Source organism: Streptomyces sp. NPDC006624, from assembly GCF_040611555.1.
In the GTDB taxonomy this organism is placed as follows: domain Bacteria; phylum Actinomycetota; class Actinomycetes; order Streptomycetales; family Streptomycetaceae; genus Streptomyces.
Map to the genome: position 1 here is coordinate 302,696 of NZ_JBEXOM010000003.1, position 111,226 is coordinate 413,921.

The 111,226-nt window shown below is 74.2% G+C and carries 103 protein-coding genes, 1 tRNA gene and 2 pseudogenes (2 of these 106 cut by a window edge); 53 read left to right on the forward strand and 53 right to left on the reverse strand.

Features of this window, described 5'->3' with window-relative positions; translation table 11 throughout:
• Both ABZY20_RS07710 and ABZY20_RS07715 read left to right on the forward strand, forming a co-directional pair.
• A protein-coding gene (locus ABZY20_RS07710; protein WP_356438042.1) for a wax ester/triacylglycerol synthase family O-acyltransferase crosses the window boundary here: on the forward strand, positions 1 to 347 show its 3' end. Its footprint begins 997 nt before the window's first position; the window shows 347 of its 1,344 coding nt (coding positions 998-1,344); its start codon lies beyond the left edge, outside the window; the stop codon is at positions 345 to 347.
• Positions 348 to 451: 104 nt separating this feature from the next.
• Positions 452 to 1,954: an SDR family NAD(P)-dependent oxidoreductase gene (locus ABZY20_RS07715; RefSeq protein WP_356438045.1), complete on the forward strand. Its 1,503-nt coding sequence runs from the start codon at positions 452 to 454 to the stop codon at positions 1,952 to 1,954.
• 45 nt (positions 1,955 to 1,999) lie between these two features.
• On the opposite strand, the gene ABZY20_RS07720 is transcribed toward ABZY20_RS07715, so the two are convergent.
• A complete protein-coding gene (locus ABZY20_RS07720) occupies positions 2,000 to 2,449 on the reverse strand; it encodes a hypothetical protein (RefSeq protein WP_356438047.1) in 450 nt (149 codons plus the stop codon).
• A gap of 457 nt (positions 2,450 to 2,906) precedes the next feature.
• Here ABZY20_RS07720 and ABZY20_RS07725 point away from each other — a divergent pair, with 457 nt between their 5' ends.
• Together ABZY20_RS07725 and ABZY20_RS07730 are read left to right on the forward strand one after the other, a co-directional pair.
• Positions 2,907 to 3,080 (forward strand): hypothetical protein, encoded by a 174-nt coding sequence (locus ABZY20_RS07725; RefSeq protein ID WP_356438049.1) that lies wholly within the window; start codon positions 2,907 to 2,909, stop codon positions 3,078 to 3,080.
• A gap of 54 nt (positions 3,081 to 3,134) precedes the next feature.
• A complete protein-coding gene (locus ABZY20_RS07730; protein WP_356438052.1) occupies positions 3,135 to 3,665 on the forward strand; it encodes a GNAT family N-acetyltransferase in 531 nt (176 codons plus the stop codon).
• On the opposite strand, the gene ABZY20_RS07735 is transcribed toward ABZY20_RS07730, so the two are convergent.
• From ABZY20_RS07735 to ABZY20_RS07750, 4 genes are all read right to left on the reverse strand, one after another.
• Entirely contained in the window at positions 3,637 to 4,056 is a 420-nt protein-coding gene (locus ABZY20_RS07735; RefSeq protein ID WP_356438055.1) for a VOC family protein, read from the reverse strand. The genes ABZY20_RS07730 and ABZY20_RS07735 overlap by 29 nt on opposite strands.
• Positions 4,057 to 4,263: 207 nt before the next feature.
• The gene (locus ABZY20_RS07740; protein WP_356438057.1) at positions 4,264 to 5,607 is read right to left on the reverse strand and encodes an amidase family protein; all 1,344 of its coding nucleotides are present in this window, start codon (positions 5,605 to 5,607) and stop codon (positions 4,264 to 4,266) included.
• Positions 5,608 to 5,886: 279 nt separating this feature from the next.
• Positions 5,887 to 6,915, reverse strand: a complete 1,029-nt coding sequence (locus ABZY20_RS07745; protein WP_356438059.1) for an alpha/beta fold hydrolase — start codon at positions 6,913 to 6,915, stop codon at positions 5,887 to 5,889.
• Between the two features lie 167 nt (positions 6,916 to 7,082).
• Positions 7,083 to 7,841 carry an FCD domain-containing protein gene (locus tag ABZY20_RS07750; RefSeq protein WP_356438062.1) on the reverse strand — a complete coding sequence of 253 codons (759 nt, stop codon included), beginning with the start codon at positions 7,839 to 7,841 and terminating at the stop codon, positions 7,083 to 7,085.
• 165 nt (positions 7,842 to 8,006) lie between these two features.
• Between ABZY20_RS07750 and ABZY20_RS07755 the strand changes: the two genes are divergently transcribed.
• Genes ABZY20_RS07755 through ABZY20_RS07770 form a run of 4 tightly spaced genes read left to right on the forward strand, consistent with a single transcriptional unit; the run spans position 8,007 to position 11,936 of the window.
• Positions 8,007 to 9,374 (forward strand): L-fuconate dehydratase, encoded by a 1,368-nt coding sequence (locus ABZY20_RS07755; RefSeq protein ID WP_356438065.1) that lies wholly within the window; start codon positions 8,007 to 8,009, stop codon positions 9,372 to 9,374.
• On the forward strand, positions 9,371 to 10,126 hold the full coding sequence (locus ABZY20_RS07760; protein WP_356438067.1) for an SDR family oxidoreductase: 756 nt from the start codon (positions 9,371 to 9,373) through the stop codon (positions 10,124 to 10,126). The genes ABZY20_RS07755 and ABZY20_RS07760 overlap by 4 nt, the downstream gene beginning before the upstream one ends.
• Positions 10,123 to 11,106, forward strand: a complete 984-nt coding sequence (locus ABZY20_RS07765; protein ID WP_356438070.1) for an aldo/keto reductase — start codon at positions 10,123 to 10,125, stop codon at positions 11,104 to 11,106. The genes ABZY20_RS07760 and ABZY20_RS07765 overlap by 4 nt, the downstream gene beginning before the upstream one ends.
• Positions 11,103 to 11,936: an amidohydrolase family protein gene (locus tag ABZY20_RS07770; protein WP_356438072.1), complete on the forward strand. Its 834-nt coding sequence runs from the start codon at positions 11,103 to 11,105 to the stop codon at positions 11,934 to 11,936. Before ABZY20_RS07765 ends, ABZY20_RS07770 begins: the two co-directional genes overlap by 4 nt.
• Here ABZY20_RS07770 and ABZY20_RS07775 read toward each other — a convergent pair.
• On the reverse strand, positions 11,924 to 13,345 hold the full coding sequence (locus ABZY20_RS07775; RefSeq protein WP_356438073.1) for a lipase maturation factor family protein: 1,422 nt from the start codon (positions 13,343 to 13,345) through the stop codon (positions 11,924 to 11,926). The two genes, ABZY20_RS07770 and ABZY20_RS07775, sit on opposite strands and share 13 nt — an antisense overlap.
• Positions 13,346 to 13,492: 147 nt before the next feature.
• Here ABZY20_RS07775 and ABZY20_RS07780 point away from each other — a divergent pair, with 147 nt between their 5' ends.
• The 3 genes from ABZY20_RS07780 to ABZY20_RS07790 all read left to right on the forward strand — a co-directional run bounded on the left by ABZY20_RS07780 (position 13,493) and on the right by ABZY20_RS07790 (position 17,758).
• Positions 13,493 to 14,704: a DUF6777 domain-containing protein gene (locus ABZY20_RS07780; RefSeq protein ID WP_356438076.1), complete on the forward strand. Its 1,212-nt coding sequence runs from the start codon at positions 13,493 to 13,495 to the stop codon at positions 14,702 to 14,704.
• 77 nt (positions 14,705 to 14,781) lie between these two features.
• Positions 14,782 to 16,872: a SpoIIE family protein phosphatase gene (locus ABZY20_RS07785; protein ID WP_356438078.1), complete on the forward strand. Its 2,091-nt coding sequence runs from the start codon at positions 14,782 to 14,784 to the stop codon at positions 16,870 to 16,872.
• Positions 16,873 to 16,894: 22 nt separating this feature from the next.
• Positions 16,895 to 17,758 (forward strand): DNA-formamidopyrimidine glycosylase family protein, encoded by an 864-nt coding sequence (locus ABZY20_RS07790; protein WP_356438081.1) that lies wholly within the window; start codon positions 16,895 to 16,897, stop codon positions 17,756 to 17,758.
• Between the two features lie 158 nt (positions 17,759 to 17,916).
• Here the strand turns inward: ABZY20_RS07790 and ABZY20_RS07795 are convergent, their stop codons facing one another.
• The 3 genes from ABZY20_RS07795 to ABZY20_RS07805 form a co-directional block, all read right to left on the reverse strand.
• The gene (locus ABZY20_RS07795; RefSeq protein WP_356438084.1) at positions 17,917 to 18,576 is read right to left on the reverse strand and encodes a zf-HC2 domain-containing protein; all 660 of its coding nucleotides are present in this window, start codon (positions 18,574 to 18,576) and stop codon (positions 17,917 to 17,919) included.
• 151 nt (positions 18,577 to 18,727) lie between these two features.
• Positions 18,728 to 19,240: a hypothetical protein gene (locus ABZY20_RS07800; RefSeq protein ID WP_356438086.1), complete on the reverse strand. Its 513-nt coding sequence runs from the start codon at positions 19,238 to 19,240 to the stop codon at positions 18,728 to 18,730.
• 151 nt (positions 19,241 to 19,391) lie between these two features.
• Complete coding sequence (locus ABZY20_RS07805) at positions 19,392 to 19,937, reverse strand: sigma-70 family RNA polymerase sigma factor (protein WP_356438089.1); 546 nt, start codon at positions 19,935 to 19,937, stop codon at positions 19,392 to 19,394.
• Between the two features lie 222 nt (positions 19,938 to 20,159).
• On the opposite strand from ABZY20_RS07805, the gene ABZY20_RS07810 reads away from it, so the two are divergent.
• Complete coding sequence (locus ABZY20_RS07810) at positions 20,160 to 21,314, forward strand: CapA family protein (RefSeq protein WP_356438092.1); 1,155 nt, start codon at positions 20,160 to 20,162, stop codon at positions 21,312 to 21,314.
• Between the two features lie 18 nt (positions 21,315 to 21,332).
• Here ABZY20_RS07810 and ABZY20_RS07815 read toward each other — a convergent pair whose 3' ends face one another.
• Both ABZY20_RS07815 and ABZY20_RS07820 read right to left on the reverse strand, forming a co-directional pair.
• Positions 21,333 to 22,748 (reverse strand): amino acid permease, encoded by a 1,416-nt coding sequence (locus tag ABZY20_RS07815; RefSeq protein ID WP_356438094.1) that lies wholly within the window; start codon positions 22,746 to 22,748, stop codon positions 21,333 to 21,335.
• Between the two features lie 91 nt (positions 22,749 to 22,839).
• Positions 22,840 to 23,301, reverse strand: coding sequence for a universal stress protein (locus ABZY20_RS07820; RefSeq protein WP_356438096.1), 462 nt, complete (start codon positions 23,299 to 23,301; stop codon positions 22,840 to 22,842).
• Positions 23,302 to 23,748: 447 nt separating this feature from the next.
• Here ABZY20_RS07820 and ABZY20_RS07825 point away from each other — a divergent pair, with 447 nt between their 5' ends.
• Positions 23,749 to 24,588: a polysaccharide deacetylase family protein gene (locus ABZY20_RS07825; protein ID WP_356438099.1), complete on the forward strand. Its 840-nt coding sequence runs from the start codon at positions 23,749 to 23,751 to the stop codon at positions 24,586 to 24,588.
• 42 nt (positions 24,589 to 24,630) lie between these two features.
• Here ABZY20_RS07825 and ABZY20_RS07830 read toward each other — a convergent pair whose 3' ends face one another.
• Positions 24,631 to 25,299 carry a class F sortase gene (locus ABZY20_RS07830; protein WP_356438102.1) on the reverse strand — a complete coding sequence of 223 codons (669 nt, stop codon included), beginning with the start codon at positions 25,297 to 25,299 and terminating at the stop codon, positions 24,631 to 24,633.
• 376 nt (positions 25,300 to 25,675) lie between these two features.
• Here ABZY20_RS07830 and ABZY20_RS07835 point away from each other — a divergent pair, with 376 nt between their 5' ends.
• A complete protein-coding gene (locus ABZY20_RS07835; protein WP_356438104.1) occupies positions 25,676 to 26,164 on the forward strand; it encodes a hypothetical protein in 489 nt (162 codons plus the stop codon).
• A gap of 133 nt (positions 26,165 to 26,297) precedes the next feature.
• Here ABZY20_RS07835 and ABZY20_RS07840 read toward each other — a convergent pair whose 3' ends face one another.
• The 3 genes from ABZY20_RS07840 to ABZY20_RS07850 all read right to left on the reverse strand — a co-directional run bounded on the left by ABZY20_RS07840 (position 26,298) and on the right by ABZY20_RS07850 (position 27,973).
• Complete coding sequence (locus tag ABZY20_RS07840; RefSeq protein ID WP_356438106.1) at positions 26,298 to 26,828, reverse strand: hypothetical protein; 531 nt, start codon at positions 26,826 to 26,828, stop codon at positions 26,298 to 26,300.
• A gap of 224 nt (positions 26,829 to 27,052) precedes the next feature.
• Positions 27,053 to 27,817, reverse strand: a complete 765-nt coding sequence (locus ABZY20_RS07845; RefSeq protein ID WP_356438109.1) for a hypothetical protein — start codon at positions 27,815 to 27,817, stop codon at positions 27,053 to 27,055.
• Between the two features lie 24 nt (positions 27,818 to 27,841).
• The gene (locus ABZY20_RS07850; protein ID WP_356438111.1) at positions 27,842 to 27,973 is read right to left on the reverse strand and encodes a hypothetical protein; all 132 of its coding nucleotides are present in this window, start codon (positions 27,971 to 27,973) and stop codon (positions 27,842 to 27,844) included.
• 795 nt (positions 27,974 to 28,768) lie between these two features.
• On the opposite strand from ABZY20_RS07850, the gene ABZY20_RS07855 reads away from it, so the two are divergent.
• The 3 genes from ABZY20_RS07855 (at position 28,769) to ABZY20_RS07865 (ending at position 33,018) form a co-directional block, all read left to right on the forward strand.
• Positions 28,769 to 29,740, forward strand: a complete 972-nt coding sequence (locus ABZY20_RS07855; protein WP_356438114.1) for an SCO0930 family lipoprotein — start codon at positions 28,769 to 28,771, stop codon at positions 29,738 to 29,740.
• 327 nt (positions 29,741 to 30,067) lie between these two features.
• The gene (locus tag ABZY20_RS07860; RefSeq protein WP_356438116.1) at positions 30,068 to 30,880 is read left to right on the forward strand and encodes an SAM-dependent methyltransferase; all 813 of its coding nucleotides are present in this window, start codon (positions 30,068 to 30,070) and stop codon (positions 30,878 to 30,880) included.
• Positions 30,877 to 33,018, forward strand: coding sequence for an EAL domain-containing protein (locus ABZY20_RS07865; RefSeq protein WP_356438119.1), 2,142 nt, complete (start codon positions 30,877 to 30,879; stop codon positions 33,016 to 33,018). The genes ABZY20_RS07860 and ABZY20_RS07865 overlap by 4 nt, the downstream gene beginning before the upstream one ends.
• Positions 33,019 to 33,051: 33 nt before the next feature.
• On the opposite strand, the gene ABZY20_RS07870 is transcribed toward ABZY20_RS07865, so the two are convergent.
• Complete coding sequence (locus tag ABZY20_RS07870; protein WP_356438122.1) at positions 33,052 to 33,666, reverse strand: TetR/AcrR family transcriptional regulator; 615 nt, start codon at positions 33,664 to 33,666, stop codon at positions 33,052 to 33,054.
• Positions 33,667 to 33,771: 105 nt separating this feature from the next.
• On the opposite strand from ABZY20_RS07870, the gene ABZY20_RS07875 reads away from it, so the two are divergent.
• A complete protein-coding gene (locus ABZY20_RS07875) occupies positions 33,772 to 34,353 on the forward strand; it encodes a peroxiredoxin-like family protein (protein ID WP_356438673.1) in 582 nt (193 codons plus the stop codon).
• Positions 34,354 to 34,367: 14 nt separating this feature from the next.
• Here ABZY20_RS07875 and ABZY20_RS07880 read toward each other — a convergent pair whose 3' ends face one another.
• Positions 34,368 to 35,252 (reverse strand): LysR substrate-binding domain-containing protein, encoded by an 885-nt coding sequence (locus ABZY20_RS07880; protein ID WP_356438125.1) that lies wholly within the window; start codon positions 35,250 to 35,252, stop codon positions 34,368 to 34,370.
• A gap of 119 nt (positions 35,253 to 35,371) precedes the next feature.
• On the opposite strand from ABZY20_RS07880, the gene ABZY20_RS07885 reads away from it, so the two are divergent.
• The 5 genes from ABZY20_RS07885 to ABZY20_RS07905 all read left to right on the forward strand — a co-directional run bounded on the left by ABZY20_RS07885 (position 35,372) and on the right by ABZY20_RS07905 (position 40,907).
• The gene (locus tag ABZY20_RS07885; protein WP_356438128.1) at positions 35,372 to 36,040 is read left to right on the forward strand and encodes a succinate dehydrogenase; all 669 of its coding nucleotides are present in this window, start codon (positions 35,372 to 35,374) and stop codon (positions 36,038 to 36,040) included.
• Position 36,041: 1 nt separating this feature from the next.
• Positions 36,042 to 37,991 carry a fumarate reductase/succinate dehydrogenase flavoprotein subunit gene (locus ABZY20_RS07890; RefSeq protein WP_356438130.1) on the forward strand — a complete coding sequence of 650 codons (1,950 nt, stop codon included), beginning with the start codon at positions 36,042 to 36,044 and terminating at the stop codon, positions 37,989 to 37,991.
• Positions 37,988 to 38,737, forward strand: coding sequence for a succinate dehydrogenase/fumarate reductase iron-sulfur subunit (locus ABZY20_RS07895; protein ID WP_356438133.1), 750 nt, complete (start codon positions 37,988 to 37,990; stop codon positions 38,735 to 38,737). Before ABZY20_RS07890 ends, ABZY20_RS07895 begins: the two co-directional genes overlap by 4 nt.
• 275 nt (positions 38,738 to 39,012) lie before the next feature.
• Positions 39,013 to 39,783, forward strand: coding sequence for a GNAT family N-acyltransferase (locus ABZY20_RS07900; protein WP_356438136.1), 771 nt, complete (start codon positions 39,013 to 39,015; stop codon positions 39,781 to 39,783).
• A 329-nt stretch (positions 39,784 to 40,112) separates the two neighbouring features.
• Entirely contained in the window at positions 40,113 to 40,907 is a 795-nt protein-coding gene (locus ABZY20_RS07905) for a lysophospholipid acyltransferase family protein (RefSeq protein ID WP_356438139.1), read from the forward strand.
• On the opposite strand, the gene ABZY20_RS07910 is transcribed toward ABZY20_RS07905, so the two are convergent.
• The 7 genes from ABZY20_RS07910 to ABZY20_RS07940 all read right to left on the reverse strand — a co-directional run bounded on the left by ABZY20_RS07910 (position 40,897) and on the right by ABZY20_RS07940 (position 49,367).
• Entirely contained in the window at positions 40,897 to 43,239 is a 2,343-nt protein-coding gene (locus ABZY20_RS07910) for an excinuclease ABC subunit UvrA (protein ID WP_356438142.1), read from the reverse strand. The genes ABZY20_RS07905 and ABZY20_RS07910 overlap by 11 nt on opposite strands.
• 11 nt (positions 43,240 to 43,250) lie before the next feature.
• Positions 43,251 to 44,249 carry an LLM class flavin-dependent oxidoreductase gene (locus ABZY20_RS07915; protein WP_356438145.1) on the reverse strand — a complete coding sequence of 333 codons (999 nt, stop codon included), beginning with the start codon at positions 44,247 to 44,249 and terminating at the stop codon, positions 43,251 to 43,253.
• 51 nt (positions 44,250 to 44,300) lie between these two features.
• Positions 44,301 to 45,458, reverse strand: coding sequence for a GTP-binding protein (locus ABZY20_RS07920; RefSeq protein WP_356438148.1), 1,158 nt, complete (start codon positions 45,456 to 45,458; stop codon positions 44,301 to 44,303).
• Positions 45,459 to 45,462: 4 nt separating this feature from the next.
• Entirely contained in the window at positions 45,463 to 45,633 is a 171-nt protein-coding gene (gene rpmF, locus ABZY20_RS07925; protein ID WP_356438151.1) for a 50S ribosomal protein L32, read from the reverse strand.
• Positions 45,634 to 45,768: 135 nt separating this feature from the next.
• Positions 45,769 to 47,364 (reverse strand): cation acetate symporter, encoded by a 1,596-nt coding sequence (locus ABZY20_RS07930; RefSeq protein ID WP_356438154.1) that lies wholly within the window; start codon positions 47,362 to 47,364, stop codon positions 45,769 to 45,771.
• The gene (locus ABZY20_RS07935; RefSeq protein ID WP_356438157.1) at positions 47,358 to 47,792 is read right to left on the reverse strand and encodes a DUF485 domain-containing protein; all 435 of its coding nucleotides are present in this window, start codon (positions 47,790 to 47,792) and stop codon (positions 47,358 to 47,360) included. The genes ABZY20_RS07930 and ABZY20_RS07935 overlap by 7 nt, the downstream gene beginning before the upstream one ends.
• Before the next feature lie 375 nt (positions 47,793 to 48,167).
• On the reverse strand, positions 48,168 to 49,367 hold the full coding sequence (locus ABZY20_RS07940) for a right-handed parallel beta-helix repeat-containing protein (protein WP_356438160.1): 1,200 nt from the start codon (positions 49,365 to 49,367) through the stop codon (positions 48,168 to 48,170).
• Positions 49,368 to 49,498: 131 nt separating this feature from the next.
• Here ABZY20_RS07940 and ABZY20_RS07945 point away from each other — a divergent pair, with 131 nt between their 5' ends.
• Positions 49,499 to 49,993, forward strand: coding sequence for a hypothetical protein (locus tag ABZY20_RS07945; protein ID WP_356438163.1), 495 nt, complete (start codon positions 49,499 to 49,501; stop codon positions 49,991 to 49,993).
• Between the two features lie 108 nt (positions 49,994 to 50,101).
• Here the strand turns inward: ABZY20_RS07945 and ABZY20_RS07950 are convergent, their stop codons facing one another.
• The 5 genes from ABZY20_RS07950 to egtA form a co-directional block, all read right to left on the reverse strand.
• On the reverse strand, positions 50,102 to 50,317 hold the full coding sequence (locus ABZY20_RS07950) for a dodecin (protein ID WP_356438166.1): 216 nt from the start codon (positions 50,315 to 50,317) through the stop codon (positions 50,102 to 50,104).
• Between the two features lie 114 nt (positions 50,318 to 50,431).
• Positions 50,432 to 51,394, reverse strand: a complete 963-nt coding sequence (gene egtD, locus ABZY20_RS07955) for an L-histidine N(alpha)-methyltransferase (protein ID WP_356438168.1) — start codon at positions 51,392 to 51,394, stop codon at positions 50,432 to 50,434.
• Positions 51,391 to 52,188, reverse strand: a complete 798-nt coding sequence (gene egtC / locus ABZY20_RS07960) for an ergothioneine biosynthesis protein EgtC (RefSeq protein WP_356438171.1) — start codon at positions 52,186 to 52,188, stop codon at positions 51,391 to 51,393. The genes egtD and egtC overlap by 4 nt, the downstream gene beginning before the upstream one ends.
• Positions 52,188 to 53,531, reverse strand: coding sequence for an ergothioneine biosynthesis protein EgtB (egtB, locus tag ABZY20_RS07965; RefSeq protein WP_356438174.1), 1,344 nt, complete (start codon positions 53,529 to 53,531; stop codon positions 52,188 to 52,190). Before egtB ends, egtC begins: the two co-directional genes overlap by 1 nt.
• Positions 53,528 to 54,826, reverse strand: a complete 1,299-nt coding sequence (egtA, locus tag ABZY20_RS07970) for an ergothioneine biosynthesis glutamate--cysteine ligase EgtA (protein WP_356438176.1) — start codon at positions 54,824 to 54,826, stop codon at positions 53,528 to 53,530. Before egtA ends, egtB begins: the two co-directional genes overlap by 4 nt.
• Positions 54,827 to 55,138: 312 nt before the next feature.
• On the opposite strand from egtA, the gene ABZY20_RS07975 reads away from it, so the two are divergent.
• Positions 55,139 to 55,978: a TIGR02452 family protein gene (locus ABZY20_RS07975; RefSeq protein WP_356438179.1), complete on the forward strand. Its 840-nt coding sequence runs from the start codon at positions 55,139 to 55,141 to the stop codon at positions 55,976 to 55,978.
• Here the strand turns inward: ABZY20_RS07975 and ABZY20_RS07980 are convergent.
• Positions 55,963 to 56,409, reverse strand: a complete 447-nt coding sequence (locus tag ABZY20_RS07980; RefSeq protein ID WP_356438181.1) for a type II toxin-antitoxin system PemK/MazF family toxin — start codon at positions 56,407 to 56,409, stop codon at positions 55,963 to 55,965. The two genes, ABZY20_RS07975 and ABZY20_RS07980, sit on opposite strands and share 16 nt — an antisense overlap.
• Positions 56,410 to 56,588: 179 nt before the next feature.
• The gene (locus tag ABZY20_RS07985) at positions 56,589 to 58,013 is read right to left on the reverse strand and encodes an amidase (RefSeq protein WP_356438184.1); all 1,425 of its coding nucleotides are present in this window, start codon (positions 58,011 to 58,013) and stop codon (positions 56,589 to 56,591) included.
• A gap of 239 nt (positions 58,014 to 58,252) precedes the next feature.
• Between ABZY20_RS07985 and ABZY20_RS07990 the strand changes: the two genes are divergently transcribed.
• The 3 genes and pseudogenes from ABZY20_RS07990 to ABZY20_RS08000 all read left to right on the forward strand — a co-directional run.
• Positions 58,253 to 59,641: a glycoside hydrolase family 43 protein gene (locus ABZY20_RS07990; protein ID WP_356438187.1), complete on the forward strand. Its 1,389-nt coding sequence runs from the start codon at positions 58,253 to 58,255 to the stop codon at positions 59,639 to 59,641.
• A gap of 217 nt (positions 59,642 to 59,858) precedes the next feature.
• Positions 59,859 to 61,133, forward strand: coding sequence for an L-seryl-tRNA(Sec) selenium transferase (gene selA, locus ABZY20_RS07995; RefSeq protein ID WP_356438675.1), 1,275 nt, complete (start codon positions 59,859 to 59,861; stop codon positions 61,131 to 61,133).
• Between the two features lie 6 nt (positions 61,134 to 61,139).
• Positions 61,140 to 62,885, forward strand: a pseudogene (locus tag ABZY20_RS08000) (SelB C-terminal domain-containing protein); the annotation flags it as partial.
• 40 nt (positions 62,886 to 62,925) lie between these two features.
• Here the strand turns inward: ABZY20_RS08000 and ABZY20_RS08005 are convergent.
• A tRNA-Sec gene (locus tag ABZY20_RS08005) sits at positions 62,926 to 63,019 on the reverse strand.
• Between the two features lie 52 nt (positions 63,020 to 63,071).
• Here ABZY20_RS08005 and selD point away from each other — a divergent pair.
• Positions 63,072 to 64,097 carry a selenide, water dikinase SelD gene (selD, locus tag ABZY20_RS08010; RefSeq protein ID WP_356438190.1) on the forward strand — a complete coding sequence of 342 codons (1,026 nt, stop codon included), beginning with the start codon at positions 63,072 to 63,074 and terminating at the stop codon, positions 64,095 to 64,097.
• Positions 64,098 to 64,109: 12 nt separating this feature from the next.
• Here the strand turns inward: selD and fdh are convergent, their stop codons facing one another.
• The 3 genes from fdh to ABZY20_RS08025 all read right to left on the reverse strand — a co-directional run bounded on the left by fdh (position 64,110) and on the right by ABZY20_RS08025 (position 69,418).
• The gene (gene fdh, locus ABZY20_RS08015; protein ID WP_356438193.1) at positions 64,110 to 67,370 is read right to left on the reverse strand and encodes a formate dehydrogenase; all 3,261 of its coding nucleotides are present in this window, start codon (positions 67,368 to 67,370) and stop codon (positions 64,110 to 64,112) included.
• A 105-nt stretch (positions 67,371 to 67,475) separates the two neighbouring features.
• Complete coding sequence (gene nrfD, locus ABZY20_RS08020) at positions 67,476 to 68,498, reverse strand: NrfD/PsrC family molybdoenzyme membrane anchor subunit (protein WP_356438196.1); 1,023 nt, start codon at positions 68,496 to 68,498, stop codon at positions 67,476 to 67,478.
• A complete protein-coding gene (locus tag ABZY20_RS08025) occupies positions 68,495 to 69,418 on the reverse strand; it encodes a 4Fe-4S dicluster domain-containing protein (protein WP_356438676.1) in 924 nt (307 codons plus the stop codon). The genes nrfD and ABZY20_RS08025 overlap by 4 nt, the downstream gene beginning before the upstream one ends.
• A gap of 385 nt (positions 69,419 to 69,803) precedes the next feature.
• On the opposite strand from ABZY20_RS08025, the gene ABZY20_RS08030 reads away from it, so the two are divergent.
• From ABZY20_RS08030 to ABZY20_RS08065, 8 genes are read left to right on the forward strand one after another with little or no spacing between them, the layout of a single operon-like run.
• A complete protein-coding gene (locus ABZY20_RS08030) occupies positions 69,804 to 70,154 on the forward strand; it encodes an NADH-quinone oxidoreductase subunit A (RefSeq protein WP_356438199.1) in 351 nt (116 codons plus the stop codon).
• Positions 70,145 to 71,509, forward strand: coding sequence for a hypothetical protein (locus ABZY20_RS08035; protein WP_356438201.1), 1,365 nt, complete (start codon positions 70,145 to 70,147; stop codon positions 71,507 to 71,509). Before ABZY20_RS08030 ends, ABZY20_RS08035 begins: the two co-directional genes overlap by 10 nt.
• Entirely contained in the window at positions 71,502 to 72,431 is a 930-nt protein-coding gene (locus ABZY20_RS08040; protein WP_356438202.1) for a complex I subunit 1 family protein, read from the forward strand. The genes ABZY20_RS08035 and ABZY20_RS08040 overlap by 8 nt, the downstream gene beginning before the upstream one ends.
• A 22-nt stretch (positions 72,432 to 72,453) precedes the next feature.
• The gene (locus tag ABZY20_RS08045; RefSeq protein WP_356438679.1) at positions 72,454 to 73,014 is read left to right on the forward strand and encodes an NADH-quinone oxidoreductase subunit J; all 561 of its coding nucleotides are present in this window, start codon (positions 72,454 to 72,456) and stop codon (positions 73,012 to 73,014) included.
• A complete protein-coding gene (locus ABZY20_RS08050) occupies positions 73,011 to 73,316 on the forward strand; it encodes an NADH-quinone oxidoreductase subunit K (RefSeq protein ID WP_356438204.1) in 306 nt (101 codons plus the stop codon). The genes ABZY20_RS08045 and ABZY20_RS08050 overlap by 4 nt, the downstream gene beginning before the upstream one ends.
• A 4-nt stretch (positions 73,317 to 73,320) precedes the next feature.
• Positions 73,321 to 75,519 (forward strand): proton-conducting transporter membrane subunit, encoded by a 2,199-nt coding sequence (locus tag ABZY20_RS08055; RefSeq protein ID WP_356438207.1) that lies wholly within the window; start codon positions 73,321 to 73,323, stop codon positions 75,517 to 75,519.
• 5 nt (positions 75,520 to 75,524) lie between these two features.
• Positions 75,525 to 77,030, forward strand: coding sequence for an NADH-quinone oxidoreductase subunit M (locus ABZY20_RS08060; protein ID WP_356438210.1), 1,506 nt, complete (start codon positions 75,525 to 75,527; stop codon positions 77,028 to 77,030).
• Positions 77,027 to 78,451 (forward strand): NADH-quinone oxidoreductase subunit N, encoded by a 1,425-nt coding sequence (locus ABZY20_RS08065; protein WP_356438212.1) that lies wholly within the window; start codon positions 77,027 to 77,029, stop codon positions 78,449 to 78,451. Before ABZY20_RS08060 ends, ABZY20_RS08065 begins: the two co-directional genes overlap by 4 nt.
• Before the next feature lie 100 nt (positions 78,452 to 78,551).
• Here ABZY20_RS08065 and ABZY20_RS08070 read toward each other — a convergent pair whose 3' ends face one another.
• The gene (locus ABZY20_RS08070; RefSeq protein WP_356438215.1) at positions 78,552 to 79,001 is read right to left on the reverse strand and encodes a spore-associated protein; all 450 of its coding nucleotides are present in this window, start codon (positions 78,999 to 79,001) and stop codon (positions 78,552 to 78,554) included.
• Between the two features lie 381 nt (positions 79,002 to 79,382).
• Between ABZY20_RS08070 and ABZY20_RS08075 the strand changes: the two genes are divergently transcribed.
• The 3 genes from ABZY20_RS08075 to ABZY20_RS08085 all read left to right on the forward strand — a co-directional run bounded on the left by ABZY20_RS08075 (position 79,383) and on the right by ABZY20_RS08085 (position 82,996).
• Positions 79,383 to 80,342, forward strand: coding sequence for a hypothetical protein (locus ABZY20_RS08075; RefSeq protein ID WP_356438216.1), 960 nt, complete (start codon positions 79,383 to 79,385; stop codon positions 80,340 to 80,342).
• Positions 80,343 to 80,630: 288 nt separating this feature from the next.
• On the forward strand, positions 80,631 to 81,434 hold the full coding sequence (locus ABZY20_RS08080) for a serine/threonine protein kinase (RefSeq protein WP_356438219.1): 804 nt from the start codon (positions 80,631 to 80,633) through the stop codon (positions 81,432 to 81,434).
• Positions 81,431 to 82,996: a serine/threonine-protein kinase gene (locus ABZY20_RS08085; protein ID WP_356438221.1), complete on the forward strand. Its 1,566-nt coding sequence runs from the start codon at positions 81,431 to 81,433 to the stop codon at positions 82,994 to 82,996. Before ABZY20_RS08080 ends, ABZY20_RS08085 begins: the two co-directional genes overlap by 4 nt.
• Positions 82,997 to 83,146: 150 nt before the next feature.
• Here ABZY20_RS08085 and ABZY20_RS08090 read toward each other — a convergent pair whose 3' ends face one another.
• From ABZY20_RS08090 to ABZY20_RS08100, 3 genes are all read right to left on the reverse strand, one after another.
• The gene (locus ABZY20_RS08090) at positions 83,147 to 84,331 is read right to left on the reverse strand and encodes a hypothetical protein (protein WP_356438224.1); all 1,185 of its coding nucleotides are present in this window, start codon (positions 84,329 to 84,331) and stop codon (positions 83,147 to 83,149) included.
• A 107-nt stretch (positions 84,332 to 84,438) separates the two neighbouring features.
• Positions 84,439 to 84,813 (reverse strand): peptidase M23, encoded by a 375-nt coding sequence (locus ABZY20_RS08095; protein ID WP_356438227.1) that lies wholly within the window; start codon positions 84,811 to 84,813, stop codon positions 84,439 to 84,441.
• Between the two features lie 61 nt (positions 84,814 to 84,874).
• Complete coding sequence (locus tag ABZY20_RS08100; protein WP_356438230.1) at positions 84,875 to 85,249, reverse strand: SH3 domain-containing protein; 375 nt, start codon at positions 85,247 to 85,249, stop codon at positions 84,875 to 84,877.
• A gap of 260 nt (positions 85,250 to 85,509) precedes the next feature.
• Here ABZY20_RS08100 and ABZY20_RS08105 point away from each other — a divergent pair, with 260 nt between their 5' ends.
• Positions 85,510 to 85,938, forward strand: a complete 429-nt coding sequence (locus tag ABZY20_RS08105; RefSeq protein WP_356438232.1) for a VOC family protein — start codon at positions 85,510 to 85,512, stop codon at positions 85,936 to 85,938.
• 121 nt (positions 85,939 to 86,059) lie between these two features.
• Here the strand turns inward: ABZY20_RS08105 and ABZY20_RS08110 are convergent, their stop codons facing one another.
• Together ABZY20_RS08110 and ABZY20_RS08115 are read right to left on the reverse strand one after the other, a co-directional pair.
• Entirely contained in the window at positions 86,060 to 87,307 is a 1,248-nt protein-coding gene (locus ABZY20_RS08110; protein ID WP_356438234.1) for an MFS transporter, read from the reverse strand.
• Between the two features lie 147 nt (positions 87,308 to 87,454).
• On the reverse strand, positions 87,455 to 87,907 hold the full coding sequence (locus ABZY20_RS08115) for a YbhB/YbcL family Raf kinase inhibitor-like protein (protein WP_356438237.1): 453 nt from the start codon (positions 87,905 to 87,907) through the stop codon (positions 87,455 to 87,457).
• A gap of 62 nt (positions 87,908 to 87,969) precedes the next feature.
• Between ABZY20_RS08115 and ABZY20_RS08120 the strand changes: the two are divergent.
• A pseudogene (locus ABZY20_RS08120) lies at positions 87,970 to 88,368 on the forward strand (sigma-70 factor domain-containing protein); the annotation flags it as partial.
• A 9-nt stretch (positions 88,369 to 88,377) separates the two neighbouring features.
• On the opposite strand, the gene ABZY20_RS08125 reads toward ABZY20_RS08120, so the two are convergent.
• The 4 genes from ABZY20_RS08125 to ABZY20_RS08140 all read right to left on the reverse strand — a co-directional run bounded on the left by ABZY20_RS08125 (position 88,378) and on the right by ABZY20_RS08140 (position 91,673).
• The gene (locus ABZY20_RS08125; RefSeq protein ID WP_356438240.1) at positions 88,378 to 89,481 is read right to left on the reverse strand and encodes a CapA family protein; all 1,104 of its coding nucleotides are present in this window, start codon (positions 89,479 to 89,481) and stop codon (positions 88,378 to 88,380) included.
• A 74-nt stretch (positions 89,482 to 89,555) separates the two neighbouring features.
• Complete coding sequence (locus ABZY20_RS08130) at positions 89,556 to 90,011, reverse strand: archease (protein WP_356438242.1); 456 nt, start codon at positions 90,009 to 90,011, stop codon at positions 89,556 to 89,558.
• Positions 90,012 to 90,060: 49 nt separating this feature from the next.
• Positions 90,061 to 90,663: a DJ-1/PfpI family protein gene (locus ABZY20_RS08135; protein ID WP_356438245.1), complete on the reverse strand. Its 603-nt coding sequence runs from the start codon at positions 90,661 to 90,663 to the stop codon at positions 90,061 to 90,063.
• A gap of 11 nt (positions 90,664 to 90,674) precedes the next feature.
• The gene (locus ABZY20_RS08140; protein WP_356438248.1) at positions 90,675 to 91,673 is read right to left on the reverse strand and encodes a DJ-1/PfpI family protein; all 999 of its coding nucleotides are present in this window, start codon (positions 91,671 to 91,673) and stop codon (positions 90,675 to 90,677) included.
• 180 nt (positions 91,674 to 91,853) lie between these two features.
• On the opposite strand from ABZY20_RS08140, the gene ABZY20_RS08145 reads away from it, so the two are divergent.
• The gene (locus ABZY20_RS08145; protein ID WP_356438251.1) at positions 91,854 to 92,498 is read left to right on the forward strand and encodes a phosphoribosyltransferase family protein; all 645 of its coding nucleotides are present in this window, start codon (positions 91,854 to 91,856) and stop codon (positions 92,496 to 92,498) included.
• 35 nt (positions 92,499 to 92,533) lie between these two features.
• Here ABZY20_RS08145 and ABZY20_RS08150 read toward each other — a convergent pair whose 3' ends face one another.
• Together ABZY20_RS08150 and ABZY20_RS08155 are read right to left on the reverse strand one after the other, a co-directional pair.
• The gene (locus ABZY20_RS08150; RefSeq protein WP_356438254.1) at positions 92,534 to 93,724 is read right to left on the reverse strand and encodes a CaiB/BaiF CoA-transferase family protein; all 1,191 of its coding nucleotides are present in this window, start codon (positions 93,722 to 93,724) and stop codon (positions 92,534 to 92,536) included.
• Positions 93,725 to 93,837: 113 nt separating this feature from the next.
• A complete protein-coding gene (locus ABZY20_RS08155; RefSeq protein ID WP_356438257.1) occupies positions 93,838 to 94,068 on the reverse strand; it encodes a hypothetical protein in 231 nt (76 codons plus the stop codon).
• 115 nt (positions 94,069 to 94,183) lie between these two features.
• On the opposite strand from ABZY20_RS08155, the gene ABZY20_RS08160 reads away from it, so the two are divergent.
• On the forward strand, positions 94,184 to 95,089 hold the full coding sequence (locus tag ABZY20_RS08160; protein ID WP_356438260.1) for a LysR family transcriptional regulator: 906 nt from the start codon (positions 94,184 to 94,186) through the stop codon (positions 95,087 to 95,089).
• 262 nt (positions 95,090 to 95,351) lie between these two features.
• On the opposite strand, the gene ABZY20_RS08165 is transcribed toward ABZY20_RS08160, so the two are convergent.
• Positions 95,352 to 95,960 carry a TetR/AcrR family transcriptional regulator gene (locus ABZY20_RS08165; protein WP_356438263.1) on the reverse strand — a complete coding sequence of 203 codons (609 nt, stop codon included), beginning with the start codon at positions 95,958 to 95,960 and terminating at the stop codon, positions 95,352 to 95,354.
• A 234-nt stretch (positions 95,961 to 96,194) separates the two neighbouring features.
• On the opposite strand from ABZY20_RS08165, the gene ABZY20_RS08170 reads away from it, so the two are divergent.
• Genes ABZY20_RS08170 through ABZY20_RS08185 form a run of 4 tightly spaced genes read left to right on the forward strand, consistent with a single transcriptional unit; the run spans position 96,195 to position 100,960 of the window.
• A complete protein-coding gene (locus ABZY20_RS08170) occupies positions 96,195 to 96,737 on the forward strand; it encodes a 2Fe-2S iron-sulfur cluster-binding protein (protein ID WP_356438266.1) in 543 nt (180 codons plus the stop codon).
• A complete protein-coding gene (locus ABZY20_RS08175; protein ID WP_356438269.1) occupies positions 96,734 to 97,726 on the forward strand; it encodes a xanthine dehydrogenase family protein subunit M in 993 nt (330 codons plus the stop codon). Before ABZY20_RS08170 ends, ABZY20_RS08175 begins: the two co-directional genes overlap by 4 nt.
• Entirely contained in the window at positions 97,723 to 99,837 is a 2,115-nt protein-coding gene (locus ABZY20_RS08180) for a xanthine dehydrogenase family protein molybdopterin-binding subunit (protein WP_356438272.1), read from the forward strand. Before ABZY20_RS08175 ends, ABZY20_RS08180 begins: the two co-directional genes overlap by 4 nt.
• The gene (locus ABZY20_RS08185) at positions 99,830 to 100,960 is read left to right on the forward strand and encodes an XdhC/CoxI family protein (RefSeq protein WP_356438275.1); all 1,131 of its coding nucleotides are present in this window, start codon (positions 99,830 to 99,832) and stop codon (positions 100,958 to 100,960) included. Before ABZY20_RS08180 ends, ABZY20_RS08185 begins: the two co-directional genes overlap by 8 nt.
• 646 nt (positions 100,961 to 101,606) lie before the next feature.
• Here the strand turns inward: ABZY20_RS08185 and ABZY20_RS08190 are convergent.
• Complete coding sequence (locus ABZY20_RS08190) at positions 101,607 to 102,170, reverse strand: NAD(P)H-dependent oxidoreductase (RefSeq protein ID WP_356438278.1); 564 nt, start codon at positions 102,168 to 102,170, stop codon at positions 101,607 to 101,609.
• Between the two features lie 127 nt (positions 102,171 to 102,297).
• Here ABZY20_RS08190 and ABZY20_RS08195 point away from each other — a divergent pair, with 127 nt between their 5' ends.
• The 3 genes from ABZY20_RS08195 to ABZY20_RS08205 all read left to right on the forward strand — a co-directional run bounded on the left by ABZY20_RS08195 (position 102,298) and on the right by ABZY20_RS08205 (position 105,973).
• A complete protein-coding gene (locus tag ABZY20_RS08195) occupies positions 102,298 to 102,966 on the forward strand; it encodes a helix-turn-helix domain-containing protein (RefSeq protein ID WP_356438281.1) in 669 nt (222 codons plus the stop codon).
• Positions 102,967 to 103,269: 303 nt separating this feature from the next.
• On the forward strand, positions 103,270 to 104,307 hold the full coding sequence (locus tag ABZY20_RS08200; RefSeq protein ID WP_356438284.1) for a LacI family DNA-binding transcriptional regulator: 1,038 nt from the start codon (positions 103,270 to 103,272) through the stop codon (positions 104,305 to 104,307).
• A 229-nt stretch (positions 104,308 to 104,536) separates the two neighbouring features.
• Positions 104,537 to 105,973 (forward strand): aldehyde dehydrogenase family protein, encoded by a 1,437-nt coding sequence (locus ABZY20_RS08205; protein ID WP_356438287.1) that lies wholly within the window; start codon positions 104,537 to 104,539, stop codon positions 105,971 to 105,973.
• Positions 105,974 to 106,013: 40 nt separating this feature from the next.
• Here ABZY20_RS08205 and trxA read toward each other — a convergent pair whose 3' ends face one another.
• Positions 106,014 to 106,403, reverse strand: coding sequence for a thioredoxin (trxA, locus tag ABZY20_RS08210; protein ID WP_356438289.1), 390 nt, complete (start codon positions 106,401 to 106,403; stop codon positions 106,014 to 106,016).
• A gap of 118 nt (positions 106,404 to 106,521) precedes the next feature.
• Here trxA and ABZY20_RS08215 point away from each other — a divergent pair, with 118 nt between their 5' ends.
• Positions 106,522 to 107,952, forward strand: a complete 1,431-nt coding sequence (locus tag ABZY20_RS08215) for an NAD(P)/FAD-dependent oxidoreductase (RefSeq protein ID WP_356438291.1) — start codon at positions 106,522 to 106,524, stop codon at positions 107,950 to 107,952.
• A 139-nt stretch (positions 107,953 to 108,091) separates the two neighbouring features.
• Here ABZY20_RS08215 and ABZY20_RS08220 read toward each other — a convergent pair whose 3' ends face one another.
• Positions 108,092 to 108,736, reverse strand: a complete 645-nt coding sequence (locus ABZY20_RS08220; RefSeq protein ID WP_356438294.1) for a peptide deformylase — start codon at positions 108,734 to 108,736, stop codon at positions 108,092 to 108,094.
• A 133-nt stretch (positions 108,737 to 108,869) separates the two neighbouring features.
• Here ABZY20_RS08220 and ABZY20_RS08225 point away from each other — a divergent pair, with 133 nt between their 5' ends.
• Positions 108,870 to 110,279, forward strand: a complete 1,410-nt coding sequence (locus ABZY20_RS08225; RefSeq protein ID WP_356438297.1) for a PepSY domain-containing protein — start codon at positions 108,870 to 108,872, stop codon at positions 110,277 to 110,279.
• 116 nt (positions 110,280 to 110,395) lie between these two features.
• Here the strand turns inward: ABZY20_RS08225 and ABZY20_RS08230 are convergent, their stop codons facing one another.
• Positions 110,396 to 110,755 (reverse strand): tetratricopeptide repeat protein, encoded by a 360-nt coding sequence (locus tag ABZY20_RS08230; protein WP_356438300.1) that lies wholly within the window; start codon positions 110,753 to 110,755, stop codon positions 110,396 to 110,398.
• A 50-nt stretch (positions 110,756 to 110,805) separates the two neighbouring features.
• Positions 110,806 to 111,226 carry the 3' portion of a MarR family transcriptional regulator gene (locus ABZY20_RS08235; RefSeq protein WP_356438303.1) on the reverse strand. Its footprint extends 38 nt past the window's final position, so 421 of the gene's 459 nt are visible here — the last part of the coding sequence; the start codon falls outside the window, past its right edge; its stop codon occupies positions 110,806 to 110,808.

Consider the following 111,226-nt stretch of genomic DNA (forward strand, 5'->3'; position numbering starts at 1 on the left):
ACCGGGGCGCGGGCGCCGTCGCCCTGCTCGCCGACCACGTCCCCGCCCTCGCCCACCGGCTCGGCGGCCCCCTGGTCGGCCAGGCGGCGCGGCTCTGGTTCGACATCCTCGTGACCAGCGTCCCGCTGCCCAGCCTGGGCCTGAAGCTCGGCGGCCACCCGCTCACCGCCGTCTTCCCCTTCGCCCCGCTGGCCGCCGGCCACGCGCTGGCGGTGGCCGTGTCGACGTACCGCGGGAGCGTCCACTACGGCCTCGTCGCCGACGGCGAGGCGGTCCCCGACCTCGACCTGTTCGCCACCGCCCTCTCCAAGGAGGTGGCGACGCTGATCAAGGCCTGCCGGTCGTGATCGACGCGGGTTTGGCGGTGCGGCCCGCCGCTGAAGTAAAATCCGCCGTTCGAAAGCGGGCGCGACCGGCGCGCCGCGAGGCACAGCAGGGAAACGCAGCGGCGATGACGGTGACAGAGGACGGCCCGCGGGCCATGGACGAGGCGAACGGCCCCTCGTACGGACCCGGCATCGACCCCGAGCGGCTGGCCGTCTGCCTCAGTGTGCTCGAGGAACTCGACAAGCTGGAGGTCGACCACCCGGACGCGATCGCCGTGCGCCGGGCCACCGCGGGCGTCTACCGCATGGTCAAGCAGCGCCGCCGCCAGGAGCGCCGGGCCGCCAAGACCGCCCACGACAGGGCGGTCACCGAGGCCACCGCGACCGGCTCCGCCCAGCGCATCGACGACGAGACCGAGGGCCTGCTGCCCTCCTCGCGCACCCAGGAGGGCCGGATCGCGGGGGTACTCCAGCGCCCGCGCTCCTGCTACACCTGCAAGACCCGCTACGTGGAAGTCGACTACTTCTACCACCAGCTCTGTCCCGACTGCGCCCGCGTGAACCGCGCCAAGCGCGACGCCCGCGCCGACCTCAGCGGCAAGCGGGCCCTGCTCACCGGCGGCCGCGCCAAGATCGGCATGTACATCGCGCTGCGGCTGCTGCGCGACGGCGCGCACACCACCATCACCACGCGCTTCCCCAAGGACGCCATCCGCCGCTTCAAGGCCATGGACGACTCCGCGGACTGGATGCACCGCCTGGAGGTCGTCGGCATCGACCTGCGCGACCCGGCACAGGCCGTGGCCCTCGCCGAGCAGGTCGCCGAGGCGGGCCCGCTCGACATCCTCGTCAACAACGCGACCCAGACCGTGCGCCGGCTGCCCTCCGCGTACGCCGCCCTGGTCGAGGGCGAGAGCGCCCCGCTGCCCGCGGGCGAGCTGCCCGCCCACCACGTCATCGGCGCCTTCAACTCCGGCGCGGTCGACGGGCTGGCCGCGCTGCCCCAGGGCATCAGCGGCCTCGACGCGCAGCAGGTCGCCGACCTGGCCCTGGTCGCGGGCAACGCCAGCGTCGAGCGGCACCTCGACGGCACGGCCATCGACGCGGGCGGACTCGTCCCCGACGTCGTCGACACCAACACCTGGGTGCAGACCATCGAGCAGATCTCCCCGGTGGAGCTGCTGGAGACCCAGCTGTGCAACTACACCGCACCCTTCATCCTGATCAGCAAGCTGCGGCCGGCGATGGCCGAGGCGGCGAAGAAGGCGGCGAGCGGCCGGGCCTACGTCGTGAACGTCTCGGCGATGGAGGGGGTGTTCGGGCGCGGCTACAAGGGCGCGGGCCACCCGAACACCAACGCCGCCAAGGCCGCGATGAACATGGTGACGCGCACCAGCGCCCAGGAGATGTTCCAGACCGACGGCATCCTGATGACCTCGGTCGACACGGGGTGGATCACCGACGAGCGGCCCCACTACGACAAGCTGCGCCTCGCCGAGGAGGGCTTCCACGCACCGCTCGACCTGATCGACGGCGCGGCCCGCGTGTACGACCCCGTCGTGCGCGGTGAGGCGGGGGAGGACCTGTACGGGGTGTTCCTGAAGGACTACGCCCCCGGGAAGTGGTAGGCGGCTCGGGCCCCGCCCTTGCGGGGCGCGCCTCGTGACGCTCCGTCAGTCAAGTGCTCCCAGGCGGGAGTTGCGGGCGGCCACCAGGTGCAGCACGGTGCGCCAGTCCTCCAGGACGCCGGCGTCGAACGGGGCCGCGCGGCCCTCCTGGGCGGCCTCCCGCAGGGCGAGGAGGTCGTCGCCGGCGTCCGCGTCCTGGCCGGGGCGGCCGCGTACGAGACCGGAGACCCGTTCGCCGAGCAGGGTGCGGACCGCGTCGGCCAGGTGACCGGCGCGCGCCGCCGGATCGCCGGGCCACAGCAGCACCCCGACCGGCCGGACCAGCCCGGCCACTTGGAGTTCCTTGTCGGCCGGGCGGCCCCGGCGCAGCAGGGCGGCGGTGCGCAGCGCGTGGTCGTGCAGGTCGACCGGCGGGCCGTCGCCCTCCTGTACGTCCCGGGTGCCCCGGCAGGCGTACAGCAGATCCATCAGTTCCTCGACGCTGCGCAGCTCCATGCCTCGGTCCTCCCGCGCGACGGCCGTTGCCCCCAGTAGCGCAGCATGACGACCTTTCTCCCCGGCCAACGGCACCTGAACTGCGCAACCGTCTGGAAGCCGTCGTCACCTGCCTACGCCGAACGAGTGATCTGCAAATCGCCCACTGAGGGATAAAACAGTACGGAAACCCTAGTGGAACGGCAGATGACGCGCGATCGTTACCGGTTGTTTTCAGCCCCATCGAGCGGGGGGTTGCTCATTTGGTTAATCTGATGCCGACGGACAGCGACACGGGGTCCTACCCACACCCACGGTCCGTCATGGGACAAGCCGGTTCACCACGGCCCGCGATCCCGTGAGTCGACCGGCGCCACCGCGTCCGAACTGCACATGACATACGAGCCCGAGCGGGGCGTCAGGCGCAGCAGGAGCGGCGCGTACGTCCCGAGGGTGACCGACACATAAGGAGTGCGCGGTGACACCGGAGAAGACGAAGCGCGATCAGCGCCCCAAGGAACGCGGCGAGCGCGCCGGCCGGCGGGCCGACGAGCTCGGGAGTCTCGACGTGTGGGCCAGGTCGGCCCCGATCCGCCTCGCGGGCTACGAGGACGACCTCGCGGAGCCCCACATCCTGCCCAGCGTCGACTGACCGGGCGCGGACCCCTCGGCGGCCCGCCGGCACGGGCGTGCCAGACTCGCACCCATGCTGATCAGGGAAGCAACGGCTGACGACTGGCCTCGCATCTGGCCCTTCTGGCACCGCATCGTCACCGCGGGCGAGACCTACACCTGGGACCCGGGAACCTCCGAGGAGGAGGCCCGGGTCCTGTGGATGAACCCGGCCAAGCGCGTCTACGTCGTCGAGGACGACGGCGGCACGGTCGTCGCCTCCGCCTACCTCACCCCCAACTACGGTGGCCCCGCCGCCCGGATCGCCAACGCGGGCTTCATGGTCGACCCCGACCGGGGCGGACGCGGCTACGGCCGGGCCCTCGCCGAGCACCTCCTGACCGAGGCCCGGGCCGCCGGGTACCGCGGCATGGTGTTCAACGCCGTCGTCGAGACCAACCCCGCCGTGAAGCTCTGGACCTCCCTCGGCTTCACGATCCTCGGCACGGTGCCACAGGCGTACGAGCATCCCCGGCAGGGCCTGGTGGGGCTGCACATCATGTACCGCGCGCTGCAGGGCGACCGCCCGGCGGAGGTCAGGGGCGGGCGTACGGCCGGGTCATGATCTCCATGTTGTGGCCGTCCGGGTCGTCGAAGTAGGCGCCGCGACCGCCGAAGAGGTCGTTGACCCGCCCCGGTTCGGTGTGGCCCGGGTCCGCGTAGTACGTCACGCCGAGCGCCTCCAGTCGGGCGATCATGGTGTCGAACTGCTCCTCGGGCACGAGGAACGCGTAGTGCTGCGGCTGGACCGGCTCGTCGCTCTTCTCGTAGTAGTCGAGCGTCACGCCGTTGCCCAGGTCGACGGGCAGGAAGGGGCCGAAGGGGGCGCCGACCTCCAGACCGAGCACGGCCGCCAGGAACTCCGCCGAGAGCCGGCGGTCCGAGGCGTAGACGGCGGTGTGGTCGAGGTGGGCGACCGTGGTCGGCAGCCCGGGGCTGGGCAGGGTGGTGGACATGGGTGGATGGGTCTCCGGTTCTCGAAGGTCCGTGTGGAAGCGCCGCTCAGGCGCGGGGGATCGAGGAACGGAGACGGGAGGCGGGGCTCGTGCCCTCCGCGGCTCCCGGCGGGGCCCGGGCGGGGTCGCCCCCGCCGCGCTCACGCCGGGGCCGGGCGCCTCACTCGTGCATGGCCTACGGCCGACCCGGCAGTCACCCGGCCGACTCTAGTCCATCGGCGCCGTGCGACGCCAAGGGTTTCGGGCCTCCAACTGCCCCGCCACGTCCAGCAGTCGGGACTCCGAGCCGGGGAGCCCGACCAGTTGCACGGCGCAGGGGGCGCCGGAGGGGAGAGTTCCGTACGGCACCGCCATGGCGGGCCAGCCCGTCAGGTTCCACGCGGGCGTCAGGGGCGAGTAGTTCGTGTTGACCAGCAGGTTGCTCAGCCAGCCCCGCTCGTGCCAGGGTCCGGCCTTCGGGGAGCGCCGGGCGAGGGCGGGTGTCAGCAGCACGTCGTGCTCGGCGAAGAACGGCTCCAGCCGGCGCCGCAGTTCCCGCCGGGCCGCCCCGGAGCTCACCGAGCCCACGAAGGGCCGGCCGAGCCTGGCGTGCACGCGGGTGCGGCGCGTCAGCAGGCGCGGGTCGAGGGGCCTGGCGTCCGCGGCCGTGCCCGCCGTCCAGTGGGCCAGGGAGGTCGTCGCGAGGGACAGCGGGTAGGGCGGGTCGGCACGCCGCACCTGGTGACCCGCCCGCATCAGCAGACCCGCCGCGTCCCGGGCGGCCGCCGCGTACGGACGGCTGACGGTGACGCCGGCCAGCGGACTGCGCAGCGACACGGCGACCTTGAGCGCGCCCGCGCCGGAAGCGCGGCCGGGCGCGGGCTCGGACCCGGCCAGGACCGAGAGCATCAGGCGGGCGTCCTCGACCGTCGTGGCGAGCGGGCCGTTCTCCGCCATGCCGAACCAGTCGCTGTCCCCGGCCGGGACCACCCCGTGCCCGGGCTTGATGGTGACGAGGCCGCAGTTGGCGGCCGGTATGCGCAGGGAGCCCATCCCGTCGTTGCCGAGGGCGATCGGCACCATTCCGGCGGCGACGGCGGCGGCGCTGCCGCCCGACGAGCCGCCCGCCGAGCGCGCCGGGTCCCAGGGGTTGCGGGCGGTGCCCAGCACCCCGTCCGTGGTGCCGAAGACGCACAGTTCGGGCACGTTCGTCAGTCCCACGACCACCGCGCCCGCCGCCCGCAGCCGGGCCACCGTCACATGGTCCGCGGCGGCCGGCGTGTCCGGTGTCGCCGCCGAGCCGACGCGCAGGGACTCGCCGCGCACGGCGAGGTTGTCCTTGACGGCCACCGGCACCCCGGCCAGCGGCAGACCGGCGAAGTCGCCGCGCGCGGCCACCTCGTCGGCCTCGGCCAGGGCCGCCTCGGCGCGCACCGTGCGGAAGGCGCCCACGCGTCCGTCCAGCCGCTCGATCCGGGCGAGGTGCTCGGCGACCACGTCCCGCGGAGTGACCCGCTTGTCGCGGACGGCGGCGGATATCTCGGTGGCGGTACGACCGGCCCAGGTGCTCACAGTGGCTCCTCGTGGGGAACTAGACGGACTTACTGGCGAGTACGTAGGGAGCACTGTGCACCGGCCGTGGGGCGCACGTCGAGATCGCCGACCGTTTCGGTGTCCGCCCGCGGTGGGGCCGGACGTGCGGCGGCAGCGGCCGGCGGGAGGCGGCCCGGGCAGGGGTGAGGCGGCCCGGGCAGGGGAGGGACGGGACGGCACGGGCAGGGGGACGGCCCGACACCCCGTGCGCAGCGCGGAGTTCGGGCCGTTCGGGTTGCGGGCCGCAGGGGCCCGGGGTCAGCGCAGGTGGCGTGCGAGGAAGGCCTCGGTGACGTCCATCGAGGACGCCCACCGCGGACCGAAGGTGTGCCCCTCACCGGGGAGGGTGCGCAGCTCGACGTCCTTGCCGGCCTTCTTGAGCGCGGCGGTGACCTCGCGCGACCACCTGAGGGGGCAGGTGTCGTCGGCGGTGCCGTGCTGGATCAGCAGGGGTTCCGTGACGCGGTCGGTGTAGCTGAGCGGGGTGACGCCGCGCCAGAAGTCCGGGTTCTGCTCGGGCGTGCCGTGCTTCTCCTCGATCTCCGCCACCAAGGGGTCGCCGTCGGGCCGCTGGAAGTGGTCGATGTTCTCCTCGGGCCGCGCGCTCACCGGTGCGTACGCGACGGCCGCGTCGAACAGGCCGGGCGCCACGACCAGCGTGTTGTAGACGACCCCGCCGCCCATGGACCGGCCGAACAGGCCGATGCGGTCGCCGTCGATCTCGGGGCGCCCGGAGTCGCGCAGGGCCAGGGCGGCGCCGATGACGTCCTCGGTGTAGCCCAGGCGCAGGTCGACGTCGTTGTCCGGGTCCGTGTCGGAGCGGGCGTGGTTGCGGTAGTCGGTGTGCAGGACGACGTAGCCCTCGCGGGCGAGCCGGTCCTGCTCCCGGGGCATGCCCTGGCCGCTGACGTAGACGTCCGGGTCGATGTAGCCGTGGGCCAGCACGAGCGCGGGGAAGGGGCCCTCGCCCTCCGGGATGTTCATGATCCCCGAGATGGTCAGGCCGTTCGCCTCGTACGTGACGGCGTACCGGGTGTAGGCGGAGGTGCGGTCGAGCACCGCCCCCAGGCGCAGATCCGAGCCGGTGTGCTCGCGTCGCATCAGCGCCGGGAGGGAGACGGGGTCGGCCGGGGTGGGGGAGGGGCTGCCGCGAGGGGCCGCCTTCCCGGCCGTTCCCGCCGGTGCCGGGGTGGTCGCGGGCGCGGTGGCGTCCGCGCCGCCGGTGCAGCCGGTCGCGACGGCCAGCAGCACGGCGGCGGAGGCGCAGGCGGTGCCCCGTAGGCGCATACGGTCCATTGTCGCCCGGTGCGTGCTGCGCCGGTCGGGACGGACGGCCCCGCCCACCCCTCACACCACTCGCGCCACTCCCGTACCGTCCCGCTCGATCATCTCCGGCACCGGCACCGGCACCGGCACCCGCACCGTCCCTGCCGGGCCGCCGTCCAGCAGGGCGGTCAGTTCCCATTCCGCCGTGCGGCCGGACTCCCTGCTGTCCCGTCCAGGTCGTCCTGGGCCCCGAGCTGCGCCCGCATCCACTGCTCCACCTCGCCCACGTGCGCGGCCGCCGCCGCGCGGGCCGCCTCCGGGTCGCGGGCGGCCAGGGCGCGGTGGATCGCCGCGTGCTCGCGGCGGGTGCGGGCGAAGGCGCCGTCCTCCTGGTAGCCGCGCCGGATGCGGGCCCGGAACGTGCGCGACGACAGGCCCTCCAGGAGCGCGGCCAGGGTCGCGTTGCCCGCCGCCACCGCGATGACCCGGTGGAAGGCCAGGTCGTGGGCGATGATCTCCTCCGGGTCCTCCGTGGCGTGCATCGCCGCCAGATGGGCCGCCACCTCGGCGAGCTGGTCGTCGGTGATCCGCGCGGCGGCCAGCGCCGTCGCCGTCGACTCCAGGGCCCGCCGGATCTCCAGCAGTTCCACCAGTCGGGGGCCGCGGGAGAGGTCGGCCACGACCCCGAACGTCTCCAGCAGGTCGCCGGCCTCCAGCCGGGTGACGTAGATGCCCGAGCCGTGCCGGGCCTCCAGCACCCCCAGGACCGTGAGCGCGCGGATCGCCTCCCGCATCGAGCTGCGGGAGATGCCCAGCTGGACGGCCAGGTCGCGCTCGGTCGGCAGTCGCTGGCCCGGCTCCAGCAGGCCCTCGGCGATCATCGCCTTGATCCGCTCGATGGCGCGCTGCGTCACGGTGCCCTTCTGCGGGGCTGTCTCGTCGTCCACGCCATTCCTCCGATCCCAGCGTTCCGGCGCAGTCTAACGAGGGGAGTGGTCGGACCACTGGGCAGCGAAAGCCGTGAGAATCGCCGCAGGAGGGTGTTCCGGAGCGCAATTGGTCTGATAAGCATGCGTCATCCGCCCGCAACCGGTCGATGGGAGCCCTGACGAATGCCCGGGAGCGCAAGGCCCCCCGTCCCGCCGACGCCCGCCCGCGTCACCGCGGTCGACACCCACGACATCCGCTTCCCCACCTCGCGCGCGCTCGACGGCTCCGACGCCATGAACCCGGACCCCGACTACTCGGCGGCCTACGTCGTCCTGCGCACCGACGCGCCCGACGGGCACGAGGGACACGGGTTCGCCTTCACCATCGGCCGGGGCAACGAGGTGCAGGTCGCCGCGATCGACGCACTGCGCGGACACCTGCTCGGCCGCCGCGTCGACGACCTGTGCGCCGACCCGGCCACCCTGAACCGCGACCTGATCGGCGACAGCCAGCTGCGCTGGCTCGGACCCGAGAAGGGCGTGATGCACATGGCCGTCGGCGCGGTCGTCAACGCCGTGTGGGACCTCGCCGCCAAACGGGCCGGCCTGCCGCTGTGGCGGCTGCTCGCCGAGGCCGAACCCGCCTGGCTGGTACGGCAGATCGACTTCCGCTACCTCACCGACGCCCTCACGCCCGAGGAGGCCCTGACCCTCCTCCGCGACGGCCGGCGGGGCGCGCCCGAGCGCACGGCCCGGCTGCTGGAGCGCGGCTACCCCGCCTACACCACCTCACCCGGCTGGCTCGGCTACGACGACGACAAACTCACCCGCCTCGCCGCCGAGGCCGTCGCCGACGGCTTCACGCAGATCAAACTCAAGGTCGGCGCCGACCTCGACGACGACATCCGCCGCTGCCGCGTGGCCCGTTCCGTCATCGGCCCGGACATCCGCATGGCCGTCGACGCCAACCAGCGCTGGGACGTCGGCGAGGCGGTCCGCTGGACCAGGGCACTCGCCGCGTTCGACCCGTACTGGATCGAGGAACCCACCAGCCCCGACGACATCCTCGGCCACGCCGCGATCCGCCGGGCCGTCGCCCCGGTGAAGGTCGCCACCGGCGAACACGTCCACAACCGGATCGTGTTCAAGCAGCTCCTCCAGGCCGGCGCGCTCGACATCGTCCAGATCGACGCGGCCCGCGTCGGCGGCGTCCCCGAGAACCTCGCGATCCTGCTGCTCGCCGCCAAGTTCGGCGTGCCGGTCTGCCCGCACGCGGGCGGCGTCGGCCTGTGCGAACTCGTCCAGCACCTGTCGATGTTCGACTACGTGGCCCTCTCCGGCACCACCGAGGACCGCGTCATCGAGTACGTCGACCATCTGCACGACCACTTCCTCGACCCGGTGGTGATCCGTCAGGGTCACTACAGGGCACCCACCGCGCCCGGCTTCTCGGCCGCCATGCGCCCCGAGTCGCTGGCGCGGTACGCCTACCCGGGCGGCGCGTTCTGGGCCGCCGACCTCGACGCGCGCACGGAGGGGCACACCGCATGAGCGACTTCGAAGGCCTGACCGCCCTGGTGACGGGCGGCGCCTCCGGCATCGGCCGGGCCACCGCCGAACTGCTGGCCGGGCGCGGCGCCCGCGTCGCCGTCCTCGACCTGGACCCCTCACCCGTCGGCGAGCCGCTGTTCGCCCACCGCGCGGACGTCACCGACGACACCTCCGTACGCCGGGCCGTGGCGGCCGCGGTCGCCGACCTCGGCGGACTGGACGTGCTGGTCAACAACGCCGGTGTCGGCGCCCTGGGCACCGTCGAGGACAACTCCGACGACGAGTGGCACCGCGTCCACGACGTCAACGTGGTCGGCATGGTCCGCACGACCCGCGCGTGCCTGCCGCACCTGCGCGCCTCCGCGCACGCGGCGATCGTCAACACCTGCTCCGTCGCCGCCACCGCGGGCCTGCCGCAGCGCGCCCTGTACAGCGCCACCAAGGGCGCCGTGCACGCCCTGACCCTCGCGATGGCCGCCGACCACGTCCGCGAGGGCATCCGCGTCAACTGCGTCAACCCGGGCACGGTCGACACCCCGTGGGTCGGCCGCCTGCTCGACGCCGCCGCCGACCCGGCCGCCGAGCGCGCCGCCCTCCAGGCCCGCCAGCCCACCGGAAGGCTGGTCACCGCCGCCGAGGTCGCGGGCGCCATCGCCTACCTGGCGAGCCCCCTGTCCGGCGCCACCACGGGCACCGCGCTCGCCGTCGACGGCGGGATGCAGGGCCTGCGGCCGCGCCCGGTGGCCCGGTGAACCGGCTCGGGCGCAGCGCCGTCCACGTCAGCGCCCTGTCCTTCGGCGCCGCCGCCATCGGCAACCTGTACACCGAGGTCGGCGAGGAGCAGGCGCACGAGGCCGTGGACGCCGCCTGGCAGCGCGGCATCCGCTACTTCGACACCGCCCCGCACTACGGACTCGGCCTGTCCGAACGCCGCCTCGGCGCCGCCCTGCGCGAACGGCCCCGCGCGCAGTACACGGTCTCCACCAAGGTGGGCAGGCGGCTCGCACCGCACGACGGGGGCGGCGACGACCTGGCGGGCGGCTTCGCGGTACCGGCCACCCACCGCCGCGTCTGGGACTTCAGCGCCGACGGCATCCGGCGCACCCTGGAGTCCAGCCTGGAACGCCTCGGCCTCGACCGCGTCGACGTCGTCTACCTGCACGACCCGGACGAGCACGCCGAGGCGGCCTTCCGCGAGGGCTACCCGGCCCTGGAGAAACTCCGCTCGGAAGGCATGGTGGGGGCCATCGGCGCCGGGATGAACCAGGCGGAGATGCTCACCCGCTTCGTCCGCGACACCGACGTCGACGTGGTGCTGTGCGCCGGCCGCTACACCCTGCTCGACCAGAGCGCCCTCACCGGCCTGCTGCCCGCCGCCCACGCCCGCGGCACCTCCGTCGTCATCGGCGGCGCCTTCAACTCCGGCCTGCTCGCGAACCCCGAGCCCGGCGCCCGGTACAACTACACCGTCGCCCCGTCCTCCCTGGTCGAACGGGCCCTGCGCCTGAAGTCCGTCGCCGACCGCCACGGCACCACCCTGCGCGCCGCCGCCCTGGCGTTCTGCGCCGCCCACCCGGCCGTCGCCAGTGTCCTCGTCGGCGCCCGCTCGGCACACGAAGTACGGGACTGCGCCCACCAGTTCGCCGCCCGCGTCCCGGCCGCGTTCTGGCAGGACCTGCGCGCCCGGGGCCTGCTGCCGCCAGAGGCCCCCGTACCCGGCGAGGAGCCGTGACCGTCACCGACGCCCACCACCACGTCTGGGACCTGTCGGTCCGGGACCAGGACTGGATCACCGGACCCGAACTCGCCCCGCTGCGACGCGACTTCACCCTCCAGGACCTCGAACCCGCGGCGAGAGCAGCCGGAGTGAGCCGCACGGTCCTCGTCCAGACGGTCACCGTGCCCGAGGAGACCCCCGAACTCCTGGCCCTGGCCGACGAGCACGACCTCGTCGCGGGCGTCGTCGGCTGGACCGACCTCACCCGCCCCGGCGTCGCCGGCGAACTCGCCCGGCTGCGGGAGCTGCCCGGCGGCCGGTACCTCAAGGGCGTCCGCCACCAGGTGCAGGGCGAGCCCGACCCCGAGTGGCTGCTGCGCCCGGAGGTGCTCCGGGGACTGGCGGCCGTCGCCGAGGCCGGGCTGGTGTACGACCTGGTGGTGCTCCCGCACCAGCTTCCCGCCTGCGCCCGGGCCGCCGCCGCCCTGCCCGGCCTCACCTTCGTCCTGGACCACCTCGGCAAACCGCCCGTCGCCTCCGGCGCCCTCGAACCCTGGGCGTCCGGACTGCGCGCCCTCGCCGCCCTGCCCAACACGGCCGCCAAGCTGTCCGGCCTGGTCACCGAGGCCGACCCCGCCTCCTGGACCGCCGGGGACCTGCGCCCGTACGCCGACGTGGCGCTGCAGGCCTTCGGGCCCGCCCGGCTGATGTACGGCTCCGACTGGCCGGTGTGCACACTGGGGACGACCTACGGCGGCATGCTCGACGCCACCCGCCGCCTGACCGACCCGCGCGACCACGCGCGGATCCTCGACACCACCGCCGCCCGCGTCTACGGCCTCTGAACCCGCTCCGGCAGCCGCGTCGGCGGCAGGTACTCCCGTACGTAGGTCCGCTCCCAGCAGGCGCCGGTCTCCCGCAGTTCGCGCCAGGTCGTGTAGCGGTAGCGGAACAGACGGGCGCGCACGAACCGCGGCGGCTGGTCCGGCGGGAACGGCGAGCGGCGCAGCAGCCTCAGCGTGTCCCGGTCGTTCTCCAGCAGCCGCTCGACCAGCCCGCCGAACCAGGCCCCGGCGTACGCGGGGGAGAGGGCCGCGAACCACATCAGCCAGTCCAGGCGCAGATGGTAGGGCGCGAACGGGCGCGGCCAGCGCCGCGGATCGCCCGGCTTGCCCTTGAACTCGTACTCCCGCCAGTCCGAGTCCTCGCGCGGCACCTCCTCCGCGGTGCCCTCCACGACCACCTCGTGGCGCACCCGGCTCACGCTGCCGAACGCCCCGTAGGTGTTGACCAGGTGGAGCGGGTCGAAGGAGCGGTTCATCACCTGCCGGCGGGAGAGCATGTTGCGCACCGGCCGGTAGCTGAGACCCGTCAGGAGCACGGCCACCGCGAGCACCAGGACCACGTACCAGAGCGGCGCGTCCGGCACGTCCGGGGCGCCGGCCGGGAAGCGCACGGCCGACAGGGCCAGCACGATCGTGATCCAGTTCAGCCAGGCGAAGTTGCCCGACAGCACCAGCCACAGCTGGGTGACGATCATCAGGGCGGCGGCGGCCGTGGCGATCGGCTGCGGGGTGAACAGCAGGAACGGCACCACGAGCTGGGTGACGTGGTTGGCGGCCACCTCCACGCGGTGCAGCGGCCGGGGGAGATGGTGGAAGAACCAGCTCAGCGGACCCGGCATCGGCTGGGTCTCGTGATGGTGGTCCAGACACGTCAGCTTCCGCCAGCACTCGTCGCCGCGCATCTTGATCAGCCCCGCGCCGAACTCCACCCGGAACAGGATCCACCGCAGCAGGAACAGCACCACCAGCGGCGGCGCCACCTCGTCGTTGCCGAGGAACACGGCGAGGAACCCGACCTCCAGCAGCAGCGACTCCCAGCCGAAGGAGTACCAGGTCTGCCCGACGTTGACGATCGACAGGTACAGCACCCACGGCACCAGCCACAGCAGCATGCCGCCCCACAGCGGCAGCAGGGAGTCCAGCCCGGCCAGCAGCGCCGCCGCCACCGCGCAGCCCGACCAGGCGCACAGCGCGAAGAAGCGGTCCGAGTAGTGCAGCTGGAACAGGCTCGGCGCCCGCTTGAACGGCACCCGCCGGACGAACTCCGGCACCGGCAGCATGCCGCGCCGCCCGATCAGCGCGCGGAACTGCAGCGCCGCCGTCAGGAACGCCACCAGGTACACGGCGGCCAGCGCCCGCTGGAAGACCAGCCGGGTCAGCCAGTAGTCGGGTGCGGTGAACCACTCCACGGCGGTGCCCTCCTCCTCCCGGTCCGGTGCGGCGGCACCTCGGTGTCACGCTCCGCGTACCACCGCTCCGGTTGCGTAACCCGAGCGAGCGACGCAAACAATAGTGATCGACTGCCCGGAATGTGACGCGGTGAGCGGGAGGACGAGGTGCGGACACCCACGGGGGCCTTCCTCCTGGCCTGCGCGCTCTGCTGTGCGTTCCTCCTCGCGGGCTGCGGCCCCGGCGGCGACGGTGCCGAGGCGGGTGCCGGAGCCACGCTCCTCCTGCTGCGGGCGGGCGACCGCGGACCGGACCCCTTCACCGACTCCACCGCCGTCGCGACGGCCCTCCCGCCGTCCGCCCCGCGCACACCGGGCGCGGCGGGCGCCGCCGCCCGGGTCTCGGCCGGACCCCGCTCGCTCTCCGGGGCGACGCCGGGCCTGTACGGCGGCAGGGAGCGCAGCGGCAGTTGCGACATCGGCCGGCAGGTCGGCCACCTCACCCGCGACCGGGCCAGGGGCCGTGCCTTCGCCCGGGTCGCGGGCGTCCCGGCGGCGTCCGTACCCGACTACGTGCGCGCCCTGACCCCGATGGTGCTGCGTGCCGACACGCGCGTCACCGGCCACGGCTACCGCGCGGGCCGGGTGACCGCCTACCAGTCCGTCCTGCAGGCGGGCACCGCCGTCCTGGTCGACGACCGGGGGCTGCCGCGCGTCCGCTGCGCCTGCGGCAACCCGCTCCGGCCGCCGCGTGCGCCGCGCTCCACCCCGGCCACCCGCGGCACGCCCTGGCCGGGCTACCGCCCCGGCGCGGTGGTCGTGGTGACCCCGGCACCGCGGGTGATCACCGGTTTCACGATCGTGGACAGCGCCGCCCGCACCTGGATCGAACGGCGCCCCGGGCACGACGTGCGCCACGACCGGGTGCTGCCGCCGCCGGTCTGGGCGCCCCGGCCACCGGCCGACCCCGAGCCGCCGCCCACCGCCCCGGACGGCACCGGCACGGCCCCGGACCGCAACCGGCCGCCTCCCCCCGGTCCGGCCTCCCCGGCCGACCCGGGCCTCCCGGTGGAGCCGCCCGCGCCCCCGGCCGGCGAGTCCGAGCCGCCGTCCGAGCCGCCGCCCGAGGAACCGGCCCCGGACGCCCCCGGCGACCCGGGCCCCGCGGACACCGTGGACCCCCCTGATCCCGAGGACCGCGAGGCTCCCGTCGACCCCGGGCACCCCGGGCACCCCGAGGACCCGGGCGATTCCGGCGAGGCGGCCGGCCCCGACACCGTCCCGGACCTGCCCGATCCGCCCGACGGAGCCGGGCTCATTCCCGACGACCGGGCCGCCGGGCGCATCCCCCGGGGCTCCGGGGACGTCCGCGGTCACTGAGGGCCGCCCAGGACCGGTGGCCCGTACACTCGGCACATCCGGTCGAAGAATCGGACGAATCCTGGCAAGGTGGGCCCATGGCTGATCGGGGAGCGAGCGTCGCCCTGTCACTCCCGGACGACTGGCCCGCCCAACCGGACCCGTTCCTCGCCCTCAACCGGATGGGCAGCTTCGACTGGGACCTCGACTCCGGCCTGATGCAGATGGACGCACAGGCCCACGAGATCTTCGACGTGCGCTCCGACGAGTACGACGACCACCCCGAGACCCTCGCCCTGCGCGTCCCGCCCGGCGAGGCCAGACGCCTGGACACCGTCGTCTCCCGCGCCCTGAAGGACGGCAGCGAGAACTACGGCGCCTACTTCCGCGTCCGCCGTCGCGACGGCACCGTGCGCTGGACCCACACCCAGGGCTACATCCGGCGCGACGGCACCGGACGGCCCCGGCGCATCATCGGCATCGTCCGCGACGCCACCCAGGAACTCGGCGAGATCGACGCCCGCCGCGACCAGGCCGCCCGCGACGAGGCCCGCCGCCAGCAGACCAGCGTCGTCGAACTCACCACGGCCGCCCTCGCCCACGCCCGCACCGTCCAGGACGTCATCGACGTCCTCAAGGACACCCACGGCCTCACCCGCCTGGGCGCCGACAACCTGGTCATGGGCCTGGTCGAGGCCGGCCGGATCCGCCTGGTCGCCGAAGGGCCCGCCGACAGCTTCGTGCCCGGCACCCGCGTGACCCGGATCGACGAGCCCTACCCGATGAGCGAGGCCGTACGGACCCTCGGGCCCTGCTTCATCGAGTCGCCGGAGGAGTTCGCCGAGCGGTACCCGATCCTGTGGCCGCACATCACCGGCCTGAACATCACCTCGGCCGCCTACCTGCCGCTCATCGTCCAGGCCCGGCCGATCGGCGCGATGGGCCTGCTCTACAGCGACCGGCGGGGCTTCACCCCCGAGGAGCGCAACATCCTCGTCGCCCTCGGCAGCAGCATCGCCCAGAGCCTGCAGCGGGCCATGTTCTACGAGCAGGAGATGGACCTCGCCCAGGGCCTGCAGCAGGCGATGCTGCCCCGGACCATCCCCAGCGTGCCCGGCGCCGACGTCGCCGTCCGCTACCGTGCCGCCACCATCGGCGGCACCGTCGGCCGGGACATCGGCGGTGACTGGTACGACCTCATCCCGCTGCCCGGCGGCCGGGTCGGGGCCGTGATCGGCGACGTCCAGGGCCACGACACGCACGCCGCCGCCGTCATGGGCCAGCTGCGCATCGTGCTGCGCGCCTACGCCGCCGAGGGGCACCCGCCGGCCACCGTGATGGCCCGCGCCTCCGTCTTCCTGCACGAGCTCGACACCGATCGCTCCGCGACCTGCCTGTACGCCGAGGCCGACCTGGCCACGGGCGTGGTGCAGATGGTGCGGGCCGGACACATCGACCCGCTGGTGCGGCGGGCCGACGGCGCCTGCAGCCGCGTCACCGTCCCGGGCGGCCTGCCGCTCGGCCTGTCCGCCGAGTTCGGGCGACTCGTCTACCCGGTGGGCACCCTGGAACTCGACCCGGGCGACACCCTGGTGCTGTGCACCGACGGCCTGGTCGAGCAGCCCGGCGCCGACCTGGACGACGGCATGAGCACCCTCACCGCGCTCGTCTGCACCGGCCCCGACGACGTACGGGACCTCGCCGACCGGCTCATCGACGTGGCCGCCGAACGCCGCGGCGAGGACGACGTGGCGATCCTGCTGCTGCGCCGCCGCGGCCCCGAGGGCCCCCGGCCCGGCCGCCGCCTGCAGCGCCTCGTGGTCCCCGGCGACCCGGCGGCCCTGTCCGACGCCCGGCACATGGTCCGCACCGTGGCCTCCGCCTGGGGAGCGCCGGAACGCGCCGACGAGATCGCACTCGTCGCCGACGAGCTGATCACCAATTCCCTGATGCACACCGAGGGCTCGGCCATCCTCACCCTGCGGGCGCTCAGCGGCTCCGCACTCCGCCTGCGCGTCGAGGTGGAGGACTCCTCCAGCGCCCTGCCCCGGCGCCGCGAGGCGGGCGAGTCGGGGGTGTCCGGGCGCGGCCTGCTGCTGGTCGAGCTGCTCACCGACGTGTGGGGCGTCGAGGCCCGCGGCGGGGGCAAGGCCGTGTGGTGCGAGTTCGTGGTGCCCGACGGGGAGTGACCGCGCGTGGCACCCTGGACCCATGCCGGAACTCCCCGAGGTCGAGGCGCTCAAGGACTTCCTGACCGAGCACCTCGTCGGCCGTGAGATCGTGCGGGTGCTGCCCGTCGCGGTCAGCGTCCTGAAGACGTACGACCCGCCCCTGTCCGCGCTGGAGGGAGACGAGGTCACCGCCGTGCGCCGGTACGGCAAGTTCCTCGATCTCGCGACCGGGGACGGCCCGCACCTGGTGACGCACCTGGCCCGCGCCGGCTGGCTGCACTGGAAGGACCGCCTCCCCGACGGCCCGCCCCGCCCGGGCAAGGGCCCCCTGGCGCTGCGTGTGGCCCTGGACACCGGCGCGGGATTCGACCTCACCGAGGCCGGCACCCAGAAGCGGCTCGCGGTGTACGTCGTGGGCGACCCGCAGCAGGTCCCTGGCGTCGCCCGGCTCGGCCCCGACCCGCTCGCCGACGACTTCGACCAGCGCCGCCTCGCGGAACTCCTGGCCGGTGAACGGCGCCGGCTCAAGGGCGCGTTGCGCGACCAGAGCCTGATCGCGGGCGTCGGCAACGCCTACAGCGACGAGATCCTGCACGCGGCGCGGATGTCGCCCTTCAAACTGGCCGCCTCCCTGACCGAGGAGGAGACCGGCCGGCTCCACGCGGCCCTGCGCGACACGCTCACCGGCGCGGTCGAACGCTCCCGGGGCGTGGCGGCCGGGCGGCTCAAGGCCGAGAAGAAGAGTGGCCTGCGCGTCCACGGCCGTACCGGCGAACCGTGCCCGGTGTGCGGCGACACGGTCCGCGAGGTGTCCTTCAGCGACTCCTCCCTCCAGTACTGCCCCACCTGCCAGACCGGCGGCAAGCCGCTGGCGGACCGCAGGATGTCGCGCCTGCTGAAGTGACCGGGCGGCGACGGGTCATCCGGCTCCCCCGGAGCCGGGTCCGGCCACCTTCTCTGCCCTCGCCGGACCGCCGGCACCCCGGGTGCCTCAGGGGTGTGCCGTCCAGCGGTCTCACACCCGGGTGCCCGGGTCGCCCGGCGACAGCGGTGGACGGACGCTCAGCTGGTCTCCAGCCGGACCAGGACCTCCCCGGTGTTCGAACGGATCTCGTAACGGGCGATCTCGTCCGGGTGCTTGGAGGTGCTGGCCATCATCGTGTGGGGGTGGGCGTCGTGCCCCGGGCCCTGCCAGCTGGTCGCGGTCTCCTCGCTGCCGTCATGGCCGACGATGACCAGATGGCAGGCGCGGGATCCGGCCGCGTCCTTGACCTTCAGCTCGACCTGGCTGCCCGAGGCCTCGTCCGCCGTCGTGACCTGCGCCCACACCCCCGTGCGGGTGTCGGTCGCCGCGACCGTCAGCGCCTGCTGCTCGGCGGCGCTGCCCTCGGCCATCATCGCGACACCGGGCACCGACACCGCGAAGACGACCGAGGCGGCCAGGGCGAACAGCAGGCGCCTGCGGCCGGCCCGGCGCCGCGTCGCCACCTCGGCGAGCAGCTGGTCCAGCATGCGCGGACCGGGCTGCGCCATCGGGTGCACGAAGCGCGGCGTGGCCCGCCGGTACAGCATCAACTGCCGTGTCGTGACGCCGAGTTCCGTCACCTCTGCAGCGCACCGGGGGCACTCCATGAGGTGGTCCTCGAAGCGGAAGGCCTCCGCCTCGTCCAGCACGCCGAGCGCGTAGGCGCCGACGTCGCGATGCCTTTCCAGGGACCTCATGCCGAATCCTCGTGCCGTTGGGTGCGGGTGGGGTTACTCCTTGCTCCCACCGGTACGGACCAGGCAGCGGAATCACTCAAGCCGGTGACACAATCGCAACCAAAGGATTCGGAGCGCTCCGGCCCGCGGATTGGTCCGGGGCCGCGGAAATCTAAAAAAGATGGATCGCGAGGTGTCCCAGGGGCAGTCCCAGCTGCCAGGCGGGCGTCCAGACCTTCGGCCCCTCGTCCTCACCGGCCACGGGAGCACCGCCCGGCACCGCGTTCAGATCCGGCGCCAGCAGCTCCGTCTCCTGCAGCCAGCGCCAGGCCTCCTCCGCCAGGTCCAGGTCCGGCGCGGGCCGCCCCGACCCGGCGGTCTCGGCGGCCAGTTCCTCCAGCCGCTCGCGCACCCACTCCTGCCACGGCTGGTCGTAGGCGGTCAGCGACAGCCACGTCTCCAGCTGGGTGACCACCCGGATGCCGGACAGTTCCCCGTCGGTGTCCGAGAGGAAGATGGTCAGCGCCAGGGCGTCGCGCCCGGCGCGGAACTCGAAGGACGTCGGCGGCATGAGATCGCCGGTCCGCAGCAGCTCGTCGGCGATGTACTCGGCGTACAACCACGCCATGGGGACGGTCAGTTCGCCGTCCGGGCCGTCCGTGCTCTCCTGCCCTCTGTGCAGCATCCCTTCCTGCCTTCCTCCGGTACGCGCGCGTCGCCCGACACCGGCTCCCGGGGCGGTGCCGCCCCCATCCGGAACACGGATGAGGACAGCCGATTACTCAACCGGGGTCCCGGGCAAGGCGCTTTACGGAGGCTTGACCCACCGACCGGTTTCACCGCAGGTCGGCGGCGTATCCGGGAAGAACCCTGCGCAGGGCGCGCAGCGCGTAGTACGCGCGGGACTTCACGGTACCGGGCGGGATCCCGAGGGTCGCCGCGGCTTCCGCCACACTCGCCCCCTGGAAGTACACGAGCACCAGGACTTCACGGTGCTCCGGAGTGAGTGTCTTCACAGCGCGGCGGACGTCGAGCGCCGCCGCGGCCCGTTCGGCGTGATCGGAGATGACCCGCGCGTTCTCCAGCACCGCGTCGCCGACCTCGGCGGGGCGGGCCTGCCGGGCGCGCCGGGCGTCGATCGCCAGCCGCCGCCCGACCGTCATCAGCCAGGGCCGCACGGAGTCGAAGTCGTCGGCGCGCAGGGCCTCGGGATGCTGCCAGGCGCGCACCAGCGTCTCCTGGACCAGGTCCTCCGCGCGCTGCCGGTCACCGTCGCAGAGCCGGAGCAGCAGCGCGAAGAGGGGCCGGCCGTGCTCCCGCTGCAGTGCGGCGAGCTCGTGCTCGGCGGTCGTTCCGTTCGTGAGAGTGGATCCGGCCGTCATGGCCGTATGCCACCGCAGGGGGTGCGCGCGGCACAGGGCACGTACCCGGCTGTGCGACGGACGGTCGATCGCGTCGACGAACGGTTCGACGAACGGTCGGGGTGCCCGGCCAAGCGGGTGCCGGACGGGCTGATGAGCGTGTCGGAGTCGCCTGGGGCGTGGCGAGCCTTCTTTCCTGATTGTGCGTAAATACGACCACAACGCCCACAGTGGGGTGAATCGATGCTCGCACGCAGCCGAAAGCTGGCTCTCGCCCTGACCGTCGTCCTCGCCGCAGGCGCCGCCTGCCAGGCCCGCGAACACGAACCACCCGGCCCGGGGCGCCCGGCCCCGGCCCGCGGCGAACCCCGCGGCTTCACCCTGGTGGCCTCGGGAGACGTCCTCCCGCACAGCACGATCATCGACCGGGCCCGCTTCGACGCGGGCGGCACCGGCTACGACTTCCGCCCGATGCTCGCCGGGATCCGCCCCGTCGTCTCCCGCGCCGACATCGCCCTGTGCCACATGGAGACCGTCTACGGCGCGAACGGCGACTACACCGGCTACCCCACCTTCAAGTCCCCACCGGAGATCGCCCGGGCCCTGGCCGGCACCGGCTACGACGGCTGCTCCACCGCCTCCAACCACACCCTGGACGACGGCGCGGACGGCATCCGCCGCACCCTCGACGCCCTCGACCGCGCCGGCGTACGGCACGCCGGCTCGGCGCGCACCGAGGAGGAGGCCCGCACGGTGACGGTCCTGCGCGCGGGCCGGGCCGAGGTCGCCCACCTCGCCTACACCTACGACACCAACGGCATCCCGCTGCCCGAGGGACAGCCCTGGGCCGTCAACCTCATCGACGAGGGCAGGATCCTCGCGGACGCCCGGGCCGCGCGCAGGGCCGGCGCCGACGTGGTCGTCGTCTCGATGCACTGGGGCACCGAATGGCAGGACGCCCCCGACGAGCGGCAGCTGACCCTGGCCCGCAGCCTGACCGCCGCACAGAGCGCGGGACGCCCCGACATCGACCTGGTCCTCGGCACCCACGCACACGTGCCGCAGGCCTACGAGAAGGTCAACGGCACCTGGGTGATCTACGGCATGGGCGACCAGATCGCCGGCGAGATGACCAACCACCAGGGCGCCAAGGACCCGCGGGGCAACCAGTCCACCCTCGGCCGCTTCACCTTCTCCCCGCCCGCCCGGCCCGGCGGGCGCTGGCAGGTGACGAAGGCCGAGTTCGTCCCGCAGTTCTTCGACGTCGACGCCGGACGGGTCGTGAACCTCAACAAGGCCATCGCCGGGGGCGCCGGCGTCCAGGCCGTCCGCGACCGCATCCGGGACGTCGTCCTGAGCCGGGGCGCGGCGGCGGACGGCCTGGTGATGGGGGAGTAGCAGCCGGCCGTCCCGCTCCTACCGGCGCCGGGCCAGTTCCGAGCGCCGGTAGGAGTAGCCGAAGTAGACGACGAGCCCGAGCAGGAACCAGACGGCGAACCGCGCCCAGGTCTGCCACTGCAGGAACGTGATCAGCCAGAGGGAGAACACGATGCCCAGCAGCGGCACCACCGGCATCCACGGCGTGCGGAAGGTCCGCGGCAGGTCCGGCCGCCGGTAGCGGAGCACGATCACCGCCGCGCACACCACCACGAACGCCAGCAGGATGCCGATGTTGGTCAGCTCGGCCGCCTCGCCGATCGGCAGGAACCCGGCGATGGCGGCCGACGCCACGCCCGCGATCCAGGTGACCCGCGTGGGCACGTGCCGCGTCGGATGCGTCTTCGCGAACCACCGGGGCAGCAGCCCGTCCCGGGACATCGAGAACCAGACCCGGGTCACGCCCAGCATGAACGTGAACATCACCGTGAGGATGCCGATGATCGCGCCCACCGCGATCACGTCCGCCAGACCGCTCAGCCCCACCGACTTGAACGCCGTCGAGAAGCCGCTCTCCTTGTCGATGTCCTTGTAGTCCTGCATGCCCGTCAGCACCAGGCAGGCCGCCACGTAGAGCACCATCGAGATGACGAGCGAGTAGATGATCGCCTTCGGCATGTGGCGCTGGGCGTCCTTGGACTCCTCGGCCGCCGTCGACATGGCGTCGTAGCCGAACACCGCGAAGAACACCGTCGCCGCGCCGGTGAAGGCCCCGCCGACGCCGTACGGGAAGAAGGGGTTGTAGTTCGCCGTGTCGATGTGGAACACGCCCACCCCGATCACCAGCAGCACCACCAGGACCTTCAGGATCACCACGACCGTCTCGAAACGGGCCGCGTTCTTGATCCCGAGGGTCAGCAGGTACGCGATGAGCAGGCACAGCAGCGCCGCGAACAGGTCGACCCGGTGTCCCTCGCCCGTGCCGGGCGCGCCCAGCATCCAGTCCGGCAGGTCGGCGCCCATCTCGCCCACCAGGAAGCTGAAGTAGCCCGAGATGCCGATGGCGACCACCGCCACGATCGCCGTGTACTCCAGCAGCAGGTCCCAGCCGATGAACCAGCCCGCGAGCTCCCCGAGCACCGCGTAGCCGTAGGTGTACGCCGAGCCCGCCTTCGGGATGAGACCGGCGAACTCGGCGTAGGACAGGGCGGCCGCGGCACTCGCGACACCGGCGATGAGGAACGACACCAGCACGGCCGGGCCCGCCGTGCCGTTCGCCACGGTCCCGGCGAGGGTGAAGATGCCCGCGCCGATGATCCCGCCGACGCCGATGGCCGTCAGCTGCCACAGCCCCAGGGACCGCGCCAGCTGGGCGCCCCTGCCGGCTTCCGTCTCCTCGATGTGCTCGATGGGTTTGCGGCGGAGAATTCCCTCGCCCATCCGGATCGGGGCCATGCGCCTCACCTCTTCGCGTTCGGCAACCGCCTGACGGCGGATCATGATGGCCCAGCCGACCCCCCGAAGGAAGGACCGCAGGCGCGGGTCCTCACGGCACGACCGTCACCGGCCACCGCCCCGCCTTCACCAGGCGGACCGCCACCGAGCCGACGATCCGATGGCCCGCCTGCTCCGAGGCGCCCACGACCACCGCGTCCGCCTTGAGTTCGTCGGCCGCCTTCACCAGGCCGTTGTACGGGTCGCCGCGGAACGTGTGGAACTCCCAGCGGACCTCGAATATCCCCTTCAGCCGCTCGGCCGCCTCCCGGATCTGCGCCACCAGGTCCTCGGCGATCTCCTCGGTCGTCCCCGCCACCGGCGCCCCGAGCGCCGCCCCCGCCGCCAGGACGGGCTGCACGTACACGACGGCGAGCAGCGCGTGCTGCCGCCGGGCGAGGCCGCCCGCGTAGGCCGCGGCCCGCAGGGAGGAGTCGGAGCCGTCCACCCCGACCACGATCACCTTCGGCCCGTCCGTGCCCCGCTCGAACCGGGAGGAGTGCTGTTCCGTCACATCGCGAGGCTATCGGAGGCCCGCGTTCCGGCCGCGGGGCGGGAGCCCTCTCGACGGGAGCCCTCTCGGCGGGAGCGGGTCCGCAGCCGTCGCTGAACTCCCCCGCACCCGGCCCCGTGTTCGAGGGCAGGGTCCGCACCCTCGCCGGTTCGCGTCCGTACTCCGATGCACGAGCCGCCGGAAAAAGGGGCACCCGAAGGGCGGACAGCGGCCCGCCCTCACCGGCGGGCCGTCGTCGAGGGCGGCGCCCGGCCCCGCCGGAGGGGACGGGGCCGGGCCCGCCGCCCACCCCGTGCCGGTCGCGTACATGACCGGAAAAGCACCCCGGCGCCGGGTCCTCCGGTGGGCGGCACGCTGACTCTTCTGCCTGATCCGGCCGGGTGAATCCGTGCCGCCGCACCGGTGTTGCTCAGGTGCGTCATCCTTCCGCCGGGCGACTGATGAGTCATGAAGAAGGATCAGTTGCTCACCCGACGCGGGGCGTTGATCGCGGGCGCCGGCGCCGTGGGAGCGGCCGCCGCGGCCGGCGTGCTCACCGCGGTCACCGGGGACGGACCCGCAGGCTCCGCCCCGGCCGCTGGTTCCCCGGCCCGGCGCTCCCTCAAGCCCTCCGCGTACCGCCTCCAGCCCCTGACCGGCTACGGCCCGCCGCGCGCCGCACCCCACCGGACCCTGCTGCGCAGTGAACCGCTGCGGCGCGTCAGCGGCCGCGGCCGCACCATGGTGCTCACCTTCGACGACGGCCCCGACCCCCGCTACACCCCGGCCATCCTGGACACGCTGGGCGAGTACGACGTCCGCGCCATGTTCTTCGTGTGCGGCGAGATGGCCGCGACCGGCGGCGGCAGGGACCTGCTGGCCCGGATGGCCAACGAGGGCCACGTGATCGGCAACCACACCTGGTCGCACCCGCTGCTCACCCGCCTCAGCCGCCGGCAGATCCGCAGCGAGATGGAACGCACCAGCGACGTCGTCGAGGACGCCTGCGGCGAACGCCCCGAGTGGTTCCGCGCCCCCTACGGCGCCTGGAACCGCGACGCCTTCCAGATCGGGGCCCGGCTCGGCATGGAACCGCTCGCCTGGACCGTGGACACCCTGGACTGGAAGGCGCCCGGCACCCGGACCATCGTCCGGCGCGTCGAGAACGGCGCCGCCCCCGGCGTCGTGGTGCTCTCCCACGACGCCGGGGGCGACCGTTCGCAGAGCGTGCGGGCCCTGCGGCACTATCTGCCGGACCTGCTGGACTCCGGCTACCACGTCACCGTGCCCCGGCGGCACTACGCGTAACGGCCGGCCGGGCGGGCCGCGGCCCGCCCGGCCGGAGAGCGCTCAGCGCACCTCGACCAGGCGGGCGAAGGCGACGACGTTGCCGGCGTAGCCGTCCTGCTCGGAGAAACCGCCGCCGCAGGTGATGACGCGCAGCTCGGCCGCTCCCTTGGAGGCGTAGACCCGGTCGCCGGGGAAGTTGTCCTTCTCGAAGACCTCGATGCCGTAGATCTCGAACACGGCCGTCTTCCCGTCCTGGCGGGCCACCTCGACGCGGTTGCCCTGCTTCAGGGCCCCGAGCCCGTAGAACACGGCGGGGCCCTGCTGGTTGTCGACATGGCCGACGACGACCGACGTGCCCTTCTCGCCGGGGGTGACGGCGCCGGTGAACCAGCCGGCCAGGTTGGGGTCCTCCGGGGGCGGCGCGCCGACCCAGCCGTCCGCGTCCAGGCCCACCGGGATGATCGGTGCGTCGACCTGGATCGCCGGGATCCTCACCCGGGCCGGGAGGGCGTAGGGCAGGGGCTTCACCGCGGTGGCGAAGGCCGCGCCGGGCACGTGGTTGTCCGCCGCGGCGGCCGTCGCCGGCTGGGGCGGGCCCTCGTCGAACTCTCCCGAACCATTCCGAATGAGCGCGAGGCCCGTCAGCAGAACAAGCGCTATCACGCCCCATGGGGCGCGCTTCTTCCGCCGCGCCTCCTCCTCCGCCTCGGCAAGCTCGGACGCAGACATTCGCCATCCCCTCTCGACGCGGCCGTCGCCGTGTCAATCGCGCATATCCGAACGCTAAGTGCCGCGCGCGAAAGCGGCGACGGGGCTGGGGCGAACGGGTGGTACCGGGCCGTACCGGGGGCGCGGGAAAGCAGGACCGGCGCCTCCGGGCAGGGCATGAGGTGCGCCATCCGAGTCTGCCCCCGGAGGGAATTTCTGACGGCCCGTGACCTGCGGTGATATCGCATCCGCGGTTTTCCGGGGGTGCCTTCTCTCACCAGGACGGACCATTCCCGAAATGCGGTGCCCGGCAAGGCAACTGACTGTCTTTCTGGGAGGCGCTTTCTCGCCGATCGACCGGGGAACGGGCCCCGGGGCGTCTTCCGCGGAGGTTCACATGCGTAAGACTCGTGCCTTGGCGGTCGCCGGTGCGGCGGTCGCCGCCCTCGGCCTCTCGGCTCCCGCGGCCGTCGCGTGGGACACGCCCAGCAACATCACCGCCCTGCCCAGCGTCATCGCCCGCGGCGGCCAGCTGACCATCACGGCCGACGGCTGCAAGCACGGCGGTACGGCGACGTCCAGCGCCTTCCCGACCACCACGCTCTCGCCCGTGCCCGGCACGCGCAACGAGACGGCGAGGGGTACCGCCACCATCAACAGCAACGCCCGCCCGGGCCCGTACGACATCACGGTCACCTGCAGCGGCCGGAGCATGACCAAGCCGCAGGCCTTCACGGTGATCGGCGGCGTCCGCGGCGGTATCGGCGGCAGCAGCACCACCGGCGCGACGCCGACCGACATGGCCATCGGCGGCGGTCTGGTGGCCGCGGCGGTCGTCGGCGGTGGCGTGTTCTGGATGCGCCGCCGCGCCGAGCGGAGCATCTGACCGCCCGCCCCGGCGCTCTTCGCGCTCTTCCCCGAGCGATCGCCTCGCACGTGAACGGTCTTCGCCCCGGGTCCCCTCACGAAGGGGGACCCGGGGCGAAGACCTGCGGCGGCTGCGGAGCCCGTCGGTTCCGTCAGGAGTCCTCCCCGGTGCGGCGTCGGGCGAAGTGGTAGGCGGCGCCGAGCGAGCCGGCGATGAGCGCGGCCCCCAGGCCGAGCTCCTTGAGGTCGAAGCCGGCGAGCGTGCCGCCCTCACCGGCGTGCACCCCCTTGTGCGGGTGGTGCTTCGGGTGGGTGGGGTGGGGCGTGGGAGGCGGGGTCGGGCCGTCGTCGATCGTCAGCCGTGCGGTGCCGCTCGACTCGTCACATTCGAAGTGCACGTCGTACACCGCGCCGGGCCGGGCGTCCCAGTCGACGACGGCCGTCGTCCAGGACTCCCGCGGCGGGATCGTGACCATGTCGAAGACCGGCGAGTTGACCGCCGCCTCGCCCCGGCATGCCCTGTTGCGTTCCACACTCAGCGTGACCTCGTCGCCCGGCGCGACGGTGGAGGGCTCGACACTGAAGCCGAAGTCGTTCCTCCCGGCCGCGTCGGCGGGCGGGAGGCAGGAGGTGAGGGCGCCGGCGCCCAGCAGAACAGCCGAAGCGACGCATATCGCGCGCATGGTGAATCCTCCGGTCCCGAGGGGCAGCAGCGGACCTGTTCCGCTCTCGTCACAAATGCACCTCGATGCCCGAAACGCTAAGAAAGGGCAGGGTAAGGCGCGATCGCAATCGCGCGAACGGGTCATACCTATGGGCCGGCCGGGGGAACGCCGGTCCCCCGGCCGGGGGACGGCTGCGGCGTGTCGCGCGTCCCCCCGCCGGGGATCCGTGGTGCGGGGCGTGCTCAGTCCCCGGAGCCCGGGAAGAGGTTCAGGAACGGGTCCGCCGAGGCGGTCACGCCCCTGCTGTACGGCGAGTCGAAGTCCCAGATCAGGAACAGCAGGAAGGCGATCAGCGCCGAGAACAGCCCGGCGAGGACGAGCTCCCGCGTCGTTCTGCGGATCTGCAGGGCGAAGACCATCCCGATGGTGACGACGGCCCCGGCGATCAGCCCGAACCACACCACCCCCGGCATGGTCTCCCCGGTGGACTCCGCCCGGGCGATCCGCGCCTGGCTGGCCGCGGTCACCTGGTCGAGCAGCGGCTGGTAGGCCTGGGCCTCGAAGTCCGTCCCCGGCTCGTAGTCGGTGACGCCGGCGCGGACGCGCTCGAACAGCGCGTCGCCGCGCTCGGTGACCTCGTCCCGCTGCGCCATGGAGTCCCATTCGGTGGTGACGACATGGCTCACATACGACTCGACGTCGCCCCGGATGCGGTCGCGCACCTCCTCCGGATAGACCCGGACCCGCTCCGAGATCTCGTGCAGCGCGGTGGCCTCGGCCTGGACGTGGTCCTGGGCGGCGCTGCGCCCCTCCCAGACCCCGGCGATCGCCAGGCCCAGGACGATGGCGTACACCACGCCGATCCACATCGTCATGTACTCGATGACGTCCGGGGTCTCACTGGGGTCCTCGTCGTCGGGCGCCCTGCGGTGCCGTACGAGGGTGATGGCGACCACCACGGCGCAGGCGGCCAGCATCGCGAGGGTGAGAACAAGCCATTCCGGCAAGAGGTGCCTCCAGGGGTTCAGGGATCAGCGCGCGCGCAGCGCGGCGACGGCGACCACCGCGGGCACCGTGACGAGCAGGACGAAGGTGAGCGGCGACATCGCTCCGCCCGCCGGGCGCGGTCGCGGTGGCGCGGCGCGGTGGCGCGGGTAGTGCACGGGCTTCGCCGACGGACGCGACGCGGGGGCGGCCGGTGAGGGCGGTGGCGGTGGAGGTACGGGCTTCGGCACCGGCCGGGGGGCGGGCGCCGCGCGGGGTGCGGGCGGCGGGGGCGGTGCCGGCGGCTCGGGCGGGGCCGGGGGTCGCGGCTTCGGGGGCGGGGGCGGGGGCTTCGGCGGGGGCGGCGGGTCCGGGCTCGGTGTCGGAGTGGGAGCCGGGGCCGGCTCGGGCGGCGGGGGCTCGGGGGCCGGTGTGGGGGTGGGGGGAGGCGGAGGGGGCGAGCACGGCGGAACGGCCGGCCAGGTCATGCTTCCGGCGACCGCCACCGCCTCGGCGCCGCCCGGTCCCGTCGAGGCGTACGCGCAGGCGTCGGCCACCGCCGCTTGCGCGGGTGCGCCGACCAGCGTCCAGGTGAGCGTCGCCACGGCCAAGGCCCGTGCGGCGAAAGCGCGTTGGAGGGAGAGGGGTCCATGCACGACGAAGATCATGAGCCCAGCGCCGCCCGGACGCGCCGGGGTGCGAGGGGATTGCCCCGAACGAGGGATGTACGGGTCTCGCCGGTCATGTGGGGATTCGCCCGTACGGCGCCGTATGCGGATCCCTGTGCGGTTCCGCGCGGTGGCCGGGGGTGGAGTCGGACGGGCACGGTCCGTGGTGGCGTGGCGTGCCCGTCACGGGTTCCCGAAAGAAATTCGGCCGGTCATTGAACGCGCACCCGGCCCCCGTGCGTACTCATGGCCGTGCGGCGGCGCAGTAGGGCGCTGCAACACCCTTGCGATTATGGGGAGTTGACGATGAAGACCACCTGGCGGAGCGCCTCACTCGTGGCGAGCGCCGCGGCGGTCCTGGCGCTGACGACGGCGTGCGGTCAGGACAGCCCACCGGCGGCCAGCCAGAACGTGGGAGCCACGGCCGCGCCCGGGGACTACGGAAGCATCGGCACCGGGAACGGAGCCGGCGCCGGCGCGAGCGGCCAGGCCACGCCGGGCCCGTCCACCTCGTCCAACCCCGCGGGCAAGCTGTCGGTCTCCACCACCGAAGCGGTCGGCAAGGTGGTCACCGACAGCCTCGGACTCACCCTGTACCGCTTCGACCAGGATGCCGACCAGCCGCCCAAGTCGAACTGCGACGGCGACTGCGCCAAGACCTGGCCGCCGGTGCCCGCGGACGACGCCGAGGCCGGCGAGGGCATCGACAAGGCGCTGCTCGGCTCGGTCACCCGGGCCGACGGCACCAAGCAGCTCACGGTGGGCGGCTGGCCGGCCTACCGCTACGCCAAGGACGTCAACGCGGGTGACGTCAAGGGCCAGGGCGTGGGCGGCAAGTGGTACGCGCTCGCCCCCGACGGCAAGAAGGCCCAGGGCGGCGCGGCCGCCGATGAGGGCGGGACCGAACTGGCCGGGCTGTCCACCCGCAAGGACCCCGAGCTCGGCGAGATCGTCGTCGACAAGAACGGCATGACCGTCTACCGCTTCATGAAGGACGAGGCCTGGCCGAAGCCCGTCTCCAACTGCAGCGGCGCGTGCCTGGAGAAGTGGCCGCTGGTGGAGCCCGTCGACTACGACGACACCAAGGGCATCCAGAAGAAGGGCTACATGATCTTCGAGCGGACCGACGGCAAGGGCAAGCAGCAGACCATCAACTGCTCGCCCATCTACACCTTCGCCGGTGACAAGTCGCCCGGCGACACCAACGGGCAGGGCGTCGGCGGCACCTGGTACGCCGTCCGGCCCGACGGAAAGCCGGTCGGCGCCTCGGCACAGTAGAGAAACCTCCCCAGGGTTGATCGTCTCGTCCACCCGAAGCGCCGGCCCGGTCCGCCCCTCCGTTCCCCGCGGAGGGGCGGACCGCTGTGCGTGGCGCACCCGAACTCCTTGAATTCCCGACTTTCTTCCCTCCTCGCGGGAACGCTCCGGAATGCCTCGGCCACTGATCGTCATATGTTCGAGGGGCAGGCGGACGGGTATCAATTCGGCACGTGCCGCAGGCAGTGACCGGGAACGGATGGTCAATTTCCGTTTCGGGTCGCTCCCTTGGCGGGCGATCAGTAGCCTCTGCTCGAACACCGGATCGCCTACGCCTTGGAGAGATCGATGGAGCGTCCCGCCTGGGCCCCACGGAGCATCGACATATCGGTGCCCAGCGTCTCCCGGATGTACGACTACTACCTGGGCGGATCGCACAACTTCGAGGTCGACCGGGAAGCGGCCCGCCGGGCCATGGAGTTCATGCCGGGACTCCCCAAGATCATGCAGGCGAACCGGGCGTTCATGCGCCGCGCCGTGCGCTACGCGGCAGGCCAGGGCATCACCCAGTTCCTGGACATCGGCTCCGGCATACCCACCTTCGGCAATGTGCACGAGGTCGCCCAGAGCGCCCGCCCCGGCGCGCGCGTGGTCTACGTCGACCACGACCCGGTGGCCGTGGCGCACAGCCAGGCGGTCCTGGAGGGCAACCCGGACGCGGCCGTCGTCGCCGCCGACCTCCGCAAGCCCCGGGAGATCCTCGCCAGTTCCGAAGTGGAGCGGCTGATCGACCTGAATCAGCCAGTGGCGCTGCTCCTCGTTGCCATACTGCACTTCGTGGAGGACGAGGACGATCCGTACGGGGCGGTGGCGGAGCTGGGCGCGGCGCTCGCGCCCGGCAGCCTGCTCGTGCTCACCCACGCCTCCTACGAGGGGGTCCCGCTGCCGCAGGAGCGGGCCGGGGGCGCGGTGGACGTGTACAAGGACATCCGCAGTCCGCTGATCATGCGCTCGCGCGAGGAGATCGCGCGGTTCTTCGAGGGGTACGACATGGTGGAACCCGGACTGGTGGCGATGCCGCGCTGGCGGCCCGACACCGCACCGGAGGACGAGGATCCGTACGCGTTCTCCGGTTTCGCGGGCGTGGGGCGTACGGCGTGACCGCCGAACCGGACGGGCCGGAGGGCAGACTGCGCCGGTTCGCGACGATCTGGAGCCGGGCGGTGTTCCCGGTGACCTCGACGTCGGCGACCCGCCCGGAGTTCGAGGAACACCTGCTGCCGCTGGCACGGCGGTTGAGCGAGGCGCTGCTGGCCCGGGGCTTCGACGCCGAAGCGGGCAAGGCGGTCGGCGCCGCCCTCGTGGACGCGCACTGCACCGACCCGGAGGCGCTCAGCCGCACGCTGGACTGCGTGGACGCCTACCTCGTCCTGTACTGCGGCGGCGACGGCGACCCGGAGGGCCTGCGCGCCCGCTCCGCGCGGCTGCAGCACGCGATGGCCGCCGGCTTCGCCCGGGCGCTGCGCGAGCGGACCCTGGCCGAGCAGGAGGCCGTCGCGCAGGCCGCGCTGCAGGCGCAGGGCGTCGTCGCGCAGGCGCTGCACGCGAGCGAGGCCCGCTTCCGCGCCGTCTTCGAGGGCGCGGCCATAGGCATCGGCATGGCCGACCTCGACGGCAACATCCTGCAGGTCAACGGCGCGCTGCTGCGCATGTTCGGCGTCTCCGAGCAGGCCGTGCGCAACCGCAACGTCAGGGACTGGACCCACCCCGACGACGCCCCGCAGACCTGGCGGCTCTACGACGAACTCGTGCGCGGCGAGCGCGAGCACTACCACCTGGAGAAGGCGTTCTACCGCCCCGACGGAACGGTCCTGTGGACCAATCTGACGGTCTCCCTGCTCCGCGACGCCGACGGCAACCCGCAGTACCAGCTCGCCCTCATGGAGGACACCACCGAACGGCGGCTGCTCAACCTGCGCCTGCGCTACGAGGCCACGCACGACGCCCTCACGGGCCTGCCGAACCGCACCTTCTTCTTCGAGCGGCTGGAGAAGGCGCTGGGCGCCGGGGAGGGCCAGCGGTTCGGGCTGTGCTACCTCGACCTGGACGGCTTCAAGACCGTCAACGACAGCCTCGGCCACGCGGCCGGCGACCGGCTGCTGGTGGAGGTCGCCGACCGGCTGCAGTCCTGCGCCACCGCGCCCGGCGAGATGGTGGCGCGGCTCGGCGGCGACGAGTTCGTGGCCCTGACCACCGGACCCGACACCCAGCGCGGGGTCGAGGAACTGGCCGGCCGCATCATGAACGCGCTGCTCGCGCCGATCAGTGTCGACGGCCGGGAGCTGACCGTGCGCGGCAGCATCGGCATCGTCGAGGGCCCGGCCGGGGAGCGCAGCCCGGCCGAGGTGCTGCGCAGCGCCGACATCACCATGTACCGGGCCAAGTCGGCGGGCGGCAACCGCTTCGAGCTCGCCGACCCCGAGGCGGACGCCCGGGCGATCACCCGGCACGGGCTGACCACGGCGCTGCCGACGGCCCTGGAGCGGGGCGAGTTCTTCATCGAGTACCAGCCGCTGGTGCACCTCGGCGACGGCAGTGTGCGCGGCGCCGAGGCGCTGGTGCGCTGGCTGCACCCGCAGCACGGGGTGCTCGGCCCGGACCGGTTCATCCCGCTCGCGGAGCACACCGGGCTGATCGTGCCGCTGGGGCGGTGGGTGCTGGAGCAGTCCGTGCGGCAGGCGCGGGAGTGGCGGGAACTGCACGGCGGCGCGGACGCCGGGCCGCTGCGCATCAACGTGAACCTGTCGCCGTGCCAGCTGACCCACCCCGGCCTGGTGCAGGACACGGTCGACATCCTGGAGCGGGCCGGTGTCGCGCCGGACGCGCTGTGCCTGGAGGTCACGGAGTCGGCGCTGATCGGGGCGGACGACGATCTGCTGAAGCCGCTGCGGCGGCTGGCGGAGATGGGGGTCGACATCGCCCTGGACGACTTCGGCACGGGCTACTCCAACCTCGCCAACCTGCGCCGCCTGCCGGTCAGCGTCCTCAAACTGGACCGGTCCTTCACGCAGAGCATGCAGCAGTTCCCCGCGGACCCGGTCGACTTGAAGATCGTCGAGGGCATCGTCTCGCTGGCCCACAGCCTGGATCTCGCCGTGACGGTCGAGGGCGTGGAGACCGGCGCGCAGGCCGAGCAGCTGCGGATCCTCGGCTGCGACACGGCCCAGGGCTGGTACTACGCCCGCCCGGGCCCGCCGGAGCGGCTGCACGAGCTGACGCTGGTGGACGCGACGGGCTGACGCCCCGGGCGACCGGCCGCGGCGCGGGACGGGTCAGGCGCCCAGCCCGCGCAGCAGCAGCGCGAGACCGCCCAGGAACTCCCGGTCGGCACTGACCTTCCGGGCGTGACGGGCGGTCTCCGCCATGTGCGGGAAGGCGTCGGGCGGCAGCTCGCTGATGGCGACCGTGCCCTCGCCCGACAGCGGCCCGAGGTGCTCCAGCTGGATGGCGCCGATGACGTACCCGAGCAGGCCGCGCAGTGCCACCACCCGCCGCTCGCCGTCGAACCCGGCCTCCGTGAGCACCCCGAGCACCGACTCCGACCAGCGCAGCCCGGCGAGGGACCGGTGCCGGTGCGCGACGGTCAGGGGCACGATCGCCGGATGCGCCGCCATGGCGTCCCGCATCCGCCGCACCAGCACCTCGATCCGTTCGGGCCAGGGCGTGCCGGGGCCGGGCGGCTCGGTGTCCACGGTGCCGAGGACGAGGTCGACGACGAGCCTCTCCAGCTCTTCCCGGTCCTCCACGTACCGGTAGAGCGCCATCGTGCTCATGCCGAGTTCCTTGGCGACCGAGCGCATGGACAGCCCGGCGAGCCCGTCGCGGTCGATCACGGCGAGGGCGGCCGAGGCGAGGCGGTCATGGCTGAGGGAGCGGGGACGTGGCATGACGACGATCAGCGTACGTCATACGCCTACCTTGTCGCGTGTACGGCGTACGCCTACACTCCGTAGGAGTACGCCGTACACCTAAAAGGGAGCACACCCATGCTCATGCGCATGCCCGCACGGTCCGTGCGGCCCGGCTCCACCGTCACCGGACGCTCGATGACCACCGTCCTCGGGGACGCGGTCGCCGTCCCCGATCCCGGGCGCCTGGTCCACCTGCAGTTCCGGCGGTTCGCCGGCTGCCCGGTGTGCCATCTGCACCTGCGGTCGGTGGTCCGCAGGCACGCGGAGATCGAGGCCGCCGGCGTCCGCGAGGTCGTCGTCTTCCACTCGCCCGCCGAGGAGCTGCGCCGGCACACCGCCGACCTGCCCTTCGCGGTGGTGGCCGACCCCGGCAAGAAGCTCTACGCCGAGTTCGGCGTCGAGTCGGCTCCCCGGGCGCTGCTCAGCCCGCGCGCCTGGGGGCCGGTCGTCCGAGCCGTGCTGAGCGGCGGCCGGGAGGTCCTCCGCGGCCGGGAACGCCTCCCCGCGACCAGCCAGCCCGGCGGCAGGCTCGGCCTGCCCGCCGACTTCCTGATCGCCCCCGACGGCCGGGTCCTCGCCGCCAAGTACGGCGAGCACGTCTACGACCAGTGGCCGGTCGACGAACTCCTGCACCTGGCGTCCTCCCACCGGCCGGCCGTCTGAGCGGCGCCGGCGCCTCACCGCTCCAGCAGCATCCGCTGCAACTCCCGCGCCGCCCGCGGCGGCGCCACATCACTGCGATGCGCCAGCGCGATCGTCCGGTGCAGACCGGGCCGGGCCAGCGCGGTCACCCGCAGCCCGGCTCCGGACCTGACCGCCACCATCCGCGGCACCACGGCGACCCCGAGCCCGGCCCGTACGAAACCCAGCACCGCGTCCATCTCCCCGCCCTCCACGGCGAAGTCCGGCTCGAACCCCTCCGCGCGGCACGCGCTCACGGTCAGCTCGCGCAGGTCGTAGCCGTGCCGGAACATCACCAGGCGCTCGCCCTCCAGGTCGGCGACGCGCACCGTGCGGCCGCCCCCGCCCGGACGCGGGGCGTCCGGGGAGGAGACCACGACCAGGTCCTCGCGCAGCAGCTCCACCGTCGTCAGGGCGGGGGAGGGCGTCGGCAGCGGCAGCACCACCAGGGCCAGATCGAGGGCGCCGCGGGCCAGCTCCCGGACCAGGTCGTGCGAGCCGCCCTCCTCGATCAGCAACCGGATGCCGGGGTAGCGGTCGTGGAAGGCGCGCAGGACGTCCGGCAGCAGGCCCGTGCAGAGGCTGGGCGTGGCGCCGAGCCGGACCCGGCCCCGCCGCAGCTGCACCAGTTCCTGCACCTCGTGCCGGGCGGTGTCCGCGTCGGCGAGGATGCGCCGGGCCAGCGGCAGCAGCGCCTCCCCGGCGTCGGTGAGTGTGATGTTGCCGCGGGCGCGCAGGAACAGATCCGCGCCCAGCTCCCGCTCCAGCGCCTTGATCTGCTGCGACAGCGAGGGCTGCGCGACATGGACCAGATCGGCGGCCCGGGTGAAGTGCCGTGTCTCGGCGACGGCCACGAAGTACTGGAGCTGGGTGAACTGCATCCTCGTACGATAGCCCGCGCCTATGGAATCAAGCCGGACCATGTCTTGGACCGATCGCCCGCGCGTCCGTAGCGTGCTGTCCCATGGCTCTGGCAACGCGGACGGACCGACGGCCGTCCATGGCACGCACCGTGTGGGACTCCACCGTCGGCAAGAAGACCGTGATGGCGGTCAGCGGTCTGATCATGCTGCTCTACCTGGTCGTCCACATGATCGGGAACCTGAAGATCTTCTTCGGGGCCGGCGACTTCAACCACTACGCCCACTGGCTGCGCACCGTCGGCGAGCCGTTCATGCACTACGAGTGGACCCTCTGGCTGGTCCGGGTGGTGCTCGTGGTCGCGGTCGTCGCCCACGCCGTGTCCGCCTACCAGCTCAGCCGCCGCGACATCAAGGCCCGGCCCAGCAAGTACGTGCACAAGAAGCCGCGGGCCTCCTACGCCACGCGCACCATGCGCTGGGGCGGGATCATCCTCGGCCTGTTCATCGTCTGGCACATCCTGGACCTGACCACCGGCACCGTGCACCCCGGCTTCGAGTCGGGCCGCCCGTACCAGAACGTCGTGGACACCTTCTCCACCTGGTACGGCAACGCCCTGTACATCGTCGCGATGCTCGCCGTCGGCCTGCACGTCCGGCACGGCTTCTGGAGCGCCGCCCAGACCCTCGGCGCAGGCAGCCGCACCCGCGACCGCGCCCTGAAGACCACGGCGAACGTCCTCGCGCTGCTGCTCACGGCCGGCTTCATCGCCGTACCCGTGGGCGTCATGACCGGAGTGGTGAGCTGACATGACCGCATACACGAACTACGTCACCGGTGAGCCGGTCGCCGACACCAAGGCGCCCTCCGGGCCCGTCCACGAGCGGTGGGACAAGCGCCGCTTTGAGGCCAAGCTGGTCAACCCGGCCAACCGGCGCAAGCACACGGTGATCGTGGTCGGGACCGGCCTCGCGGGCGGCTCCGCCGGGGCCACCCTCGCCGAACAGGGCTACCGCGTCGTCCAGTTCTGCTACCAGGACTCCCCGCGCCGCGCCCACTCCATCGCCGCGCAAGGAGGCATCAACGCCGCGAAGAACTACCGCAACGACGGCGACTCCGTCCACCGGCTGTTCTACGACACCGTCAAGGGCGGCGACTTCCGCGCCCGCGAGTCCAACGTCCACCGGCTCGCGCAGATCTCCGTCGAGATCATCGACCAGTGCGTGGCGCAGGGCGTGCCGTTCGCCCGCGAGTACGGCGGGCTCCTCGACACCCGCTCCTTCGGCGGCGTCCAGGTCTCCCGGACGTTCTACGCCCGCGGCCAGACGGGTCAGCAGCTGTTGCTCGGCGCCTACCAGGCGCTCAGCCGGCAGATCGCCGCCGGCAACGTCGAGATGCACCCCCGCACCGAGATGCTCGACCTGATCGTCGTCGACGGGCGGGCACGCGGGATCGTGGCCCGCGACCTGATCACCGGGAAGATCGACACGTACTTCGCGGACGCCGTGGTGCTCGCCTCCGGCGGCTACGGCAACGTCTTCTACCTGTCGACGAACGCCATGAACTCCAACGCCACCGCGATCTGGCGCGCCCACCGGCGCGGGGCGTACTTCGCCAACCCCTGCTTCACACAGATCCACCCCACCTGCATCCCGCGCACCGGCGACCACCAGTCCAAGCTGACGCTGATGAGCGAGTCGCTGCGCAACGACGGCCGGATCTGGGTGCCGAAGGCCAAGGGCGACCGGCGGCCCGCGAACGAGATCCCCGAGGACGAGCGCGACTACTACCTGGAGCGCATCTACCCGTCCTTCGGCAACCTCGTCCCGCGCGACATCGCCTCCCGCGCCGCGAAGAACGTCTGCGACGAGGGCCGGGGAGTGGGCCCCGGCGGCCAGGGCGTCTACCTGGACTTCGCCGACGCCATCGCGCGGATGGGCCGCAAGGCCGTCGAGGCCAAGTACGGCAACCTCTTCGACATGTACCAGCGGATCACCGACGAGGATCCGTACGAGGTACCGATGCGGATCTACCCCGCCGTGCACTACACGATGGGCGGCCTGTGGGTCGACTACGACCTGCAGACCACCGTGCCCGGCCTGTTCGCGATCGGCGAGGCCAACTTCTCCGACCACGGCGCCAACCGGCTCGGCGCGTCCGCGCTGATGCAGGGCCTCGCCGACGGCTACTTCGTGCTGCCGGCCACCATCAACGACTACCTCGCCCGCAACCCCCACCACGACCCGGTCACCGACGAACACCCCGTCGTGCAGGAGGTCCTGGCCGAGACACAGGACCGGCTCGGCCTGCTGCTGTCCGTCGACGGCGACCGCACCCCCGACTCCTTCCACCGGGAGGTCGGCGAACTCATGTGGGAGTTCTGCGGCATGGCCCGCTCCGAGACGGGACTGCGCAAGGCGCTGGAGCGCATCCCGCAGATCCGCGAGGAGTTCTGGCGGCGCATCAAGGTGCCCGGTACCGGCGAGGAGTTCAACCAGTCGCTGGAGAAGGCCAACCGCATCGTCGACTACCTGGAGCTGGCCGAGCTGATGTGCCTCGACGCGCTGCACCGCGGCGAGTCCTGCGGCGGCCACTTCCGCGAGGAGTCCCAGACGCCCGACGGCGAGGCGGCCCGCAGGGACGAGGAGTTCGGCTACGCCGCCGCCTGGGAGTTCACCGGCACCGGCGAGGCCCCGGTCCTGCACAAGGAAGACCTGGTCTTCGAGTACGTCCACCCCACCCAGCGGAGCTACGCATGAAGCTCACCCTGCGCGTCTGGCGGCAGAAGAACGCCGAGGCCGAAGGCGCCATGTCCACGTACGAGGTGGACGGTGTCTCCTCCGACATGTCCTTCCTGGAGATGCTCGACACCCTCAACGAGGAACTCATCCTCAAGGGCGAGGACCCCGTCGCCTTCGACCACGACTGCCGCGAGGGCATCTGCGGTGCCTGTTCGCTCGTCATCAACGGCGACGCCCACGGCCCCGAGCGCACCACGACCTGCCAGCTGCACATGCGGTCCTTCCAGGACGGCGACACGATCGACATCGAGCCGTGGCGGGCGGCCGCCTTCCCGGTCATCAAGGACCTGGTCGTCGACCGCTCGGCCTTCGACCGGATCATCCAGGCCGGCGGCTACATCACCGCGCCGACCGGGGCCGCTCCCGAGGCGCACGCCACTCCGGTGCCCAAGCCGGACGCCGACTTCGCCTTCGAGCACGCCGAGTGCATCGGGTGCGGGGCGTGCGTGGCGGCCTGTCCCAACGGGGCGGCGATGCTGTTCACCTCCGCCAAGATCAATCACCTGAACGTGCTGCCGCAGGGCGCTCCCGAGCGGGAGACCCGGGTGCTGGACATGGTCGAGCAGATGGACGAGGAGGGCTTCGGCGGCTGCACGCTCGCCGGCGAGTGCGCCACGGCCTGCCCCAAGGGCATTCCGCTGATGTCCATCACGAGCATGAACAAGGAGTGGCTGCGGGCGACCCGCAAGGTCGCCAAGCGCTGACCCCCGCGGGGGACGCCAAGCGCTGACCCCCGCGGGGGACGAGACGTTCGCCGAGAGTGCGGACGGGCGGGACCGGGAGCGGTGCTCATCCCGGTCCCGTCTGGTTTTCTCCCCGCCTCCCGGGCCGCGCGAGCCGTTCAGCAACCTCACACCCGCTCTCCCCGCGCTCGACACGCGAAGGTCAGCCGGCATCGGGAGAACAGGGGCGGCGGATCCGCACGCCACCGCTCAGCCGCCCCCGCCTCGCCGAACCGGCCCGTGACCAGGAGAGAGCCATGACCGGTGTTCCCACGCTCGACCGCCCGCCGCAGCCCACGGCACCCACCCGCTACACCGTGGGACTCGCCCGCGACGAGGAGGACGTGCGCGCCGCCCAGCGGCTGCGGCACGACGTCTTCGCCGGTGAGATGGGCGCCCTGCTGCCCACCCCGCAGCCGGGCCACGACATCGACGCCTTCGACGCGTACTGCGACCACCTGCTGGTCCGCGAGGAGGTGTCCGGGCAGGTCGTCGGCACCTACCGGCTGCTCCCGCCGGAGCGCGCGGCGGTGGCGGGACGACTGTACTCCGAGGGCGAGTTCGACCTCTCCCGGATCGACGGGCTGCGTCCGGACCTGGTGGAGGTCGGCCGCTCCTGCGTCCATCCCGGCCACCGCGACGGCGCCGTGATCGGGCTGATCTGGGCCGGCATAGCCCGCTACATGGTCGACCGCGGCCACGAGTGGCTGGCGGGCTGCTGCTCCATCCCGCTGGCCGACGGCGGCACGCTCGCCGCCGCGACCTGGGACCGGGTGCGGGCCAAGCACCTCGCCCCCGAGGAGCACCGCGTACGGCCGCTGCGCCCCTGGCGGCCGACGGCCCCCGTCCCCGCCACGCGCGTCGAACTGCCCGCCCTGCTGCGCGGCTACCTCCGCCTCGGCGCCCGGGTCTGCGGGGAACCCGCCCACGACGCCGAGTTCGGCGTGGCCGACCTGTACGTGCTGCTGTCGATGCGCCGGGTCGACCCGCGCTATCTGCGGCACTTCCTCTCCCTCGTCCCGGCGTGACGGACAGGGCAGCAGTGAGCCCGCCTCCGCCCGGCCCCGCGGGCTTCCCGAGGCTGGGCGCACGGCGGGCCGTCGATGAGGGGGTCGGTGCGTCGGTCCATGCGGGCGACGGGGGGACCGGCCCCCTGGTCCGGGCAGTCGGCGCGCCTGCCGGGGCTTCGCTCGAGGCGGCCGGTGCGGGGACCGGCGTCTCGCCTGCCCGGACCCCGCTCCACGCGGCCGACGCGGGGACCTGGTGGCGGCCGAGCGCTCCCTGTGCGCCGCGGTCCTGTGTCGGACCCGCCGTTCGGGTCAGGGCACTGCCGTTCGCCGTCCTGCGGGTGGGCGCCGTGCTGGTTCTGCTGGTGGGCGGGATCGTGGCCAACCTGGGTGCCGCGCTTGTGGTGGGCCCGCTCGGCGGGCGGATCCCGCCGGGGCTGGTGAGGCGCTGGTGCCGGTGGGTGGTGCGCGCCGCGGGCGTACGCGTCCGGATCGACGGCGGCGTCCCGGCCGGGACCGGCCTGCTGCTCGTCGCCAACCACGTCTCCTGGCTGGACATCCCGCTGCTCGCCGCCGTCCGCCCGGCCCGGATGCTCGCCAAGGCGGAGATCCGGGCCTGGCCGGTCGCCGGATGGCTGACCGCGCGCGGCGGGGCCCTGTTCGTCGACCGGGACCGGATCCGCGCGCTGCCCGGCACCGTGGCCCGGATCGCCGGGGCGCTGCGGGCGGGGGAGGCCGTCGCCGTCTTCCCCGAGGGCAGCACCTGGTGCGGCCGCGCTCAAGGGCGGTTCCGCCGGGCCGTGTTCCAGGCCGCCCTGGACGCGGGCGTCCCCGTCCAGCCGGTGCGTCTGCGTTACCGGCTGGCAGGGGGACCGTCCACCACGACCCCCGCCTTCGTCGGCGAGGACTCCCTGCTCACATCGGTCTGGCGGGTGGCCACGGCACGCGGGCTGGTCGCCGAGGTGGAGGTGAGGCAGGTGCTGGTACCGGGCAGCGGGACCGACCGCCGCGCCCTGGCCCGGGCGGCCGAGGCCGCCACCCTGCCACGGGAGAGTCAGGCAGGGGTCCCCGGGCCGCGGCCTGCCGCACCTCTCACCGGGGCCGGGGAACCGCTGGCCGGCACGCGGGAGGCCCTCACGGCATGACCCGGGCGAGATACGGCGCCGTGGCGCTGCCGCCCGCTCGCGCCACCTCGGCCGGCGGTCCCGCCGCCACGATCCGCCCGCCCGCGTCGCCGCCGCCCGGCCCGAGGTCGATCACCCAGTCCGCGCCCGCGACCACGGACATGTCGTGCTCGACGACGATCACGGTGTGCCCGGCGTCGACCAGGCCGTGCAACTGGCGCATCAGGACGTCGACGTCCGCCGGGTGCAGGCCGGTCGTCGGCTCGTCGAGCAGGTAGAGCGTGCTGCCGCGCCGGACGCGCTGCAGCTCGCTCGCCAGCTTGATGCGCTGCGCCTCGCCGCCGGACAGCTCGGTCGCGGGCTGCCCGAGGCGCAGATAGCCCAGCCCCACGTCGAGCAGGGTGTCCAGGCTGCGGGCCACGGCCGGGGTGTCCGCGAAGAACTCCGCCGCGCCGTCCACCGTCAGATCCAGCACCTGCGCGATGTTCCGCCCCCGGTACGTCACTTCGAGCGTCTCCGGGTTGTACCGGGCGCCGCCGCAGTCGGGACAGGGCGAGTACGTGCTCGGCAGGAACAGCAGCTCCACGCTGACGAACCCCTCGCCCTGGCAGGTCTCGCACCGCCCGCCCGCCACGTTGAAGGAGAACCGGCCCACGCCGTAGCGGCGTTCACGGGCTCCGTCGGTGGCCGCGAACACCTTGCGCACCACGTCGAACAGACCGGTGTACGTGGCGAGGTTGGAGCGCGGGGTGCGGCCGATGGGCCGCTGGTCGACCGAGACCAGCCGGCCCACCCCGGCGAGGTCCTCGCTGATCTCGCCGATGAGCGTCGACTTGCCCGAGCCGGAGACACCGGTGACGGCCGTGAACACGCCGAGCGGGAACTCGGCGGTCAGCCCGCGCAGGTTGTGCCGGCTGACCGGGCCGGTCTTCAGCCACCCGCTGGGCGTCCGCACCTCGCGTGCCGGGGCGGGGGAGCGGTCGAACAGGTGGCGGGCCGTCGCCGACTCCGCGACGGACGCCAGTGCGGCCACCGGCCCGCTGTGCAGCACCCGTCCGCCGTGCTCGCCCGCCCGCGGCCCCACGTCCACCAGCCAGTCGGCGCCGCGCATGACGTCGAGGTGGTGCTCCACGACGAACACCGAGTTGCCAGCCGCCTTCAGCCGCTCCAGCACGGTCAGCAGCGCCTCGGTGTCCGCGGGGTGCAGCCCGGCCGACGGCTCGTCCAGGACGTAGACGACCCCGAACAGACCGGAGCGCAGCTGGGTGGCCAGGCGCAGGCGCTGCAGTTCGCCGGCGGAGAGGGTGGGGGTGGGGCGGTCGAGGCTGAGGTAGCCGAGGCCCAGCTCGACGACCGGTTCGATACGGGACCTGAGATCCTCGGTGAGGACCCGCGCGGTCTCGGTCGTGGCGTCGAGCGCGGCGGCCAGCTCCACCAGGGGCAGGGCCGCCAGCTCGGCGACGGTCCGGCCGCCGAACGTCACCGCCAGCGCCTCGGGGCGCAGCCTGCTGCCCCCGCACGCCGGGCAGGGGGCGCTGGTGAGGAACCGCTCGGCCTTCGCCCGCAGCGCCGGGCTCCTGGAGTCCGAGAAGGTCTTCATCACGTACCGGCGGGCGCTCGTGTAGGTGCCCTGGTACGGCCGCTGGATGCGGCCGGCGTCCCGCACGGGGTGCACGGTGACCACCGGCTGCTCGTCCGTGAACAGGATCCACTCGCGCTGGTCCGCGGGCAGGTCCCGCCACGGCCGGTCCACGTCGTGTCCGAGCGCGTCGAGGACGTCCCGGAGGTTCTTGCCCTGCCAGGCGCCCGGCCACGCGGCGATCGCGCCCTCGCGGATCGACAGCGACGGGTCGGGGACCAGCAGTTCCTCGCTCGTGCGGTGCACCCGCCCCAGGCCGTGGCACTCGGGGCAGGCCCCGGCCGCCGTGTTGGGCGAGAAGGCGTCGGAGTCGAGCCGCCCGGCGCCCGGCGGGTAGGTGCCGGCGCGGGAGAACAGCATCCGCAGGGAGTTGGAGAGGTTGGTGACCGTGCCCACCGAGGAGCGGGAGGTGGGCGCCGCCCGGCGCTGCTGGAGCGAGACCGCCGGCGGCAGACCGGTGATCTCCCCGACCTTCGGCGCGCCGACCTGGTGGATCAGCCGGCGCGCGTACGGGGCGACCGACTCGAAGTAGCGCCGCTGCGCCTCGGCGTAGATCGTGCCGAACGCCAGGGACGACTTGCCCGAGCCGGACACGCCGGTGAACACGGCCAGCACGTCCCGGGGGATGTCGACGTCGACGCCCTTCAGGTTGTGCTCGCGGGCACCGCGGACGCGGACGTACGGATCGTGGGGGCCGTGGGGGTCGTCGTGCATGAAAACCGACTCTAACCGGACGTGATCGCGGCCAGCCGCCGGTAGGAGTCCAGCAGGGCCGCGCGGTCGTAGGTGCTGGTGGTGACCAGGACCTCCTGTGCCCCGGTCTCCTTCAGCAGCGTCTCCAGCTCGTGCGCGACCTGCTCCTCGGTGCCCGCGATGTGCCCGGTGAGTCCGGCCTCGTAGAGGTCGCGTTCCCTTCCGGTCATGGTGAGCGCCTCGACGCGCTCGGCGGGCGGCAGGGGCGGGAAGGTGCCGTGGGTGCGGGAGTACGCCATGGACCAGGCCTCGGGGATCAGCAGCCGCCGCGCCTCCTCGGGTGTCCCGGCCACCGCGACCGTGCCGGAGACGACGACGTAGGGCTCGTCCGCCCAGGGCGAGGGGCGGAAATGCGCGCGGTAGTGGTCGACGCCCTGCCGCATCCGGTCCCGGTTCCTGAGGTCGCCGATGACCAGGGGCAGCCCGAGACGGGCCGCGATCCCGGCGCCCTCGCCCATGGCCAGGACGAACGGCGGCACGGTCAGGCCTTCCGCGGGGCGGGCGTGCACCCCGGTGGGGGAGGTGCCCCGGAACCAGCCGAGCAGCTCCCGCAGCTGCGCCTCGAAGTCGTCCGCGTCGCCCTTGTCACGGCCGAGCGCCTTGCGCACCCCGTCGGTGAAGCCCACCGACCGGCCCAGGCCCATGTCGATCCGGCCGGGGAACAGCGACTCCAGCACCCCGAACTGCTCGGCCACGACCAGCGGCCGGTGGTTGGGCAGCATCACCCCGCCCGTGCCGACCCGGATCGTCCCGGTCGCCGCCGCGACGGCCGCGGCCAGCACGGCCGGCGCGGAACCGGCCACCCCGGGGACCCCGTGGTGCTCCGACACCCACAGCCGGTGGAAGCCGAGCCCTTCCAACTCCCGCGCCAGCCGGACGGTGTCGCGCAGCGCCTCGGGGTGGGTGTGCCCCTCGCGGGTGCGGGAGCGGTCGAGGACGGAGAAGCGGGCCGAGGCGATCAGGGAGGTCACACGGGGTTCAACGCCCGGCGGGGCGGGGCATTCCCGGGCCGGCGCCGGCCGCTACGCCGCGTGCTCGTGGTCGCACGCCTCGTCGATGCCGTAGGTGTCCCAGGCGGGGAAGGGGTCGTCCGCGGGCGGTTCCTCGCCCTGCCGCACCAGGCACGCGGTCAGGGCCCGCTGCAGGGCGTCGGTGTCCAGCTCCGTCCCGATGAACACCAGCTCCTGCGCGTGCGGGACGTCCGTGTCCCGGGCGGCGGACGGTTCGAAGCGGGCGACGCCGCCGGCCTGCGACCACAGCCCCGTCACGCGCGGGCGGCTCGCCAGGGTGAAGAAGCCCTTGGAGCGCAGGACGCGGCCGTACGTGCCGCCGTCCAGGTCCTCGGTGACGAAGGACCACAACCGCTCGGGGTGGAAGGGCAGTTCCGAGCGGAAGACGGTGGAGGAGATGCCGTACTCCTCGGTCTCCGGGACGTGGTCGCCGTTGAGCTCGCGGACCCAGCCCGGTGCCTGCTGGGCGCGCTCCAGGTCGAACAGGCCGGTGCCGAGGACCTGGCGCAGCCCGATCCGGCCGTGGGTGGCGGGGACCAGCCGGGCGACCGGGTTGAGGCGGGTCAGGGCGGCCCGCAGGCGCGCCGCCGACTCCTCGTCGACGAGGTCGAGCTTGTTGAGGACCAGCACGTCGGCGAACTCGATCTGGTCGACGAGCAGATCGCTGACGGTGCGCTCGTCATCCTCGTACGGGGCGAGCCCTCGTTCGGCCAGGTCGTCACCGCCGGCCAGCTCGGTGAGGAAGTTGGCCGCGTCGACGACCGTGACCATGGTGTCCAGCCGGGCGACGTCGCCCAGGGTGGCGCCGTCGTCCCGGGCGAAGGCGAAGGTCGCGGCGACCGGCAGGGGCTCCGAGATGCCGGAGCTCTCGATGAGGAGGTGGTCGAAGCGGCCCTCGCGGGCCAGCCGGTCCACCTCGTCGAGCAGGTCGTCGCGCAGGGTGCAGCAGATGCAGCCGTTGGTCATCTCGACCAGGCGTTCCTCGGTCCGCGACAGCGCGGCCTCACCGCCGCGCACCAGGGCCGCGTCGATGTTGACCTCGCTCATGTCGTTGACGATGACCGCGACGCGCAGGCCCTCGCGGTTGGCCAGGACGTGGTTGAGCAGGGTGGTCTTGCCCGCCCCGAGGAATCCGGAGAGCACGGTGACGGGCAGCCTGTCGTGCGGCATCGCCCTAGCCCTCCGGCCGCAGCAGGCCGCGCTCGTACGCCTTGACCAGGTGCTGCGGGACGAGATGACGGACGCCGTCGACGGTGACCGGGACCAGGGCCGGCGTGGTGGCCTTCCACTGGGCGCGGCGGTGACGGGTGTTGCTGCGGGACATCTTCCGCTTCGGGACAGCCATGGGAATCCTCCTCGGAACTCCTGCCGGACGGGCAGGGCACCGAGGACGCTACATGAAAATGGATCCCATTAACAATCAGCGTCCCGGTGTCCTGCCGCCGGTGTCCTGCCGCTGCCGCCGGTGTCCCGGCGTCCGTCAGTCGTCGGCGCCCACGAGCATCCGCACCTCGAACTCCTCGTGCGCGGCGGGGTCCTCGGCCGGGCCCTGGTCCAGGACCGTGCCGAGCCAGCCCAGGAGGAAGCCGACCGGGATCGAGACGATGCCGGGGTTCTGCAGCGGGAACCAGGCGAAGTCGGCGTCGGGGTAGAACGAGGCCGGGGTGGAGGAGACCACGGGCGAGAACGCGGCGAGCAGCACGGAGCACAGCAGCCCGCCATAGAGGCTGAGCAGGGCGCCCTTCGCCGAGAAGCGCCGCCAGAACAGGGTGTAGACGATCGTCGGCAGGATCGCGGACGCCGCGATGGCGAAGGCGAGGAAGGCCAGCGTCGCGGTGTTCGCGCCCCAGGCGACGAGGGCGAGCAGGATCCCGAGGACGCCGATGACCGCGCCGGACAGCCGGGCGACGGCCAGTTCCTCCGTCTCGGTCGCCCGGCCCCTGCGGATCACCGCGCCGTACAGGTCGTGGGCGAGGGACGAGGCCGCCGCGAGGGTCAGCCCGACCGCCACGGCGAGCAGGGTCAGATACGCCAGGCAGGTCAGCAGCGCGGTCAGGACGCTGCCGCCCAGCTCGTGGGCGAGCAGCAGCACCGAGGCGTTCCCGGTGCTGTCCGTGCCGACGAGCGTGTCGTGGCCGAGGAGCGCGGTGGCGCCGAGGCCGAGGATGCCGGCGCCGAAGCAGACCGCGCCGACCAGGCCGACCGCCCAGACCACGGAGGAGCGCAGGACGCCGGTGCTGCGCGGGGCGAGCAGCCGCATCAGCACGTGGGGCAGGGCGGCCAGACCGAGGACGATGGCCAGTTCGAGGCTGAGGAAGTCCAGCTTGTCGGTGACGGTACCGCCGTAGCGCAGGCCGGGTTCGAGGAACTGCGGGCCGGCGCCGCTGCGTGCCGCCGCCCGCTCCAGCAGCGCGTCCGCGTTCCAGTCGAAGCGGTGCAGCACCAGCCCCGCGGTGAACAGCACGCCCACGATGAGCATCACGGCCTTGATGATCTGGATGACCGTCGCGCCGGGCATGCCGCCGAGGGAGGCGTACAGGATCACGAAGGTGCCGATCACGACCACGCACAGGGCGCGGGTGGTGGCGCTGGGCGCTCCGGTGAACTGCGTCAGCAGGGCCACGCTGCCCACGAGCTGGGCCACCAGGTAGAGCGTCGCGACGGCCAGGATGCACACGGCCAGCGCCACCCGCACCGGCCGCTGCATCCGGGGCATGCGCAGCGCCACCGTGTCGCCGAGTGTGAACGTGCCGGTGCGGTGCAGGGGTTCGGCGATCAGCAGCAGCACCATCATCCAGGCGACGGTGGTGCCGCCCAGGTACATCAGGCCGTCGTACCCGGTCAGCGCGACCAGGCCGGTGCTGCCCAGCAGGGTGGCGGCGGACAGGTAGTCGCCGCACATGGCGAGGCCGTTGCGCAGTGCCGACATGGTGCGGTTGCCCAGGTAGAACTCGCTGATCTCGTCGCGGTGGGGCGCCGTCAGCAGGGCGGTGAACAGCGTGATCACGACCACGGTCAGGAACAGCACGAACGTCAGCTGCAGGCTGTCGTCGTCGATGGCGGCGGCGGTCACCACGAGCGGAACCCCCTGGTGCCCTGCCGGAGGGGTTGTCCGGCGCCGTGCGGCCGCGCGCGGCGGGCCTGGTTCTCGCGCGCCCGGGACCGCAGGCCGCGGGCGAGGGGGTCGACCCGGGTGCGCATGTGCCGGACGTAGCACCAGGCGGTCACGCCCATGAGGGCGAACTGCCCGAGACCGAGGGTGAGTCCGACGGTGAGACGGCCGAACAGCGGCTGGTTCATCACCGCGGGAACGAAACTCGACAGCAGGACGTACAGCAGGAATCCACCCACCGACAGGATGGTCGCCCGGGTGCCGAACCGGCGCTGGGAGCGGCGCAGCGAGTGGAATTCGGGATGAGCGGATATATGCGACGCCGGAGGATGTTCGATGTGCGGGTGCGGGAATGGGGGAGTTTCGTCCCGCCTCGGTGAGAATTCGGGCACAGGCGCACCTTCTTCGCTGCTTCGTGCCCCGCACTCGACCCCTTCGAGTCAGTGTCGCGTCCGGCCTTCGGGCAGGGTGGAGGGGGCCGGACGCATCGTGGGGGTGCGGGCTCTGTGGGGGGGCGTGAAACCGAGAGAAAGAGCTCTTTCGGAAACACGCGGACGGCCTCGGGGCTCTGTGTGGGGATCCCCGACCAGCCCCGGCCACGGGTGGTGGCGAGGCTGGAAGCGGAGTATGTCAGTGCCGTCCTTGAGCCATCAACTGTGCGGGTGAATTCACCTGTCGGCATGGCTCGTTCACATCACCGTCGACGCGGGAACAGTACGGACCATGGACCATTTCCCGGCCGGGCTGTCCGAAAGGCGCCGGACGGCTCAGAAACGGGCCCCGACCGCCGCGCCGGATCGCGGCACGAGGAACGCGGGCGCCTTCGGCAGCGAGCCGTCCGCCGCCCGGGGGCCGGTGAGCGGGTTGGGGTCGGTGCTCAGGACCGAGGAGCCGTCCCAGGTGCCCCCCAGGTTCCAGGAGTTGCCGCTGACGACCGTCCGGGACCCGACGGCGGCCGGGCGCTGGTCGGCGACGGAGAGGTTGCCGGTGAGCCTGGCCGTGCCGTCCTGGACGTCGGCGTCGAATCCCGTACCGCCGTTGCCGAAGGCGGAGTTGCGGCTCAGGGCGAGGGAGCCCGGGTTGCCGTTGTCGGTGTAGCCGTGCTTCGCGTTCTTGAAGGAGGCGCTGTTGCGTACGGTGTGGGCCACCGCCGGGGCCGGGCTGCCGCCGCCGAGCTTGAAGCCGTTGCCGTCGCCGGCGAAGTCGGGGAAGCCCCAGCGGTTGTAGCCGTTGCCGTACGCGACCGTGTTCTCGATCGTCACCGGGGAGGCGAACTTCCAGGCGTCGAAACCGTCGTCGACGTTGTTCCACAGCCGGGCGCCGCGCACCACGTTGCCCGCGCCGCTGCCCTCCTTGACGGCCAGCCCGTCGGCGCTCTCGCCGTTCTTGCGCGGGTCGCGGTTGTGGTGGCTGTCCAGGTCCAGGATGAGGTTGCCGCTGGAGGCGCCCTGGAGCTGGAAGCCGGACTCGTAGTTGTCGTGGGTGTGCAGCCGGGCGAACACGTTCCCGTCGCAGCCGTCGCAGTACACGCCGTAGGGGCCGTTGACGATCTCCAGGTCCGAGATCCGCCAGTGCGAGGCCTCCATGTGCACCGCCCCGCGCTCGGCACGCGGGATGCCGCCGCCGACCGGGGTGTGGCTCGCGGGCAGCTTCTCGCCGTCGACGACGACCCGTTCGCCCGGGTGGGCGGCCAGCGTGATCGGCTGCGCGGCCGTCCCCGAGGTGGTGATGGTGATGTTGTCGGTGAGGGCGTACGTGCCGCCGCGCAGGGTGATGGTGTCACCGGGCCCGGCGAGGTCCACCGCCCGCTGGATGGTCCGCAGTGGCCGCGCGAGGGTGCCGGGGGCGGCGTCGTCGCCGTTCGGCGCCACGACCAGGGTCGTGCCCGCGGCGGCCGCCGGCCCCGTCAGTGCCATGGCCAGCGCGGCCCCCGCCGTCGCCGCCGACCAGATCCGTGCGTTGCGCATACGGCCTCCTGCCCTTGCTGTGTGGGTGTCGCACAGCAGTGGCCGCCGGGGGAGGGAAGGTTGCCGGGCAGCGGTGCGCACGCGGCGGCCCGGGGCGCCGCGTGCGCACGGCAGGACCTAGGCTGGGCGGCGTGAGCGACGACCGCAGCAAGGCACCGCTGGCCGTGTTCGACCTGGACAACACCCTCGCCGGCACCGCGCACCGCCAGCGCTTCCTGGAGCGCAGGCCGCGGGACTGGGACGGCTTCTTCGCGGCCGCGCCGCACGACCCGCCGCTCCGCGAGGGCATCGCGCTGGTGCGGGAGAGCGCCCGGGAGTGCGAGATCGTCTATCTCACCGGGCGTCCCGAGCGCTGCCGCCGCGACACCCTCGACTGGCTCGCCGCGCAGGGGCTGCCCGAGGGGCGCGTGTACATGCGGCGGGACGCCGACCGCCGCCCCGCCCGGTTCACCAAGCTGGAGATCCTGCGGCGGCTCGCCCGCACACGCGAGGTCCGCGTCCTTGTCGACGACGACGAACTGGTGTGCCAGGACGCCCGGCGCGCGGGCTTCACCGTCCTGCAGGCCGACTGGGCGACCCGGTCCGCCGAGATGGAGCAGGCGCAGGAGCGCGAAGGGCGGACCTGAGGCCCTTCTTGCGCCGCGATCCGAACGACAGGCCCCAGGCCGGTCGGCCGGCGCCGCGCACGCGCCCGCGCGCGATCCGGCTTCCGGGGACGGGACGGCTGGCGGCGGCTACTCGGACTCCTCCAGCCGGAAGCCGACCTTCAGCCCCACCTGCCAGTGTGCGATCCGCCCCTCCTCGAGCTGGCCGCGCACCTGCGTCACCTCGAACCAGTCCAGGTTGCGCAGCGTCTGCGAGGCCCGGCCGATGCCGTTGCGGATGGCCTGGTCGACGCCCTCGGGCGAGGTGCCGACGATCTCCGTGACCCGGTAGGTGTGGTTCGACATGCGCTGCTCCTCGGTCCAGTGACGGGGATGTCACACGTCACTCCACCGTGCCCCACGCGGCGGCGAAGCGCGAGGCGTCGCCGCCCGCCCGCGCCGCCGCGGGGGACACCGGGGTCAGCGGGCCACGCTCAGCGACAGCGCGAACCGGCACGCCCCGTCGGTCCACCAGTGGGCCAGCTCCAGCGCCGCCGCGGCCAGTTCGGCGCGTACCCCCTCCTGCCGGAACTTCGCCGACACCTCGGTGCGCAGCTCCTCGCCCGCCGCGAAGTCGACGGCGAGGCCGAGCGCCGGCACCTTCACCGTCTGCGCCGTACGGGACCGCAGCCGCATCTCGATCCACTCGTGCCCGGCGTCCCACCGCGCCACGTGGGTGAACGCGTCCGGCTCGAAGTCCGCGCCGAGTTCACGGTTGATGACCGTCAGGACGTTCTTGTTGAACGCGGCCGTCACCCCGGCCGCGTCGTCGTACGCCCTCACCAGCACCTCCTCGTCCTTGACCAGGTCCGTGCCCAGCAGCAGGGCGTCGCCCGGGGCGAGCAGGGCGCGCACCGCGGACAGGAACACGGCGCGCTCGGCGGGCAGCAGGTTGCCGATCGTGCCGCCGAGGAAGGCCACCAGCCGCGGCCCGGGCGTGTCCGGCAGCGTCAGCTCCGCGGTGAAGTCGGCGATCAGCGCGTGCACGTCCAGCCCCGGCCGCTCGGCGGCGAGCGCCCGCCCGGCCTGGGCGAGGGCGCTCTCGCTGACGTCGACGGGGACGTAGGTGTGCAGGTCCGTGAGGGCGTCGAGCAGATGCCGCGTCTTGTCCGACGAGCCGGAACCGAGCTCGACCAGGGTCCGGGCCCGGGTCGCCGCGGCGATCTCGCCGGAGCGCGCGAGCAGGATCTCCCGCTCGGCGCGCGTGGGGTAGTACTCGGGCAGTTCGGTGATCTTCTCGAACAGGTCGCTGCCGTGGGCGTCGTAGAACCACTTGGGCGGCAGCGTCTTGGGCCGGCCGGTCAGACCCCGGCGGACGTCGGCCCGCAGCGCCGCGTCCGTGGCGTCCTCGGGCAGGGTGCGGGTGAGGTGGAACGGGCTCACGTACGGGGCTCCTTCGGGTCCTTCGGGGAGGGGGCGAATGCCTCGGCCGGCTCCTTCAGCGGGGTGAGCAGCACGTCCGTGCGGCTCGCCGCGAGCAGCGTGCGGTCGGGCACCTCCTGCCAGTGCGGGTCGTCGTCGTAGGGCTCGGAGGCCACGACGGTGCCGCCGCCGGGCCGGGCGAGGTACCAGAGGGTGTCGCCCCAGGCGGTCGCGGTGATGGTGTCGCCGTTGGTGAGGAGCAGGTTGAGCCGGGAGCCGGGGGCCGCGGCGGCGACCTCCAGGACCGTGTCGGCCAGCGCCTGGCCCTCCTCGTCACCGGCGCGCAGCCGGGCCAGGACCAGCGCCCACACGAGCGCCGAGTCGTTGCGGGCCTCCAGCGACAGCAGGTCCTCGGGCGGCAGCGTCCGCGACACCGCGGCCAGCGAACCGGGCCAGCCCTTGACGGCCCCGTTGTGGCTGAACAGCCAGGTCCCCGCGGCGAACGGCGCGGCGGCGGCCTCCGCGTCCGCGCCCGACAGGGTCGCGTCCCGCACCGCGGCGAGCAGCGCGGTGGACCGCACGACGCGGGCGAGGTCCGCGAACGACAGGTCCGCCCAGACGGGCCCGGCCCGCCGGTAGCGGGCCGGCACCGGATCGCCCTCGGCGTACCAGCCCACCCCGAAACCGTCGGCGTTGACCGTCCCGTACCGCTGCCGCCGGGGCGCCCACGACTGCCGGTACAGCCCGTGCGGGGGCTCCACCAGCAGCCCGCCCAGCGGCTCGTGGGGTCCCACGTACGCCACATGACGGCACATCAGACGTCCTCCGACCGGGCCGTGCGGAACCCGGCGAAGATCTGCCGCCGGATCGGGTAGTCCCAGTTGCGGAACGTGCCCCGGCAGGCCACCGGGTCCACGGCGAACGAACCGCCGCGCAGCACCTTGTGGTCGGACCCGAAGAACACCTCCGAGTACTCCTTGTACGGGAACGCCCGGAAGCCCGGGTACGGCAGGAAGTCGCTCGCCGTCCACTCCCACACGTCGCCGATCAGCTGCCGTACACCCAGCGGGGACTCGCCGGCCGGGTAGCTGCCTGCGGGGGCCGGGCGCAGGTGCCGCTGGCCCAGATTGGCGTGCTCGGGGCGCGGGTCCTCGTCGCCCCACGGATAGCGCATCGAGCGGTCGGCGGCCGGGTCGTGGCGGGCGGCCTTCTCCCACTCGGCCTCCGTGGGCAGCCGCCGCCCGGCCCAGCGGGCGTAGGCGTCGGCCTCGTACCAGCACACGTGCACCACGGGCTCGTCGGGCGGGACGACCTCGGTGACGCCGAAGCGGCGCCTGAGCCACTGGCCGCCGTCCCGGCGCCAGAACAGCGGGGCGGCGATGCCGTAGTTGCGGATGTGCGCCCAGCCCTCGGGCGTCCACCAGCGGGGGTTCGTGTAGCCGCCGTCCTCGATGAAGGCCTGGTAGGCGGCGTTGGTCACCGGGGTGGTGTCGATGTGGAAGGGTGCCACCTCGCGCCGGTGCGCCGGGCGTTCGTTGTCCAGGGCCCACGGCTCGCCGGAGGTTCCCATGGTGAACGGGCCGCCCGGGACCAGGACTTCGGACGGGCCGGTGAACAGCGGCACCGGCTCCGGGTCGGGCGCGGTCAGGGCCCGCGGGCCCTTGCGGAGCTGATGGGTGATCAGCATGGTCTCGTCGTGCTGCTGTTCGTGCTGGGCGATCATCCCGAAGGCGAACCCGGCCTCGGTCAGCCGCGTCCCGTCGAACGCGGCCCGCTCCAGGACGTCCAGCGCCCGGGCGCGCACGTCGGCGGCGTAGGCGCGGGCCTCGGCCGGCGGCAGCAGGGGCAGCCTGGGCCGCTCGGCCCGGGGGTGCTCGAAGGCGTCGTAGAGGCTGTCGATCTCGGGCCGTATCGCCTCCTGTCCGGCGACGGCCCGCAGCAGCCACTGCTCCTCCTGGTTGCCGATGTGCGCGAGGTCCCACACCAGGGGCGACATCAGCGGCGAGTGCTGCGCCGTCAGGTCGGGCTCCTCGACGCAGCTCGTCAGCAGCGTGGTGCGGTCGCGGGCGAGGACCAGCGAGGCGACCGCGCGCTCGCGCAGCGCCTCGGGGTCGGCGGCGTCGGTGTCCGGGCCGGCAGCGGGGCGGGTGTCGGTCATGGGCGCGGGTCCTTCCCCTGGGCGCGACCGTGCGTGCCGCGCTGTCGGTCGAGCAGGTCGTCGGCGGGGCAGCGGCCCAGGACGACATGGCGGTCCAGGTAGGCGGTGACGGCCTCGACGACGTCCGGCGTGGCGCCGAGCCGGGGCAGGGCGTCCAGTGCCGTCGTGAAGCACGCGACGGCCACCTCGCGCAGTTCGGCGTCGGCCAGGCCGCGCCGGGCCGCGTCGAGCCAGAGCGGGTTGTGCGGCGCGGGCAGCCCCAGGGTGCGCTCGGCCAGCGGCTTCACGGCCCGGTAGGCGGTCTCGGTGGCCTGGGGGTCGTCGAACAGGGCCGCCGCCACGGCCAGCGGCACGATCCAGCCGTCGTCGCCGGGCTGCGCGTCGATCATGCGCAGTTCGAGATGGCCGCGCGGCCTGACCGGTGGGAACAGGGTCGTGACGTGGTAGTCGAGGTCCTCCCGCGTGGGCGGCCGGGGGTCGCCCGTGCGGATCCACTCCCGGAAGGTGAGCCCTTCGGGGACGTCCCAGGACGCGCCGTCCCGCCGTACGCACATCACGGGCGAGTCCAGCACGTGCCGGGCCCAGGCGTCGCGCGGCGTGGCGTCCAGGGGCGGTCCGCCCGCCCGGCCGGCGCCGATCCGGGTCCACATCAGCTGCCGGGTGGACAGCCAGCCGGTGGGCCGGTGCCCGGCGAGCGGGGAGTTGGCGAACACGGCCACGAGGACCGCGCCCAGGTGATGGGCCAGCCACCAGCGCCGCACATGGCCGAGGGGCCCGGGCTCCTCGTGGCCGGCGTCCAGGCACACCTGCACGGATGCGGAGCTGCACATCATGGCGCGTCCGGCAGGGCCGGTGCGGTCGAGGCAGGTCTCCATGGCGTCGTAGCGCGGTTCGCGCAGGAACCTGCGGGGTTCGTGCCAGGGATCCTGGCCGATGCCGACGAGGACGAGGCCGTCCTCACGCAGGACGGCGCGGACGGCGTCCAGGTCGGCGGAGACGGTGCGGACGCACTCCATGAGCGAGGCGGCGGGCGGCGAGCTCAGCTCCAGCTGGCCGCCGGGCTCCACGGTGAGCGCCGACCTCAGGGGCAGGGTCCGCAGGGCGGCGTAGGCCGCTCGCAGTCGATCGGGTGTGACGGGGAGCTGCGGGGCACGCAGCTCGTGGACGAGCCATTCCACCTCCACTCCCAGGCGGCGCGGCGGGCCCGTCTTGAAGCAGATGCCGCGTACCAGGGCCTCGACCTCGGCCTCGGACAGGGTGTGTGGCTCCGTACAGCCACCTACCGAATCGGACATGTCGGGATCCTCCTGAGATTCCACCATGCCATCGGTCCGGGCATTCCGGCGCCCGGACCGGGGTCACTCGTCCCACTCAAAACCCTCCCGTCGCTCGGCACAAGGGCGCGAACCGGGGCGTTCCGGGCCCGTCACACGAGCCGGCCGGGCCCTCCGCGACGGCTCCGCGACGGCTCCGCCACGGCTTTCCCGGCGTCCTCCCGCGGCGAAAACCCCGTTGCGCCACGGATGCGGAATCACCCACGATGCCTGCGTGAGCACGACAAGAAGGGCCGCGCGGCGCGCGGTCACGGCGCGCACGGGGGTGGCGCCGTGAGCGCGCGGCTGCGCGGCCTCGCGCGCGAGAACGAGCAGATCGTGGCCGCCGGGGCCTACCGGGCACCGGACGGCCGCGAGGTGTCCATCGCGGCGGAGCTGCGGGCCGCCCGGGAGGGCACGCGCGTGTACGGACCGGAACCGGTGCCGGTGTCCGCCGTCCGGGTGACGGGGACGCTGACCGAGGTCACCGGCGAGAGCAGCCTGGAGGCCGCCCGCCGGCTCGGGGGCCGGGTGGCCGTCCTGAACTTCGCCTCGGCCCGCAACCCGGGCGGCGGCTACCTCAACGGCGCCCAGGCGCAGGAGGAGGCCCTGTGCCGCGCCTCGGCGCTGTACACCTGCCTGCTCGAAGCCCGCGCCTTCTACGACCACCACCGCGCCCACCGGGACCCGTTCTACACGGACCGTGTCATCCACTCACCGGGCGTGCCCGTCTTCCGCGACGACCGGGGCCGCCTGCTGGACGAGCCGTACACCGCGGGCTTCCTGACCTCGCCCGCGCCCAACGCGGGCGTGGTGCTCCGCACGGCACCCGATCGGGCGCACGAGCTGCCGCGGGTCCTGGCCCGCCGCGCCGAACGCGTCCTGGAGACGGCCGCCGCCCACGGCTACCCCCGGCTCGTCCTGGGCGCGTGGGGCTGCGGGGTCTTCCGCAACGACCCCGCGCAGGTCGCGGAGGCCTTCCGGCGGCTGCTGGGTCCCGGTGGACGGTTCGCCGGGACGTTCGAGCACGTGGCGTTCGGGATTCTGGACCGGACCCCGGGCCTGAAGGTGCGGGGCGCGTTCGAGAGGGTGCTCGGCAGCCGGTCCGGGAGCACCGCTCAGCTCCAGCCGTAGCGCTCCTGCAGCCGCCGCCTCACCAGGTTGAAGCGCATCCGGTCGAGCGCGCAGGCCTCACGGCGCATGCCGTCCTCGTGCAGGCGCAGCACCCGGTCCACGCCGACCCACGAGTCACGCCCCGAGCGGTCCCAGGGGCCGCTGCCGATCGGCACCCACTCGGTGTCGCCGTCGTGCCGCCTGCTGGAGAGCTGCACGGCGAGGAACGTGCCCGCCGGTTCGCGGGCGACCACGAGCACCGGGCGGTCCTTGCCCCGGCCGTCGTTCTCCTCGAAGGGCACCCACGTCCAGACGATCTCGCCCGGGTCGGGATCGCCGTCGTGGGCGGGCGAGTACTCCGTGCGCACCCGGCCCACCTCGCGCGGGTCGGCCTGGACGGTGGCGGAGAGGCCGTGACGGCCCGGGACGTTCTCGTCGGCGTAGGTGCTCACGGGGGCACCTTAGAGGCCGCCCCGGCGCGCACGCCCTCCGGGTGGCGCATCGCCGGCCCGCACCCTGCGCCTGGCGCGGGCGGCGCGAGCCGCCCCACCGAGCCCGCGGCCGAGCCCGCTGCCAGAGCCCGCGGCCCCCTGCGCCTCGCGCAGGCGGCGCGAGCTCGTCGACAGCGCGGTCAGGCGGCAGCGGAACGCGCCGTCACGGGTGGCGAGGGCCAGATGTCGTCCCAGCGCAGCTTCGCCTCCAGTTGCGCGGCCACCCCCACCAGGAGCGGCTCGCTGTTCGCCGGGCCCAGCAGCTGCGCCCCGACCGGCAGGCCGTCCGGCGTGAAACCGGCGGGCACGTTGACGCCCGGCCAGCCCAGCACGTTCCACGGCCAGGCGTACGGGCAGGCGGCGATCATCGCGCGGTCGGTGGCGAACCCGCTGAGTTCGAGCAGTGCGCCGACGCGGGGCGGGGGAGCGGCGGTCGTGGGCGCGAGCACCACGTCGTACGTTGTGAAGAACCCGCCGATACGGCGGTGCAGGACGGCCTCCGCCCGCCGGGCCACCCGCAGCGGGGCCCCGCCGAGCAGCCGGCCCAGCCGGGCCGCGTCCCGGGTGCGCCGGTCCAGCAGCGCCGGGAAGGGCGCCTCGCCGACCCGCTCGGCGATCCCGGCCGTGGCCCGCGGCACGAAGGTCAGCCCGATCTGCCCGTAGGGCGGGTCGGCCTCCTCGACCGTGTGCCCCAGCGCGGCGAGCCGCTCGGCGAGGGCGACGACCCGCGCCCGCACCTCCGGCCGGAGCCGGGCGGGTACGGCCGTGAACGGCGGTTTGAGGGAGAGCGCGACGCGCAGCCGCCCGGGGTCGCGGCCGACCGCGGAGGACAGGTCGATCGCCGGGGGCCGGTGGGGGTCCTGGGCGTGGTTGCCGCTCGACGCGTCCAGCAGCAGGGCCGCGTCGGCGACCGAGCGGGCCAGGGTGCCGTTGACGGTGATGCCCTGGAAGGACTCGCCGCGCGGCCAGGTGGAGATCCGGCCGCGCTGCGGCTTGATGCCGACCAGATGGGTCCACGCGGCCGGGATCCGCACCGACCCGGCGCCGTCCGAGCCGAGCGCGGCGGGCACGAGTCCGGCGGCGACCGCTGCGGCGGAGCCGCCCGAGGAGCCTCCGGGCGTGTGCTGCGTGCTCCACGGATTGCGGGTCGCGCCGAACGCGGGCCCCTCCGTGAAGGGCCACTGCCCGAACTCGCAGGTGTTGGTCTTGCCGACGATCACGGCACCGGCCGCGCGCAGCCGCCGCACCGCCTCGCCGTCCTCGGCGACCGGCGGGAACTCCCCGCGGCAGCCGAACGCGGTGGGCTCGCCCGCCACGTCCATGTCGTCCTTCACGGCCACCGGCACCCCGAGCAGCGGCTTGCGCCCGCCCGCGGCCAGTTCCCGGTCGGCGGCGCCGGCCTCGGCGAGGGCGGCCTCGGCCCGGACGATCCGGAAGGCGTTCAGCGTGCCCTGCGTCGCCTCGATCCGCGTCAGCGTCCGCTCGGTCAGCGCCCGGGACGTCACCTCCCCCGCGGCCAGCGCACGGGCGGTCTCCGCCAGTCCTGCGGCACGGTCGAGCGTCATACGGACACCTCCGGAAGCGGCTTGTCTACCGAACGGTAACGTCCGGTGGCCGGGGGCGGAATGCCGGCGACAGGAGTGAGGGCCCGACCGTCGGCCACACCTTCCTCACTGGGCTCGCCGGCCCCTGTTCAAACCATTGACGGCCCCGCGCCTCGCCCTTAGCTTCTGAGCCCCCACGTCCGGTCGAGTCGCCGAATGCTGTTCGACATATCGACCCTGGTGCTCGAGGGAGAGCCACCGTGACCCCACGCCCCGCCGCCCCGTCCCGCCGTACCCTGCTGCGCACCCTGGCCGCCCTGCCCGCCTCGGCGGCGCTGCTGGGCGAGGCGCCCGGACTGCTGGGCGGCGCCCTGGCCGCCGCGCCCCCGAACGGCTCGGCCACCCGCTACACGATCGTCCCGTTCCGCAACAGCGACGACGGCACCGTCGACGTCTTCCAGTCCGACGACGCCACCGACTTCCGGCTGCTGCGCTCCTCCGCGTACACCCCGCCCGCGGGCCGGATCCGCGACGCGAGCGTCATCCGGCACACCGACGGCCGCTACTACGCCGCCTACACCACGCGCACCTGGCAGGACCCCAGCACCACCATCGGCTTCGCCCGCAGCCCCGACCGCGTCAACTGGACGTTCCTGTACGACCACACCGTCCCGGTCCCGGGCCTGTCGCGCGCCTGGGCGCCCGAGTGGTTCGTCGACAGCGACGGCGGCGTCCACGTCATCGTGTCCTGCTCCACCACGAACGACGAGTGGATCTTCACGCCCTACCTGATGCGGGCCACCGACAGCGCGCTCACCGCGTGGAGCACCCCGGTGCCCCTCACCGGCATCGGCGCCAACCACATCGACACCTTCATCGTGCGGATCGGCTCGACGTACCACGCCTTCCCGAAGAACGAGACGACGAAGTACATCGAGTACGCCACCGCCACGAACCTGACCGGCCCCTACACGATCCGCCGCACGGGCGACTGGGCCGGCTGGGGCAGCTACCGCGAGGGCCCCGCCCTGGTGCAGCTCGACAACGGCGCCTGGCGGATCTTCTTCGACGGCTACGGCGACGGCACCTACTACTACAGCGACAGCCGCGACACCTTCACGACCTGGACGCCCCCCGCCGCCCTGCCCGGGATCTCCGGCACGGCCCGGCACTTCTCGGTCGTCAAGGAGACCGTCACGGGCGGACCGAGCCTGGCCCGGAACACCACCCGCTCCTTCCGCTCGGCCAACTACCCCACCCGCCACTGGCAGCGGCAGTCCTCCCTGCTGAACCTGCCCGTCGTCGACGGCTCCAGCGGCAGCGCCGAGAAGCAGGCCGCCACCTTCACGGTCGTCCCCGGGCTGGCCGACGCCGGCGGCTGCTCCTTCCGCGACATGACCGGCGCCTACCTGCGCCACTGGGACTTCCGCGCCCGCTTCGACGCGAACGACGGCACGCGCACGTTCGCCGAGGACGCCACGTTCCTGCTGCGGGCCGGCACGGCGTCGGGCTCCGTCCGCTTCGAGTCGTACAACCACCCCGGCCGCTACCTCCGCCACTACGCCTACCAGCTGCGCGTCGAACGCTCCGACGGCACGGACCTGTTCCGGCAGGACAGCTCGTTCGTGCCGGTGACGGCCTGGGCCTGAGCCGCGCGCCGGCCGCTCCCCGGCGTGTCGCGGCACCGTCAGGGGGCACTGGGAGACGATGGGCGTTTCCTCGGACAGTCACCGGAGCGCACGGAGAGGCAGGGGCCGCGTGGACCAGCGGGTCACCCGGGACGCGACCGCCGCCCGGACCGGAGCGGCACCGCCCGGCCCCGGCGGCCGGCGCGAGGACGGCGACGCGACGGACACCCGACGGCGGATCCCGCGCACCGACGCCGTGCTGCGCGACGCCCGCCTGGAGGACGCCGCGCAGCGGCTCGGGCCCACGGTCGTGAAGACGGCGGTGCGGCAGGCCCAGGAGCGGGCACGCGGCGGTGCGATCGCGCCCGAGGACGTGGCCGACGCGGCGGTGGCCCTGCTGCCCGGCACCCCGGGCGGACTGCGCGCGGTGCTCAACGCCACCGGCGTCGTCCTGCACACCAACCTCGGCCGGGCCTCACTGTCGGCGGCGGCCCGGCAGGCCGTCCAGGAGGCCGCCGGACCCACGGACGTCGAACTCGACCTGCGCACCGGAGTACGGGCCCGGCGCGGGCGCAGCGCCCTCGCCGCGCTCCGGGCGCGCGTGCCCGCGGCGGCCGCCGCGCACGTCGTGAACAACGGCGCCGCCGCACTCGTCCTGGTGGCCACCGCCCTCGCCGCGGGCCGGGACATCGTCATCAGCCGGGGCGAGATGGTGGAGATCGGGGACGGTTTCCGCCTGCCAAACCTGCTGGAGTCCACCGGGGCACGGCTGCGTGAGGTCGGCACCACCAACCGCACGACCGTCGCCGACTACGCCGCCGCCCTCGGCCCCGGCACGGCCTTCGTGCTGAAGGTGCACCCGTCCAACTTCCGCGTCACCGGCTTCACCAGCGCGGCCACGGTGGCGCAACTGGCGGCGCTCGGCACCCCGGTGGTCGTCGACATCGGCTCCGGGCTGCTCGCCCCGCACCCCCTGCTGCCCGAGGAGCCCGACGCGCAGACCCAGCTGCGGGCCGGAGCGTCCCTCGTCACCGCCAGCGGCGACAAACTGCTGGGCGGACCGCAGTGCGGGCTGCTCCTCGGAGAAGAGGCGCTGGTCGGGACCGTGTCCCGGCATCCGCTCGCCCGCGCCCTGCGCGTGGACAAGCTGACCCTGGCCGCGCTGGAGGCGACCCTGACCGGGCCGCGGACACCGACCGCCGCCGCCCTGAGCGCCGACCCGGACCGGCTCAGGGCACGCGCCGAACGGCTCGCCGCCGCACTTCGCGCCGACGGCGTCGACGCCCGGGCCGTGCCGAGCGAGGCCACCGTCGGCGGCGGGGGCGCCCCCGGCGTGACGCTGCCCAGCGCCGCCCTGTCCCTGCCCGAGCCGTACGCCGCCGCCCTGCGGGCCGGCCGGGTCCCCGTGGTGGGGAGGCTGGAGGGCGGCCGGTGCCTGCTGGACCTGCGGACCGTGCCGCCCGAGGACGACGGGGCACTGGCCGGGGCGGTCCGCTCGGTGGAGAAGGAGTAAGGCGGCATGCGGGTACTGGCGACCGCCGGTCACGTCGACCACGGCAAATCGGCGCTGGTGCGGGCGCTGACCGGGATGGAACCCGACCGCTTCGAGGAGGAGCGGCGCCGGGGCCTGACCCTCGACCTGGGGTTCGTGTGGACCGCGCCCGACGGACCCGGTGGCCGGCGCATCGCCTTCGTGGACGTGCCCGGTCACGAGCGGTTCGTGGCGACCATGCTCGCCGGCGTCGGACCCGTACCGGCCGTGCTGTTCGTGGTGGCCGCCGACCAGGGCTGGCAGACGCAGTCACAGGAGCACCTGGAGATCCTGGACGCGCTCGGCGTGCGGCACGCCGTCCTCGCGGTGACCCGCAGCGACCTGGCCGACCCCGGGCCGGTGCGCGCCGACGCCGTCGAGCGCATGGCGGCCACCTCGCTCGGCCACGTGCCGTCCGTCGCCGTGAGCGCGGTGACCGGAGCCGGCCTGGACGGGCTGCGCCGCGAACTGGACCGGCTGGGCCGGTCGCTGCCCGAGCCGCCCGCCGGCGCCGACGTCCGCCTGTGGCTGGACCGCGCCTTCACCGTGCGCGGTCACGGCACCGTCGTCACCGGCACCCTGGGCGAGGGCACCCTGCGCGCCGGCGACCGGCTCGTCACCGGCGACGGCACCACGGCGCTGCGCGTCCGGGGACTCCAGTGCCTCCAGGAGGACGTCACCGCCGCCCGCGGCGTGGCGCGCGTGGCCGTCAACGTGCACGGCCCCGCCGACGCCGCCCTGGGCCGGGGCGCGGTGCTGCTGACCCCCGGCCGCTGGCTGCTCACCGGCGTGGCCGACGTGCGGGTGACCGGAGAGCCGGTCGCGGACCTGCCCCGCACCCTCACCCTGCACCTGGGCACCGCCGCCGTGCCGGTCACGGTCCGCCCGTTCGGCGACGACACCGCCCGGCTGACTCTCCGGCGGCCCCTGCCCCTGCGCGTCGGCGACCGCGCGGTCCTGCGGGAACCGGGCGGGCGGCGCCCACCGTGCGGGGCGACCGTGCTGGACGTACGGCCCCCACGGCTGGCCCGGCGGGGCGCGGCCCGCGCCCGGGCCGCCGACCTCGCGGGCATGACCGGCCGCCCGGACGGCGCGGCCGAGCTGCGCCGCCGCGGGCTCGTGACGCGCTCGCAACTGCGGGCCATGGGCGTGGCCGCACCCGGCGAGCCCGTCGCCGGGGACTGGCTCGCCGACCCCGACCACTGGGCGGCCCTGCGGGACCGGCTCACCGCCGAGGTGGAACGCCACGCGGCGCGGCACCCGATGGAGCCCGGCCTGCCCACCGAGGCGGCCCGGCGGCTGCTCGGCCTGCCGGACCGCTCCCTGGTCGACGCCCTCGCCGCGACGGCGGCCGAGGTGCGCCGACGCCACGGGCGGCTCCACGGCCCCGGGGGCACCGGACCCACCCTGCCGCCGCCCGTCCGCGCTGCCGTCGACGCCGTGCGGCGCGATCTGGAGCACGCCCCCTTCCGCGCCCCGGAGGCCGGCCGGCTGGCCGAACTGGGCCTCGACCGCAAGGCCCTCGCCGCGGCGGTCTGCGCGGGGGAACTGCTGGCGGTCGGCGACGGCATCGTCCTGCTCCCGGACGCGGACAGCGCGGCCGCCGCCGTCCTGAGGGAGATCGCCCAGCCGTTCACGCTCAGCGAGGCCCGCCGGGCCCTGGACACCACCCGCCGGGTTGCCGTGCCGCTGCTGGAGTACCTCGACACCCGCGGGTACACCGAGCGGGTGGACGCCCAGCGCCGGCGCTGCCGGGCGGGCACGGAGAACGGAAGCGGAGGCGGACGGGAATCGAACCCGCCTGCCCGAGATCCTCGGGCACCTCGGTTTTGAAGACCGGGAGGGCCACCAGGCACCCACACGCCTCCGCCCGACAGGCTAACCCCATGGCGACCCCGTCGTCGGCAAGGAGAACCCTCGATGACCCCGACGCGCGAAGCCCCCGTACGGCTCACCCGGTACGCCCACGGCGGCGGCTGCGCCTGCAAGATCCCGCCGGGCGAACTGGAGGACGTGCTTGGCCACCTGACCGCGCCTCGCGCGACCGGGGGCGACACGCCGCTGCTGGTCGGGCTGGCCACGGGCGACGACGCCGCCGTCGCCGCCCTGCCCGGCCCGGACGGGGCCCCGGCCTCGGCGGTGGTCTGCACCGCCGACTTCTTCACCCCCGTCGTGGACGACCCCTACGACTGGGGGCGCATCGCCGCCGCCAACGCCCTGTCGGACGTCTACGCGATGGGCGGCCGCCCGGTCCTGGCCGTCAACCTGCTCGCCTGGCCCCGTGACGTGCTGCCCCTCGACCTGGCCCGCGAGGTGCTGCGCGGAGGGCTCGACATCGCCACCGAGGCGGGCTGCCACGTGGGCGGCGGACACAGCGTGGACGACCCGGAACCCAAGTACGGCATGGCCGTCACCGGCCTGGCCGATCCCGGGCGGCTGCTGCGCAACGACGCGGGCCGGCCGGGCGTGCCGCTGTCGCTCACCAAGCCCCTCGGCCTCGGCGTGCTCAACAACCGCCACAAGGCCACCGGCGAGCGGTTCGAACAGGCGGTCGCCACCATGGTGGCCCTGAACCGGGACGCGTCGGCCGCGGCCCTGGCGGCGGGAGCCACCTGCGCCACCGACGTCACCGGCTTCGGCTTCCTGGGCCACCTGCACAAACTGGCCCGCGCCTCCGGGGTGACGGCGGTCGTCGACACCGCCGCCGTGCCGTACCTGGACGGCGCCCGGGAGGCGGTGCGCGACGGGTACGTCAGCGGCGGCACCCGGCGCAACCTGGAGTGGGTGGCGCCGTTCACCGACTTCGGGGACACCTCCGCCGGCACCCGCCTCCTGCTGGCCGACGCGCAGACCTCGGGCGGCCTGCTCGTGGCCGGGGAGGTGCCCGGTGCCCCGGTGGTGGGGGAACTCGTCCCGCGCCGGAGCCACTCGGTCGTCCTGCGCTGAGCGCCTGCCGGGTCACAGTTCCGTGCCCGTCCGGTCCGTGATGCCCGCCCGCTCCCGGTAGGCCCTCACCAGCTCCACGGCCGCCGGGCCCCGGGGACGGCGGCCCGGCCGGATGTCCACCGCGAACGCCTTGGTCTCCTGGATGTGCGTGTTGGGATCGAGCGACAGGTGCACCAGCTCGTTGGCGGCGTCGCCGGTGCTGTAGCCGTTGGGTCCCCAGTGGTAGGGCAGGCCCACCTGGTGCAGGGTGCGCCCGTGCACGGTCAGCGGCGGCACGCGGTCGGTGACCAGCACCCGCGCCTCGATCACCCCGCGGGCGCTGACGACCGTCGCCCAGCCGGTGTGCTCCAGACCGCGCTCGGCCGCCAGCCCGGGGGACACCTCGCAGAAGAACTCCGGCTGCAGCTCCGCCAGATAGGGCTGCCAGCGGGACATGCCGCCCGCGGTGTGATGCTCGGTGAGCCGATAGGTCGTCGCCACGTACGGGAAGACCTCCGTGCCCGGTTCGCCCGCGCTGGGCTGGTAGCGGTTGTCCGGGTGCGGCGGCAGCAACTGCCGTACCGGATTGCGCTGCCGGCCGTACAGCAGGTTCGGGAACGGGGAGTCCTGCGGTTCGTAGTGCGCGGGCAGCGGCCCGTCGGTCAGCCCCGCCGGGGCGTACAGCCACGCCTTGCCGTCGGCCTGCATGATGAACGCGTCGGTGCCCGAGAGCGCCTCGGGCCCGGTCGCGTCCTTCGGGGGCCGGTGGCCGGGGGCCTTGTCCGCCTTGAAGTCGGGGATGTCGTGGCCCGTCCACCGCCCGCGCTCCGCGTCCCACCACACCAGGGCCTTGCGTGTGCTCCACGGCCTGCCGTCCGGGTCGGCGGAGGCGCGGTTGTAGAGGATGCGCCGGTTGGCGGGCCACGCCCAGCCCCACTCGTTCGCCACCCAGTCCTGCTGCCCGCCGGGCTTGCGCCGGGCGGCCTGGTTGACGCCGTCGGCGCGGACGCCGCAGTAGATCCAGCAGCCGCAGCTGGTGGAGCCGTCGGCGGCGAGCTGCTCGTAGGAGGCCAGTGGACTGCCGTCTGCGTCCCGGCCGTTGATCTCGGCCAGCACCGACTCGGCCTCCGGCTCGGCCAGTGCGCCCCGGGTCGGGTAGTCCCAGGTCAGGTCGAGCAGCGGACGGTCCATGGGGTCGGTGGACGCGGCGAGCTTCTGCCGGATGATCCGCCCGAGGTGGTAGGCGAACCACAGGTCGCTGCGGGCCTCGCCGGGCGGTTCCACGGCCTGGTGGTGCCACTGCAGCAGCCGCTGGGTGTTGGTGAACGTGCCGTCCTTCTCGGTGTGCGCGGCGGCCGGCAGGAAGAACACCTCGGTGCCGATGTCCTGCGTGCGCAGCTCGCCCGTCTCGATCTCCGGGCCGTCCTGCCACCAGGTGGCCGACTCGATGAGGGAGAAGTCCCGTACGACGAGCCAGTCCAGGTTCGCCATGCCCAGCCGCTGGAGCTTGGCGTTGGCGGAACCGACCGCGGGGTTCTCGCCCATGAGGAAGTAGCCCTTGCAGGTGCCCTCCAGCTGGGCCATGACGGTCTCGTAGGTGGAGTGGGAGCCCGTCAGACGCGGCAGGTAGTCGAAGCAGAAGTCGTTGTCGGCTGTGGCCGCGTCGCCCCAGTAGGCCTTCAGCAGACTCACCAGGTAGGCGCGCATGTTGCCCCAGTAACCCTTCCGCGCCGCCTGCGACCGGACGAAGGATTCCAGATCGTCGTTCTCGTGCGCGTGCGGCATCGGGATGTAGCCGGGGAGCAGGTTGAACAGGGTCGGGATGTCCGTGGAGCCCTGGATGGAGGCGTGCCCGCGCAGGGCCAGGATCCCGCCGCCCGGCCGGCCGATGTTGCCCAGCAGGCTCTGCAGGACGGACGCCGCGCGGATGTACTGCACCCCCACGGTGTGCTGCGTCCAGCCGACCGCGTAGGCGAACGCGGTGGTGCGCTCGCGCCCGGAGTTGTCCGTGATGTGCTCGCACACCTGGCGGAAGAGGTCCTGCGGCACGCCGCAGATCCGCTCGACCAGTTCGGGCGTGTAGCGGGCGTAGTGCCGCCTGAGCACCTGGAAGACGCAGCGCGGGTGGGTCATCGTCTCGTCGCGTTCGGGCTCTCCCGCGCCGATGTCGGCGCCGCCCGAGCCGAGCGCCTCGCCGCGCCCGGCCTCCGACACCGACGCGCCGCCGTCCGTGCGCCTGTCGTACCCCTGTTCGCGCAGTCCGGAGGCCGCCTGCACCTCCATGCCCTCGTACTGCCAGCCGGCCGGGTCGTACGTGCGGCTGTCGGGGTCCAGGCCTGAGAAGACGCCGTCGAGGTCCTCGGTGTCGCGGAACTGCTCCCGCAGCAGCACCGGGCCGTTGGTGTAGGCCACGACGTAGTCGCGGAAGTACTGGTCGTTGCTCAGGACGTGGTTGATGATCCCGCCGAGGAAGGCGATGTCCGTGCCCGCGCGCAGCGGCACGTGCAGGTCGGCCAGGGCGCTGGTGCGGGTGAAACGCGGGTCGACGTGGATCACCTTCGCGCCCCGGGCCTTGGCCTCCATCACCCACTGGAACCCGACCGGATGGCACTCGGCCATGTTCGAGCCCTGGATGACGATGCAGTCCGCGTTCTGCAGGTCCTGCTGGAAGGTGGTCGCGCCGCCGCGTCCGAACGAGGTTCCCAGACCGGGAACGGTGGAGGAGTGTCAAATACGCGCCTGGTTCTCGATCTGCACGGCTCCCAGCGCGGTGAACAACTTCTTGATCAGGTAGTTCTCCTCGTTGTCCAGCGTCGCCCCGCCGAGGCTGGCGATGCCGACGGTGCGCCGGGTGCGCGTCTCGTCGACCTCCCACTGCCAGCCGGCGCGGCGGGCCTCGATCACCCGGTCGGCGATCATGTCCATCGCCGTGTCCAGCTCGAGACGCTCCCACGCGGTGCCGTGCGGACGCCGGTACAGGACCTGGTGCTCACGGCTGTCGCCGGTCGTCAGCTGCAGACTGGCCGAGCCCTTCGGGCACAGCCGGCCGCGCGAGATCGGGGAGTCGGGGTCGCCCTCGATCTGGGTGACCCGGCCGTCCTCGACGTAGACGTTCTGGCCGCATCCCACGGCGCAGTACGGGCAGACCGACTTCACCACCCGGTCGGCGCTCGCCACCCTGGGCGTCAGCCGCTCACTGGTCCCGCTCCTGGCGGCGGCGCCCCGGCCCAGCGGGTCGGTGCCCTTCAGCTGCCGGTAGACCGGCCAGGAATCGATCCACGTGCGCACGCCCATGCCGTCCGCCCTCCCGTGGTGCCCGTGTCCTGCCTCGGCGCAGCGGAGTACCCGCGTCGCACCCGTCGAAACCGGCGCCGGTGTCCCCCTCCGGGGGCCGCCCGGTCATCCTTCCGCCGCCCGCAGGCGTGCGCGCTGCGGTACGACCGTGAACTTCGGGTCCTCCGCCGAAACCACCCCGGCGTGGAAGACGCCGAAGCGCAGCGCGGCGGACCCGCCCAGCAGCGCGGCACCGGCCACCGCGCCCGGCCCCCGGCCGCGGCGCCGCCCGGCGACCGCCGCCAGCGCCGCGCCGCCCGCCGTCAGGACCTCCGCGGCCCGCAGCAGCCGCTTCGGCGTGCCCTCCTCCTCGAAGGGCTCCGCCGCCAGACCCATCCGCCGCTTCATCAGCCCGAACGCGCCCAGCTCCAGCGCCGCGCCCAGCGCCGCCATGCGCCGTGCGGGCCCCGTCTGCTCCGCTGGCGCGCACACCAGCGCCAGCCCGGCCGCCGCGGTCGCCCCGGACCCCGCGAAGACGAACGGCATCTCCCGGTAGCCCTCGTGCCAGGAGGGCACGGCGGTGTCGGAGATGAGCACGGCGGTGTACGTGGCGACGGCCGGGCCGAGGACGGCGGACGCCGCGGTCGCCGCGGAGCCCACGAGCCGGTACCGGCGCGCGACGTCGGTGGCCGCGGCGACCATGGTGAGCGGTGCGTATCCGGCCAGTAGCCATGACCCCAGATTCATGGGAGAGGTCGGTTTGAAGACGCGGAGCATGTTGATGAAGCGGGCGGGGCGCCCGAGGTCGTGCACGAGTGCGGCCAGCGAGAGCGAAATGGCTCCCGCAGCCCCGAGTTTGGCCGCCCTGGCCACCGCCGGCCGGCCGGTGAGCTGTGCCCCGGCGGCCAGCAGCGACGACGCGCCGGCCAGGCCGCCCAGGTACAGGTAGCCGGCGATGTCGAGGGGTTTCCAGGTCGGTTTGTTGAGGATCGGCTTGCCGTAGTACGAGGAGAACTCGGCGTCGGGCACCATGGCGCGCTCGCCGCGCCCGCGCCGTCGGCGACGGCGCCCTGCCTGTTCCCCGGTGACGGCTTCGCGGCCGGGCCGCGCGCCTTCCCTGCCGGCGCGGGTCACGTCCGAGTCGCTCATCGGGGCCTCCGGAGGAAGCTGGCGACGGCCAGCGCCCCGAGCGAGGCGGCGGCCAGGGCGGCGTGCCGCCACATGTCGGGCAGATCGCGGGTGGTGACGACCGGGTCGGGCGGCAGCCCGTACACCTCGGGCTCGTCGAGCAGCAGGAAGAACGCGCCGTCGCCGCCGACCCCGTCGTCGGGGCTCTCCCCGTACAGCCGGGCGTCGGGGACACCGGCCGCGTGCAGCTGCGCCACCCGGCCCGCCGCCCGCTCCCGCAGCTCCTCCAGCGGCCCGAACTGGATGGAGTCGGTGGGGCAGGCCTTGGCGCAGGCCGGCTCCATGCCGACGCCGAGCCGGTCGTAGCACAGGGTGCACTTCCAGGCGCGCCCGTCGCCCTTGCGCTGGTCGATGACGCCGTACGGGCAGGCCGGCACGCAGTAGCCGCAGCCGTTGCAGATGTCCTCCTGCACGACGACCGTGCCGAACTCGGTGCGGAACAGCGACCCGGTGGGGCACACGTCGAGGCAGGCGGCGTGCGTGCAGTGCTTGCACACGTCCGAGGACATCAGCCAGCGCAACTCGGTGCGCCCGTCGGGTGCCAGGGGCGAGATCTCCCCGGCGGGCGCTCCCGCGGGCGCGGACCCCGCCTGCGGGGCGGTGGCGCCCGGGCCGGGGGAGGAGGGCGAGGTGCCCAGCCGCCCGGCCGCCGCGAAGACGTCGACGTCCTCGTGGCCGCCGCCGGGTTCCTGGCCGCCCAGCGGTTTGCGCTGCTCGATGAAGGCGACGTGCCGCCACGTGCTGGCGCCGAGCCCCTGGGTGTTGTCGTAGGACATGCCGGTCAGTTCCAGCCCGTCCTCCGGAACGGCGTTCCACTCCTTGCACGCCACCTCGCACGCCTTGCAGCCGATGCAGACGGAGGTGTCGGTGAAGAAGCCCATGCGAGGCGGGGCGTCCGGATACCCGGACGCGCGGGCCACGTCCGGGTGGGGGCCGGTCGGCGGATGGCCGTGCCCCGGTCCGGTGGCCGCCCGGCGGCCCCCCGTCGTGCTGTCGTCGGCCATGACCGTGCCTCCGCCCTCGTGCCGTTCGATCCGGCCGGCCGCCCGCCGCGATCGGACGCCGGCCGCTCGCTCCGAGCCTGGCACGGGTGCCCGAGGCGCGCCCGGCCGAAACGGAGCCGAGGCACCGGCCGGGTGGCGGGGCCCCTCCTCTGGACGGCGGAACATCCGGTTCGCGCGTCCCTCCGGGGGGTAAGGCCGCAGCTCCACGACACGGAGAGGGAGTGGGGCACATGACCGTCGCGGCCACGGGGCCGGTGCCGCGGTGAGCGGGGTCGTCGCGGGTCTGTCCCTGCTCGGCGTGGCCGGGCTCGTGATCGTCGCGCTGTACGGGGCGGCGTGGGCCGTACGGGTGGTCCGTGAGCCGCTGGCTGCCGCGCCGTTCGGGTCGGGCCTGGAACCGGGCGAGCATGCGGTCAGCCGGTTCCACGTGCGGTGGTACGCGGTGACGATGCTCTTTCTCGCGTTCGACATGGAAATGGTCTTCATGTATCCCTGGACCCGCGTCATCTCCGCGATGGGGCCCAGTGCCGTGCTCGAGATGTTCGTCTTCCTCGCGATCCTGCTGACCGGGGTGATCTACGCCTGGCGGGAGGGCGCCCTGCGATGGACCTGACCACACCGCTGCTGCGCGCCGCCGCCGGGCGCCCCCGGGTCCTGCTGCTGCCGATGCCGGGCGCCACCGGCGTACGGCTCGCGGCCGAACGGGAGCTGAGGCTGCGGGACTTCCCCGCCGCGCTCACGCCCGCGGAGGCCGACGTCCTCCTGGTGGCCGGGCCCGTCCCTCCCGCCCTGTCGGCGGCGGTGGACCGGCTGTGGCGGGACACCCCGGCACCCCGGGCCCGCGTGCACGCGGACGCTCCCTCGGACGTCACCTCGGCGCTCGACGCGGCGCGCACCCGGCTGGCGATGCTTCCGGACACACCCCCGGACGCACCCTCGAACGCCCACCCGGCCCCGGACCAGGACTCGGACCGGGACGCGGATGCAGACGCGGCCCATGACACCGACGACGGTCACGGCGGCCACGACGCTGACGCCGGTGACGGCGCGGGCCATGACGACCGGGACGGCGGCCACGGCGGTCGCGGTGAGGGCCATGACGACCAGGGCGAGGGGCAAGAAGGGCACGGCGGAGGCCACGGGGACCACGGCGGCCACGGCGGTCACGGCGGCATGGAGATGCCCGCCGGTCTGCCCATGGCCGAGCGAGGGCCCGACCGCGACGGCCTGGCGCTGGACCGCCTCCACGTACCGCTGGGACCGCTGCTCACCGACTGGCCGGCCGGTCTGACGGTCCGGCTGACCCTGCAGGGGGACGTCGTCCAGGAAGCCACCGTCGACGACCCGGTCACCCCCGCCCCCGGGGCGGCACCGCCCGCGCCCTTCTGGACCCGGCCGTGGCAGCGGGCCGCGGCCGGCGAACCGGTCTCCGCCGGGGAGGCCGCGCGGCGCCGGGCCGCGGCGCACCTGGACAGTCTGGGACGGCTGCTGGCCGTGGCCGGCTGGCCCGCGCAGGCCGTCACGGCACGGCGGTTGCGGGACGACCTCCTCGACGGGGCCGCGGGGGAGGAGCTGTCGCGGCGGCTGCGGAGGTTCACCCGGCGGGTGGGCCGCTCCCGCACCCTCCACTGGCTGACACACGGCATCGGGCCCCTGTCCACGGCCGACGCCGGCGCCGCCGGGGTCGGCGGACCGGCTGCGCGAGCCGACGGGGACGTACCGGCCCGCTACCGGCAGTGGCTCGCCGAGACGGAACGCGACGTGGCCCGGCTCGGCGACCCCTCCCCGCTCGACCCCGGCCGTGAGGAGGGCCCGCGCGGCGGTCCGGACGCGTCGGCCGCCCTGGTGCGCCTGCTGCCCGGGCTGCTCGAAGGCGCGGAACTCGCGGCGGCCCGGCTGATCGTGGCCAGTCTGGACCCGGACCCGGACGAACTCGCCGTCCGGGTGCGGGAGGTGGCCGGTGGTTGAGACCGCGCCCTGGTGGGGGCTGCTCCTCGCCCCCGCCCTCCTGTTGCTGTACGCGGTGGCGGCGGTGGCCGGGGACGCACTGCTGGCCGCCGGACGGGCGGGTCGGCCGGTGACGGCCACGGCGGCGCTGCGCCCCCTGCTGGACGTGCCGCGGGCGCTGCTCGCCCAGCCGCGCCGGACACCCGCCCCGGACCTGCTGCTGTGGCGGCTGGGCGTACTGATCGTGCCCGTCGCGGCGGTCATGTCCGTGCTGGTCGTCCCGCTCGGGAACCGGACGCTCGCCGATCTGCCGGTGGGCATCGTGTGGTTCAACGCCATGGAGGTGCTCACCTGGGCGGGGCTGTGGCTGGCCGGGTGGGGGCCGAACGCGGCGTTCCCCCTCGTCGGCGGCTACCGCTTCCTCGCGCAGGGCCTCGCCTACGAACTGCCGCTGATGTTCGCCCTCATCGCACCCGCGACCGGCGCGGAGTCGCTGCGCGTGGGGGACTTCGTCGCCGCACAGCAGGGGCTCTGGTACGCGGTGTGGATGCCGGTCGCCTTCCTCGCGTTCCTGGCGGGGGTGCTGGCGTTCGGGTTCATCGGGCCGTTCGCGTATCCGGCCGGGGACGACCTCGCGGGCGGCGTGCTGGGCGAGACGGCAGGTGTGGACCGGCTGCTGCTGCGGGCGGGCCGGTGGCTGTGGCTCGCGGCCGGGTCGGCGATGGCGGTGCCGCTGTTCCTGGGCGGCGGCGCGGGACCCGGGCTGCCCGCCTGGGCCTGGTCGCTGCTGAAGACGCTCGCCGTGCTGGCGCTGCTGGTGTGGGTCCGCCGGCTCCTGCCGGTCGTCCGCGCCGACCGCTACATGGAGGTCGCCTGGGTGGTGCTGGTGCCGCTGACGATCCTCCAGGCGCTGGTCGCGGCGCTGGTCGTACTCAACCGATAGCCCCGCTGAGGAGGTGGTGGCCGTGCTGACGGCGCTGTTCTGGGTGCTGGGCGTGCTCGCCCTGGCCGGAGCCGTGCTGGTGTTCACCTGCGACTCGATGGCACGGGTCACCTACGCACTGCTGGGCTCGCTGGTGTGCGTGGGCGGCGTGGTGGCGGTGCTCGGACTGCCCTACCTGGGCGTGGTCATCGTGCTGATGATGGTCATGGAGATGCTGATCATGGCCGTCTTCATGATCGCGTACATGATGAACCCGGCCGGCCTGATGCCGATGTCGATGCTGCATAACCGGGGCGGCGCGCTCGCCGCCGGCATCGCCCTCTTCGCGGCCCTGACGGCCGGGATCTGGCTGGTGCCGTGGCCGCGGCGCACGGGCGCGCGGCCCGCCGACACCACCTTCCAGCTGGGCGAGTCGCTGATGGTCGGCCAGATGCTGACCATGATCGTCCTCGGGGTGGCACTGCTCGCCACCATGGTCGCCTCCGTCGTCCTGGCCACCGGACGGGGGCGTTACGACCGCTTCGGCGACGACCTCGACCAGCGCCCGGCGCGCGATCCGGCGGGCGGGGGTGTGGGCCGGTGACGCTGGAGATCGTCCTGACGCTGGCGGCCGGGCTGTTCTCCGTCGGGCTCTTCGGAGCGCTGTCCCAGCAGTCCATCGTCATGATCATGATGGGCATCGAGCTGATGATCGGCGGGGTCGTCGTCGCGGCCGCCGCGTTATGGCGCCACCTCGCTCCCTCCACGGCGAGCGGACAGGTCGTCGTGGTGGCCGCGGTGGTCGCGATGGCCGTGGAGATGGCGGTCGGCTTCGCCGTCGTCACGGCCCTCTACCGGGCCCGGCAGGTGGACATGACCGACATGGCCGAGGACCTGAGGGGGTGATCCGGTGGGCGCGCTGCTGTGGCTGCTGATCGCGGTGCCGCTCGGTGCCGGGGCCGCGCTGGCGGCGGCCGGCCCGGCCGGCCGGCGGTACGCGCCCGCCGTCGGCCTGGCGGCGGGCACGGCGGTGCTGGGGACGGCGGTCGCGGTCGCCGCCGGACGGCCCTCGGTGAGCGCTCCGCTGTTCGCCGGGATGCGCGCCGGGCTGCGCGTGGACGGCCTGTCCGCGGTGCTGGTCGTCACGGTGGCCGCCGTCACCCTGTGCGTCCTGACCTACAGCGCGGCCGAGTTCGGCCGTGCGGCGGACGCGGGCCGCTTCTTCGGCCTGATGCTGCTGTTCGCCGGGTCCATGCTGGTGACGGTCACCGCGACCACGCTGCCGTTGCTGCTGATGGCGTGGGAGGTGATGGGCGCCACCAGCTGGGCGCTCATCGGCTTCCGGTGGCGTGAGCGGCACCGGGTGCGGGCCGCCGACACGGCGTTCCTGACCACCCGGACCGCCGACCTCGGCCTGTACCTCGCGGCCGGGGCCGCCGTGGCGGGCGGTGCCGGATCGCTGCGGCTGGACGCCCTGCCCGGCACGGACGGGCCGTGGCTGCACCTGGTCACCGCCGGGGTGATCGCGGCGGCCCTGGGCAAGTCCGCCCAACTGCCCTTCTCCTTCTGGCTGTCGCGGGCCATGGAGGGCCCCAGCCCTGTCTCGGCCCTGCTGCACTCGGCCGCGATGGTGGCCGCCGGCGGGTATCTGCTGCTGCGGGCCGAGCCGCTGCTGTCGGCCACCGGCTGGGCCGGGCCGCTGGTCGCCTGGGCGGGGGCCGTCACCGCGCTCGCCCTCGGCGTGGTGGCCGTGGCGCAGCGCGATCTCAAGCAGCTGCTGGCGGCTTCCACCAGCGCGCAGATCGGCTTCATCGTGCTGGCCGCCGGCTGCGCGGGGGTGGCGGGCGGCACCGCCCAGTTCGTCGCGCACGCCGCCGTGAAGGCGGGGCTGTTCCTGTGCGCCGGGGCGTGGCTGACCGTGCTGGGCACCCAGCGGCTCGGCGAACTGCGCGGCGCCGCCCGCGCCCAGCCGTGGGTCGGCGCCTGCTTCACCGTCGGCGCCCTGGCCCTGGCGGGCCTGCCGCCGCTGTCGCTGTGGGCCGCCAAGGACGAGGTCCTGGCCGCGGCACGCCACCAGAGCGGCGCACTGTACGGGGTCGGGATCGCGGCGGCCGCGGTCGCAGCCGTCTACAGCGCGAAGGCCCTGTGGTACGTGCTGGCCCCGGAGCCGGCCCCGGCCCAGGCCCCCGCTCCGGCATCGGCTCCGGCTCCGGCCCAGGCCCCGGCTCCGGAGCCGATGCCGGAGCGGGGGCGGGAGCCGATGTCGGAGCCGCAGCGGGGGCGGGAGCCGATGCCGATGCCGCAGCCGCAGCCGCAGCCGCAGCCGCAGCCGCAGCCGGAGCGGGAGTCGAGGCCGGGGCCGAAGCCGAGGCAGGCGCCGGACCAGGCCGGGCGGGCCGCCGGACGGCGAGGGCCCGCCGAGGGCGCGGAGGTCTCGCCGTCGGCCGGGCGGGCGGCGCGCCCGCGGACCGCACCCGCGGGCCTGCGATGGCCGCTGCTCCCCTTCGCTCTGGCCGCCGCGGCCCTGGGCGTGCTGGCGCTGCCCGGCCCCGCCGCCTGGCTGCGCGAGACCGTCGGGGCCGTCGGTGAACCCTCCCCGCGCCCCTGGGAGATGGCCCTGTCCGCCGCCGTCGCGCTCGCCGCCGCAGTGCTCGCCCTGTGGCGGCCACGAGCCGCAAGCATCCCCGCTTCGGCACGGCAGTTCGCCGGTCAGTGGCTGCACCTGGAACGGGCGGCGCACACCGTCCTCGTCCGCCCGGTGCTCTCCCTGGCCGGGTTCCTGGCCGCGTTCGACGACCGGATCGTGGACGGCGCCGTACGGCACACCGCACGCGGCGGCCTCGCCGCCGCGCGGCTCGCCCGACGGCTGGACGACGACGTCCTCGACGCCGCCGTGGGTTGGACGGCACGCGGCGGCGTGGCCCTGGGGCGGGTCGCCGGACGGCTGGACGACGCCGGGCTCGACGCGCTCGTGCGCTCCGTCGCCGCGGGCGCCCGACGGCTGGGGCGGTGGGCGCGCCGCCCGCAGACCGGCCTGCTGCACCAGTACTACGCCCAGGCCGCGGTCGGTTTCGCGGTGCTGACCCTGATCGTGTTGTTGGTGAGGTAATCCCTGTGCTGACCGTCGTCACCTTCCTGCCGCTCGCGGCCTGCGTCCTGCTGCTGCTCGTCCCCCCGGGCGTGCCGGCACGGGCCTTCACCTGGGTGTGGATCGCCGTCGCCACCGCCGACCTGGCGCTGGTGATCGCCCTGTGGGCCGGGTTCGACGCGGGCGGCGGTCTGCAGTACGAGCAGCGGGCGCGCTGGATGCCGACGGCCGGCGTCGGATACCACGTCGGCGTCGACGGCCTGTCCCTGCCGCTGGTCGCCATGACCTGCGTGCTGTTCCTCGCGGTCGCCGTCCACGCGCTGCGCGAGACGCGCCGGGTCCGGTCGTACGTCTGCCTGTTCCTGTTCCTGCAGTCCGTCTGCCTCGGGCTGTTCGTCGCGCAGGACCTGATCCTGTTCTTCCTCTTCTTCGACCTGTCGATCGTCGGCATGTTCTTCGTCATCGCCGGCTGGGGACACGGCGAACGGGCGCGGGCGGCGGCGCTGAAGTTCTTCCTGTACACCTTCGTCGGCTCCCTGGTCCTGCTGCTGGGCTTCATCGGCCTGTACCTGGCCGCCGACCCGCACACCTTCGACCTCGTCGACCTGGCCCGCGCCGACCCGCTGGCCGGACACGGCACCTGGGCGGCCCTGGTGCTGCTCGCCGTCGGGGTCGGACTCGCGGTGAAGACGCCGACCGTGCCCTTCCACACCTGGCTGCCCCCGGCCCACACCGAGGCGCCGGCCGCCGGGTCCGCGATCCTCGCCGGGGTGCTGCTGAAGATGGGCACCTACGGGTTCGTCCGCATCGCCATGCCGCTGCTGCCCGGCTCCTGGCGGGAGTACGCCGTGGTGTTCCTGGTCGTCGGCGCGGTCTCCGCCGTGTACGGCGCGCTGGTCGCCCTGGGGCAGACGGACTTCAAGCGCATGATCGCGTACACGTCCGTCAACCACATGGGGTACGTCATCCTCGCCGTCGGCGCCGCCGGCATGCTCGCCGGGACGGACGCGCAGGCCCGCTCCCTGGCCGTCACCGGCGCCGTCGTCCAGATGGTCAGCCACGGCCTGATCACCGGCGCGCTGTTCCTGCTGTCCGGCGTGCTGTACGACCGGGCCGGCACCTACGTCATCGACGCCTACTCGGGTCTGGCCGCGCCCTCCCCGCGGTTCGCGGCGCTGACCGTGCTGGCCGCCTTCGCCGGGCTGGGCATCCCCGGCTTCTCCGGGTTCATCGCCGAGTTCCAGATCTTCACGGGCAGCCTGGCCTCCCAGGCCGTGGCCACCGCCATCGCCCTGACCGGCATCCTCCTCACCGCCGCCCTGTTCCTGCGGGCCCTGCGGCAGATGCTCCTCGGACCCGTCCGGCTGCCGCCCACCGTCCGCACCGGCGGCTTCCCCGACCTCGCCGGCACCGAGACCGCCGCCATCGCCCCGCTGCTGGCGCTCGCCCTCGTCATCGGCGTACTGCCCCGGTTCCTGCTGGACGTGATCGAACCGGCCAGCCGCACCCTGGTGGGGCTGGTCGCCCGGTGAACAACAACCTCGCCGCGCTCCTGCCGGAGACCGCCCTGACCGCGGCCGCCGTCCTCGGCCTGCTCGCCGCCGGGTGGCTGCCCCGGCGCCGCCAGTGGGTCATCGGCGTGCTGGCCGCCGCGGCGTGCGCGACCGGGCTGGCCGCCACCGGGTACGGCATGGCCGTCGACGACGAACAAACCGTGTTCTCCGAGGCGTTCGCCGTCGACACCGCCACCGGCGTCGGCCGTCTCGTCGTCCTCGGGGCGCTGCTGCTGGTGCTCGCCATGTCCGTGGAAGGGGTGCGCGGCGACCGGCGGGAGGCCGAGTACTACGTCCTGCTGCTCCTGACCGGCGCCGGAACGCTCGCCATGATCGGCGCCAACGACCTGCTGATGCTGTTCGCGGGCTATCTGCTCGCGAGCATCCCCGCCTACGCGCTCGCCGGCTTCGCCAAGGACGGCGCCGGCACGGAAGCCGCCCTGAAGTACTACCTGATGGGCGCCCTGCTCGGCACGACCATGCTCGCCGGTGTCGCCCTGCTCTACGGCGCCGGCGAGGCCACCCTCTACCCGGACCTGCGCGACACGCTGCCCGGCGCCCCGTACGGCCTGGTCGCCGTCGGTCTCGTCGCCGTCCTGGCCGGGCTGCTGTTCAAGATCGGCGGGGTGCCCGCACACTTCTGGGTGCCCGACGTCACCGACGGCGCCACCGCTCCGATCGCCGCGTACGTCACCACGCTGCCCAAGATCGGCGGACTCGTCGCGGGTTTCCGGCTGCTGCACCAGGCGATGCCCGGCACCGACGTCAACTGGCCGCTGCTGCTGGCGATCCTCGCCGCCGCCTCCATGACGCTGGGCAACCTGGCGGCGTTCTTCCAGACCTCCGTCAAGCGCCTGCTGGCGTACTCGGCCATCAGCCAGGTCGGCTACCTGCTCATGGCGCTCGCCGTCGCCACCCGCAGCGACATCGCCCAGCGGGCCCTGCTGTTCTACCTGGCCGCGTACGCCGTGACCAACCTCGGCGCCTTCGCCGTCGTCACCGAACTGCCGCACGCCCGCACCCTGGACGACTACCGCGGGCTGGCCCGCCGCCGCCCGGCCCTGGCCGCCGTCCTCCTGGTCTGCCTGCTGGGCCTGCTCGGCACCCCGCCCACCGCGGTCTTCCTCGGCAAACTGGAGGTGTTCACCGCCGCCGTCGACGGCGGCTACACCTGGCTCGCCGCGCTCGCGGTCGCCAACACCGTGGCCTCGCTGTTCTACTACCTGCGCTGGCTCGGACCCCTCTTCCACAGCGCCCCCGGCGAGCAGCACGTCCGCGCCCAGGCCGTCGCGGGCCGCTGGTCGGCGGCCACCGCCTACACCGCCGCGACCGCCTCCCTCGCCCTCGGGCTCGCGGGCGGCGCCGTCCTCCCCCTGACCACCGGGGCCCTGCTGCGCTGAGACCTCCCGTCCCGACCCCGCACGCCTGCTGCGGCCCGCGGGAAAGGACCGGGCCACCCCGGCCCCGCGAGGGGGAGCGGGGTGGCCCGGCCGCAGGGGGTCAGCGGGTGAAGGTGACCCGGTGTTCCTTCAGGGAACCGCAGTTGGAGCCGTACACCTGGACGTAGGTGTTGGCGATGCTGCCGCCCCAGTCCACGCAGTGGCCCTTGCCCTGGACGTACGTCGGTCCGGCGTACGAGGTGAACAGGCCCTCGTCGTAGTGGCTCTCGTCGGTGTCCGGGACGTAGATCCACGCGGACATGTTCACGGCCTTGCCCGGGTTGTTGCGGATGGTCGCGACGCAGTTCTGGCCGTTGGAGGCGTTGTAGGTCAGGTAGACGGTGCCCAGCGAGCCGACGGCCGCCGAGTTGACCGTCTTGTAGGCGCTGCCGCACACCTTCTGCGGCGTGGTGTTGGGCGCGGCCGCGGCGGGCGACGCCAGGGTGGTCACGGTCCCCAGCGACAGCGCGGCCACAGCGGAACCGGCCAGGACGGAACGGGTGAATCTCATATTTCCCCCATGCAACTCTTCGAGGTGGTTGCTCCTGCAGGGTGTGACCCGCGGGGTGCCCGAAGGGTTGTGCGCCATTTCCCCTGGAAACAGAGCGAGTTGAGGGAGGCGTGCCGCGAGGGGCGCGTCCGGGGCGCGCGTCCAGGCCGCAGGCGCCGCGGGAGCGCCCCTCGGTGAACGGCCGAGGATGCCCATACCGCGTCGGCTTTACTCACGGGTCATCCGGAGCACACGCGAGATCCAGAGGATCTGCGCAGGGGTGTCACACAGGCTGCACACGGCCCCGCCAAAGTCTCGTTAGCGTTACGGCTCGCTCCCCCATGCGAACGTGAACCAGGCGGCGGCCGAGCCGCCCGAACAGCCAGATCGGGAAGACCACACATGGACTACTGCACCTCGTGCCGCCGGCACCTCAACGGCGCCTTGGTCTGCCCGGGGTGCGGCGCCTACGCCCCGGACATCGACCCCTGTGCCGTCGACCGCCCCGGCCCGGCTCCCGCGCCCGCCATGGCCTCGGGCGGAGCCGCCGCAGGGGAGTACGCGGCCGGCCCCGGCACTGGCCACGGCGCCGGCACCTGGCACGACGGGACCGTGTGGGACGACGCCCCCGGCGCCGGCACGCGGACGGCGCACGACGCGCCCCAGGGCCACGAGCCCCAGCCCTTCGATCCGTCGGGCGGCGACGACTCCCCGGAGAGCGGTCCCCGCGACGGCTACCGGGCCCGCCCGCAGGGCCGGGCCGCGCGGCGGCGGCAGATGGCCCGCTGGAAGAAGAACCAGCGCCGTGCCGTGGTCGCGACCGCCGTGGCGCTCGTCGGGGGCGGTCTGACCGTCACCGCGATGAGCGGGAACGCCGGCCCCGGCGTGCAGGCGGCCACCACGCCCGGGGACCGGCCCATGGGCGGCGCGGGCGACCAGGCGCACCCCGACGCCGAACCCGCCACCCCGCGGCACGACACCCCTGCCTCCTCGCCCACCCCCACCGAGCCGCCGCAGACCGCGCGCACGTCGGAACGGCAGCCGTCCCGGGACGCCGAGCCCCGCACCACGCCCGTGAACACCCGGACCGACGCCGCCACCGCCTCCACGCCCCGCGAGCTGCCGCTGACCACCGCGCCGCGCCGCAGCGCCCCCGACACAGCCCCCGCCGGCGACGGCGCGTCCGCGTCGAAGCCCACGCAGCAGGCGGCACCGCCGGCCGACACGTCCGGCGCGGACGCGCAGCAGCCCGCGGACTCCGCGACGCCTCCGTCCGAGACCGGCTCCACTCCGCCCGCGACGTCACCCTCCGACTCCACGTCCAAGGAGCTGTGCCTGCTCGTGATCTGCCTCGGCGGCTGAGCCGGAACCGGTGGCCGCGGCGGCAGGCCGCCCATGACCGGATGGGCGGCTGCTCCGTGCCCGACGGATGCGGACGACGCGCCCGAGGCTGCCCCCGGGTGACCGCAACCATGGTGACCAACAAGGGAGTTGGTGCCGGGCGGCCGTCGTGTCCGCACCCGGGGTCCCTCAAGCCGCCCATCCCCTGACGGACGTCCCCCGGCCCGGCCCCGCCGCCTCCGCGGCAAGCGGAATCCGCCCTACAATCCTGGCGACCAAACCGGGGGCGTCAGCAGCGGGGGAGTCCGCGTGGAAACCATCATCGTGCAGTTGCCCGGGCCCACCCCATGGGGTGCGGTCGAGACGGGCAGTCCCGAACTGATCCATCTGGGGCCGGGGGACATCGCCGACTTCGGCCGCGGCACGTCCGGCGGCTCGGCGTCGCGCATCGTCCTGACCGACCCGGGTGTCTCCCGCCACGCCGGGCAGCTGGAGGCCGCCGGGGACTACTGGCGGCTGTCCAACTTCAGCCGCAGCGTCTCGTACGTCGTGGAGAACCTGGAAGGGGCCGGCGAGTACCTCACCGTCGCGCCCGGGCGGCTCGGGGCGCCCGTGCCGTTCGAGTTCTCGCGGGTGGTGCTGCCGGCCCTGTCCGGCACCGCCGCGTTCAAGGTGTTCGCGCCCCAGCACGCCTACCTCGGCGAGCAGTCCGCACCCGGCGGCGGCGAACAGACCGTGCATCCCTTCGCCCTGGACCCCACGTCGAAGTACTTCCTCGTCCTGGTGGCCCTGTGCGAACCCCGGCTCCGTGACCCCTCCGACTCGGCACTGCCCGGCGTGGGGCAGCTCGTGGAGCGGCTGCGGCCGCTGGAGTCCTGCCGGGACCTGACCCGCTCGGCGGTCAACTACCACATCGACTACCTGGCCTTCGCCAAACTGCGCCTGGACCTCGGCGAGGACGCGGCCACCGGGACCGACGGCGGCCGCACCGGCGCCAAGCGCAGCCGGCTCGCCTCGGTCGCCCTGCGCTTCGGCCTCGTGCGCGAGGAGCACCTCGCCCTGCTGCCGCCCCGCAACGCCGGCCGTCCCGCCCCGCAGGGGGCCGGAGCATGAGCTCCGGACCGGGCGCCGTGGACGACGAGTTGGAGGCGCCGCGGCCCCGGCTCCCGGAGGGCTTCCGGATCGAGGGCTGGGAAGTGGGCGCGGTCATCGGTTCCGGCGGCTGGGGAACCGTGTACGAGGCCCGGGCGGTCGACGGTGGCCCGCCCGCGGCGGTGAAGGTGCTGCCCACCGGCTCCCTGGGCCCGGGCCAGCGCGTCGCGCTCGGCGAACTCGTGGAGCGCGAGGTGCGGTTCAGTGCCGAGGCCGATCACCCGCACCTCGTGCGCACCCACGCCGTGTGCACCGTCGACGCACCCGAACTGCCCGAGCTGGACGGGGCGATCGCGCTCGTCATGGACCGGGCCGACGCCAGCCTGAAGGACGTGCTCGACGCCGCCGCGACGGGCGAGCCGGTCGGCGACGCCGGGCGGATCCTGCGCGGTGTCGCCGCCGGACTCGCCCACATGCACGCCGCCGGCTGGGTGCACGGCGACCTCAAACCCGCCAACGTGCTGCTGGGCCCCGACGGGCAGGTGCGGCTGGCCGATTTCGGGCTGGCCACCGAACTCGACGGCACCCACGCCCACATGCCGCCGCTCGGCACGCTCGACCACCTGCCGCCCGAGTGGTGGTCGCAGCGCACCGGCACCCAGGGCGCGGTCGTCCGCCCCACCGCCGACATCTGGGCCTTCGGCGTCCTCGCCCACCAGGTCCTCACCGGCGGCCTGCACCCCTTCCCCGGCGCCACGGCCCGGGCCCGTTCGCTCGCCGCCCAGACCTACGCCCGCGGCTCCGCGCCCCTGCGGCTCGGCACCGGCCTCGACGACGACCTGCGGCGGCTGATCGCCGACTGCCTGGCACCGGACCACACCGCCCGCCTGCCCCACACGGCGGACACCGTCGCCGCCCGGGTCGAGGCCCTGACCCGCGGTCCGGCTCCCCGCCCCAGACGTCTGGTGCCCGCCGTCGCCGCCGGGCTCGTCGTCCTGACGGCGGGGGCCGTCGCCGGGGTGGCACTGCTCGGCGGGGGCGGAGGCGGGGGAGACGACGGCCGGGCCGGCGACCGGGGCCGGAGCACCCCCGCCGCCTCCGGGACCCCGCGCCCCGCACCCGGTGAGATCCCGGCGGACTCCGACGTGCCGAAGTCGCTGCGTCCGGTCATCACCCGCGCCGCCCACCGCTGCACCGACGAGGAGATCACGCCCGCCCTGCTCGCCGCGCTGGTCAAGGCGGAGAGCGGCTTCGACCGGAACGCCTCCCGCCCGCAGAACGACGAGTACGGCATCGCCATGTGGACGCCCTCGGTGTTCCGGGCCTGGGCGGTGGACGGGGACGGCGACGGCGACAAGGACCACATGTCGCCGCCCGACGCGATCGCCACCATGAGCGGGTACGTGTGCTGGCTCGACCAGCGCTTCAAGGAGGCCGGACTGCCCGAGCGGGACCTGCCCGCCCTGGTCGCGGCCGGTTACCGCACCAGCGACCGCACGGTCATCGAGGAGGGCGGTGTCCCCGAACGGGTACGGCCGCACGTGGACAAGGTGCTGCGCTACCTCGCCGAGTACCAGGGCTGAGCGCCCCGCCACGGGAACGGGAACGGGAACGGGAACGGGGACTTGCACGGCAACGGGGCTTGAACGGGACGGGGCCAGGGCGGAGGGACACCGACGCGAGCGGTGGGCGGAGCCCGCACGGGCCCGCCCACCGCTCGTCCCCCGTTCCCGTCACGGCCGCGCCGCGGCGCACTCCGGGACGTCCGGCAGCCGGTTGTCCGGCGAGCTGACGTAGATGTTCGACATGTAGCCGCCGTACTGGGGCAGATAGGCCCACCAGTCGTTGGTGTAGGGCGGCACGGAGACCTCCTGGCCGCGCACCTGGCAGCCCACCAGCACCTCGGCCCCGGCCGGGAGCCGGGTGATCCGGTCGTCGCCCGTGGCCGGGCCCGTGCGGACGTTCACCGACTCGCCCCAGGTGCCGAACCAGGACCCGGCGGGCCGCGTCGCACCCGGCACGTTCAGCGAGCGCGTCAGCCGGCCGATGTCCGTGTACGCCTTCCCGTACGGCGTGCCCACCGGGTGCAGCGTCAGCACGGCCACGACCGCCCGGTCGTCCGCGCCCACCGTGCCGGTGGTGTGCAGGGCGGGCCGGGTCAGATCCACGTCGGCGGCGGCGCGCGGAGCCGGGCCGGATACGGTCCCGTTTCCGGCCGGAGCGGCGCCCTGCCGGCCGCAGTCCTGCTCCCCGTAGCGCCCGGACCAGCCCTGCTTCACCGCCCAGGGGCGGTCGAACGACCCCGCGATGCCGAAGTGCTGGTCGAAGTGGTCGGTGGAGGAACAGCGCGTGGAGCGGCGCAGGTTGTCCATGACGAAGTCGCGGACGGGTGCGGGCGCCTTCTCCAGGACGTACCGGTAGATCGTCACCGTGTCGCGGGCGGAGAGCGCGGTGTAACCCCAGAAGCCCTCGTACCCGGCGGGCGGCGGCGCGGTGTCGCGCAGGCCGAGCCGGGCGGTCATCCGGTCGATGATCGCCGAGCCTCCATACGCCGACCAGTAGTGGTCCGCGGCGTCGTCGTCACTGCTGCGCAGCATCGGCTCCAGCCGGGCGCGGTCGGCCGCGGGAACGGAGTAGCCGGGCCCGCGGTTCCAGAGGAAGTCCAGCGTCAGCAGCAGCTTCACCACCGAGGCGGACCTGAACCGCGCGCTCTCGTTGACCTGCTCGGTGAACGCGCCCGTCGCGCGGTCGAAGACGGCGACGCCTGCGGTCACGCCCTCCGGGATCTGTGCCGCAGGCGCCACCCGCGCGGTCCCCTCGCTCTGGCCCGGCCGGGGGTGTGCCGCGGCACCGCTCGTGAGCGACCCGACCGTGACGAGGGTCGCGAGCGCGGCGGCGCCGCGCAGCAGCATGCGCATGATTGCCCTTCCTGGATCGCCGGGTGGTCCGGCGGGGGCCGGGGCCCGCGGCGGGTCACCGGATGAAGGCCGGTGACCCGCCGCGGACTTGTGAGGAGGGAAGTGGCTCAGCAGTCCGGTACGCCGGCGATCTTCTCGCCGCCCCGGATGTACAGGTTGTTCACCCAGGCGATGTCGCTGCCGGAGAACTCCATGACGGCCGTCCACCAGTTGTTGGTGCCGACGGCCGGGTCGCGCACGGTCTGGCCCTGCTTCTGGCACACGGCGTCCGCCCACCACTGCGAACGGACCGCGAGCCGCGGGGACTCGGTGGTCGGCTGCTGGCGCAGGTTGACGTCGGTGGCCCAGATGTAGACGTCGGTCAGGGCCGGGTCGCCGCCGTCGGCGACGGCCGGGGCCGCCTGGGCCGTGGTGGCGAGCCCGCCGGCGGCGAGCGCGGCCACGGCGAGGCCCAGGGCGGCACGGCTGATCAGTCGCTTCATGTGTCTGTCCCCCGTGGGAAGGTGATGAGCAGGGTGTGGTCGGGCGTGGTCACGGCCCGGGTCAGCAGCGCGCCGAGGCCGGCAGATCGCCGTACTCGTCGCCCTTGAGGTACAGGGCGCTGACGTAGCCCTCGAGGAGCTTCACCCAGACGTCGTTGCTGTAGCCGTTGTCGGTGATGCGCTCACCGCGGGTCCAGCAGTAGGCGCCGAGCGGCTGGCCCGCCGGAACCGTGGTGATCTTTCCGTAGGAAGTGCCGGGTCCCGTGCGGACGTTGACCGCCTCGTACGGCACGACCGCGTACGGCGCCGCCAGGACACGGGCGCCGCCCTGCTCCCCGGCGGTGGCGGCGGAGGCCGTCCCGGCGGTGAGCGGTCCGAGCAGCGCGAGCGCGCCGGCGCCGACGAGCGCGGCCTTGGCGGCGATGCGAATGGACATGTCGAGATCCCCCTGATGCGTGCTGTGACCGGTGCTCAGCACTGTAGGGAGACCGGCGGCGGCACGGTCCTGACACCTGTCAGGACCGTGCCGCACGACGGGACACGGCAGAGCGGCCGGACGCGCGCCCCGATACGGCCGAAAACCGCTCGACGCCCCCGGTGGCCCCTGTCTACGATCCACGGCGCGGCATCGCGTGCCGGTCACCGGCCGGGTGAGGCATGGAGGCGCCGCGGAGATGCCCGTGGAGGCATTCAACCGTGTCAGTCGAGTTCAATCACACCATCGTCCTGTCCCGTGACCGGGAGGAGTCCGCTCACTTCGTCGCGGAGATCCTGGGACTGGAGGTCGGGGCACCGACCGGGGTCTTCCTGCCGGTGACGACCGCCAACGGCGTCACGCTGGACTTCCTCACCATCGACGCCGACATCCCCATGCAGCACTACGCGTTCCTCGTCTCCGAGGACGAGTTCGACCAGGCCCTCGAACGCCTCGTCAAGGCCCGCGTCCCCATCCAGGCCGACCCGCACGGCAACCACCCGCGCCGCATCAACCGCAACGACGGCGGCCGCGGCGTCTACTTCCTCGACCCGGCCGGCCACGGCCTGGAAATCCTCACCCGCCCGTACGGCACGGACCCGTCCTCACCCCTGAACGGGGTCACGGAGGACGTGCCCGGGGCGGTCTGAGACGAGGTCCGACGGCCGGGGCGGAGGCTGCTCGCGGCTTCGCCCCGGCCGTCCGACGGTCCGAGCAGCGACGGTGCGGTTCCGTGCCGACGCACCCTCGGTCCGCGGTCGTCCCCGGCGTCTAGGAACGCGCGCGATCCGGCGACCGGTCGTCGGGGATCCGGGTGCGGTGGGGGAGCAGGACCGGGGTGGCCAGGAGGAGCGCGCCGGCGAGGGCGATGGCCGTGCGGGGGTCCGTCAGTGCGGCCAGTGACCCCCACAGCGCGGTCAGGGCCGCCGTGGTGGCCTTGCCGGTGGCCGACCAGGCGGCCAGGACGCGGGTGGTGCGGTCCTTCGGGGCCCGTTCGAGGCGGTACGTCGCCAGCACCGGGTTGAAGACGCCGCAGCAGGTGATCAGTCCGAGTTCCAGGATCGTCACCAGCGCCAGTCCGGCGGGGCCGGGGCCCGTGAAGGCCAGTCCGATCGGCCAGCAGACGCGCAGCAGCCCGGACGCGTACAGCACGCGCCGTCCGCCGAAGCGGGTGACGAGCCGGGGTGCCAGCCGGGAGCCGAGCAGGCCGCCGGTGCAGGGCACCGCGAAGGCGAGCGCGTACTGCCAGGGTGCGAAGTGCAGGTCGCCGACCATCAGGACCAGGAGAGGCGGGGAGGCCGCCATGATCAGCGCGTTGACCAGGACCGTGTTGAGGAAGAGCGGGCGCAGGACCGGATCGGACAGGATGTGGCGCCAGCCGGCGAGGAGGTCGCCGGGCCGGGGGCGCACGGAGGCGGGTCCGGGGCGGGGCGGGGGGTTCTCGTGCCCACCGATCGCGTGGATGCCCGCCGCCGACAGCAGGTAGCTCACCGCGTCGGCCGCCACGGTCGCCACCGGCCCCAGCAGCCCGATCGCGGCCCCGCCCAGCGGCGGCCCGGCCATGCTCGCCGTCCAGGCCGTCGCCTCGAACCGCCCGTTCGCGAGGAGCAGGTCCCGCCGCGGCAGCAGGTCCTTCAGGAACGCCCCGGCCGCCGCGTGGAACGTGATGTCGGCCGCCGCGACGGCCACGGACACCAGCAGCAACTGGGCGAAGCCCAGGCGGTCCAGGGCGAACGCCACCGGGACGCTCAGCAGAACCGCGCAGCGGACCAGGTCCGTCGCGATCATCACCGGCCGTTTGCGGCGGACCTCCACCCACGGCCCGAGCGGCACCGACACCGCCGCGCCCACGGCGGGCCCCACCGCCGCCAGCAGCGACACCTGCGCCGGTCCGGCGTCCAGCACCAGCACCGCGATCAGGGCGAACGCGTCGAACGCCAGCCACGTACCGGCCGTACTGACCGCGTACGCCCCCCACAGCCATCCGAACCGCCGCCCCAGCGACCGACTGCCCGCCATGCCCGGCGCACGCTCCCCGCTCCCGAGGCCGGTCCGGTACCGGCCGGGAGCCATCCAAGCGAGGAGCGGGCGGGCCGATCAAACAACCGCTCGTCACCCGGGCACAACCACCCGTTGTGCCCCGGCGTCAGGAGGGAAACGGAGGGCTCAGCGCTGGTAGAGCCCCACCAGCGTGCCGTCCGCGAGGCGGCGCTTCTCCACCTCCTCGTGGACCTGGTCGGCGCGGGGCGCGTCGGGCAGGACGCACGGTTCCGACAGGGCGTACAGGCGGAAGAAGTAGTGGTGCGCGTCGTCGCCCGGCGGGGGATGCGGGCCGCCCCAGCCCGGCTGCCCGTAGCCGTTGACGAGTTCCGTGCCGCCCGGTGGGCAGTGCCCGGCCTCGACGCCGTCGCTGTGCGGGTCGATGCCGACCACGACCCAGTGCGCGAAGGTGCCCGACGGGGCGTCGGGATCCTCGCAGAGCAGGACCAGTTCGGACGCGTCGTCCGGTACGCCGCTCCAGGTCAGCGGCGGAGAGACGTTGGGTCCCTCGTACGCGTACCGGCGCGCGATGAAGGAGTGGTCGTTGAACGCGTTGCTGCGCAGTTCGATGCCGGTCATACGGCCCGGAGTACCCCCGCGGGACGCGCACATGCGGTTCGGGAGCCGCCTCCCGGGCACCCGTGAGGTTTCGGGGGCGCGTCCGGGAGGACCGCCCCGCCCCCGCCCGCACCGCCCGGCTGCGCAGCCGCATCCCCGAGCCCGGCGAGAAACCCGGCCTCCTCGGCCGGTACCTCAGTCAGACCGCCGCGACCCCGCTGCCCACCGCCGAGGACGAGGTGCGCCTGGCCCGGCCGCTCGTGGCTGGCGTGCGGGCCAGGGAGGAACTGGAGCGGGCCGACGCCGGCGAAGCCGCTCTCACGCCCGGGCGGCGCCGGCGAGCCGCTGCCACGACCGGGCGGCGCCGGAAACGGGAGGAGACCGCCCGGGACGGGCCGGCCGCCGAGGACCACATGGTCCGGGCCGATCTCCGGCTCGTCGTGTCGGGGGAGAAACGCCACGCCCACTGCGGCCTGCCCCTGCCGGCGCGCCTACCGGGCGCGCACCGGGAGCACCAGTGAACCGTCCGCGTCCAGTACCAGCCCCGGCCCGCCGCTGATCCGGTTCAGCGTCCGGCACAGCCACTCCCGGTCCTCCCCGGACGCCGGTTCCAGGCGCATCCGGCGCGCCCGGAACGGCACCATCCGCAGCCCGGCCAGCCGCCCGCTGTCCGCCTCGACCGAGACGAGGTAGGCCAGCCGCAGGTCGTCGCGGAACTCCTCGTAGCCGGAGATGCCCTCGTAGTCGTCCACGAAGTCCCCGCACCCGTACAGGATCAGCCGGCCCTGGTACACCTCCAGCGGACGGGCATGGTGCGAGGAGTGCCCGTGGACGACGGCGGCCCCGCCGTCCACCAGGGCGTGCGCGAAACGCACCTGCTCCCGGGGCACGTGATAGCCCCAGTTGGAGCCCCAGTGCACGGACACCACGGTGAGCCCACCGGCCTGCCCGGTCCGCCGCGCCACGGCGTCGGCCGCGGCCGGCGAGAGGTCGGGCACGTAGGCCACGCCGGGACGGTCCGCCGTCGCCGCCCAGCCGGGCGGGATCCCGCTGGAACGGGCGCCGAGCGCGGACACCCCGAGCCGGCGGCCACCGGGCAGGGGCACCGTGACGGGCGCGTACGCCTCGCCGGCGTCACGTCCCGCGCCCGCGGTCCGCAGACCGGCCCGGGCCAGCACGTCCAGCGTCTCCAGCAGGCCGGGGCGTTCGAAGTCCAGGACGTGGTTGTTGGACAGGACCGTCACGTCGGGCCGGGCCACGGCCAGGGCCGCGAGGTTGGCCGGGTTCATCCGGTAGTGGATCTCCTTGCCGCGGGCGAACATGCCGCAGCGCGTCACGGACGTCTCCAGGTTCACGATCCGGGCGTCCGGGGCGGTCTCCTCCAGCATCCGCAGAGCCTCGCCCCACGGCCAGGACGGCCCGGCGGGCGCGGGCACCGGGCCGTGCACCGACTCCGCCAGCCGGACGTAGGTCCGCGCGTCGTCGACGTACGCCTCCCGCAGTGCCGGCTCACCGGGGTGCGCCAGGATCTGGTCGACGCCGCGCCCGAGCATCACGTCACCGCACAGGAACAGCGTCACGACGTCGCCGCCCACTCCTCCACCCTAGGGCTGTGGCCGGACTCCCGTCTGCCCCGCGACGCCCGGCACGCCCTGGCGAGGGCGGGCGGTCAGGCGTCGACGCGTACCGCGCACGACCAGCCGTACGGACCCGGCCCGATCCGCAGCCGGTCCCAGGCCACCGCCGTCGGAACCGGCCCGGTGATCTCCACGTCCGCGAGGCCCGCGACCGCCAGCCGGACGTCCAGGCCGCCGTCCGCGTCGTCCGCCTCCACGTCCACGGGCACCCGGCCGTCCTCCTCCAGCCGGAGGATCACCTCGTCGAGCAGCGCCGCGAGCAGGTCGTCGTCGCTGGCCTCGGCCAGCCGGACCCGGTCCACCGCGGTGGGCCGCACCCCGGACAGGTCGGCGAAGCACTCGACCATCCCCAGGACGGCCTCCGCCAGGCAGTGCTCCCGGCACGCCGCCCACGCCTCGATCCGGATGTCGCCCGGGCGCCGCACCGCCCGATGCCCGGATGCGCCCGGCTGCCGGTCCTGTCCGCCCTCGCTCATGTCACCGCCCATCACCCACGCCTGCCCGGGGCTCGCGCCGGCATGCGGCCCCGAACGGGTGTCACAGCGGCTCGTCCGCCGCATAGGGCGGCGCCGGGTCGTACTGGATGTACCGGCGCACGGCCCGCGCGTGGTCCCGGCCGTGCAGCCGGCCGACGAGCCACAGCGCGCTGTCGATCCCGGCGGAGACACCCTGGCTGGTGATCAGACCGCCGTCGACCACGTAGCGCGCGTCCCGCACCACCGTCACCTCGCCCCGCGCCTCCAGGGCGTCCTCGTGGCTCCAGTGGGTGGCCACCCGGCGTCCGCGGGCGGGTCCGGCCGCGTGCAGCAGGAACGCGCCGGTGCACACGCCGTGCACCCACGCGGCCTGCCCCGCGGTCTTCGCGATCCAGTCGGTGACCACCCGGTTGTGGACCTGCACCTCGCGTGCCCCCCGGCCGCCCGGCACGTGCAGCACGTCCAGGGGCGGATGGTCGTCGAGGGTGTGGTCGGGCAGGACGCGCAGGCCCTTGCTGCAGCGCACGGGACCGGGGTGCTCGGCGACGAGCACGGCCCGGTCGGTGCCCCCGCGCAGGCGGGCGGAGACGGTGAACACCTCCCAGGGGCCCACGAAGTCGAGCTCCTCGGCTTCCTCGAAGACCAGCAGGCCGTAGGTCGTCATACGGGTTCTCCTCACTCGGGAACGGGGTGGGCGTCCGGCTCGGTGCGGACGCCCGCGGGGTGCGCGGTGGAGCGGAAACGGGCGCGGTAGTCCGACGGCGCGACGCCGAACCGGCGGTGGAACGTGCGGCGCAGGGTCTCCGCGGTGGCGAAGCCGTAGCGGCGGGCGATCGCCTCGACCGGTTCGTCGCCCTCGGTGAGCGCGCGCTGGGCCGCCTCGACCCGCACCCGCTCGACGTACGCGGCCGGCGGCACGCCCAGTTCGGCGGTGAACCGGCGCTGCAGGTGACGGGGGCTCAGCCCGGCGCGGGCGGCGAGGTGGGCGATGTCGTGCCGGGCACCCGGCTCGGCGTGGATCGCGGAGACCGCGGCCCGCACGGGGTCCGTCGCCGGCTGCCGCGACCACAGCGCCACGCTGAACTGCGACTGGCCGCCCGGGCGGCGCAGGAACAGCACCAGCCGGCGGGCCACCGCGTGCGCGACGTCCCTGCCCAGGTCGTCCTCGACCAGGGCGAGCGCCAGGTCCATCCCGGCCGTCACCCCTGCCGACGTCCACACCCGCCCGTCCCGCACGAAGATCGGGTCGCAGTCCACCCGCACCTCGGGGTGCTCCCGGGTCAGCTGCTCCTCCCGGCCCCAGTGCGTGGTGACCCGGCGCCCGTCCAGCAGGCCGGCCGCCGCCAGCAGGAACACCCCGCTGCACACCGAGGCCACGCGCCGGGCACCGGCCGCCGCGGCCGCGATCCAGGCGACCAGCGCCTCGTCCTGCCGGGCCCGGTCGACGCCCTGGCCGCCGGCCACCACGAGGGTGTCCGTCCCGGCCGGATCGAGGTCCGCCACGCCGTGCCCGGCGTGCACGAGCAGCCCGCTCTCGGACACGACCGGCCCCGCCCGGGCCGCCAGGACCACGCAGTCGTAGCCGCCCGCGCTGTGGAACACCTCGTGCGGGCCGGTGAGGTCGAGCGGCTGGAAGCCGTCGAAGACGACGAAGACGACACGGCGATCGGTCACCCCTCCACGCTCCGGCGTCCGGCGTCATGGCGTCAACGACACACACCCCACCGATCGCGCCATCGCCTCCCGCCCTTGGCCCGGCGAACCCCGCTCGGCGTGCATCGCGGGGCGGCCCGCGGGGTACGCGGGACGCGGACCGAGGTCCCGTCCGTCGTGCGGGAAGCGGAGGTGACCGTCATGCGGTTCCGTGATCGCCGGCACGCCGGCGAGGCGCTCGCCGAGGCGCTGCGCGCACGGCGGAACGAGGGAGCACTGACCGACCCCGTGGTGCTCGCGCTGCCGCGCGGCGGGGTCGCCGTGGCGCGCGAGGTGGCCGCCGCGCTGCACGCCCCGCTCGACGTGCTCGTCGTACGGAAGATCGGCGCGCCCTTCCAGGAGGAGCTGGGGGTCGGCGCGATGGCCGGCGACGAGGTGCCGCTCCTCGACCACGACATACTGCGGCACCTGGGCATCGACGAGGCCGCCCTGGCCCCCGTCATCGAGCGGGAACGCGTCGAACTGCGCCGCCGCGAGCGGCTGTACCGGCAGGGACGCCCCGCGCCCGGGCTGCGCGGACGGACCGTGATCGTCGTCGACGACGGCCTCGCGACCGGCTCCACCGCCCGCGCCGCGGTGCGCGCCGTCCGCCGCCAGGACCCCGCACGCGTGCTGCTGGCCGCGCCGGTGTGCTCACGCGAAGGGGCCGAGCTGCTGCGCGCCGAGGCCGACGAGGTGATCTGCCTGCACCGGCCGGCCGCGTTCCGGGCCGTGGGCCTCTGGTACGAGGACTTCGACCAGCTGACCGACCAGGACGTCCTGGAGGCGCTGCACGCGTGGCGCTGAGCGACCCGTGCACCCGGCAGGGCACCGGGCCGCGGTCAGACGACGCCGTCCGCGCGCAGCGCCGCCACCTCCTCGCCGGTGCGGCCCAGTTCGGTGAGGATCGCGTCGGTGTGCTCGCCCACCGCGGGCACGGGGTCCATGCGCGCCGGCAGGCCCGCGAGGTCGGCCGGCGGGAGCAGCGCCTCCACCGTGGCGCCCGGCACGCCGACCTCGGTCCAGCGGCCGCGGGCGGCCAGCACCGGGTGGTCGAGGAACGCGGCGACGTCGTTCACCCCCGCACAGGCGATGCCCAGGCCCTCCAGCTCCGCGAGGATCTCCCCGGAACCGGAGCGGGCGCAGCGCCCGGCGACGATCGCGTCGAGTTCCTCGCGGTGGGAGACGCGGTCGGAGGCGGTGGCGAACCGCGGCTCGGCGGCGAGTTCCGGCCTGCCGAGGAAGCCGGTGCACAGGGCCGCCCACTCGCGTTCGTTCTGGATGGACAACAGCACCTCCTTGCCGTCGGAAGCCGGGTACGTCCCGTACGGCGCGATGGTGGCGTGCCGGGTGCCGATGCGCGGGGGCTGGGTGCCGCCGTGGCGGGTGTAGTAGGCGGGCTGGCCCATCCACTCCGCGAGCGCCTCGAACAGGGAGACCTCCACGGGGTGGGCCTCGCCGCCGACGGCACGGGTGTACAGGGCCGTGAGGATGCCGCTGTACGCGTACATCCCGGCGGCGATGTCGGCCACGGAGATGCCGGTCCGGGCGGTTGCCTCCGGGGTGCCCGTCAGGGACACCAGGCCGGTCTGGCACTGCACGAGCAGGTCGTAGGCCTTGCGGTCGGCCCAGGGGCCGGTGGTGCCGTAGCCGGATATCGTGCACGGGATCAGCCGGGGGCGGCGGCCGGTGACGGCGGCGGCGTCCAGGCCGAGCCGGGCGGCGGCGCCCGGGGCGAGGTTCTGCACGAACACGTCGGCGCCGTCGAGGAGGTCGTCGAGGATCTCCCGGCCGCGGGGGTCCTTCAGGTCCAGCGTCAGGGACTCCTTGGAGCGGTTGAGCCAGACGAAGTAGCTGGAGTGGCCGTGCACGGTGGTGTCGTACCGGCGGGCGAAGTCACCGCCGCCGGGCCGCTCGACCTTGATCACCCTGGCCCCGAGGTCGGCGAGCTGCCGGGTCGCGTAGGGCGCGGCCACGGCCTGCTCCAGGCTGACCACCGTGACCCCGGACAGGGGGTACCGCTGCACGCTCATGCCTCAGGCTCCTGATCTCCGCGGGGAAGGCGCCCGGACAGTGTCTCCCAGGAGGGGGTGCGCGGGGCGGGCCGGCCGGCGCGATACGGATCACGCCGGCCGGCGCGGACCGCTCAGCGGCTCGCCGCGCCCGACCGGCCCGGAACGGAACCGGCGTGCGGCCCGCCGCGGGAGACCACCCGCGTCCCGCAGCCGTCGACGACCCGGACCTGCAGCGAGCCGCACCCGCAGCGCGTCCACTCCGTACGGCCCGTCGCGGTGGTGTGCCGGGAGAGCACCCGGAACGGCTCGGCGCCGTCCGGCCAGCCGCAGTGCGGGCAGACCGTGCCGGTGGTGCTGGTCATGACTGACTCCTCGTCCGTCGTGGCTGGTTGACCGTCGCGACACAGCCAGGGTGCGCCCGGAGATCCGTACACGTCCAGGTTGACTTGGTGGACCGCATTGTGAAGCGTGGACTTCATGATTGACCTGCGCCGACTGCACGTCCTCAGGGCGGTCGCCCACTACGGCACGGTCACCGCGGCCGCCCGCGCCCTGCACTTCACCCCGTCCGCCGCCTCCCAGCAGATCCGGCAACTCGCCCGCGACCTGGGCGTCGACCTGCTGGAGCCGCAGGGGCGCGGGGTGCGTCTCACACCGGCCGCCGAGAGCCTGCTCGCGCACGCCGACGCCATCCAGGCCCGGTGGGACCGGGCCGAGCTCGATCTGCGGGCCGACCAGGGGGCGCCCTCCGGGGTGCTGCGGGTGAGCGGCTTCCCCGTGGCCGTGTCGGTGCTGCTGGCGCCGATGGCGGTGCGGCTGGGGGAGCGGCACCCGCGGCTGTCCGTGCGGATCACCGAGGCGGTCGTCCCGGCGAGCTTCGACCTGCTCTTCGAGCGCGAGACCGATCTGGCGGTCGTCGAGTCCACCCCGCACAACCCGCCGATGAGCGACACACGCTTCGATCAACGGCCGCTGCTGGACGACCCGTTCGACCTGGTCGTCCACGAGGAGCACCCGCTGGCGGGCCGGACCCGGATCGATCTCGCCGAGGCGGCGCGCGAGGCGTGGATCGCGCCGGTGCGGGAGAGCCCCTGCCGTCTGCAGGTGCTGTCCGCCTGCGGCGCGGCCGGGTTCGCGCCCGACGTCGTCCACCACGCCCACGACTGGAACGCCACCGCGCACCTGGTCGCCCACCGGCTCGGCGTCGCCCTCGTCCCGCGCCTGGCCCAGCTGACCCCGTACCTGCCGATCGCCCGGGTGCACTGCGCCGGCGACCCCCACCGCAAGCTGCTCACCTGCACCAGGGCAGGCGGCCACACCCGCCCGGCGACCGCGGCGGCCCTGGCCGAACTACGGGACCTGGCCGGCACGGCGGTCGCCTGACGGTCGGCGGTGCCCGGGGTGTCTGCCCCTGTGGCGCGCTCGGCGCGTCCGCTCCCCTCGGCGTGCGGCCGTGGGGGAGGGGCGCACGCTCAGCACCGGCCTGGCCGGGTGGTGGTACGGGCCTGGGGGCTGCGGTGGCCTTGGACGAACTGCGGGGCTCGGTCCGCGCGGTGGCTTCTCGGGCCCACGCGCCGCCCCGTCGCCCTCCGGCAGGCCCCGCGCGCCCGTCCCCTCGGCCCCGGCGTGCCGCGCCGGGAGCCCCTCACCGTCCTCCCGGCGTGCCCGGCGTGCTAGGTGTGCCCGGCGCGCCCACCTGCAGGCCGTCCATGACGAAGTCGAGCAGGCGGGTGGTGCGCCGTTGCCAGTCGTCGTGGGGGCCGAGTGTCCAGAGGCCGCCGATCGCGAGGAACAGGTCGTCCGCGGTGACGCCGGGGCGGATGGTGCCGGCCCGCTCCGCGGCCCGCAGCAGGAGTTCGGCCGCCTCGGTCACCGGGGCGTGCCCGGGCTTCGCCGGTTTCCCCGGGGCGCTGGTCGCCTGGCGCAGCGCGTCGGCCAGACCGGCCTTGGCCATGGCGAAACGCGCCAGCCGGTCCATCCACTCGCGCAGCGCCCGGTCGGGCTCGCGGCTCTCCAGCAAGGGGGCCGCGGAATCGGCCACCTGCTGCATCTCGTGCCGGTAGATCTCCAGGACCAGCGCCTCGCGGCTGGGGAAGTGACGGTAGAAGGTCCCCTGCCCGACCCCCGCCTTCTTGGCGATCGCGCTCAGCGGGGCGTCGGCCGCACGCGTCAGTTCGGCCAGGGCGACTTCCAGAATGCGTTCGCGGTTGCGCTGTGCGTCCGAACGCAGGGGAGCGTCCTTCCTCTGCGGCACTCGCCCTCCTCGCGGTCATGGCCGAAACCCGGCCCTTGTTAAGCGGACAGTTGTCCGTTACGTTTCCGGGTAACGGACAACTGTCCGCTTGTTCCATCGTATCGGCGTGCCGCCCGCGCGGACAGCCCGGCCGGCCGCGTCACAGCCGGTCCCCGCATCCTGCACGGTCGTGAACCGGCATCGCCACCCGCACACCTCCCCGCCTGACCTCGCGATGTGAGAAAGAAGGCTTCCATGCCCCCATCGACGTCCAGCGACCTCACCCTGTCCGTCAACGGCGAGAAGTACACGCTGACCGTCGACCACCGCACCACCCTGCTCGACGCGCTGCGCGAGCGGCTGGATCTGACCGGCACCAAGAAGGGCTGTGACCAGGGACAGTGCGGCGCCTGCACCGTCCTGGTCGACGGCCGCCGCGGCCTGGCCTGCCTGCAGCTGGCCGTCGCTGCGGAAGGGCGCGAGATCACCACCATCGAAGGCATGGCCGAGGGCGACCGGCTGCACCCGGTGCAGCAGGCGTTCCTCGACCTGGACGGTCTGCAGTGCGGCTACTGCACGCCGGGACAGATCTGTTCGGCCGTCGCCGTCATCGAGGAGCACGCGGCCGGCTGGCCGAGCGCGGCCACCGGCGACATCCATCCCGACGCGGGGCCGCCCGAGTTGACCCCCGAGGAGATCAAGGAACGCATGAGCGGAAACCTGTGCCGCTGCGGCGCGTACATGTCGATCGTGCAGGCGGTCGCCCGCGCCGCCGAGGCCAAGGGGGCGGCGGCATGAGGGAGTTCGGCTACCAGCGGGCGTACGACGTCTCCGGCGCCGTCGCCCTGCTCGACGGCGACCCCGAGGCACGCTTCCTCGGCGGCGGCACCAACCTCGTCGACCTGATGAAGACCGGCGTCGAGCGGCCCGGCCTCCTGGTCGACGTACGCGAACTGCCCCTGGACCGCGTGGAGTCGGCCGAGGACGGCGCACTGCGCATCGGGGCGACCGTCACCAACAGCGACCTCGCCGCGCACCCGGAGGTCCGGCGCCGTTACCCCGCCCTGGCGCAGGCGGTCCTGGCCGGTGCCTCCGGGCAGCTGCGCAACATGGCCACCGTCGGCGGCAACCTGCTCCAGCGCACCCGCTGCGGCTACTTCGCCGACGTCAGCTCGCCCTGCAACAAGCGGGACCCCGGCAGCGGCTGCCCCGCCCTCGAAGGCGAGCACCACAACCACGCCGTCCTCGGCGCCTCCGGCCACTGCGTGGCGACGCACCCCTCCGACATGGCCGTGGCCCTGACCGCCTTCGACGCCGTCGTGTCGTACGAGACGGCCGACGGCCCGGGGCAGGTGCCGCTGACCGACTTGTACCTGCCGGTCGGGGACACCCCGCACCGGGAGACCGCCCTGCCGCCGGGCGCGCTCGTCACCGGCGTCACCCTGCCCCCCGCCCCGGTGGCGGCCCGCTCCCGCTACCGCAAGGTGCGCGAACGCGCCTCCTACGCCTTCGCCATCGGCTCCCTCGCCGCCGCGCTCGACGTACGCGACGGCCGGGTGCACGAGGTGCGGCTGGCCTTCGGCGCAGTCGCCTCCCGCCCCTGGCGCGCCCGCGAGGCCGAACGCGTCCTGACCGGCGCGCCCGCCGAGGCAGCGCACTTCGCGGCCGCTGCTGAGGCCGAACTGGCCGCCGCCCGGCCCCTGCCCCACAACGGATACAAGGTGACCCTGATGCGCAACCTCGTCGTGGCCGCCCTCAGCGAACTCGCCGAGGAGGCCGCCCGATGACCACCGCCACCCAAGGCCTCGTCGGCACCGCGCACCCCCGCGTGGAAGGCCGCGACAAGGTCACCGGAGCGGCCCGCTACGCCGGCGAGATCCCCTTCGCCGAACTCGCCCACGGCTGGCTGGTGCTGTCCACCGTCGCCCGCGGCCGCGTCCGCGCGCTGGAGACCGGTCCGGTCCTCGCCCTGCCCGGCGTCCTCGCCGTGCTCCACCACGGCAACGCCCCGCGCGTCGAGACCGACTACACCGGCCTGCTCGGCGGCCGGCCGGACCCGTCCGCCGCCCTCTTCCAGAGCGACCGGGTGGCCCACCGGGGCTGGCCGGTGGCGCTGGTCGTCGCCGAGACCTCCGAACAGGCGCGGGAGGCCGCCGAGTCCCTGGTCGTGCACTACGAACAGGAGCCGCACGACGTCGACTTCTCCGCCGGGCGCGCGTCCGAGGCGTACGCGCTCGACTCGCACGTGCCCGCCGTGGCGGAGAAGGGCGACCTGGAGGCCGCACTGGCGGCGTCGGCGGTCGTGGTGGACGCGGAGTACACCACCCCCGAGGAACACCACAACCCGATGGAACCGCACGCGGCGACCGCCCGGTGGGAGGGCGGCCGGCTGGAGGTCGTCGACTCCAACCAGGGCACCAACTGGGTCGCCGGCGAGCTGGCCTCCCTGTTCTCCCTCGACCCCGCCTCGGTGCGGGTCCGCTCCGAGCACGTCGGCGGCGGCTTCGGCAGCAAGGGCCTGCGCGCCCACCAGGTGGCCGCCGTGATGGCCGCGACCGTGCTGCAGCGCCCGGTCCGCGTCGTCATGACGCGCCGGCAGATGTTCTCCCTCGCCGGCTACCGCAGCCCCACGGCCCAGAGGGTCAGGCTCGGCGCCGACCCGGACGGGCGGCTGCGCGCACTGGAGCACCGGGCGCTCAACCCCACCTCGGCCGTGCACGACTTCGTCGAGCCGAGCGCCGCCGCCGGACGGTCGATGTACGCCGCCGACGCCCACCACACGGCCAGCCGGATCGTACGGCTCGACGTGCCGACCCCGACGTGGATGCGCGCCCCGGGGGAGGCCCCGGGCTCGTTCGCGCTGGAGTCGGCGCTCGACGAACTCGCCGAGCGCCTCGGGATCGACCCGATCGAGCTGCGCGTGCGCAACGAGCCCGAGGTGGGCCCGGTCTCCGGGCTGCCGTTCGGCAGCCGCAACCTCGTCGCCTGCTTCCGCGAGGGGGCCCGCCGGTTCGGCTGGGACGGGCGGGACCCGCGCCCCGGCCTGCGCCGCGAGGGACGCTGGCTGCTCGGCACGGGCACCGCCGCCGCCTCCTTCCCCACGACGGCCATGCCGTCCACGGCGGCCGTCACCGCGGAGGCGGACGGCACCTTCACCGTCGGCGTCAACGCCGCCGACATCGGCACCGGCGCGCGCACCGCGCTCACCCTGGTCGCCGCCGACGCGCTGGAGGTGCCGGCGGACCGCATCCGGGTGCGGCTCGGCGACAGCGACCTCGGCCCGGCGATCATCGCCGGCGGCTCGATGGGCACCCGCTCCTGGTCGTGGGCCGTCACGGCCGCCGTCGGCGAGCTGCGCCGGAGCCTCGCGCCGGGCGCCGACATCCCCCCGGAGGGGATCACGGCCCGGTCGAACACCGCGGAGGCCGTCGCCGCCCTCGCCCAGAAGGAACGGCACGCCTTCGGGGCGCAGTTCGCCGAGGTCGCCGTGGACCCCGCCACCGGCGAGGTCCGCGTCCGGCGCATGCTGGGCGTGTTCGCGGCCGGCCGGATCGTCAACCCGCTCACCGCCCGCAACCAGCTCGTCGGCGGCATGATCTGGGGCCTGTCCATGGCCCTGCACGAGGAAGCCGTCCGGGACCGGGCGAGCGGCGGGCTCTACGGCGCCGACCTCGCGGGCTACCACGTGGCCGCGCACGCCGACATCGGGGACATCGAGGCCGACTGGGTCGACGACCCCGACCCGGACGACCCCGTCGGCATCAAGGGCATCGGGGAGGTCGGCATCGTGGGCGCCGCGGCGGCGGTCGCCAACGCGGTGTGGCACGCGACCGGCGTACGCCACCGCCACCTGCCGATCCGGCCCGACCGGGTGCTGATGGCGGGCGGCGATGCTTGACCTGGCCGGGCAGGTGCACGCCTGGGCCGAGGAGGGCCGGGAGTTCGCCGTCGCCACGGTCGTCGCCGTCGGCGGCAGCGCCCCGCGCCCTCCCGGCGCCGCGCTGGCCGTCGCCGGCGACGGCACGGCGCTCGGATCGGTCTCCGGGGGCTGTGTCGAAGGAGCCGTGTACGACCTGTGCACCCAGGCCCTCCAGGACGGCGGGACGGTCGTCGAACGGTTCGGCTACAGCGACGAGGACGCCTTCGCCGTGGGGCTGACCTGCGGCGGGACGATCGACGTCATGGTCACCCCGGTCACGGCGGGGCACTGCGTCGAGAAGGCCGCGCTGTCCGCCGCCGCGGCCGGTGAGCCGGTCGCCCTGGCCCGCGTGGTCCGCGGCCCCGGCGGTCTCCTCGGCCGGGCGCTGCTCGTCCGCCCCGACGGCTCCCGCGAGGGCGGGCTGGGCGGCGATCCCGGCCTGGACCGCACCGCGGTCGCCGAGGCCCGCGCCCTGCTGGACGGCGGCCGTACGGGAACGATCGAACTCTCCGAGGACGGCTCGCACTGCCCGGGCGGGCTCACCCTGCTCGTGGAGTCGGCCGTGCCGCCGCCCCGCATGATCGTCTTCGGTGCGATCGACTTCGCGGCGGCGGTCGTCCGGATGGGCAAGTTCCTCGGCTATCACGTCACCGTGTGCGACGCGCGCCCCGTCTTCGCGACCCGGGCCCGCTTCCCGGAGGCCGACGAGATCGTCGTGGACTGGCCCGACCGCTACCTGCGCGGCACGCAGACCGACGGGCGGACGGTGCTGTGCGTGCTCACCCACGACGCCAAGTTCGACGTGCCCCTGCTGAAGGAGGCACTGCGGCTGCCGGTCGCCTACATCGGGGCGATGGGCTCCCGCCGCACCCACCGGGACCGCGAGCGGCGTCTGCGGGAGGAGGGCGTGAGCGCACGCGACCTGACCCGGCTGCGCTCCCCGATCGGCCTCGACCTGGGCGCCCGTACACCGGAGGAGACGGCGGTGTCGATCGCGGCGGAGATCGTCGCCGTACGACACGGCGGCACGGGAGCACCGCTCACCGGCTCGGACAGACCGATCCACGCACCCGCACGCACGACGCAGCCCCAACCGGCGTGAACGCGACCGCGCCGACGCCCACGGGTGCCTGGACGGGCCCGGCCCCGGGCCGCTACGGCGACTTGGGCGGGCTGGGGCGGACTGGGGAGGACTGGGGCTGGCTGGGGTGGGTTGCGGCTGCGCGCCGGGACGTGCGGGGCCGCGCCGCCGCTCCCTTGCGCGCAGGGCGGGTGATCGCCGAGGGGGTTCGACCGGCGGCGGTGCTGGCGGAACCGGCCGGGGCGGAGTGCCGTGGCGGCCTGAGCGGGGCGACTGCGGGGCGGCGCCGCATGCCCCGATGCGGGCCGGGACTGGTGGCCGTGCGTATGCGACCCGCTGTGGTGCCGCGCACCTGGCCGGGGCGGAGTCTCCCGACCGACCCCGTGGGGCCGACCCGCGCGACGCTCTCGCTCCCGCCGCGGGGTTCGACCGTGGCGGTGCTGTCGCAGCCCGGCTGGACTGGTGGCGGCCGCAGGGCTGACCGGAGGCGGTCCCGGTGTCACCAGCCGGGGTGGCGGTCCGTGTGCGGTCCGAGCGGTTCGACCGGCGGGCTGCGCCGCTCCCACGGTTGGCCGCCGGCGCTTGAGGCCGCCCTGAAGGCGGCCGGGCCCCGGCATGCCGGAGGGGCCGCGGCCGTTTCCGGTCGCGGCCCCTTCCTGCGGCGTGGTCAGGCCGCGGCCGGCTCCGAGGCGTGGCCGTGCAGGCGGGTGATGACCTCGGTCAGCTGCTCGGCGACCTCGGCGTCGTCGGCCGGGTGCGTCTCGGCGAAGCGGGTCATCGAGCCGGGGATGGCCAGCTTGACGTCCTCCAGGACCTTGCCGCCGGCCACGCCGACCGACTTGCGGGTCTCGTCCTGCGCCCAGACACCGCCGTACTGGCCGAACGCGGTGCCGACCACGGCGACCGGCTTGCCGCTGAGCGCACCGGCGCCGTACGGGCGGGACAGCCAGTCGATGGCGTTCTTCAGCACGGCCGGGATGGTGCCGTTGTACTCGGGCGTGAAGAGGATCAGGGCGTCCGCCGCGTTCGCGGCCTCGCGCAGCCGCTGCGCGGCGGCCGGGACCGTTCCCTCGACGTCGATGTCCTCGTTGTAGAAGGGGATCTCGGCCAGACCCTCGAACAGATCGACCTCGGCGCCCTCGGGAGCGAGCTTGACGGCGGCCTCGGCGAGCTGGCGGTTGTGCGAACCGGCGCGCAGGCTGCCGACGAGGGCGAGGATACGAACAGACATGCTGACTCCCACGTAGAGAAAAGTGATCTGTAACCGGTGTCACGATCCGGACCGGGGTCCGTTTAATGTTCTAGCACTCTAACCGGACCGCGGTCCAGTTTTGTTCCCGATGCTTTACGCTGGCTTCATGTCCGCCGCCCCGCCGCCCTTCCCGACGCCCCAGGAGCCCGTCGACCACCCCGAGCTGATCCAGCTCGGCACCGCCCTGGAGCCCGGCGAGCCGTGCCTGCGCGCCGACGCCGCGCGCAACCGGGCCCGGCTGCTGGAGGCAGCCGCCCGGCTGGTGGCGGAGCGCGGCGCGGAGGCCGTCACGATGGAGGCGGTGGCCGCCGAGGCCTGTGTCGGCAAGGGCACGGTGTTCCGCCGGTTCGGCGACCGCACCGGCCTGCTGACGGCACTGCTCGACCACTCGGAGAAGAAGTTCCAGGCCGCGTTCCTGAGCGGCCCGCCGCCGCTCGGGCCCGGAGCGCCGCCGGTGGAGCGGCTGCGGGCGTTCGGCTGCGCGATGCTGCGCCGCTCGAGCGACGAGCTGGAACTGCAGCTGGCGGCCGAGCCGGGCGCGAGCCGCCGCTTCGTCGCCCCGCCCCGCCGCGTGCTGCGGCGCCACATGGAGATGCTGCTGCGGCAGGCGGTGCCCGAGGCGGACTGCGAGCTCCTCTCCCACACGCTCATGGGCCAGCTCGACCCGGCCCTGATCCACCACCTGACCCGGCAGTGCGGCATGCCCGTGACCCGTCTCGAGGTCGCGTGGACCGACCTGGTCGACCGGGTGACGGGCACCGGTCCCGCCCGCTGACCCGTCCGCCGTCCGACCCGCGCGAACCGTCGGCGGTCGACGCGCGACCCGTCGGCCGCCCGCCGCGCGCGCCTCGTCGGCCTGCCCCGCGCGAACCGTCCGCCGCTCGCCGCGCAAGTCGTGGGCCGCCCGCCGCGCGCAAATCGGCGGTCACCCGCCCCGCGAACCATCGGTCACCCGCCGCGCACATCACCGATCACCCGCCCCGCCAACCGTCGGCCACCCGTCGTGAGCGCTCACGGCATTCTCACAACTCCCCCGCCCAAAGCGCGCATTGGGGCTTCTGCCAAGATGCCGTACGTCATGGTGCAGATACCGAAAACGCCCGCGCCCCCGTCCCCCGCACCGTCGCGCTCCGTGCCCACGAGCGCCGATGTGGCCCGCCTGGCCGGCGTCTCGCGCGCGACCGTCTCCTACGTCCTCAACAACACCGGTGCCGTACGGATCAGCGAACCCACCCGCCGCCGGGTCCACGACGCCGCGAGGGAACTCGGGTACGTCCCGCACGCGGCGGCCCGCAGCCTGCGCGCCGGGCACAGCCGTATGGTCCTGATCCCCGCGCCGACCTTCCCCGTCGGCCCTCTCTACAGCCGCTTCCTCGCCGACCTGCAGAGCGCGCTCGCCACCCTGGACTACACGGTCGTGCAGCACGGCACCGGCGGCCCGCACGGCGACGAAGCCGCCCGCGCCTGGGCGGAGTTGCGCCCCGTCGCCGTCCTCGTGCCCGGCTCCGGACTCGGGCCGCGCGGCGTGGCCGTGCTCAAGCGCTCCGGGGCGCGGGCCGTGGTGACCCTCGGCCCGGAGACCATCGAGGGCGCGCACGCCCTGCTCATGGACCACGACGTGGTCGGGCACAGTGCGGGCGCGCACCTCTACGACCGCGGCCGCCGCCGCATCGGCGTCGTCGTCCCCCAGGAGCCCGGCCTGGAGGCGTTCTCCGCGCCCCGGCTCGACGGAGTGCGCCAGTCCGTGCGCGGCACGGACGCCACGGTGACCGAACTGCCCCTCGCCTACGACGAACAGGACGCCGCGCGCCTCGCCGCCCGCTGGCGGTCCCTCGGCCTGGACGCCGTGTTCACCTACAACGACGAGTACGCGATGCTGCTGATGCGCGCCCTGCAGGACGAGGGTGTCCGCGTCCCGGAGGAGACGGCCGTGATCGGCGCGGACGACCTGATGCTCGGGCGGCTGCTGCGCCCCCGGCTCAGCACGGTCCGTCTGCACCTGCCCTCCGGCCGCGAACTCGCCGAACTGGTCGACCGCACGGTGCGCAAGCCCGGCACCGAGCCCGAGACGCACAAGGTGCTCGGCGCGACGGTATTGCACCGCGAGTCGAGTTGACCCGGCCGCGGCCCAACTCCGCGGCCGGGCACAGGCGTCCGGTCCCGCTTCCCGGCACCACGGCTAGGATGTTGCGCGCTCAACCAAATGGGGCGCGTGCACACCCGGACCGCGGCACGGACCGCTGCGGCCGGCCGGCGCGTCCCGCCCTGTGACCGCCGAACCGGCCGCGCACGCACGGGACTCGCCCTCTCCCGTGAGCCGGTGACCGATCGATCGGAGAGCCGCCATGCCGTTGCTCGACCCCCGGACCTGGCAGCCCCGCGCCCTCGCGGGGCCCGGGTACAGCGTCACCGAGCCCGCCACCGGCCAAGCCCTCGGCCCCCTCGCCCTCGCCACGCCCGAGGACGTGGGGGCCGCCGCCGGACGTGCCGCGGCGGCCCAGCGCGCGTGGGCGCGCGCCCCGCACATCGCCCGTGCCGCCGTGCTCCGCAAGGCCGGTGACCTGTTCACCGCGCACGCCGACGAACTGCGCGAGTGGCTCGTCCGCGAGTCCGGTTCCGTCCCCGGCAAGGCCGACTTCGAACTGCACGTCGCCGCCCAGGAGTGCTACGAGGCCGCCGCGCTCGCCTCCCGCCCGGCCGGTCAGGTACTGCACAGCGAGGCGCCCCGGCTGTCGTACACGCGCCGCGTCCCGGCCGGGGTGGTGGGTGTGATCTCCCCGTTCAACGCCCCGCTGATCCTGTCCATCCGTTCCGTCGCCCCGGCCCTGGCGCTGGGCAACGCGGTGCTGCTGAAGCCGGACCCGCGCACGGCCGTCTGCGGAGGGCTGTCCCTCGCCGCGGTCTTCGCGGCCGCCGGACTCCCGGAGGACCTGCTGCACGTTCTGCCCGGCGGCGCGGACGCCGGACAGGCCCTGGTCGCCGACCCGCGCGTGCCGGTCGTCTCCTTCACCGGCTCCACCGCCGCCGGACGGGCCGTGGGCGAGGCCGCCGGCCGTCACCTCAAGCGGGCGCACCTGGAACTGGGCGGCAACTCCGCCCTGATCGTGCTGGAGGACGCCGACCTCGACGCGGTGATCTCCACCGCCGCCTGGGGCTCGTTCTTCCACCAGGGCCAGATCTGCATGACGACCGGACGCCACCTGGTGCACGCGTCCCTCTACGACGAGTACGTCGAACGGCTGGCCGCGAAGGCCGACTCGCTCGCCGTCGGCGACCCCTTCCGCGACCAGGTCCACCTGGGCCCCGTCATCGACTCAGGGCAGCTCGCGAAGATCAGCGCACTGGTCGAGGCCAGCAGGGCCGCGGGCGCCGAGGTCGCCGCCGGCGGCACCCACGACCGGCTGTTCTACCGGCCGACGGTCCTCGCCCACGTCGACGACCGCACCCCGGCCTACGCCGAGGAGGTCTTCGGGCCCGTCGCCCCCGTCCGCTCCTTCGCCACCGCCGACGAGGCGGCGGCCCTCGCCGCGCGGAGCGAGTACGGCCTCTCCCTGGGCATCGTCACCCGCGACACCGCCCGCGGCCTGGACCTCGCCGAGCGGATACCGACCGGCATCGTCCACATCAACGACCAGACCGTCAACGACGAGGCGGTGGCGCCCTTCGGGGGAGTAGCCGCCTCCGGCACCGGCGCGCGCTTCGGCGGCGAGGCCAACCTGGAGGCCTTCACCGAACTGCGCTGGACGACGGTCCGCGCGGACGTGGCACCGTACCCTTTCTAGCCCCGGCGGCGTCCGGCCCGGGTGCCGAGCGGCAGGGCCGTCACTCGCCCTGCCGCTGCGGCTGCTGGGCCTCCTGCTCGGCGATCGCCTTGCGGACCTCGTCCATGTCCAGGTTCCGCGCCTGCCCGATGACGTCCGTCAGGGCGGCCTCGGGCAGGGCGCCCGGCTGGGCGAACACGGCGACCTGGTCGCGGACGATCATCAGCGTGGGAATCGACTGGATGCCGAAGGCCTCGGCCAGCTCCGGCTGCGCCTCGGTGTCCACCTTGCCGAACACCAGGTCGGGGTTCTCCTCCGCCGCCTTCTCGTAGACGGGCGCGAACTGCCTGCACGGCCCGCACCAGGACGCCCAGAAGTCGATCAGGACGAACTCGTTGTCCGTGACCGTCTGGTCGAAGTTCTCCTTGGTGAGCTCCACGGTGCTGCTCATGGCGTACATCCCTCTTCCTGGGGTGGGTCAAGCCGTCGGCACAACACGTCCGACCTGGCAGGTATTCCGCGCCCCTACCCGTGTGGCCAGGCCGCACACCACCCACCAGACTGACCCCATGACGGAAACGGAAACCAACGCGTACGACGTCGTGGTGCTCGGGGCCGGGCCCGTGGGGGAGAACGTCGCCGACCGCACCCGCGCGGCGGGGCTGACCACCGCGGTCGTGGAGAGCGAACTCGTCGGTGGCGAGTGCTCCTACTGGGCGTGCATGCCCAGCAAGGCGCTGTTGCGGCCGGTCATCGCCCGGGCCGACGCCCGCCGCGTGCCGGGCCTGAGCCAGTCGGTGCAGGGCCCCCTCGACGCGTCCGCGGTCCTCGCCCACCGCGACCACTACACCTCCCACTGGAAGGACGACGGCCAGGTCGGCTGGCTCGACTCGATCGGCGCCGACCTGTACCGGGGCCACGGGCGGCTCACCGGCCCCCGCACGGTGACGGTCACCGGCCCCGACGGCACCGAGCGCGTCCTGACCGCCCGGCACGCCGTCGCCGTCTGCACGGGCAGCCGGGCCGCCCTGCCCGGCCTGCCCGGGCTCGACGCCGTCAAGCCGTGGACCAGCCGCGAGGCCACCAGCTCGGCGTCCGTACCCGGCCGGCTGATCGTGGTGGGCGGCGGCGTGGTCGCCACCGAGATGGCCACCGTCTGGCAGGCCCTCGGCTCGAAGGTCACCCTGCTGGTCCGCGGCAAGGGCCTGCTCGCCCGCATGGAGCCCTTCGCGGGCGAACTCGTCGCCGAGGCGCTCACCGAGGCCGGCGCCGACGTCCGCACGGGCACCTCGGTGGAGTCCGTCACCCGTGAGAACGGCACCGTCGTGGCGGTGACGGGCGACGGTGAGCGCATCGAGGCCGACGAGATCCTCTTCGCCACCGGCCGCGCCCCGCGCACCGACGACATCGGCCTGGAGACGGTGGGCCTCGAACCCGGCTCCTGGCTCCCGGTCGACGACAGCCTCCGCGTCGACGGCCACGACTGGCTCTACGCCGTCGGCGACGTCAACCACCGCGCCCTGCTCACCCACCAGGGCAAGTACCAGGCCCGCGTCGCGGGCGCCGCCATCGCCGCCCGGGCCACCGGCGAGACCCTCCTCGACCGGCCCTGGGGCGCCCACGCCGCGACCGCCGACCGGGCCGCCGTCCCCCAGGTCGTCTTCACCGACCCGGAGGCGGCGGCGGTCGGACTCTCCCTCGCCGAGGCGGAGCAGGCCGGGCACCGGGTGCGGGCCGTCGACGTCGACCTGTCCACCGTCGCCGGGGCGGGCCTGTACGCCGACGGCTACAAGGGCCGCGCCCGCATGGTCGTCGACGTGGAGGACGAGATCCTGCGCGGCGTGACCCTGGTGGGCGCGGGCGTCGGCGAACTCATCCACTCCGCGACGATCGCCGTCGCCGGGCAGGTCCCGGTGAGCCGCCTGTGGCACGCGGTCCCCTCGTACCCGACGATCAGCGAGGTGTGGCTGCGGCTGCTGGAGGCCTACCGGGACAACTGACGCGCGCCGCACGGGCCCACGGCGTCCGGGACCTCCGCGCGGGAGGCGGGGGCAGGTCGCCGGTCGGTTCGCCGATCGGGACGGCGGTGCCTTCGCGCGCTTCCGCCGCGCACCCCGCAGGAAGGCCAGGAGGGGCGGCTCACGGCAGGTCGAAGCCCAGGGCGCGGGCCGCCTCCCGCGGCGTCGCCTGCGCCCAGCGCTCCGCCACCGCCTGGCTGGACGACAGGGAACGCGGCTCGGCCCGGTCCAGGTACAGGACCCCGTCGAGGTGGTCCGTCTCGTGCTGCACGATCCGCGCCGGCCAGCCCGTGAACACCTCGTCCACCGGCCGCCCGTGCTCGTCCTGCCCGGTCAGCCGCACCCCGGCGGGCCGCGCCACCACCGCCTGCCAGCCCGGCACGCTCAGGCACCCCTCGAAGAAGGCGACCCGCTCCCCGCCCACCGGCTCGTAGGCCGGATTGACCAGCACCCGGAACGGCTGCGGGACCCGGCCGCGCGCCCGCCGCACCTCGTCCGGCACCGGCGCCGGGTCCTCGATCACCGCGATCCGCAACGCCACGCCGACCTGCGGCGCGGCCAGCCCCACCCCGGGCGCCGCGCGCATCGTGATCCGCAGCGCCTGAACGAAGCGCGCCAGCAGCGCCGGCCCCAGCTCGCCGTCGTACGGCACGGTGCCGCGCCGCAGCACCGGGTCGCCCGCCGCGACGATGGGCAACGGACCGCCGCCCGCAAGGAGTTGCTCGACCCGCTCGGCCAGAGGGGCGCGATCGCTCGGAGTTCCCATCGCGTCAGGATGACACGGCACCCCCCACCTCCGCGTGACGCACATCACGCACATGCTCCGGGAACTGAAGACCCCTGCGCCCCGACTACTGGACCGCAACGGCCACGAAGACGTCCCCCGGAGAAGCCAGCCGATGACCACCGCTCCCTCGACCACCACGGACGAGGCCCCGAAACCAGCCACCCCGTCGCCCCCGAAGGGCAGTTGGGCGCCCCTGCGCCCCCTCTTCCTCCGGCTGCACTTCTACGCCGGGCTGCTGGTGGCCCCGTTCCTCCTCGTCGCCGCCGTCACGGGCCTGCTGTACGCCGCCTCCTTCCAGGCCGAGAAGATCGTCTACGACCACGAACTGACGGTCCCCGCGGGCGAGCGGAAGCTGCCGATCGGCGAACAGGTCGCCGCCGCCCGCGAGGCGCACCCCGAGGGCACGGTCTCGGCCGTACGCCCCTCACCGGAGCCCGGCGCGACGACCAGGGTGCTGCTGTCCGGCGTCCCGGGCGTCGACGACGGCCACACGCTCGCCGTGTTCGTCGACCCGTACACGGCGAAGGTGCGCGGCTCCCTCGATCAGTACGGCTCGACCGGCGCGTTGCCCCTGCGCACCTGGATCGACGAGTTCCACCGGGACCTGCGCCTGGGCGAGCCCGGGCGGCTGTACAGCGAGCTGGCGGCCAGCTGGCTGTGGGTGATCACGGCCGGCGGTCTGGTGCTGTGGTTCGGCCGCCGCCGGTCCCGGCGCACGGTGCGCGGCACGAACGGGCGGCGCCGCACGCTCGGACTGCACGGCACCGTCGGCGCGTGGGCGGCGCTCGGGTTCCTGTTCCTCTCGGCGACCGGCCTGACCTGGTCGGCCCACGCCGGTGCGAGCATCGACGAACTGCGCACCTCGCTGGGCCAGGCCACCCCGTCGGTGTCGGCGGCGGCAGGCGGCGAGCACACCGGTCACGGCTCCGCCGCCGGACGGGCCGGGGACGCCGCGCACGGGGTCGGTCTGGACAAGGTCCTGGCCGCGGCCCGCGCCGAAGGGCTCGGCGACCCGGTGGAGATCGTGCCGCCCGCGGACGCGCGGTCGGCGTACGTCGTCAAGCAGGTGCAGCGCAGCTGGCCCTCGAAGCAGGACGCGGTCGCGATCGATCCGGCGAGCGGCGAGGTGACGGACGTGCTGCGCTTCGCCGACCACCCGGTGCTGGCGAAGCTCACCCGGTGGGGCATCGACCTGCACACCGGCGTCCTGTTCGGCCTGGCCAACCAGATCGCCCTGATGCTCCTCGCGCTCGCCCTGATCCTGCTGATCGTCTGGGGCTACCGCATGTGGTGGCAGCGCGGGCGCGGCGCCGCCTTCGGCCGGCCGATCCCGCGCGGCGCCTGGCAGCACGTGCCGCCGCAGATCCTGGTGCCGCTGCTGGCGGCGGTCGCCGTCCTCGGCTACTTCCTGCCCCTGTTCGGCATTCCGCTGGCCGCCTTCCTGGCGGTGGACATCCTGCTCGGCGAGATCGCCCACCGGCGGGGACGGCGCTCGTACGGCCCGGGCACGCCCGCGCGCTGACCGTCCTGCGAGCAAAGGTGCCCGGCTCCTGGAGGAGCCGGGCACCTTTCGTCGGACGCGGCGAACCGGACCGGTGCCCGCTCGCCGGACCCGAACGCCGGACGCGTGCGCGCCGGTCAGGGCTGCGGGAAGTCGCCCGCGAGTGCCGAGGCGATGCGCAGGTGCGACTCCGCCTCGTCGTGCCGGTTCTGCCGCTGGAGAGTACGGCCGAGCATCAGCCGGGCGTAGTGCTCCACCGGGTCCCGCTCGACGATCGTCCGCAACTCGGCCTCCGCCCGCCGCAGTTGGGCCGAGTGGTAGTAGGAACGCGCCAGCAGCAGCCGCGGCCCGGTCTGCTCGGGCGCCTCCTCGACCAGCCCGGCCAGGACGCGCGCGGCGGCGGCGTAGTCCTTGGCGTCGAAGAACAGCTGCGCGCGCTCCCAGCGCTCCGCCGGTGTTCCGTGGTCGTAATACGTCGGCTCGTAGGTCGTGTTCACGGGTGACCTCCTTCGAGGCCGTCAACCGGACCTGTTGGTTCGATATTCCACTACCGCTCGGGCGTCGTGCGCAGGGCGGCCAGCTCGGCGTCGGCCCGCTCGGTGATCAGGCTCAGCACCCGGCCCGCGACGGCCAGGTCCTCTCTCGGGATGCCCTGGTAGATCCGGGCGGAGACGGGTGCCGTCTCGCCGGAGGCCGCGGCGTACAGCTCCCGACCGGCGTCCGTGATCCGCACCCGCGACACCCCGTCCGGGGCGAGCCACCGTGCGGCGATCAGTTCGTCGATCACGCCGTTCACCTCCTCCTCGCCAATCTTCAGCGCGCCGGTGACGCCGTCGACGAGCTGCGCGCGCGCCACGGGGCCGTCGGCGACGGCGGCCGGCCGGAGGGTGACGGACTGCTGGAACGTGACACCGTGCCGGGCGAGCACGCGCTCCAGGACCGCCCGGCCGGCGTAGTGGGCCAGGGCG

Excerpts from the sequence above, each read along its gene's own strand:
- ABZY20_RS07835 (WP_356438104.1), top strand. The coding sequence starts at position 25,676 with ATGCGTAAGACTCGTGCCTTGGCGGTCGCCGGTGCGGCGGTCGCCGCC.
- ABZY20_RS07730 (WP_356438052.1), top strand. The coding sequence starts at position 3,135 with ATGCTGATCAGGGAAGCAACGGCTGACGACTGGCCTCGCATCTGGCCC.
- ABZY20_RS07790 (WP_356438081.1), top strand. The coding sequence starts at position 16,895 with ATGCCGGAACTCCCCGAGGTCGAGGCGCTCAAGGACTTCCTGACCGAG.
- ABZY20_RS07855 (WP_356438114.1), top strand. The coding sequence starts at position 28,769 with ATGAAGACCACCTGGCGGAGCGCCTCACTCGTGGCGAGCGCCGCGGCG.
- ABZY20_RS08135 (WP_356438245.1), bottom strand. The coding sequence starts at position 90,663 with ATGACGACCTACGGCCTGCTGGTCTTCGAGGAAGCCGAGGAGCTCGAC.
- rpmF (WP_356438151.1), bottom strand. The coding sequence starts at position 45,633 with ATGGCTGTCCCGAAGCGGAAGATGTCCCGCAGCAACACCCGTCACCGC.
- ABZY20_RS08145 (WP_356438251.1), top strand. The coding sequence starts at position 91,854 with ATGCGGTTCCGTGATCGCCGGCACGCCGGCGAGGCGCTCGCCGAGGCG.
- ABZY20_RS08070 (WP_356438215.1), bottom strand. The coding sequence starts at position 79,001 with ATGAGATTCACCCGTTCCGTCCTGGCCGGTTCCGCTGTGGCCGCGCTG.
- ABZY20_RS07985 (WP_356438184.1), bottom strand. The coding sequence starts at position 58,013 with ATGACGCTCGACCGTGCCGCAGGACTGGCGGAGACCGCCCGTGCGCTG.
- ABZY20_RS08110 (WP_356438234.1), bottom strand. The coding sequence starts at position 87,307 with ATGGCGGGCAGTCGGTCGCTGGGGCGGCGGTTCGGATGGCTGTGGGGG.
- ABZY20_RS08025 (WP_356438676.1), bottom strand. The coding sequence starts at position 69,418 with ATGGGCTTCTTCACCGACACCTCCGTCTGCATCGGCTGCAAGGCGTGC.
- ABZY20_RS07755 (WP_356438065.1), top strand. The coding sequence starts at position 8,007 with ATGCCCGGGAGCGCAAGGCCCCCCGTCCCGCCGACGCCCGCCCGCGTC.
- ABZY20_RS08130 (WP_356438242.1), bottom strand. The coding sequence starts at position 90,011 with ATGGGCGGTGACATGAGCGAGGGCGGACAGGACCGGCAGCCGGGCGCA.
- ABZY20_RS08200 (WP_356438284.1), top strand. The coding sequence starts at position 103,270 with ATGGTGCAGATACCGAAAACGCCCGCGCCCCCGTCCCCCGCACCGTCG.
- ABZY20_RS08195 (WP_356438281.1), top strand. The coding sequence starts at position 102,298 with ATGTCCGCCGCCCCGCCGCCCTTCCCGACGCCCCAGGAGCCCGTCGAC.
- ABZY20_RS07795 (WP_356438084.1), bottom strand. The coding sequence starts at position 18,576 with ATGAGGTCCCTGGAAAGGCATCGCGACGTCGGCGCCTACGCGCTCGGC.
- ABZY20_RS07720 (WP_356438047.1), bottom strand. The coding sequence starts at position 2,449 with ATGGAGCTGCGCAGCGTCGAGGAACTGATGGATCTGCTGTACGCCTGC.
- trxA (WP_356438289.1), bottom strand. The coding sequence starts at position 106,403 with ATGAGCAGCACCGTGGAGCTCACCAAGGAGAACTTCGACCAGACGGTC.
- ABZY20_RS07815 (WP_356438094.1), bottom strand. The coding sequence starts at position 22,748 with ATGGCCCCGATCCGGATGGGCGAGGGAATTCTCCGCCGCAAACCCATC.
- ABZY20_RS07745 (WP_356438059.1), bottom strand. The coding sequence starts at position 6,915 with ATGCGCCTACGGGGCACCGCCTGCGCCTCCGCCGCCGTGCTGCTGGCC.
- ABZY20_RS07875 (WP_356438673.1), top strand. The coding sequence starts at position 33,772 with ATGCGCATGCCCGCACGGTCCGTGCGGCCCGGCTCCACCGTCACCGGA.
- egtA (WP_356438176.1), bottom strand. The coding sequence starts at position 54,826 with ATGTCCGATTCGGTAGGTGGCTGTACGGAGCCACACACCCTGTCCGAG.
- ABZY20_RS08185 (WP_356438275.1), top strand. The coding sequence starts at position 99,830 with ATGCTTGACCTGGCCGGGCAGGTGCACGCCTGGGCCGAGGAGGGCCGG.
- ABZY20_RS07760 (WP_356438067.1), top strand. The coding sequence starts at position 9,371 with ATGAGCGACTTCGAAGGCCTGACCGCCCTGGTGACGGGCGGCGCCTCC.
- ABZY20_RS08150 (WP_356438254.1), bottom strand. The coding sequence starts at position 93,724 with ATGAGCGTGCAGCGGTACCCCCTGTCCGGGGTCACGGTGGTCAGCCTG.
- ABZY20_RS07885 (WP_356438128.1), top strand. The coding sequence starts at position 35,372 with ATGGCACGCACCGTGTGGGACTCCACCGTCGGCAAGAAGACCGTGATG.
- ABZY20_RS07890 (WP_356438130.1), top strand. The coding sequence starts at position 36,042 with ATGACCGCATACACGAACTACGTCACCGGTGAGCCGGTCGCCGACACC.
- ABZY20_RS07825 (WP_356438099.1), top strand. The coding sequence starts at position 23,749 with ATGAAGAAGGATCAGTTGCTCACCCGACGCGGGGCGTTGATCGCGGGC.
- ABZY20_RS07800 (WP_356438086.1), bottom strand. The coding sequence starts at position 19,240 with ATGCTGCACAGAGGGCAGGAGAGCACGGACGGCCCGGACGGCGAACTG.
- ABZY20_RS07920 (WP_356438148.1), bottom strand. The coding sequence starts at position 45,458 with ATGCCGCACGACAGGCTGCCCGTCACCGTGCTCTCCGGATTCCTCGGG.
- ABZY20_RS08205 (WP_356438287.1), top strand. The coding sequence starts at position 104,537 with ATGCCGTTGCTCGACCCCCGGACCTGGCAGCCCCGCGCCCTCGCGGGG.
- ABZY20_RS08175 (WP_356438269.1), top strand. The coding sequence starts at position 96,734 with ATGAGGGAGTTCGGCTACCAGCGGGCGTACGACGTCTCCGGCGCCGTC.
- ABZY20_RS07895 (WP_356438133.1), top strand. The coding sequence starts at position 37,988 with ATGAAGCTCACCCTGCGCGTCTGGCGGCAGAAGAACGCCGAGGCCGAA.
- ABZY20_RS08160 (WP_356438260.1), top strand. The coding sequence starts at position 94,184 with ATGATTGACCTGCGCCGACTGCACGTCCTCAGGGCGGTCGCCCACTAC.
- ABZY20_RS08225 (WP_356438297.1), top strand. The coding sequence starts at position 108,870 with ATGACCACCGCTCCCTCGACCACCACGGACGAGGCCCCGAAACCAGCC.
- ABZY20_RS08215 (WP_356438291.1), top strand. The coding sequence starts at position 106,522 with ATGACGGAAACGGAAACCAACGCGTACGACGTCGTGGTGCTCGGGGCC.
- ABZY20_RS08170 (WP_356438266.1), top strand. The coding sequence starts at position 96,195 with ATGCCCCCATCGACGTCCAGCGACCTCACCCTGTCCGTCAACGGCGAG.
- ABZY20_RS07715 (WP_356438045.1), top strand. The coding sequence starts at position 452 with ATGACGGTGACAGAGGACGGCCCGCGGGCCATGGACGAGGCGAACGGC.
- ABZY20_RS08220 (WP_356438294.1), bottom strand. The coding sequence starts at position 108,736 with ATGGGAACTCCGAGCGATCGCGCCCCTCTGGCCGAGCGGGTCGAGCAA.
- ABZY20_RS07810 (WP_356438092.1), top strand. The coding sequence starts at position 20,160 with ATGCTCGCACGCAGCCGAAAGCTGGCTCTCGCCCTGACCGTCGTCCTC.
- ABZY20_RS07840 (WP_356438106.1), bottom strand. The coding sequence starts at position 26,828 with ATGCGCGCGATATGCGTCGCTTCGGCTGTTCTGCTGGGCGCCGGCGCC.
- ABZY20_RS07870 (WP_356438122.1), bottom strand. The coding sequence starts at position 33,666 with ATGCCACGTCCCCGCTCCCTCAGCCATGACCGCCTCGCCTCGGCCGCC.
- ABZY20_RS07910 (WP_356438142.1), bottom strand. The coding sequence starts at position 43,239 with ATGCACGACGACCCCCACGGCCCCCACGATCCGTACGTCCGCGTCCGC.
- ABZY20_RS07735 (WP_356438055.1), bottom strand. The coding sequence starts at position 4,056 with ATGTCCACCACCCTGCCCAGCCCCGGGCTGCCGACCACGGTCGCCCAC.
- ABZY20_RS07940 (WP_356438160.1), bottom strand. The coding sequence starts at position 49,367 with ATGCGCAACGCACGGATCTGGTCGGCGGCGACGGCGGGGGCCGCGCTG.
- egtB (WP_356438174.1), bottom strand. The coding sequence starts at position 53,531 with ATGACCGACACCCGCCCCGCTGCCGGCCCGGACACCGACGCCGCCGAC.
- ABZY20_RS08090 (WP_356438224.1), bottom strand. The coding sequence starts at position 84,331 with ATGCGCATGCTGCTGCGCGGCGCCGCCGCGCTCGCGACCCTCGTCACG.
- ABZY20_RS07785 (WP_356438078.1), top strand. The coding sequence starts at position 14,782 with ATGGCTGATCGGGGAGCGAGCGTCGCCCTGTCACTCCCGGACGACTGG.
- selD (WP_356438190.1), top strand. The coding sequence starts at position 63,072 with ATGACCCCGACGCGCGAAGCCCCCGTACGGCTCACCCGGTACGCCCAC.
- ABZY20_RS08115 (WP_356438237.1), bottom strand. The coding sequence starts at position 87,907 with ATGACCGGCATCGAACTGCGCAGCAACGCGTTCAACGACCACTCCTTC.
- egtC (WP_356438171.1), bottom strand. The coding sequence starts at position 52,188 with ATGTGCCGTCATGTGGCGTACGTGGGACCCCACGAGCCGCTGGGCGGG.
- ABZY20_RS07880 (WP_356438125.1), bottom strand. The coding sequence starts at position 35,252 with ATGCAGTTCACCCAGCTCCAGTACTTCGTGGCCGTCGCCGAGACACGG.
- ABZY20_RS08085 (WP_356438221.1), top strand. The coding sequence starts at position 81,431 with ATGAGCTCCGGACCGGGCGCCGTGGACGACGAGTTGGAGGCGCCGCGG.
- ABZY20_RS07860 (WP_356438116.1), top strand. The coding sequence starts at position 30,068 with ATGGAGCGTCCCGCCTGGGCCCCACGGAGCATCGACATATCGGTGCCC.
- ABZY20_RS07900 (WP_356438136.1), top strand. The coding sequence starts at position 39,013 with ATGACCGGTGTTCCCACGCTCGACCGCCCGCCGCAGCCCACGGCACCC.
- ABZY20_RS08075 (WP_356438216.1), top strand. The coding sequence starts at position 79,383 with ATGGACTACTGCACCTCGTGCCGCCGGCACCTCAACGGCGCCTTGGTC.
- ABZY20_RS07805 (WP_356438089.1), bottom strand. The coding sequence starts at position 19,937 with ATGACGGCCGGATCCACTCTCACGAACGGAACGACCGCCGAGCACGAG.
- ABZY20_RS08180 (WP_356438272.1), top strand. The coding sequence starts at position 97,723 with ATGACCACCGCCACCCAAGGCCTCGTCGGCACCGCGCACCCCCGCGTG.
- ABZY20_RS07950 (WP_356438166.1), bottom strand. The coding sequence starts at position 50,317 with ATGTCGAACCACACCTACCGGGTCACGGAGATCGTCGGCACCTCGCCC.
- ABZY20_RS08190 (WP_356438278.1), bottom strand. The coding sequence starts at position 102,170 with ATGTCTGTTCGTATCCTCGCCCTCGTCGGCAGCCTGCGCGCCGGTTCG.
- ABZY20_RS08155 (WP_356438257.1), bottom strand. The coding sequence starts at position 94,068 with ATGACCAGCACCACCGGCACGGTCTGCCCGCACTGCGGCTGGCCGGAC.
- ABZY20_RS08100 (WP_356438230.1), bottom strand. The coding sequence starts at position 85,249 with ATGTCCATTCGCATCGCCGCCAAGGCCGCGCTCGTCGGCGCCGGCGCG.
- nrfD (WP_356438196.1), bottom strand. The coding sequence starts at position 68,498 with ATGAGCGACTCGGACGTGACCCGCGCCGGCAGGGAAGGCGCGCGGCCC.
- ABZY20_RS08095 (WP_356438227.1), bottom strand. The coding sequence starts at position 84,813 with ATGAAGCGACTGATCAGCCGTGCCGCCCTGGGCCTCGCCGTGGCCGCG.
- ABZY20_RS08035 (WP_356438201.1), top strand. The coding sequence starts at position 70,145 with ATGGACCTGACCACACCGCTGCTGCGCGCCGCCGCCGGGCGCCCCCGG.
- ABZY20_RS07830 (WP_356438102.1), bottom strand. The coding sequence starts at position 25,299 with ATGTCTGCGTCCGAGCTTGCCGAGGCGGAGGAGGAGGCGCGGCGGAAG.